The organism is Arthrobacter sp. Y3223151 (genome assembly GCF_059091125.1).
Window position 1 is genome coordinate 56813 of the sequence record NZ_JBNHGI010000002.1, and the last position, 112137, is coordinate 168949.

The following is a 112137-nucleotide window of genomic DNA, read 5'->3' on the forward strand; positions in this document are numbered from 1 at the left end:
GCCGCGGCCAATTCGGGATCCTGCTCCAGCCGTTCGGTCATCTCCGTCATGACCCCTGCGGCCTCCAGCCGGGATACCGCTGACGTGATGACCGGGTGGGTCAGGTAGTACGTGGTGGGGAAAGGGATTCCGTTCCCGAGCCGCGGCGCCGTCGTGGCGACCAGCGGATTTCCGCACACGCAGCGTGCGCCGATCTCCACGACGTCGCGCACCGGCCTGCCGAGCTGGCGGCTCAGGGTGTCGAGATCGTCGGGGGTGGGGGTGCGCTGAGCGTCGTTCATGGCTCAGTCCTTTCCTGGCGCTGCGGCCCGTGGGGCAGGGCCGTGTGATCCGGCAGGCTCTGCCGGGAGGTCAATCTGCTGCGGGCGAGTCTGTTGCCGCGCGGGTCACCGAGTTCCACAGGGCGTCCACCCACGGCAGGTCCTCGGGTGCGGTGGCGGAGGCATGTTTGTTGGACTCGCGCAGCCCTTCCGCGCCGGTGACCATGTACCGCTTCTCCCCCGGCATTACATAGAATATGCGATCCCGGGCCTGCTGCTTGATGTAGGCGGGATCGTCCCAGCGGGCCAGTTCCTTGGTCAGCTGTTCGTTCGAGTCTTTCTTGGCGGCGATGTCCGCCTGCAGCGCGGAGAGTTCCGCCCGCTGTTCAATGAAGATCCGCACCGACGGGGCCAGCAGCACGGTGATCGATACCAGCACCAGGGCCAGCGCCAGCAGGCGCCCGGAGAACGCTTTCGCCGGGACCGGCACGGCGTCGGCCGGGGTTTCCCTGGCCGTCGGGCGGGGTTTTTGGCCGGCAGCCGGTGCGGCCGGCTGCCGGATGGCCTCGGACAGCTGCCGGCGTTCGGCCGCGCGGGCTTCCGACGGCGAGGGTTTGGGTTTCGCCGGCGGCTTCGGCTTTCGCTGCTGGCCGGCGTCCGGCGCGCGGGGGGTGCGGGCATCCGGCTGCGGAGCGGAGCCGGTCGGAGGCCGGCCGAAGTCGGCCCGGATCACCTGTCCGGTCTCCGGTTCCCGCGCGTCGGTGTCCTTGCCGTCCACGCCGCCCGAAGCAGGCCCGCTGCCGGCCGGGCGGCCGGCCCGCGGCATGTTGGGGCGTCGGGTGGACATTCGCGGCTCCTCACCGTGGTCGTCGTGCGGGGCCCGGCTCCGGCTTGCCGCCGGGCCCCGCTTAAGACATTACCGAGGGTCGGGCCGAACTACGCCGTGAAACGCGGGAAGGCGCCGCGACCGGCGTAGCGGGCTGCGTCGTCGAGCTCCTCCTCGATGCGCAGCAGCTGGTTGTACTTGGCCACGCGCTCCGAACGGGCCGGGGCGCCGGTCTTGATCTGGCCGGCGTTGGTGGCTACGGCGATGTCCGCGATCGTGGTGTCCTCGGTCTCGCCGGAGCGGTGCGAGGTGATCGTGGTGTAGCCGTTGCGCTGGGCCAGGGCCACGGCCTCCAGGGTTTCGGTCAGCGAACCGATCTGGTTGACCTTGACCAACAGGGAGTTGGCGGTCTTGGCATCGATGCCCTGCTGCAGTCGTTCGGGGTTGGTGACGAACAGGTCGTCGCCGACCAGCTGCACCTTGTCGCCCAACTCGGCCGTCAGGGCGGCCCAGCCCTCCCAGTCGGATTCGTCCAGCGGATCCTCGATGGAGACCAGCGGGAAGTCGGCCACCAGCTGGGCGTAGTAGGCGCTCATGTCCGCCGCCGTCAGGGATTTGCCCTCGAACTGGTAGGCGCCGTCCTGGTAGAACTCGGAGGACGCCACATCCAGGGCCAGGGCGATGTCCTTGCCCGGGGTGTAGCCGGCGCGGGTGATCGCCTCGGTGATCAGGTCCAGCGCGGCCCGGTTGCTGGGCAGGTTCGGGGCGAAGCCGCCCTCGTCGCCCAGCCCGGTGGACAGGCCCTTCTCCTTCAGCACGGACTTGAGGCTGTGGTAGACCTCCACGCCCCAGCGCAGCCCCTCGGAGAACGTGGCGGCGCCCAGCGGCACCACCATGAATTCCTGGATGTCCACGTCGGAATCGGCGTGCGAGCCGCCGTTGAGGATGTTCATCAGCGGAACCGGCAGCACGTGCGCGTTGGGGCCGCCCAGGTACTTGTACAGCGGGAGGTTGGCGGATTCGGCGGCGGCCGAGGCCACGGCCAGCGAAACGCCGAGGATGGCGTTGGCGCCAAGGTCGGATTTGTTGGAGGTGCCGTCCAGGTCCAGCATGGTCTGGTCGATCAGCCGCTGGTCGGTGGCGTCGAGGCCCGCCAGCGCCGGCTGGATGGTGTCCACCACGGCGGCCACGGCCTGGCCGACGCCCTTGCCCAGGTAGCGGTCCTTCTCGCCGTCGCGGCGTTCCACCGCCTCGAACGCCCCGGTGGAGGCCCCGGACGGAACCGCGGCCCGGCCCATCGAGCCGTCGGAGAGCAGCACCTCAACTTCTACGGTGGGGTTGCCGCGGGAATCAAGGATTTCGCGCGCGTGGATGGCATCGATCAGCGCCATGGAGTAGCTCCTGTTCGTTGGAACGAAAAGATGGAATGTCTGCAGGCGAGGCCGGGGCCGGCTGCAAGGTCCGGCTTAAGACTAATCGAGATCACCCGCCGCGGTTTTCTTCCGTTACGCGCTGCTGGAATCTGCGGACGGCGCCCCGCAGGGCCTGCTCGGGATCCACGCCCGCCTCAACTGCGCGGCGGACGACGGCGAACAGCTCCTCGCCGACGTCGTCTTCCGTCCGGGCAGCACCGTCCGCGCCGGGGCCCCCGGGCGCGCTGCCCCGCTCCGGCCCGGCCGCCGGCCCGCTGCCCGCCCGGGCGGCGCGGTCCAGCGATTTCGCTGCCAACGCCAGCGCCGGCAGCGAGTGGGGAAGGCCGTCGAACGGCGTGGTCCGCTCCGGTTTTTCCGCCGCCTTGACCGCGTCGTAGCCGGCCACGATCTCGGCGATGGTCTCCGAAAACTTCTCCTGCAGGGACCCGTCCGGCCGGAAGACATGCCGGTTCCGCCGGATGAGTTTGGCGGTCAGTTCCGCGGCCACGGCGTCGAAATCAAAATGTCCCCGCTCTTCCTGCAGGCGGGCATGCAGCACCACCTGGTAGAGCACATCGGCCAGTTCGCCCTTGAGCTCGGCAACATCGGCCCGGCCGGTGTGGCCGGTTTCGATGGCTTCGGCCAGTTCGTGGGCTTCCTCCACGAGGTAATCGATCAGCGACTCGTGGGTCAGCGCCGCGGTCCACAGGCAGTGCTCGCGCAGTTGTGCCACGACGTCCAGCAGCCTGGCGACCGCCCGCCCCCGGCCGGGCTCCCCGGTGGTGGCGTCCGGGAGCTCCCCCCCGCCGGCCTCGGCGGGGGCGTCCGGGAGCCGCCCCGGTTCACAGGAGTGTCCGGCGTGAGGCATCGCGGCGTCAGCCCAGCTGGCTGTTGAAGCCCTCGCCGATGAACTCGATGAGCGCCTCACGCTCTTCCAGCGGCAGGAAAGCGGCCTCGGCCGCGTTGAGGGTGATCTCCAGCAGGTCATCCAGGTCGTAGTCGAAGGTTTCCACCAGCAACTCGTATTCGTCGGTGAGCGTGACTCCGCTCATCAGGCGGTTGTCGGTGTTGATCGTGACCTTGAACCCGGTCTGGTAGAGCAGGTCGAACGGGTGGGAGTGGATATCCTCCCCGAAGACGGAGATCGCCCCGGTCTGCAGGTTCGATGACGGGCTGCACTCGAGCGGGATGCCCCGGTCGCGGACCCACGAGGCGACCCGACCCAGCGTGACCATGCCAACCTCCTCGCCGTCCTCGTCGTCGGGTCCGAAGTCCACCTGGATGTCCTCGGCGATCCGGACGCCGTGGCCCAGCCGCAGCGCGCGGCCGCTGACCAGCGCGTCCACGATGCTGTCCACTCCGGCCGCCTCGCCGGCGTGGATCGTCACCGGGAACTGCTGTTCGGCCAGGTAGGTGAAGGCGTCCTTGAAGCGCGAGGGCGGGAAGCCGTCCTCGGCACCGGCGATGTCGAATCCGACGACGCCCCGGTCACGGTGGCGGACGGCGAGTTCTGCGATCTCCTGCGAGCGGTCGGCATGCCGCATGGCGGTGACCAGCTGGCCGACCTGGATGGGGCGGCCGCTGGCTTCCACGGCGGCCACGCCGGCGTCCAGGCCTGCCTGGACGGCCTCTACCGCCTCGTCCAGGGTCAGGCCCTTGGTCAGGTGCTGTTCGGGCGCCCAGCGGACCTCGCCGTAGACCACGCCGTCGTCGGCCAGGTCCTCGACGAATTCGCGGGCCACGCGGAACAGGCCGTCCTTGGTCTGCATCACGGCGATGGTGTGGTCAAAGGTTTCCAGGTAGCGGACCAGCGAGCCGGAATCCGCCGATTCGCGGAACCACTCCCCGAGCGCCACCGGGTCGGTGGAGGGCAACTCGTGGCCCTCGGCGGCGGCAAGTTCAATGATCGTGGCCGGGCGCAGTCCGCCGTCCAGGTGGTCGTGCAGCGAAACCTTCGGCAAGCTGCGGATGTCGACGTCGAGGTCGGCTGCGGTGTCTTCGGAGTATTCAGGCTCAGTCACAGGCACCACCTTACGCGAGCACCGGGCACGCCTGAACCGGCGCGGATGCCCTCGCCGGGTTCAGTCGTCGAGACCGGCGGCGGAACGGTTGCGGGAGGGCACGGCCAGGGGAACGTACGGTTCGAAGCGGACGGTCCGCGAGCCCGCTGCCGGCAGCTGGTCGGCGGGATCGCGCCGTGCGGCCACTGCTGCGTCCCGGCTCTCGGCGGGCGCGCCGGCATCGCCTGCCGCCGTGAGGCCGGCGTCCGCCGCCGGTCCGGCTTCCGCCGTCGAACGCGCTTCGCCCGCCGGGCCCGCCTCGGCTGGCTCCGCTTCGCGGAACCCGGCCGGGGCTGCGGCGCGCAGCCGCGCGGCACGGCGCCGGTTGGCCAATTTCACGCCGTGGTCCAACAGGAGGCCCAGCAGCAGCGCCAGCATGATCGCCAGTCCGGCGGCCAGGAGGGTGTTGTCATGGAACCACCGCCCGGCCAGCGCCCCGATGGCTACCGAGTACAAGGACCAGGAGATGCCGGCGGCGACGGAAAACAGGACGAACTTGCGGTGGTTGTAGCAGGTTGCGCCGGCGGTCATGTTGACGGCCACGCGGCCCACCGGGATGTAGCGTGCGCTCAGGATCAGCAGCGCGCCGCGCCGGTCCAGTTCCCTGCGGGCCCAGGCGAAGGCCGCCGCAACCCGGGGACGCTGCATCCAGCGGAAACGGTCTGCACCGATGCGGCGCCCGATCAGGTAGGCGATGTTGTCCCCCGCGATCGCGCCGATGGCAGCAACGGCCGCCACCAGCCAAATATTCGGGGCTCCGGCGGATACCGCAATGGCCGCCAGTGCCACGACCACCGATTCGCTGGGCACCGGCGGGAAGATACCGTCGATCAGGCAGAGAGCCAGAAGCAGTGGGTAAATCCACCATTGCGCTGCCGCATCGATGATGAAGACGCTGAGCGCGTCCATGAAAGTCTGCACGAAGTGTTCCTGTCCGCTGGATACCTAGTCCAACGATGCCATGCCGCATCTGGTGCCGCTATCGGGTAGATCCCTGACCGGGCCCCCATCGCTCAACGCCGCAGACCCCGCGGTGCGCCGGGGCATCCCCCGCTCCGGCCGCACCATTTCATCGTAGCGGGGCCAGGGGAACGCCGGGAAGAGCTTGCCCCGGTGGATATATATCCGTGCTGCCCCAGTTGTTTTCAGCTGGGGTCTCCAGCTCCCCGGAGAGCGTTGCACGCCCTCCCTCACCAGGGAGGCAGGCAGTGACGGAGATCTCGAGGCGGCCGGGTCAAGGGTGAGTCACGCCACCCGGTCGATGATCAGCCGCCGGGCCGGCCGGCTCCCGTCCGGGGCAATAACGACGGCGCCGCGCAGCGCCTCCTTGGCGCGGTCGAACCTTTCGGGGGTATCGGTCAGCAGCGTCATCAGCGGTTCGCCTGCGCGGACCACCGCCCCGGGCTTGGCGTGCATCCGCACGCCGGCCCCGGCCTGCACGGCGTCTTCCTTGCGGGCGCGGCCGGCACCGAGCCGCCAAGCGGCGATGCCGACGGCCAGGGCGTCCAGCTGCATCAGCACGCCGTCGGCCTCGGCGTAGACGACTTCCGACTCCCTGGCCACCGGCAGCCTGGCGTCGGGATCCCCGCCCTGGGCGCGGATCATGGATTTCCAGACGTCCATGGCTCGGCCGTCCCGCAGCGCGGCCGCGGGGTCGGCATCCGTCACGCCGGCTGCGTGCAGCATCTCATCGGCCAGTCTCACGGTCAGCTCCACGACATCCTCGGGGCCGCCGCCCGCCAGCACCTCCACCGATTCCTCGACCTCGATGGCGTTGCCGGCGGTCAGCCCGAGCGGCGTGCTCATATCGGTCAGCAGCGCCACGGTGTTCACGCCCGCGTCCTGGCCCAGGGCGACCATGGTCTCGGCCAGTTCCCGGGCGTTGCGCTCGTCCTTCATGAAGGCGCCGCTGCCGACCTTCACGTCCAGCACCAGCGAGCCGGTGCCTTCGGCAATCTTCTTGCTCATGATCGAGGAGGCGATCAGCGGGATCGCCTCGACCGTGCCGGTCACGTCGCGCAGCGCGTAAAGCTTCTTGTCCGCGGGAGCCAGGCCGGCCCCGGCCGCGCAGATCACGGCGCCGATGTCGGCCAGCTGGCTCATCATCTCGTCATTGCTGAGCAGGGCCCGCCAGCCCGGAATCGACTCGAGCTTGTCCAGGGTGCCGCCGGTGTGGCCCAGGCCGCGGCCGGACAGCTGCGGCACCGCCACGCCGAAGACGGCCACCAGCGGGGCCAGCGGGAGGGTGATCTTGTCCCCCACGCCGCCGGTGGAATGCTTGTCCGCGGTCGGCTTGCCGAGCGAGGAGAAGTCCATCCGCTCGCCGGAGGCGATCATCGCCGTCGTCCAGTGCGCGATCTCCTCCCGGTCCATGCCGTTGAGCAGTATGGCCATGTTCAGCGCGGACATCTGCTCATCGGCGATGGCCCCGCGGGTGTAGGCGTCGATGGTCCAGGCGATCTGCTCCGGGCTGAGCGTTCCCTTGTCCCGCTTGGTCCGGATGATGTCGACGGCGTCGAATGTTTCGGTCATGTCCTGCTCCTTAGGTGATGCGTTCCGCCCGTCAGGCCAGGTGCTGCGGGCCGAAGGCGTCGGGCAGCACCTGGTCCATGGTCCTGACGCCGGCCGGCGTCATCAGCAGCATGCCGGGCGCGCGGAACTCGTACAGCAGCTGACGGCACCGGCCGCACGGCATCAGGGCGTTGCCCTCCCCGTCCACGCAGCTGAAGGCGGCCAGTTTCCCGCCGCCCGTCATGTTCAGCTGGCTCACCAGCGAACATTCCGCGCACAGGGTCAAGCCATAGGAGGCGTTTTCCACGTTGCAGCCGGAGACGATCCGGCCGTCGTCGGTGAGCGCGGCGGCACCGACCGGGAAGCCCGAGTACGGTACGTAGGCCAGCCGCATGGCGGCCTCCGCGGCCTGCTGGAGGGCGTGCCAGTCCACCTGGGCCGTCGTTGGTGCTTCCACGGTCAACCCTTGATGTACGGCACGCCGCTGGCGGCCGGGGGTCGGGCGCGGCCCACCAGGCCGGCGACGGCGAAGATGGTCACCACGTAGGGCAGCATGGCCAGGAACTGGTTCGGCACCGTGGAGCCCAGGGCGCTGAGCACGTACTGCAGGTTGGTCGCGAAGCCAAACAGCAGCGCCGCGAAGAACGCGTACAGCGGGTTCCAGCGGCCGAAGATCAGCGCCGCCAGGGCGATGTAGCCCTGCCCGGCGGTCATGTCGCGGCCGAAGCTGGAGACAAGGACCAGGGTGAAGAAGGCGCCGCCGAAACCGGCGACGACACCGGCCAGCAGCACGTTCATGAACCGCATCCGGTTGACCTTCACGCCCAGGGTGTCCGCCGCCTTCGGGTGTTCCCCGACGGCACGGGTGCGCAGGCCCCACTTGGTGTGGAACAGGCCGAAGTAGATCACGGCCACCGCGACGTACATCAGGTAGCCGACCACCGACTGCTCGAACAGGATGGGGCCGATGATCGGGATGTCGGACAGCACCGGAATGCTGATGATCGGCAGCCGCGGCGGAGAGTTCCAGGTGGCCGAGTCGGCCGAGAGGACGGTGGAGAACAAGAAACCGGTCAGGCCGGAAACCAGCACGTTGAGCACCACCCCCACGATCACCTGGTTGACGATGTACTTGATGCTGAACACCGCCAGTACCGCCGAAACGAGCACGCCGCCGACGGCCGCTGCGGCCAGCCCGATGAACGCGTTGCCGGAGAGCGACCCGGCGACCGCGGCGGAGAAGGCACCGAACAGCAACTGTCCTTCGATGGCGATGTTGACGACGCCGGAACGCTCGCACAGCACGCCGGAGAGGGAGCCGAAGATCAGCGGCACGGCCAGCGTGACCGAACCGGCCAGCAGCCCGTAGAGGGCCACGTTGGGGGTCCGGGCGCTGCCGACCACCCAGGTGAGGAATCCGACCACGAACAGCACGGCAAAGACGGCCACCAGCCAGCCGGGGACCTTTCGCCCGGACCGGACCAGCATGAACGACCAGACGGCGCCGGCGAGCATCAGGACGGCCGTGACCCAGCCGGTGACGACGGCCGAGAGCACCACCGACGGCAGCACCACCGGGTCGTTGGGATCCGACAGCCGGAAGGTCACCGAGTTGTTCGGCGCCCCGACCGCGAAAACCAGGACGGCCGCGAAAGCCAGGACGGCCAGGATGACCGGCGTCTTCCAGTTCCGCACGGTGTCCGCAGCGGCTGGGCTTTGCTGCGGGGCGGTGGCGGTAACCGTGCTCATGCTGCACCTCCGGTGCTTGCGGTCTTACGGGGTTTTGCCGTCAGTTTGCCCGGCTCGGGGAGCCGGAAGATCGCGCGCACGAGCGGCGGCGCCGCGATGAACAGCACGATCATGGACTGGACCACCAGCACGATGTCGATGCCGGTGCCCGTGTTGGTCTGCATGGTCACCCCGCCGGCGCGGAAGGCGCCGAACAGCAGGCCGGCCGCGAAGGTGCCCCACGGCGTCGAACGTCCCAGCAGTGCCACGGTGATGGCGTCGAACCCGAAACTGGCCGCGACGCCGGAGGTCAGCACGCGTTCGGTCCCGGCCACTTGCGCGACTCCGGCCAGGCCGGCGAGGGCGCCCGCCAGCACCATCACCACGACGTAGCCCTTGGTGACGCTGATGCCGGCGGTGCGGGCGGCGTGCGGGTTGGAACCGACCGCGCGCAACTCGAAGCCGATGGTGGAGCGGTTGAGCAGCCACCAGCAAAAAACGGTGGCCAGGATGGCCACCACGAAGCCCCAGTGCAGCCGGAAGGTGTCCCCGAAGAGCGGCGGATACATGGCCGTGGCATCCAGTTGCGGGCTGATCGGGTTGGTGGAGCCCGGACGTTGGAACGCCGGCATGGTCAGCAGGTACAGCACCAGGTTGATGGCCACGTAGTTGAGCATGATCGACAGGATCACCTCGTGGGCACCGGTCTTGGCCTTCAGCAGGCCGACGAGGCCGCCCCACAGTGCGCCGCCGATGATGCCGGCGATGATGACCAGGAGCAGGTGCAGGCCCACCGGAAGGTGCCAGCTGAAGCCGACCCAGGCGGCCAGGGTGGCACCGATGATGATCTGGCCCTGCGCGCCGATGTTGAACAGTCCCGCGCGGAACGCCAGCGCCACGCCCAGGCCCGCGCAGATGAGCGGCGTGGCCACGGTCAGCGTCTGGGTCAAGGGGTAGATCATCCGGGCGAACGTGGCGCCCTCGAAGTTGAAGATCGAGCCTTGGAACAGGGCGGCGTAGGCGTTGGCGGCGGCCGTCCAGCCGGCAGCCAGCATGTCCTGCGGCCGGGCGAAGAAGTAGCTGGAGGTCCGGGCGACTTCCTCGTTCGTCAACGCGATCAGGATGCCGCCGGCGATCAGGGACAGCACGATGGCGAGGACAGCCACCAGCGCGTTGCCGGAGACGATCCGCTGCATGACGGTCTGATGCGCGCGCAGCTCGGGGTGCAGGCTCTCCCCCGTGGGCAACACGGCCGGCGGTGCCTGGGTGCCGTCGCCGAGGGCGGCAGCCGCCTCGAGCCGCTGCTCGTCGCCCTCCGCCGCGGGCGTTCCCGCGTGTTTCGCCCGCTTCCCGTGCTTGCCGGACTCGTCCGCGCTCATTCCTCGCCTCCTTCGGCGTCTGTCTGCTGTACTTCGGCGTCCGTCCGGTGTGCCTGTGCTTCCTCGGCGCTCATGCCGGCCATCATCAGGCCCAGCTCGCCGCGCGAGGTGCCGGCGGGGACGATGCCCATCAGCCGGCCCTGGTAAAGCACGGCGATCCGGTCGGCAAGTTCCAGCACCTCGTCCAGTTCGGTGGAAACGATCATCACCGGCGTGCCGACGTCGCGCTCGGCGACGATCCGCTTGTGCAGGAATTCGATGGAGCCTACGTCCACGCCGCGGGTGGGCTGGGAAGCGATAAAGAGCTTCAACGGCCTGGACAGTTCCCGGGCCATGACCACCTTTTGCTGGTTTCCGCCGGAGAGCGTACCGGCCGCCGCCGCCGCGGACTGGGTGCGGACGTCGAACTCCGAGATGTACTGCTCGGCGTTCTGGGCGACCAGGGCCGGCTTCATGGCCAGGCCGCGGGCAAACGGCGGCTGGTCGTAGCGGTTGAGGATGAGGTTTTCGGCCACCGAGAAGGTCCCGACCAGGCCCTCGACGCTGCGGTCCTCCGGCACGAAACCGACGCCGGCCTCGATGATGTCCTTGACCTTGCGGCCCACCAGTTCGCGGCCTTCGAGCCTGATGGAGCCGGACACGTGGTCCTGCAGGCCCAGGATCGCCTCGGTCAGTTCGGTCTGCCCGTTGCCTTGGACGCCGGCCACCGCGAGGATCTCGCCGCGCGCGATGCCGAAACTGATGCCGTCCACCACGCGCTGGCCCGTGGCCGAGCGCACCGTGAGGTTCTCGACGGTGAGCGTTTCCTCGCCCGGCCGGGCCGGTTCCTTGTTGAGGGTCAGGCTGACGGCGCGGCCCACCATCATTTCCGCCAACTCGGTCGTGGAGGCCGAGGGCGGCGCGTCGCCGATGACCTTGCCACGGCGAATGACCGTGATGATGTCCGAAACCGCCTTGACTTCGCGCAGCTTGTGGGAGATGAAGACGATGGCCTTGCCGTCGGCCTTGAGCTGGCCCATGATGCCCAGCAGCTCATCGGTTTCCTTGGGCGTCAGGACGGCGGTCGGCTCGTCCAGGATCAGCACTTCGGCGTCCCGGACCAGGGCCTTGATGATTTCGACCCGCTGCTGCACCCCGACCGGCAGGTCCTCGACCACAGCATCGGGATCCACCTCGAAACCGTATTGGTCGGAGATCTCCCTGATCCGGGCCCGGGTCTCCTCCAGGTTGAGTTGGCCGCCGGCCTTGGTCGCCTCATTGCCCAGCGCCACGTTCTCGGCCACGGTGAACACCGGGACCAGCATGAAGTGCTGGTGCACCATGCCGATGCCGGCCGCCATGGCATCCCCGGGGCCGTCGAAGGTCACCGGTTTGTCGTCGACCAGGATCTGGCCTTCGCTGGGCTCGTAAAGCCCGTAGAGGACGTTCATCAGCGTCGATTTCCCGGCGCCGTTTTCACCCAGCAGGCTGTGCACCTGTCCCGGCTGCACCACCAGGTCAATGTGGTCGTTGGCAACCAGGGAGCCGAATCGCTTGGTGATTCCCTTGAGCTCGAGTTTCAAACCCCAACCCACCTGTTCTTTGTCCGTAGGTACGACGGTCCTCATCCAGCGGCGCGGTGCCGGACGGTGCTGCTGCCCGGACGCTGTGCCTAGCCTAAACCGGTTCGGCCGATTACAGCGCGGACCGCCGCCCTCGGCACCGGTGTCCGGTACGGAGGGCGGCGGTCCGCTGCGTGCTTACTGCTGCGGGCTGGACTTGGATTCGACCTTGATCTCGCCCGAGATGATCGATTCCTTGATGGTTTCCAGTTCCGACTTGGTCTCATCGGAAACCGCTGCGTCGAGGTCATGGAACGGGGCCAGTGCCACGCCGCCGTTCTCCAGGGTTCCGATGTACGGGGTGCTGTCGAAGTTGCCCCCGAAGTCGGTCCGAATAACGTCCTCTACCGAGGCGCCCATCTCCTTGACAACCGAAGTAAGGATGAACTCCTCGGCCTTGCCGGCGCTTTCGTAGCCGTCAGAATCGACCCAGACAACCTTGGCATCCTTGCCGTCGGCGTTGGCTTCGAGCACGGCGTCCAGCGTGCCCAGGCCCACCGGGCCGGCCACCGGCATGATGATGTCCGCGCCCTCGTTGATGAAGTTCAGGGTGTTGGTCTTGCCCTTGCCCTGGTCCTCGAAGTTGCCGACGAAGGTGCCGTTCTGGGCTTCCTTGTTCCAGCCGAGCAGTTCGACGTTGGCGTCCTTCTGCTCGTTGTAGTAGTCCACGCCGTCGGCGAAGCCGTCCATGAAGATGGTGACGGTGGGGATGTTCATGCCGCCGTAGGTGGCCACCTTGCCGGTCTCGCTGGTTGCGGCCGCGACGTAGCCGGCCAGGAACGCCGCCTGCGCCGTGTCGTAGATGATCGGCTTAACGTTGTCGCCGAACTCCGGGTCGTTGTAGTCGACGATCGCGAAGTTGGTCTCGGGGTTGGCCGCAGCCGCTTCCTTGGTCACGTCGCCCAGCAGGAAGCCGACCGTGAGGACCATGTCGCAGTTGGCCTGCACCATAGCATCCACGTTGGGACCAAAATCGGTCTCGGCCTGGGACTCGGCCTCGCGGATCTTGATGCCCAGCTCTTCCTCGGCCATCTTCAGGCCTTCGTAGCTCGACTGGTTGAACGAGCGGTCGTCGAATCCACCGGAGTCGGAGACGATGCAGCCGAGGTAGTCGGTGCCTTCCGCTGCCGGGCTGCCGCTGGCGCCGCCCTCTTGGGCCGGCGGTGCGCCGCAAGCGGTCAGAACCAGTGCGGACGCGCCTAGCACCGCGGCGGAGAGGCCGGTGCCGCGCTTAATCTTGCGCAGTGAAGTCTTCAATGTTCCTCCATAAAAGAATGTCTGCCCCGCCACAGTTCAATGGTCGCTTCACAAGAAGTGCGGCGTTTGACTTGTACTCCGCGTGGCACAGCACCTGTCCTGCAGGTGCACAGTTGATGACCCTACAGTAGTTCCCACGCGCCCCACCGGCGAAGCAATCGCTACCGGCGCGCGCAGATTGTTCAAAAGTTGTTACTTTTGGGTAGCACCGGCTGCCGTGTCCCGGTGACGCCGGGCGGCCAGCACGGCGGCCTTGGCCATGACGCGCACGCCCACGCCGATGGCGTGCTCGTCGGGAGCGTAGTCGCCGCGGTGCAGGTCGAAGGTTTCGCCGCCCGGGCTCCGGGTGCCTAGCCGCATCATGGCGCCGGGCACTTCCTGGGTCATCCAGGCGAAGTCCTCCCCGCCCATCGACTGCGGAGTGAGGGTCACCGCGTCCTCCCCCAACTCGCTCCGGGCCGCCGCCTCGAGCAGCGTGGTTTCCCGCTCGGTGTTGATCACGGGAGGCACGCCGCGGATGTGTTCGAGCTTGACGTCCACGCCGAACGGTGCGGCCACCTGGTTGACCACCTCGTCCACCAGCTCACCGGCGGCCTGCCAGGCTTCCCCGTCCAGGCAGCGCATGGTGCCGGCCATGTAGCCGACGGCCGGGATCGCGTTGGGAGCGGCTCCCGCCTGGATCTGCCCCCACACGAGCGATACGGCGCTGCGGACATCGATCCGCCGGTTGATGACGGCCGGGACACTGACGGCGATCTCGGCCAGCGCGAACACCAGGTCCTCCGTCAGGTGCGGGCGGGACGTGTGCCCGCCGCGCCCGCGCAGTTCTATCCGTATGGTGTCCGAGGCGGAGGTGATGGCTCCGATCCGGGTGCCGACCAGGCCGACGTCGATGCGCGGGTCGCAGTGCAGGGCCAGGATCCGCGGCAGCCCTTCCAGCACGCCCTGCTCGATGACGGCCAACGCGCCGCCGGGCATGGTCTCCTCGGCCGGCTGGAAGATGACCCGCACGCGGGCGGACAGTTCGCCTTCCAGATCCAGTTTGCGCAGGACCAGCGCGACGCCGAGCATCACCGTGGTGTGGATGTCGTGTCCGCAGGCATGGCTGATGCCGGTGTTGACCGAGGCGTAGTCGAGGCCGGTTTCTTCCATGATCGGCAGGGCGTCGATATCCGCGCGCAGCCCGATGGCCAACGGGCCCTCCCCGACGTCGACGAACAGCCCGGTTCCGTCCAGCAATTGCGGTTCCAGCCCTGCGGCCGTCAGCCGCTCGGCCAGCTTCCGGGTGGTGAGGAATTCCTTGTGCGACAACTCGGGATGCTGGTGCAGGTCCCGCCGGAACCGCCGGAGTTCATCCAGCAGCGGCGATGCCCAGACGCCGATATTGAGATTGGCCAGCGGAGTTTCTGAAATCTTCTGCACACCTGCACTCTATCGATTTGGGCGACCTTCCGAGGACGGTCGCGCACCTTGCACAGGACCAGGCTTTCGCCGCCGGCCCCGGGTGCCATACGGACGCCTTTAGAGGACGTCGGTGTCGCCGCTGGCCCTGAGGTGCTCGACGGCAGACTTCACCTTCTGCGCGTGTTCCTTGGTGGTGACCAGCAGCGCGTCCGGGGTGTCGACCACGACGACGTCGTCGATGCCGATCAGCGCGATCACGCGTTTGGTGTCGGATACCACGACGCCGGTGGCCGACTCCGCGAAGACCCTCGCCCCTTCGCCGAGGACCGTGAGCCCGGAGGTTTCGCTGGCGGTATTCAACCGCCCGATCGCGGCGAAGTCGCCCACGTCGTCCCAGGAGAAGGAACCGGGGATCATCGCCACGTCCCCGGCGGCCGCCGCGGGTTCGGCCACCGCGTAGTCGATCGCCGTCTTGGGCAGGTCCGGCCAGATCCTGCGCATCACCGCGCCGCGGGCCGGAGTGTCCCAGGCCTCGGCGATCTCAGTCAGGCCGGCAAAGAGTTCGGGTTCGTTGGTTTCCAAATGCTTCAGCAGCAGGTCCACCGGCGCCACGAACATGCCGGCGTTCCAGGAATATTCCCCCGTCGCCAGATAGCCGCGGGCCACCTGCTCGTCGGGTTTCTCCACGAACTCGGCCACCGCCTGCGCGGAGGGCGCCCCGGGGACCTGCAGCGCCCCGGCGGAGCGGATGTACCCGAATCCGGTGGCCGGATGCGTCGGCGTGATCCCGATCGTGACGATGTAGCCCTCGGCCGCGGTGTGCACGGCCTCGCGAACCGCCTGCTGGAAGTCCTCCACCGGGGTGATCACCTGGTCCGCGGCAAAGGAGCCCATGATGATCCGCGGGTCCCGCCGGTACAGGATCGCCGCGGCGAGACCGATCGCCGCCGCCGAGTCCTTCGGCTCCGGCTCCAGCACCAGGTTCGCATCCTGAAGCTCGGGCAGCTGGGCGCAGACCGCCTGTCGGTGCAACTTACCGGTAACCACCAGGGTCCGCCCCTGGCACAGCGGCTCGAGACGGGAATAGGTGGCGCGGATCAGCGTGGACCCGGAACCGGTCAGGTCGTGCAGGAACTTCGGCGCCGCCGCGCGGGACAGCGGCCACAACCGCGTCCCGGTCCCGCCGGCCGGAATAACTGCATGAAAACGGTCCAGCACGGCGTCGTCGTCGGCCGCACCCCGGCCTGCTGCTTGAGTGTTCACGCTCTCCACGGTAATCCAGCAACGTGGGTACCGCCTTCATCCTGCGGGCCGATTTCTGCCGTCCGGGTGGTTTGCCGGTCCCGTAACAGCGCAAACGGCCGCCCCGTCGGAATCCAGAGCCTGCGGGGCCGCGGACCGGTCTCACCCGCCCCGTGGAAGCCGGTACGGCACGGGCGGTCAAACCCGTGCTGTTAAGAAGGTCACACCCTGCTGTACCTGAATTGAATAAGCCCTCAGCGAAGCCTAGATTAGTCTTGAGCTATAGAGCGCTCTCGCACCGGCGTCAACTCTTGCGTGGAAGCCACGCTGCGCCTCTGCGATGCAGGGAGGGTAATTCAGTGTCGAAGACACCAGCAGGGACCTTATACCGCGGCCGTGAAGGCATGTGGTCTTGGGTAGGACACCGCATCACGGGCGTCGCAATCTTTTTCTTTCTCTTGGTACACGTGCTCGATACCGCGCTGGTCCGGGTATCCCCGGGCGCCTATGACGCCGTCATGGCCACGTACAAGAACCCGATCATGGCCATTCTGGAAGCCGGCCTGGTAGCGGCCATCGTCTACCACGCCTTTAACGGGCTTCGCGTCATCCTCATCGACTTCTGGAAGAAGGGGCCCAAGTACCAGGCCAAGCTTCTGTGGGGGGTTGTCGGCCTCTGGGTCGTCGTCATGATTCCGTTCCTCATCCGCCACCTCACGCTCGCTTTCACCGGGGGTCACTAACTCATGTCGGTCAACTCTGAAATCCAGGCCCCCCGCAGCGCCCGCATCGCTCCCGAGTACATGCGCAACAAGGGGCGCAAGGGCAACTTTGAACTGTACGCATGGCTGTTCATGCGGCTCTCCGGCCTCATCCTGGTGGTGCTGGTCTTTGGGCACCTGTTCGTCAACCTGATGGTGGGCGAAGGCGTCCACGCCATCGACTTCGGCTTCGTGGCCGGCAAGTGGGCCGACCCGTTCTGGCAGATCTGGGACCTGGCCATGCTCTGGCTGGCCATGCTGCACGGCACCAACGGCGTGCGGACCATCATCGAGGACTACGCGGAAAAGGACATCACCCGCTTCTGGTTCAAGATGGTCCTGTACGTGGCCTCTGCCGTCATCATCGTGCTCGGCACCCTGGTGATCTTCACCTTCGATCCGTGCCCGGCCAACGCCACCGCCGAGCTGCTGCCGTCGTTCTGCCCGGCCCCCTAACCGTCCCCGCGACAGACCGCGGCGCCGTTGCCCGTCGTGAACCCCACACGGCGAAGAAAACCCAGTTTCAACAGAAAGAGCATCCAGTATGCAGGTCCATAAGTACGACGTCGTCATTGTCGGTGCCGGTGGCGCCGGTATGCGCGCCGCGATCGAATCAGGCCAGCGCGCGCACACCGCAGTACTGACCAAGCTGTATCCCACCCGTTCCCACACCGGCGCGGCCCAGGGCGGCATGTGCGCCGCACTGGCGAACGTCGAAGAGGACAACTGGGAATGGCACACCTTTGACACGATCAAGGGCGGCGACTACCTGGTTGACCAGGATGCCGCCGAAGTGATGGCCAAGGAAGCCATCGACGCGGTGCTGGACCTGGAAAAGATGGGTCTGCCGTTCAACCGGACGCCCGAGGGCAAGATCGACCAGCGCCGCTTCGGCGGACACACCCGCGACCACGGCAAGGCCCCGGTCCGCCGCGCCTGCTACGCCGCCGACCGCACCGGACACATGATCCTGCAGACCCTCTACCAAAACTGCGTCAAGCACAACGTTGAGTTCTACAACGAGTACTACGTGCTGGACCTGCTGCTGGTCGAGGAAGACGCCACCCGCGCGGACGGCACCCCCTACAAGCAGAAGCGCGTCGCCGGCGTGGTCAGTTATGATCTGGCCTCGGGCGAGCTCCACGTCTTCCAGGCCAAGTCCGTCATCTTCGCTTCGGGCGGCGTGGGCAAGGTCTTCAAGACCACCTCCAACGCGCACACCCTGACCGGCGACGGCATGGGCATCGCGTTCCGCCGCGGCCTGCCGCTGGAGGACATGGAGTTCGTCCAGTTCCACCCGACCGGCCTGGCCGGCCTGGGCATCCTGCTCTCCGAGGCCGCCCGCGGCGAAGGCGGAATTCTCCGCAACGCCGACGGTGAGCGCTTCATGGAGCGCTACGCCCCCACCATCAAGGACCTGGCGCCGCGTGACATCGTGGCCCGCTCCATGGCCTTGGAGGTTCGGGAAGGCCGCGGCTGCGGTCCGAACAAGGACTACGTGCTGCTGGACCTGACCCACCTGGAGCCGGCGCACATTGACGCGAAGCTGCCGGACATCACGGAGTTCGCGCGCACCTACCTCGGCGTCGAACCCTACACCGAGCCGGTGCCGGTGTTCCCCACCGCCCACTACGCCATGGGTGGCATTCCCACCAACATCAAGGCCGAGGTGCTGCAGGACAACGACACCGTTGTGCCGGGCCTGTACGCCGCCGGCGAGGTGGCCTGCGTCTCCGTCCACGGCTCGAACCGGCTGGGAACCAACTCCCTGCTGGACATCAACGTCTTCGGCAAGCGCTCCGGCATCAACGCCGCCGAGTACGCCAAGACCGCGGACTTCGTCGAGCTGCCGGAGAACCCGGAGCTGTACACGATGGAGCTGCTCGAGACGGTGCGCGGCGGCACCGGTACCGAGCGGGTCGCCCAGATCCGCAAGGAACTGCAGGACATCATGGACGCCAACGTGCAGGTGTTCCGCGACGAGAAGTCCCTGACCGAGGCGCTGAACGTGATCGCTTCGCTGCGCGAGCGCTACAAGAACATCAGCGTCCAGGACAAGGGCAAGCGCTTCAACCTGGACCTGCTGGAGGCCGTGGAACTCGGCTTCCTGCTGGACATGGCCCAGGTGATGACCGTGGCGGCGCTGCACCGCACGGAGTCCCGCGGCGGACACTTCCGCGAGGACTACCCGGACCGCGACGACGAGAACTTCATGAAGCACTCCATGTGCTACCTGGACGTCGACGCCGTGACCGATCAGACGGCCGGCATCCGCATGGATACCAAACCCGTGGTATTCACGCGCTACGAACCGATGGTGAGGAAATACTGATGAGCACCGCGACCGAAATTCCCGAAGGACCGTCCAAGGTCGAGCTGGCTCCCGGGGTCGGCGGCGGCGGCGAGATCCCCAGCTTTGACATTACGCTGAAGGTCCGCCGCTACGATCCGGAAGTTTCCGAGGAAGCCCGCTGGGACGAGTTCAAGCTCACCATGTACGGCACGGACCGCGTGCTGGATGCCCTGCACAAGGTCAAGTGGGAGCATGACGGTTCCGTATCCTTCCGCCGGTCCTGCGCCCACGGCGTCTGCGGCTCCGATGCGATGCGCATCAACGGCCGCAACCGCCTGGCCTGCAAGACGCTGCTGAAGGACCTGGACACGGCCAAGCCCATCACGGTGGAACCGATCAAGGGCCTGCCGGTGGAGAAGGACCTGATCGTGGACATGGAGCCGTTCTTCCAGTCCTACCGCGAGATCATGCCGTTCCTGATCAACAACGGCCACGCGCCGACCCGCGAGCGGCTGCAGTCGCAGGAGGACCGCGAGCGGTTCGACGACACCACCAAGTGCATCCTCTGCGCCGCCTGCACCTCCTCCTGCCCGGTGTTCTGGACCGACGGCCAGTACTTCGGGCCGGCGGCGATCGTGAACGCGCACCGCTTCATCTTCGATTCCCGCGATGATGCCGGCGACATGCGCCTGGAGGTCCTCAACGACAAGGAAGGCGTGTGGCGCTGCCGCACCACCTTCAACTGCACCGAGGCCTGCCCCCGCGGCATCCAGGTGACCAAGGCGATCACCGAGGTCCGCCAGGCGATCCTGGCCCGCTCCGTGTAGCCAACCCGGGCGGTCCCTTCGGACTGCGCCGGCCGGTGGCGCCGATTCCTTCGGGAGTCGGCGCCACCGGCGTTTAAGATTCCGGCAGGGGCCTCCGCCGGCGCAGGCCCCACGCCCGCTGCCGCAGCGACCGGCTGTCCCGCCCGCCGGCCGCCTGCCTGGCCAGCGCGTCCGCCGTGCCGACCGCTCCCCAGGCGGTGGCGACCAGGTAGACCTGGCTGAGCAGGTAGAACCACACGAACAGGCCCAGGATGACGGCGAAAGGAGCCAGCAGCCAGTTGCTGCCCACGTTGCCCAGCAGTGACGAGGAGAAGTACCTGAGCACGGTACTGCCGATACCGGCGAGCAAGGCGGACTGGAGCATCACCGTGCGCGGCATCCGGATGCCTGACGCCACGCGGAACAGGATCACGGCAACCGCCGTATCCAGCAGCAGCATGACCACGATGCCGGCGATCCGGGTCAGCGGCACCACGGCTGCGCCTTGGATGCCGAGCAATTCCACGATCAGGTCCAGCGCGGTATTGGCTATGGCGGCGACGAGCGTGGTCACGACCAAGGCAACGGCCACGATCAGCAGCGTGCCGGTATCCTTGAGCTTGACCAGGACGATGTTCGTTTGCAGGGGCGGCAGGTCGAAGATGCCGCGCATCCCCGTGCGCAGCCCCGCGATCCAGCCCAACGAGGTCCAGATCATGACGGCGGTGGAGATGATCAGGCTGACGCCGAAAGCCTCGCCGTGGGAGAAGAGCTCTTGGGGTGAGGCCAGGCCCTCGGGCCCGGTGCCGGTGTCAATCAATCCAGGGACGAATTCGTTCACCACCCGTACGATGGCCATCTGCAGGTCGCGGTTGCCGGCGGCCACCAAGCCGAGGATGGAGAAACCGGCCACCAGCATCGCCGCTACCGAGAAGAACATCTTGTAGGCGCACCCGGCCGCCAGCAATGGCCCGTGCCTCAGGGCGTAGAGATTCATGACCCGCATCAGGCGCCAGGAGTTGATCTTCGCGAGCCTGTACTTGGCCGCGGCCAAGCTGCTTTGCAGGGCGCCTTCTTCGCGCTTGGCGCGGCCTGCTTCCCGCCGCTGCCTCACGGCGGCGAGCAGCAGTTGCTGCCGTTCCAGCGGATCCGGCGTTGCCTCAGCCTGCTCCTGCGGGTCCGGCACCAAAGGTCAACTCTTCCCGTAGTATCCACACACCAGTCTCATCGTGCTCGTAGAGCCCCATGCTACTGACCCGGAATGCGGCGTCATAATCAGCGAGCTTGCTTTCGGCCGAGTCCATGCTGGCTTCGCTGACGTCGTGCGCGACCGTCACGTGCGGGTGGAAGCCGAACTCGAGGTCGCGTTCCAGCGGACCGGACTGGAGTTTTTGGTGCAGCGCGACGCACTCGTCGAAGCCCTCGTCGATGCTCAGGTAGACCACGGGCGAAACCGGGCGGAAACTGCCCGTGCCGCGCAGGGAGAGGGTGAATGGGGACTGCGAACGGGCCACGGCCCGGACGTGCTGGACGGCGTCGTCCCAGTCCAGCACCGGAGTGGTGGTGACCAGGGTGATGTGCGGCGGTATCACCGAGGCCAGCGGGTCACCGAACGAGGCCCGCCAGCCCTGCAGCTCGCTGGCCATCGGCTCCGGGACCCCGATGACCACGCCGACGCAGCCGACCGCCGTCCGGGCACCGCGGCCAGCATCGCCGTCGTGTTCCACACGGGCGATGCTGTCCTGGTCCTGCTGGCGCATGGCTAGCGTTCGCCTCCGGGGGCCATGAAACCTACCTTGGAGTACACATCAGCGAGTGTAACCGATGCGATTGAACGGGCCTTTTGTGCCCCGCGCGCCAGCAGCCGGTCCAGTTCGGCCGGATCGTCCAGCAGCTCCTGGGCCCGCGCCTGCACCGGGGCGAGCGTTTCGACGACCACCTCGGCCAGATCCACCTTCAGATGACCGTACATCTTGCCCTGGTACTCCTGCTCCAACTGCGCGACGGTTTTGCCCGTCAGTGTGGAGTAGATGGTGAGGAGATTGGAGATGCCCGGCTTGGCCTCGCGGTCGAAGCGGATCTCCGTGCCGTCGTCGGTGACGGCCGACTTGATCTTCTTGGCGGCCTGCTTCGGGTTGTCGAGAATGTTGATCAGGCCGGCGGTCGACTCGGCCGACTTGGACATTTTCGCGGTGGGGTGCTGGAGATCGTAGATCTTCGCCCCCTCCTTGGGGATCACGGCTTCGGGCACCACGAACGTTTCCCCGAAGCGGTGGTTGAACCGCTGCGCGAGGTTCCGGGCCAGTTCCAGGTGCTGGCGCTGGTCCTCGCCGACGGGCACGCCGTAGGGGCGGTACAGCAGGATGTCCGCGGCCATCAGCACCGGGTAGGCGAACAGCCCCACGGTTGCGGCGTCGGTGCCGTTCTTCTGCGTCTTGTCCTTGAACTGGGTCATCCGGGAGGCCTCGCCGAAGCCGGTCACGCAGTTCAGGACCCAGGCCAGCTCGGCGTGCTCCGGCACGTGGGACTGGACGAAGAGCGCCGTGCGGTCCACGTCGATGCCGCCGGCGATGTACTGCGCGCAGGTAACCCTGGTGCGGTGGGCCAGATCCTTCGGATCGTAGTCCACCGTGATGGCGTGCAAGTCGGGGATGAAGTAGAAGGTTTCGTACTCGTCCTGCAGCTTGACCCAATTGACGAGTGCGCCCAGGTAGTTGCCCAGGTGCAGGGAGTCGGCGGACGGCTGCATGCCGGAGAGAAGCCTGGGACGCTCGGCCTGCGGCCGGCCCGCCTGCCCGGCGGCCAGCACGGCGGTGTCAGTGGGTTCTGTGGTTCCTGTGCTCATCGGGATGCTTCCTAGAACTGGTAGTCGACGACCAGCGGCGCGTGGTCGGAGAATCGGGCGTCGTAGGTGGCGGCACGGTCGACGGCAGCGACCGTCGCGAGATCGGCCAGCGACGGGGTGGCCACCTGATAATCGATGCGCCAACCGGCGTCGTTGTCGAAGGCCTGGCCACGCCAGGACCACCAGGTGTAGGGACCGCTGACAGCCCCCGCCAGCGACCGGTGCACATCGCGCCAACCGATCTCCTCGCCAAAGAAGCGGTCGAAGTAGGCCCGTTCCTCGGGCAGGAAGCCGGCGCGCTTGACGTTGCCCTTCCAGTTCTTAATGTCCAGCTCGGTGTGGCCCACGTTCAGATCGCCGACGACCAGCGCGTAGTCCCGCTCGGCCTTCAGTTGCGGCAGCCGATGGCACATTGCGTCCAGGAAACGGTATTTGTCCACCTGCTTGGGGGTGTCGACCTCGCCGGAATGGACGTAGGCGCTCACCACCGTCAGGGTCTTTTCACCGTCCACGCCGTCCACGGCAAAGTCGGCCTCCACCCAGCGGCCCGCGGAGAGGAAGTATTCATCGCCGATGTGGCTGCGGGTGGCAGTCGGTTCAACACGGGAGGCGATGGCGACACCGGCGCGGCCCTTGGCCTCGGCTTCGGCATGCAGGATGTGCCAGTCGTTGCCCAGCAGCTCACGTACTACCGCGTCCGGCGCCCGCACCTCCTGCAGGCACAGGATGTCCACGTCCCGGACGGCCAGCCAGTCGGCCATCCCGCGCTTGTAGGCGGCGCGGATGCCATTGACGTTGACGCTGGCGATCCGCAGTGTCTTGCCTGCCTGGATCAGTCCGCCAGCGGCCTCGCGGGAGGTGGTCGGTGCGGGGGAAACGGTTGCCAAAGTCACCCGACTACCTTACCCAACCCTTCAGTTCAGCCAACAACTGTGCCGCTGACCGTTCCGCCACCGTCATCCTTGCGGATCATGCCTCGCCCGTTGTGGGCGGTGATCTCTACCGTTTCCAGCGCCCGGTCCACCATGCCCTCGTCTTTGCCGCGGTAGTCGCGGATCACCTTGGCCTGTACCTGGATGATCTTGAAGCTGTGGTCCAGCTTTTCGTCCCGCACGGCGTTCGCCCTGGTGAGTTCTTCCTCGACGAGGGCGGTGCCGCCGCCGGGAGCGGGGTTGGCCCGCCCGGCGTAATCGGCCTGCACGTTGGCCAGCTTCTCCTTCGCCTTGCGGGTGGCACCGCGGACGCTGAACACCACGAAGGCGGCCAGGGCCAGCCATGCCAGCGACACTGCGACGACGATCCAGCCGATGACGTCGTTCTCATTGGCGGCAAAGATCACCGCGACCAGGAAGACAAGCACCAGCACTGCCAGGCTGATGTTGCCGGCCTTGAACGGCAGCTGGCGGGCGGTGGACGTAACGGAAGACTCGGGACCAATTGATCGCATGGGCCTATTCTCTCAAATCCACGCGCCTGCGTGCGCCGTGTCCGCCCACGGCTCAGCGCGTTACCACTGCACCAGGCAGAACGGGTGTCCGGCCGGATCCAGGTACACCCTGAAGGTCTCGGTGCCCGAGTCCATGCTCGTGGCTCCCAGCTGGAGTACCAGTCCTTCGGCGATATCCAGGTCCCGGACCCTGACGTCAACATGCATCTGCTGGGGATGCTCCTGTCCCGGCCACTGGGGTGGCTCGTAATCCCGGACCTGCTGGAAGGCGATGGCCGGCCGGTCCGGGGCATCCCCGATACTGATCCAGCCGTCGTCGTCCTGTTGGACCCGGATCATGCCCAGCAGCTCCTCGTAAAAGGTCGCCAGTACATCGCTGTCCGGACAATCGATGACCAGTGCCTGCCACTTGCCGATCATGTGCCAGCTCCTTAGTTGGTTCGGGCCTTGGGACGGTGTCTCCATCATTGATGCGCCGCAAGAGTGTGGCAAGGACAGGCGGCCGCCGCCGCACGTCGCCCTCCGCACGCCCGCCGCTCGGCACCCGCCGCACGTCAGATCCGCCTACCGTACGTCAGGACGCCGCACGTCGTCGGTCCACGCCCGCCGCACGCCGGTCCGCGGTCAGTTCAGGAAGAGCTTGCGCAGCCTCCCGGTGGTGAGGATCAGCCCGAGCACGATCATGACCAGGAAGTACAGGACGTGGATCCACGTGGCGGCTGTAAAGGCGCCGACGCTGAGCTGGCGCAACAGTTCCACGCCGTGCCAGAGCGGGAATGCCTGGATCAGCCACTGGATCGGCTCCGGGTAGACGCTGAGCGGGTAGAAAGTCGCGGAGAACAGGAACATCGGGAGCATGATGAAGTTGATCCAGTCCATCTGCTGGAACGTTTTCATGTAGCTGGTGATCGCCATGCCGAAGGAAGCGAAGCCGAAGGCGACCACCACGGCTGCGGGGATCATCAACAGCGCCCAGGGCGAGGTGATCAACCCCATCGCCCCCATCACCGCAGTGAAGCCGGTGGCGTAGAGCGCTCCTCGCATCAGCGCCAGCAGGATCTCGCCGAGCGCCACGTCCAGCGGTCCCAGAGAGGTGTACAACATGCCTTCGTAGAGCTTGGCAAAGTTCAGTTTGAAGAAGACGTTCCAGGTGGAGTCGTACACCGCGCCGTTCATTGCCGAGACGGCCAGCAGCGCCGGCGCAATGTAGTTCGCATAACCGATCTCGGTTCCGCCGGGGCCGCTTATCGTGCCGATCAGCGAGCCCAGTCCGATGCCCATCGCCACCAGGTAGAGGACCGGCTCGACGAAACCGCTGACCATGATCGCCCAGTTGGTTCCCCAGGTCGCCTTGACGCCGCGGGCGAAGACCGCCCGCACGTTGCCGGCATAGAGCGAGCCAAACGGGCGGCGCGCCGGCTCGAGCCGCGGCGGCTGCGGGAGAACGTGCTGGCTCATTTGCCCAGCCTCCTGATATAGATGCGGCGCGCGAAGACCCAGCCGGCCGCGCAGAGGACGGCAAGGTAGGCGACGTGCAGCACGGTCAACCAGGCCGGTTCAACATAGCCGTAGCTGAGCACCCGGCCCAGCTCCGTCGAATGCCACAGCGGCGAGATCCAGCCGATCCAGCGCACCACCAGTGGCATGGCCTCCAGCGGAAAGAACGTGCCGGAGAAGAGGAACAGCGGCATCACGATGAACCGCTGCACCAGTGCGAACTGGCCGCGGTCTTCTTCGATGCTGGCCGAGTACGCCATCAGCGGCAGCCCGAAGGCCATCCCGCCCAGGGCCGCCGTGATGACCATCAGCCAGGCGGTGGCCTCGGTCACCGCGCCGAAGATGACCAGGCAGAGGAAATACAAGCCGGTGGTCAGCAGCAGGCGGGCCAGCACGCCCAACGAGTGCCCGTTGACCAGTTGGTGGCTCTGCAGCGGCGAGGCGTTGGGACCGTAGTAGGTCTTGCGCCATCGGAACCCCGACATCACCGAGTACGTGTTCTCTTCGCTGGCCACCATGATCGCGGCGGTCGCCAGGAGGGCGGGCGCCACGAAGACCAGATACGGCACGGACTGGCCGTTTCCGGCGTCGAGCGAGGCGTTGGTGTTGGCGTCCACCAACGTGGCGAGCCCCACACCCATGGCAAACAGGTAAACCAGCGGCGTGCCGACCGCCGTCATCAAGACGGTCCAGCCGTAGCCGCGCAACTGCCGCAGCCAATGCTCCAGGAAGTAGACGGAACCGAAGCTCCGGGCGCGCTCGGCCGACTGCAGCGGGGTCAGCGGCGAGCGCAGGCCGGTGACCGGCCGCGTCAGCGCGTCGATTTCCCGCAGCGACAGCTGCTCCGGGGCCCGCGCATCGACCGAGCCCGCGGCGGCCGCGGCGTCCGGCACGGAGGCTGCAGCGGTCGCGGTCCGCCCGGACTCTCCGGCCGTGGGCGCCGGTGCTCCTTCGGCCGGGCGCGCCGGCGTGTCTTCGGACGCGCGCGCGGTGGTTTCTTCGGCCGGGCGCGCCGTGGTCTCCATGTCCTGCCCGCCCGGCACCTGCGTGGGCTGTGGCTCAGTCAATGAGGCTCCTGCCCGTCAGCCTAAGGAAGACGTCCTCCAGGCTGGAGCGCCGCACCAGGGACGTGATCGGGCGCAGGCCGCGGTTGGACACCTGCTCGAGGGCCGCCTCGCCGTCGTCGGCATAGACCAGCACGCGGTCCGGCAGCGTTTCGAGCCGCTCCCCGATGCCGGCGAGCTCCGGGGCCACGGTGGTATTCCGCTCGGAACCGAACCGAAGCTCGAGGACCTCGCGGGTGGAATGTTCGCGGATCAGGGCTGACGGCGACCCTTCCGCCATGATCTGGCCCTTGTCCACCACGATGAGCCGGTCGCACAGCTGCTCGGCCTCGTCCATGTAGTGCGTGGTCAGGATCAGGGTCACGCCCGCTTCCTTGAGCCGGAAGAGGCGGTCCCACAGGATGTGGCGCGCCTGCGGATCGAGTCCGGTGGTGGGCTCGTCGAGCAGCAGCACCTTCGGATCGTTCATCAGCGAACGGGCGATGGTCAGCCGCCGTTTCATGCCGCCGGAGAGGGCATCGACCTTCGCCTTGGCCTTGTCCGTCAGCTGCGCGAACTCCAGCAGTTCGTCCGCCTTGGGGCGCAGGTAGGAGTACGGCAGCCCGAAGTAGCGGCCGTAAACGATCAGGTTGTCGCGGACCTTCAGTTCCTCGTCCAAGTTGTCCTGCTGCGGCACGACGCCCAGATGCGCCCGCACCTCGGGTCCGTGTCGGTCCGGGTCCAGGCCCATGATGCTCAGCTCGCCGGACGTCCGCTGCGAGACGCCGCCGATCATCCGCATGGTCGTGGACTTGCCCGCACCGTTGGGGCCGAGCAGCCCGAACGACTCCCCTGCCGGGACTTCGAAGGAGATGCCGTCGACGGCGTTGAAGTCGCCGTAGGTCTTCACGACGTTCCGGGCGGAAATGACGGCTGCGGAGGTTTGCTGAGGCAACCGGTGTGAAAGCGATGTTTGAGGCACTGCTATAGCCTAGATCACACTAGCGATTGAGGAAAGCCAATCGGGGCGGTGTCGCAGCTGGAAGCACTCACCGGCCAGAACTACCACCCCGGCGGGGCGCATGGGCCTCGACCGCATACCTGACCATCTCCGCGGCTCGGTCGGTCAGTCTGACCCCTTCGGGCCAGACGATCTTCACGCCGACCGGGCGGACCGCCGGCTCGATCGGCAACGCGGTGAAAGTCCGGCCTTCGTAGGTGGCATCGCCGGACGGCCGCTGCACTAACACCGAGTAGCCGATGCCCCGCCCGACCAGCGAGCGGGTCAGCTCGAAGTCCGTGGTGCGGTACCTGATTTTCGGCACTACGGAAGCGTCACGAAACACCGACATCGTGTGGTGGCTGCTCGGCGGCGCATCCAGCAGGATCATTGGCTCCTCGGCCAGCTCGGCCAGGCTCACCGCCTCCCGGCCGGCCAGCCGGTGGTCGGCCGGCAACAGCGCGTAGGCATGCATGGCGTCCAGCTGCACCGACTCCAGTCCCGGCCGCAGATCCATGTCGTAGACGATGGCCAGGTCCAACTCCCCCGTGAACAGCTTGTCCTGCACGGCATCCTGGGTGCCTTCGACGAAGTCCAGCTGCACCTTGGGATGCTCGGTGGCAAAGCGCTCCAGCAGCCCGGGCAGGACAGTCGGCGCCAGGGTCACGTAGCAGCCCACCACCAGCGGGCCGGCCAGCTCTCCCCCGCCGCTGCTGGTGCTGAGCTCCAGCTCCTCGGCCTCGCGCAGGAAGGTTGCGGCGCGGGCGTGCAACTGCCGGCCGGCAGGTGTCAGGCTGACTCCGTGTGCCTTGCGGCGGACCGTCAGTTGCGTGCCGAAAATTCGCTCCAGCTCCTTCACGGCCGCAGCCACTGCAGTCTGCGAGACATGGAGCTCGTCGGCGGCGGCGGCGATCGTGCCGGCCTCTGCAACGGCGACAAAGTACGCCAGCTGCCGCAGGGTATACCGGACCAAAACGCCTCCTGCGCCACGAGGATGGAAACCAAAGCTTTTCGGGGGATATTTCCCCTCTTTATGAACTTTACCGGCGGATATGTCTGCTGTCACACTCGGAGGAGACAAACCTCACGCCGGGTACGGTGCGAGGCCGCCGGCAAGGACCCGGGACACCGTTTCCGGACCAATTACGACGAGGAGAGCGAGAATGACCGCCGCCACCGAAGCCCGCCCGGTTCCCACCGCGGATTGGGTCACTATCCCCGATCTCTATCGGAACCCGTATCCCATCTATCAGAAGCTGCGGGCCGAAGCGCCCGTGCACTGGGTGCCCGCGGTCAACCGGTACATGGTCACCAGCTACCAGGCCTGCCATCTGATCGAACAGGACCAGGAGCGTTTTTCCGCCAACGAGACCAATTCGCTCATGAAGCGGGCCATGGGCCACTCGATGCTGCGCAAGGACGACCCGGAGCACGACGTGGACCGGAAATCCTATGGGAACGTCCTGCGGCCCAAGGCCATCAAGGAACACTGGAACGCCATCTTCCAGGCCAACAGCGACAAATACCTCGCCCAGTTGAAGGCCGCCGGCCCGGGCGCCGACTTCGTCTGGGAGTATGCCGCTCCCTACGCCGCGGAAAACCTGCGGCTGATCATGGGCTTCCACAACGCCACCCAGGAAGACATGCAACGTTGGTCGCAGACCATGATTGACGGCACTGGCAACTATGCCGACGATCCCGAAGTCTGGGCCAAGTCGGAACAGTCCTACAACGAAGTCGACGACGCGATCGACGAGATCCTGCCCTACCTGCGCAAGAATCCGGATGCCAGCCTGCTGTCCGGACTCACCTCCATGCCGATCCCGCTCGAGGCCATCCGGGCGAACATGAAGATGACCATCGGCGGCGGCCTGAACGAACCGCGCGACGTCCTGGGCACCACCGTGTGGGCGCTGCTGGCCAACCCGGACCAGTTGGCCCAGGTGCTCGCCGACGAATCCCTTTACGCGCGCGCCTTCGAGGAATCCGTGCGCTGGGTCGCCCCCATCGGCATGTACCCGCGGGAGGTCACGCGCGACACCGTCGTGGAAGGCATGCAGCTGCCGGCCGGCGCGCGGCTGGGCATCGTCGTCGGCGCAGCCAACCGCGACCCGGCGGTGTTCGAGGACCCCGAATCCTTCAACATCAACCGGGAGAAGAAGCCGCACCTGGCATTCGGCGGCGGCAACCACTTCTGCGCCGGCGCCTGGGTGGCACGCGCTTCGGTGGCACAAATTGCCATGCCGCAGGTTTTCCGCGAACTGCCGAACCTCCGCCTGGATCCGGACAACGCTCCGGTCGACGCCGGCTGGGTCTTCCGCGGCATGACCAAATTCCCGGTGCTCTGGGGCTAAGACCGGCCCGCACGGCACCGTTCCCACCACTCCCAAGCCAGCGCCCACAGCAAGGACAATTCCCCATGGCAAAGATCAGCTTCCACCACTCTGACGGCAACGTGGACGTGCTCGACGTCGACCCCGGCACCTCCCTGATGCGCGCCGCCGTCACCAACGGCGTCGACGGCATCGTCGGCGAATGCGGCGGCCAGGCCATGTGCGCCACCTGCCACGTCTACGTCCGCCCCGAATACCTCGACGGCCTGCCCGAAATCGGCGACGACGAAGACGAAATGCTCGACTGCACCGCCGGCCCCCGCGACGACACCCGCAGCCGGCTCGGCTGCCAGATCACGGTCGGCGACGGCCTCGAACAGATTGAGGTCGACGTCCCCGACGACCAGATCTAAGCCTTCGGCCAGCGGCGGCCGCCGCAGCGGCCGCCGTGTTGCACTGCCCCGCATCCTGCGTGAGCGGCCCGCAACCAATGCTGACCGAAGCCGCCACGGCGAACCACGGTCGCGACGGCCGGTTGCTGGCCTACGATCAAGGCACCGCAGCTCCCCGCGACACGGCCCGCAGCCGCCTCGGCTGCCAACTCACCGCCGGGGACCACTTCGACGAACTCGAAGTCGACATCCCCGACGAGCAGGCGTAACCGGGCCGCTGCGCCCGCCTGCTCGTCCCGCACCGAAAGGCCCTCCATGAACAGCCCGGAAAACATCGTCATTGTTGGCAACGGCCAGGCCGGCATCCAGCTGGTCGATTCGCTGCGCAAGGAAGGCCACACCGGGGCCATCACCCTGCTCGGCGACGAGCCGCACCACCCCTACCAGCGGCCCCCGCTGTCCAAGGACTACCTGGCCGCCGGGCAGACCCCGGCCCCGCTGCCGCTGCGCCCGGAAAAATTCTTCACCACCAACGACGTCGACGCCCGCCTCGGCGTGCGCGCCACCTCCATCGACCGGGCCGCCAGGACCGTCACCCTCGACGACGGCACCACGCTGTCCTACACGAAGCTGGTGCTCGCCACCGGGGCCGCCAACCGCGAACTGGCCGTCCCCGGCGCCGGCCTGGCCGGCATCCACGGCCTGCGCACCCTCACCGACGCCCAGACCCTGCACGCCCGCCTCGACACGGTGGGCTCCGTCGTCGTCATCGGCGCCGGCTTCATCGGCCTGGAGTTCGCCGCCGCCGCCCGCGCCCGCGGCCTCGACGTCACCGTCCTCGAATACGCCGACCGGCCCATGGGCCGGGCCCTGACCCCCACCATGAGCGCGTTCTTCGCCGACGCCCACCGGCGCCTGGGCGTGGACCTGCGCCTGGGCGAAGGCATCGCCTCCTTCGACGCCGACGAGACCGGGCACGTCACCGCCGCCGTCAGCACCACCGGCGGACGCTACCGCGCCGACCTGGTCCTGGTCGGGGTCGGCGTCATCCCGCGCACCGAACTCGCGTCGGCCGCCGGCCTCGAGGTGGACAACGGCATCACCGTCGACGAGTGCCTGCGCACCTCCGACCCGGACATCTACGCCATCGGCGACTGCGCGTCCTTCCCCAACGCCCACGCCGGCACCCGCACCCGGCTCGAATCCGTGCAGAACGCCACCGACCAGGCCCGGCACGCCGCCCGCGCCATCCTCGGCACCGGGTCCGGCGGCTACGCGGACCTGCCCTGGTTCTGGTCAAACCAGGGCCCACTGCGCCTGCAGATCGCAGGCCTGGTCGCCCCCGGCGACGACGTTGTGCTCCGCGGCGACCCCGCCGACGAAAAGTTCTCCGTCTTCTGCTTCCGCAACGGCACCCTCGCCGCCGTCGAATCCGTCAACCAGCCCGCGGACCACATGGCCGCCCGCCGCCTCCTCGCCGCCGGCGCCACCCTCACCCCCGAACAAGCCGCCGACCCCGCCTTCGACCTCAAGGCCCACTCAAAACTGCAGCCGGCGGCGCTCTAGCTTCACCGCCGGTGCGGCGGGCAGCGAGTCAGGTGGCGGGTCAGGTGGCGGCCTGTCAGCTGGTGGCGGGTCAGGTGCCCGTCCGCGGGTCAGGTTGCGGTGCCTCCGCCGCTGCCCAGTGCCTGCACTGCATGGCCTAGCACCGCCTCGGCCCTGGGACTGAGCACCATGGTGTCCGGCCAGATCGCACACATGGTCGTCTGCGATACGGGCGGCGACAGCGGACGCACCGCGACCGGCCGGCCTTCGACGGTCACGGCCGGGGCGGCCGGCCGTGACATCAGCAGCGCGTACCCCAGCCCCCGCCCGACCAGTGCCTGCACCAGCACCGCCTGCGGCATGGACGTGGCGATGAACGGGCGCAGGCCGCGTTCCTCAAAGACGCGGTACGTGTTCGCCGTGCTCGGGCTCGACTCGTACATGATCAGGGGTTCGGCTGCGAGGTCCGCCAAATCCACCGTTGGCTGCTCGGCCAAGGGATGTTCCGGCGGCAGCACCGCCTGCAACTCGGTCTGATAGATGGTGCGCTGGCTGTACCCGGCCGGGAGTTCCATGTCGTAGACCATGGCCAGGTCCAGGAGCCCGGCGTCCAATGCGGGCAGCAGGTCGTCGTGGGAGCCGACCGTGACGTCCACGCTGATGCCCGGATACTGTTCGGGCAGGCGATCGAGTACCGAGGGCAGGACGCTGCTGGCGAAGCTCGCGAAGCACCCAAGCCGCACCGGTCCCTTAAGTTCGCCGGCTGCGCCTGAGAGGTCGTTCATCAGTGCTTCCGCATCGCGCAGCAGCAGTCGGGCCCGTTGCGCGAAGAACTGGCCCGACGGGGTCAACTGGAGGCCGCGCGCCTTTCGCCGCACGCAGAGCTGCTCACCCGCGGCTCGTTCGAGGGCCGTGATGGCCTGCGACAGCGCGGACTCCGAGATGTTGAGGCTGGCGGCAGCCGAACTCAGTGTCGGGTGGTCCGGGAGGGCCGCGAAGAGTTGAAGCTGGCGCAAGGTGAAATCGACCACAGTACTTCAGTCCAATCAAAGAAGTTCGTCGGTTATCTGAAGTTTACCGACGATTGCGAGGCGTGTCACAATGGTTGTCACGTTCAACGTTCTGCCCCAAACGGTGGCTGATCCCAACCGGCGGGCAATCGCCGGGCTGCAAAGCAGACCCGGCGGCGGAACCACACGATCCGGGCCGAACACCCCGGCCTCGTCGTTCCCGCCCGCCTAAGCTCCACCCATCTGGTCGCGCCGGCCTCCTCGGTGTGACCGACCCAAGAGGACAACTATGAGCACTACAGTTTCCGGGCAATCGTCCGCCGCTAATCAGCGTCGCGTCGCGTTTGCCACCATCATCGGCACCACCATCGAGTGGTACGACTTCTTCATCTACGCCACGGCAGCGGGCCTGGTCTTCGCGCACCTGTTCTTCGAGCCGGCCGGCGAATCCATCGGGCTGCTCCTTGCCTTCGCCTCCGTTGGCATCAGCTTCCTGTTCCGGCCGCTGGGCGCCTTCCTGGCCGGCCACTACGGCGACAAGCTTGGCCGCCGCGCCATGCTGGTCATCACGCTGATGATGATGGGTGCAGCGACGACGCTGATCGGCATCCTGCCGACCTACGAGACCGTCGGGGTGCTGGCACCGGTGCTGCTGCTCCTGCTGCGCATCCTGCAGGGCATCTCTGCCGGCGGCGAATGGGGCGGAGCCGTCTTGATGGCCGTGGAGCACGCCCCGCGTGACCGCCGCGGCCGTGCAGGCTCGTTCCCCCAGCTGGGTGTTCCGCTCGGCATGCTGCTCGCTTCGGGCGTCATGACTTTGATGACCGGCGTGATCTCCCCCGGCGAGGCCTTCCTTGAGTGGGGCTGGCGCATCCCGTTCCTGCTCAGCGTCGTGTTGATCGCCATCGGCTACATGGTTCGCCGCTCGGTGGACGAGTCCCCGGTGTTCAAGGAAATCGCCGACAAGAAGCAGCAGCAGAAGGTCCCCATCGTGGAACTGTTCCGCAAGCACTGGCTGCTGGTCATCCTGGCCGCACTGATCTTCGCCGGCAACAACTCTGCCGGCTACATGGCCACCGGCGGGTTCATCCCCAGCTACGCCACCAGCGAAGCGGTGGGCATGGAGCGCACCGACGTGCTGCTGGCCATCACGTTCGCCTCGGCCATGTGGTTCATCTTCACCGCCGTGTCCGGCATCATGGCCGATAAGATCGGTCGCAAGCGCACCTACCTGATTGGTTTCGGCGCCCAGCTGCTGACGGTCTTCCCGCTGTTCTGGTTGATCGACACCGGTTCGCTGGGGATGCTGTACCTGGCGCTGGCGCTGTTCAGTTTCGGCCTGGGCTTGAGCTACGGCCCGCAGGCTGCCTGGTACAGCGAGCTCTTCCCGGCCTCGGTGCGCTACTCGGGTGTCTCGATCGCCTACGCACTGGGCGCGATCCTCGGCGGCGCGTTCGCCCCGACCATCGCCCAAGCACTGATCAATTCCACCGGGACCAGCAGCTCCGTCTCAGCGTACTTGTTCGGCATGACGATCATCTCCATCATCGCCGTGCTGATCCTGCGCGACCGCCCTGGCATCGATCTGTCGATCAACAACCAGGCCGAGCAGGAAGTCGGGGCTACCGTCTTCGACAAGCGCCGCGGGGTTTCCACCGACGACGCCGTCAAGGCCGGCGTCTAAGCCAGCAAAGGTCGTGCTGGAGTAACTCCAGCTGACTCGATACCGAGGCGGGTGTCCTGCCGGAACAAACTCCGGCCGGACACCCGCCTCGCTCGTGTCCGGCCGGTTCGTCGACCTCTTGTGCGCCCCGACCGGACACCCGCCTCGGCCGTGTCCGTCCCGTTCGTTCACCTCTCCGGCGGCCCGACCGGCGTCGCACCTCGGTAGTGTCCGTCCCGTTCCGTCGACCTCTACGGGGCCCGACCGGCGTCGTAGTTCAGTCGTGTCCGTCCGTTCCCGTCGATCTCTCCGGCGCCCCGACCGGCGTCGTACTTTTTCCAGAACATGCTGCGGGAGGGCTGGCTGTGAGCTCAGGCAGCTTGCTCCGCGGACCAACCACGCCGCTGCAATGCCGCGGTGATTTTTTGGATCGCGCGATCTGCGCCGTTGGCCATGTGTCGTCTGGAGATCCGCACTTCGTCCCAGTCTGCTGACCGGGCCCGTTCCGCCCGCTCGATGTCCCGCTCGATTTGGTCGGCCTGGCCGTGGCCTTCGCCCTCGTATTCGATGGCGATCCGGTATTCAGGCAGCGACAGGTCCGGGCTGTGCAGAGCAGCGCCGTCGTCGTTCCTGATCGGCTTGTTCACCTCGGGTTCCGGCAATCCAGCGCTGAGCATGGCCAGTCGGAGCCTGGTTTCGGGCGGAGAGTCCGCTCCGACCCGGGCCAACGCCAAGGCTGCGCGAGCTTTGCGCAGACCCCGCTTCCCGGGGTGGCTGCTCAGCAGGTCCTGAAGGTCCTCCCGGCTGGCGAATGGAGCCACGCGGCCTTCGAAGTCCGGCCGCGGAATGCGGAGGAGGTAGTCGGCTATCACCACCAACTCGGCTAGATCGAGGGCCTCCGCCATGTCCAGCCATGTCCGCGTGCGCGTCGTGACGCACAGCCCATCCACCCAAGCCACCTCATCCGGACCCAGCCGGGAGCGATGACCCACCACGCCGGGGCGTTGCATTCGTGCGCGGTTGCTTGGGCGCGAGATATGAACCCGCCGATCGAAGCCGGCGGCAGGTTCGGGAAAACCCCACAGGCGTGCCGCGGTGTCATGTGAGGCAGCGCTGGAATCGCTGATCCGCGTGAACGGCCGCACGCGGGCTGCGAGGTCGAGGCCGGCCGGCTGGACCGTGCAGATGCCCCGGCTTATCCGGATGAGGCGTGGGTGGCGCAACTGGCTCTTGCTCAGCCCCGATTGCAGGCCGTCCTCGATCGTGAACGCGGCGGCCTGCAGGTGTGGCGGGAGCGGCCTCAGCCGTGGCAGGCGCTGTTCGGGTCCCGGGCGGCGTGCTGGGCTCATCCGGACATTATCTACAGCCGGCGCTAGGGCGTGCGGAAGTTATTCACAGGGTCATCGAGTGGCGGAAAGCTGCAGCGAACGTCGGCGTGTCGCTGCAACTTTCCGCCAGTCCTTTGTCGCCAAAGTTGCCGCCGCTGTCCAGCCGCGCGTGAGGCCAAGCCCCCCGGCCGCCGGCTTTCCCGCCGCGCGTAGGCGAGGCCAGACCCCCGGCCGCCTGCTTTACCGGACGAGCCCAGCTGTAGCCAAGCAGCGTGGCCGGAAACGCCAAGAAGGCGGCGTCCGGGATCCGGACACCGCCCTCTTGAGGTTCAGCGCAAGGTTCAGCCGGCCTGGCGCTCGGCGGCTCCCACGACGTTGGCCAGCAGCATGGCACGCGTCATCGGACCGACGCCGCCGGGATTGGGCGAGAGCCAGCTGGCCACGTTGCGGGCCTCGGGCTCCACGTCGCCGGTCACCCGGGCCTTGCCGTCCTCGTCCTCCACGCGGCTGACCCCAACGTCCAGCACGACGGCGCCCGGCTTGAGGTCGGCTGCCTTGATCATGTGCGGCATCCCCGCGGCGGCAATCACGACGTCGGCCTCGCGCAGTTCCGCCGCCAGGTCGATCGTTCCCGTATGGGCGAGGATCACGGTCGCGTTGATCTCCTTGCGGGTCAGCAACAGGCCCAGGGGGCGCCCCACCGTGACGCCACGGCCGACGACCAGCATGCGTTTGCCCGCCAACTCGACGTCGTGGCGCAGCAACAGTTCGACACAGCCGTGCGGGGTGCAGGGCAGCGGCGAGTCCAGCGGCTCACCCACGTTGAGAACCAGCCGGCCCAGGTTCATCGGGTGCAGGCCGTCGGCGTCCTTGGCCGGATCGATCTTCTCCAGGATGCGGTTGGTGTCGATGTGCTTGGGCAGCGGCAGCTGCACGATGTAACCGGTGCAGGCCGGGTCGGCGTTGAGCTCATCCAGGACCGTTTCGAGTTCCTCCTGCGAGACGGAGTCAGGCAGGTCGCGGCGGATCGACTCGATGCCCACTTCGGCGCAGTCTTTGTGCTTGCCGCCGACGTACCATTTGCTGCCCGGGTCCTCACCGACGAGCACGGTACCCAGGCCGGGCACGATGCCCTTGGCCTTGAGCGCTGCTACCCGTTCCGTGAGCTCGGTCTTGATTTGCGCCGCGGTGGCCTTGCCGTCCAGCACGCGGGCGGTCGGCGGGGTCGTGTAGAGGTTCATGTCACCACTCCTCGTGGCCGGGGTAGAGCGGGAAGTCGTCGGCGAGCTTCTTCACGCGGGCCCGCAGGGCGGCAGTATCGGCGCCGCCCTTGAGCGCGGTGGCAATGATGTCTGCGACCTCGGTGAATTCGGCCGCCCCGAAACCGCGGGTGGCCAGCGCCGGCGTACCGATGCGCAGCCCCGAGGTGACCATCGGCGGGCGCGGGTCGAACGGCACGGCGTTGCGGTTGACCGTAATGCCTGCCTCGTGGAGCAGGTCTTCGGCCTGCTTGCCGTCCAGCTGGGAATTGCGCAGGTCCACCAGGACCAGGTGGACGTCGGTACCGCCGGTCAGCACGGACACGCCGGCCTCGGCCACGTCGGCGGCGGCCAGGCGCTCGGCCAGGATCCGGGCGCCTTCGAGCACGCGTTCCTGGCGCTGCTTGAACTCCTCGCCGGCGGCGATCTTGAAGGCCACCGCCTTGGCAGCGACAACATGCATCAGCGGGCCGCCCTGCTGGCCCGGGAACACGGCCGAGTTGACCTTCTTGGCGAAGGCTTCCTTGCCCAGGATCACGCCGGAGCGCGGGCCGGACAGGGTCTTGTGGACCGTGGAGGTAACGATGTCCGAGTGCGGCACCGGGTTCGGATGCAGGCCGGCGGCGACCAGCCCGGCGAAGTGTGCCATGTCGGTCCAGAGGTAGGCTCCGACCTCGTCGGCGATGGAACGGAATGCCTCGAAGTCCAGCTGGCGGGGGTACGCGGACCAGCCGGCTACCAGCACATTGGGGCGCTCGGCCAGCGCCTGCTCGCGGACCTTGTCCATGTCCACCCGGAAGGTCTTCGGGTCGACCTCGTAGGCGGCGACCTGATAGAGCTTGCCGGAGAAGTTCAGCCTCATCCCGTGGGTGAGGTGGCCGCCGTGCGCCAGGGACAGGCCCATCATCTTGTCGCCCGGCTGGATCAGGGCGGAGAGGGCGGCCGCGTTGGCCTGGGCGCCGGCGTGCGGCTGGACGTTGGCGAATTCCGCACCGAAGAGCGACTTGGCGCGCTCGATGGCCAGGTTTTCGGCGACGTCGACGTGCTCGCAGCCGCCGTAGTAGCGGCGTCCCGGGTATCCCTCGGCGTATTTGTTGGTCAGGACCGAGCCCTGGACTTCGAGCACCGAACGCGGCGCGAAGTTCTCGGAGGCGATCATTTCGAGGGTGTCGCGCTGGCGGCCGAGTTCGGCGTCGATCACGGCGGCGATTTCAGGATCCACCTGGGACAGCGGCAGATCGGTCACAGAGGGCGTAGAAGTCAAGGGAGAATCTCCTGGGTGGTGGGGCTTATCTCACTGCTACAGGCCAGATTACCGGCTGCAGGCACCCGCACGCATGACGCATGACCTGCCCCGGACACACTCCGGCCCGAACGTGACCTTACGTCCCAGGCGTGCGATCCGAGGTCGGTATATACAGGAGCGGCAACCAACGGTCCCCGGCCCTGCTGCCGCTTCCTGGTGGTGCCCCACCTAACGCCAGTCGCGGCGAGCCAATACTAGCAGCCGGTCACTGCACCGGGCGGTCCGAGAGCGCAACCTGCACGCTCCGGGTCTCGTCGTCGCGGCGCACTTCCACGCTGACTGTGTCGCCCGGATTGTGCTGGCGGACCGCTGCCAGCAGGTCTTCGGCGGTCGCCAGCGCCTCGCCGTCCACGCTCAGCAGCACATCGCCGGCGCGGATTCCCGCCTCGTCGGCCGGGCCGCCCTCGCCTACGGACAGGGCCAGGACGCCCTCCGCCTGGGGCACGCCAAGCTGCTCGGCGATCGCCGCCGTGATGCTGGCGGGAGTCAGGCCCATGAAAGCGTGGTCGGCGGTGCCGTCTTCGAGCAGTTCCTCGGCGACTTCCCGGGCGGTGGCGGCGGGGATGGCGAAACCGAGCGACACCGCGCCGGCTTCCGGCGGGATGTAGGCCTCGCTGATGCCCACCACCTGGCTCCGCGCATTGACGACGGCGCCGCCCGAGTTGCCGGGGCTGATCGGCGCGTCCGTCTGGATCAGGTCCACCAGCGCCAGGCTCGACGAGGCGGAGCCCGGGATGGAACGGTGCAGGCCGGAGATAATGCCTGCCGTGGCAGTATTCTCGAAGCCCAGCGGCGACCCGATCACCACGGCAAGTTCGCCGATCGTCGGCAGCGAGGTGTTGAATTCGGCGGCCGGCAGCCCGTCGCGCTCGGTCCGCACCAACGCCAGATCGGACACCGGATCCGTCGCCAGGACCTCGCCCGCGCTGCGTTGCCCGTCGGCGAAGCCGACCTCGACGGTGGTGCTGTCGCCGACCACATGTTCATTGGTTAGGATCAGCCCGTCTTCGGAATAGACCACGCCACTGCCCAGGCCGTTGTCGGTGAAGACCGTCACCACGGACGGCTGCACGTTCTCCACGATCTCCGGAATGCCGCCGGCAGGCTGAGCTCCCGCGGGCTGTCCTCCCGCGTCCCCCGGCGCCTGCGCGGTCCCGCCGCCGCTCGCGGCCGGCTCCCCTCCGCCGGTCGCGGGCGGCTCCCCGCCGGTCTCGCCGGTGCACCCGGCCAGGCCCGCCAGGAGCGCGGCTGCCAGCAGCACGCGCCCTGCACCACGGAGCGTTTTCTCCCGTTCCAAATGCCTCATGGCCCGGACCTTCCGTTGTCGCTGCTGCCACCCTAGACCCATCGGGATTGGCAGAAAACGCCTTACGGCCATCGGAGGGATCCGGCACGCGACACTCTTCCCACCGGCCCGCCACGCTCTCCCCCGCCGGCCCTGCGCGGAATACCCAACGGCCGGCCATCGTTGCACCGAACAGATGTTGAAGTGTCAACAATCGGAGGGGCATCGTGACGGACCAGACAATCGGCACCGGTCAACAGCCGCTGCAGGCGGTGGTGATCGGCGCCGGCCAGGCCGGGCTGAGCGCCGCCTACCGGCTGGCCCGCCGCGGCCTGGTCCCGGACCAGGACTTCGTGGTCCTCGACGCCAACGACGGCCCGGGCGGCGCCTGGCGCCACCGCTGGCCCTCGCTGACCTTCGACGCGGCGCACGGCCTGCACGACCTTCCCGGCCTGCCCCTCGGGGTTCCGGACCCGCAGGAGCCGTCCTCCGCCGTCGTCCGCCGTTATTACGGCACCTACGAGCGGGAGTTCCGCCTCCCCGTGCACCGCCCCGTGCGCGTCACCTCGGTGGACGACGACGGCGCCTTCCTGCGCGTGCGCAGCGCCACCGGCGGCGAGTGGCTGGCGCGGACCGTCATCAGCGGCACCGGCACCTGGGACAAGCCGCATTGGCCGCATTACCCGGGCCGGGAGATCTTCCGCGGCCGCCAGTTGCACACGCGGGACTTCTGGTCGGCAGAGGAGTTCCGCGGGCAGCGGGTCCTGGTGGTCGGCGGCGGGACGTCCGCGCTGCAGTTCCTGCTCCAGCTGGACGCGGCCGGGGCGGACACGCTCTGGTCCACCCGCCGCGACCCCGACTTCACCGCGGCCCCGTTCGACATGGAATGGGGTGTCGACGTGGAACGCAGGGTCAGCGAGCGCACGCGCGCCGGCCTGCCGACCCTGAGCGTGGTTGCCGCCACGGGGCTGCCGCTGACCGAGACGTACCGGAAGGGCATCGACGACGGCGTGCTCGTCTCACGCGGCAAGCTGGCCCGCATCACCGAGCACGGCGTCGCATTCGCCGACGGTTCGGCCGAAGATGTAGACGTCATCCTCTGGGCCACCGGATTCCGGCCATCGCTGGACCACCTGGCGCCGCTGCGGCTGCGTGAACCGGGCGGCGGGATCCGGATGGGCGACGACGGCGTCTCGGTGGTGAAGGAGCCGCGGTTGTTCCTGGTCGGATACGGCGCATCTGCGTCTACGGTCGGGGCCACCCGAGCCGGCCGGGCGGCCGCCGTGGCCGCGGGCAGGTACCTTGCCGCAGAAGCCGAAGCCCAGCCGGTACCCTAGATGCGTGATTGAAGCTCCCGCCGCCACCGCCTACACCCTGATCCTTTCCTGCCCGGACCGCCCCGGCATCGTGCATGCCGTTGCCGGCGCCCTGGCCGGCGCCGGCGGAAACATCACCGACTCCCAGCAGTACGGCAGCCCGCAGTCGGGCCGATTCTTCATGCGAGTGGCTGTTGCCACCGACCTGTCCTACACAGAACTCCACGACCGGCTGCAGCCGGTCGCGCAGGAGTTCGGCATGGACTGGAAGCTGCGCCGCGACGGCGTGAAGATGCGCACGCTGCTCATGGCGTCCAAGTCGGCGCACTGCCTGAACCACCTGCTGTTCCTGCAACGCTCCGGCACGCTGCCGATCGAGATCCCCGCCATCGTCTCCAACCACCAGGACCTGGCCGAGCTCGCCGCGTTCTACGGCATCCCTTTCCACCACATTCCCGTCACCCCGGACAGCAAGCCGCAGGCCGAGCAGGCCCTGCGGGACCTGGCCGCGCAACACGACGTGGAACTGGTGGTGCTGGCCCGCTACATGCAGGTGCTCAGCAATGAGCTCTGCACCGAGCTGGCCGGCAAGGCCATTAACATCCACCACTCGTTCCTGCCCAGCTTCAAGGGTGCCAGGCCGTACCACCAGGCGCACGCCCGCGGCGTGAAGCTGATCGGCGCCACGGCGCACTACGTCACCGGGGACCTGGACGAGGGGCCGATCATCGACCAGGAAGTCATTCCGGTCCGCCACGCCCACACCGCCGAGCAGTTCGTGGCGCTGGGCCGCGACGGTGAGGCGCGCACCCTGGCCCGCGCCGTGCAGTGGCACGCCGAACACCGCGTGCTCCTCGACGGCACCCGCACCGTCGTCTTCAACTAGTTCGACGCGGGCGTCGGCTCGCCGGGCGTCGGCTCGCCGGGCGGGCGTCGTCGACTCGTCGGGGCCGGCTCCGCCGCCCATGACGACGGCGGTGTCCGCCCCTGTGCCCGGCCCGGCGCAGGGCGTACTCTCGTCGGATGGGCAACCATGAGCCTGAACTGAAGGCGTTCTACGACCGGCAGGCGCCCGAGCGCGACCGGCGCTGGAGGGATCCCCGCAGGGACGCAGCCCGGCAGGAATTCATTGCCTCCCTGGTCGCAGCCCGGCGGCACAGCGTGTTGGAGGTCGGCTGCGGCACCGGCACGGACGGGCTCGCGTTCAAGGCCGCGGGAATCCATTACACCGGCGTCGATCTGTCCGAGCAGAACGTCCGGCTGGCCCGGGCGAAGCACCTGGAGGCGGTGGTCGGTTCGGCCCGGGAGTTGCCGTTTGCCGGGGGAACGTTCTCGGCCGGCTGGACCATGAGCACGCTGCTGCACATCCCCGACCAGGACCTGCCGGATGTTCTCGCCGAGACCATGCGGGTGCTGGTCTCGCACGCTCCGCTGGCGGTCGGGCTCTGGTCCGGCGACGACGAGGAGGGCATCGTTGCCGCCGACGACTTCGAACCGCGCCGCTTCTACAGCCGCCGCAGCGACGCAACCGTCCGGCGGCTCTTCGGCGAGCACGGCCTCATCTCGGGTTTCACCACCTGGGAGCGGCCGGAGTTCGGCCGGCATTATCAGTTCTTCATCCTGACCAAGCCGTGACCGGCCGGCCCGCGGGGCGGAAGGCCCGTCACGAAGCTCCTGCGGCGGGTCCGGTGTCGCTAGGCTGAGGGGATGGCCCACATCATCACCATCTCCGGCATGCTGCCGGCCGTCGATCCGTCAGCCTTCGTCGCCCCCACGGCGACGCTCAGCGGCGACGTTGCGCTCGCAGCCGACTCCAGCGCCTTCTACGGCGTCAGCGTCCGCGGCGACACCGCTCCCATCCGCGTCGGCGAGCGCAGCAACCTGCAGGACAACGTGGTCCTGCACGCCGACCCCGGCTTCCCCTGCACCGTCGGCGCCGGCGTCAGCGTCGGCCACGCCGCCGTGATTCACGGCTGCACGGTCGAGGACAACTGCCTGATCGGCATGAGCGCCACGATCATGAACGGCGCAGTGGTCGGTGAGGGTTCGCTGGTGGCAGCCGGCGCCGTCGTGCTGGAGGGCACGCAGATTCCGCCGCGTTCGCTCGTCGCGGGTGTCCCTGCCAAGGTCCGCCGCGAGCTGAGCGAGGACGAGTACCAGTCGGTGCTGGACAACGCCGCCCGCTACGTGGAAATCGCCGCCGTGCACCGCGACGCGATCGACGACGCCGCGGAGGCGTAGCCGCCGAGAGCCCGGTCAGGCCGTGGATTGCTGCAGGTGCCTGGCCGGATCGAGGGTCTCAAAGGCGGCCGCGCCGATCATGAACGTACCGCGCTGCGGGACCCAGAAGCCGCCCAGCCTGGCTTGCTCGGGCAGCGGTCCGGGCGGCCCGAAGTCCGTTGCCCCCAGCCGTGCACTGCTTTGGTCGATGAACCACAGCCGGTGCGGTGCGGCGCGGAACCGCTGCCGGTTGGGGGCGGTCCCCGCCAGCCGCATCCGCCCCAGCCGCAGTGCCGGGCCTGCCATGACGCCCATGGCCGCCAGGAAGGGCCCACTCTGCCACAGCCGGTCCGGCGTCTTGGCCGTCATTCCGGACATGAGCCGGGTCACCGGGGTGTCCGAGACGGTTGCGTCCCAGGAGAAGTCGATGTCCGGGATGGAAACGGTGAAACCGCGCGGTCCGGTCCATTCAACCGCGATGGCGTGCACCGACGTATGCCGCAGCCCGCTGCCGAAATACCGGGGACAGGATGTTTCCGCCGGCACCGTGGTGAAGATGTTCCAGTTTTCGGCGGGGTCGCGCAGCCACACGGAGGTGTAGCCGGGGCCGACCGAGGTGACCGGAAACCGCCGCAGCGCCAGCACGTGGCCGGAGGAGAAGGTCAGGCCCGACACGACGTAGCCGAAGAACCGTTCGTCGTCGCCGGCGGGAAGCCGTGCGTTAACTTCTTGACTACAAGGCGGCGCTGCCGCACGCTTTTCTGTATGCGAGCCGATCAGCCGTCCACCCTCGAGGCCCCGCAGCCTCCGGTGCCGCACGCACCCCAGCTCCGGCCGGGGTCCCAAAGCGCCCTGCGGCGGCGGAACGGCCAACGGGTCCTGCAGGCGCTTATGTCCCGCGGCCCGCTCACCCAGGCCGAACTGTCCCGGCAAACGGGGCTGTCCACCGCCACGGTCTCCAACATCGTCAAGGCGATGGCCGACGACGGACTGGTCAGCACCGCGCCCACCACGAGTTCCGGCCGCCGCGCCCTGTCGGTCCTGCTCGACGGCCGTGGCGCGGTTGCCGTCGGAGTGGATTTCGGCCGCCGGCACGTGCACGTTGTGCTGGTCAGCCTCGACCACCGGGTGCTCGCCGAAGGCGCCGTCGAATTGCCGCTCGGCCACGGGGCCGAGCAGGGCATCGACACCGCCGCCCGGCTGGCGCAGCGGCTGCTGGATGAAAACGCCGTCTCCCCCCGGGCGGTGATCGGCGTGGGCGCAGGCATACCGGGCCCGATCGACCGGAGGACCGGCACCGTGATCCACGGTGCCATCCTGCCCGAATGGGTGGGCATCAACCTGCTGGCCCGGCTGCGGGACAGGTTCGGCACCGACGTCTTCGTGGACAACGACGCAAATCTAGGCGCGCTCGCCCAGGTCAGCTGGGGCCCCTACCAGCACGCGCAGAACCTGGTCTTCCTCAAGATCGGCTCCGGCATCGGGGCCGGCCTGGTCCTCAGCGGCAAGCTCTATTACGGCCATGTCGGCGTCACGGGCGAGGTCGGCCATGCCACGGTCGCCGAACACGGCATCATCTGCCGGTGCGGCAACCGCGGGTGCCTGGAGACGGTGGCCTCCACCTCCACCATGATCGACCTGCTCAGCCGCGGCCGCGGCGAGCCCATCGGAACCGAGGACATCGTCCGGATCGCCCTGGAGGGTGACCCGGCCGTCCTGCGCGTGATCGACGACGCGGGCCTGGCCGTGGGACGGGCGCTGGCCAACGTCTGCAACCTGCTCAATCCCGAGGTCATCGTGGTCGGCGGTTCGCTGACGGGCCTCGGCAGCATCCTGCTGGACCCGATACGGCGCGGGCTGCTGCGCCACGCGGTACCGGTCGTCGGGGAATCCACGGAGCTGGCGATGTCCACCCTGGGCAGCCGCGCCGAGGCGTTGGGCGCCGCGACGCTGGTGCTGCAACAGGCCGATCTCCCGGTCGCCTAAGCGCGGACGGGACCCTCCCGGGACCCTCTTTGCGTTCAACTCTTGACGACAAGGTGTGTGACGGAGTTAACTTCGGTACTAAGCCACACATCCGTGTGCGGGTCTTGCCGACCCCGTGGCCATGACTGCTGATTAATGGAGGCGTTTATGCGACGCAAATCTTTGCTCGCCGGCGTTGCGGCCGCGGGTTTGCTCCTGTCCGCATGCGGCGGCGGAAGCGCGGTGGACGAAGCCAACCCTGAGGAGGCATCGGGATCGGTAGGAGTCTTCACCTGGTGGGCTGACGGTTCCGAGAAGGTCGGGCTGGATGCGCTGGTGGAAATCTTCACCGAACAGTATCCGGAGCTGAAGTTCGACAACCTTGCCGTCGCCGGCGGCGCCGGCAGCCAGGCCAAGAGCGTGCTGGCGGCCAACCTGAAGTCGGGCAATCCGCCGGACTCGTTCCAGGCGCATGCCGGAGCCGAGCTGCAGGACTACATCGCCGCCGACCAGCTCGAGGACCTCACCTCCTTCTACGAGGACGCGCAGCTCAACGAGGCGTTCCCGCAGGACCTGCTGGACCGGCTGACCGTCGAGGGCAAGATCTACTCCGTGCCGTCGAATATCCACCGGGCCAACGTGGTGTGGGCCAACGTGGACGTGCTGGAGGAAGCCGGCCTGGATCCGAACAGCCCGCCGGCCGACCTCGACGCCTGGTTCGCGGACATGGACAAGATCAAGGAGGCGGGGAAGACCCCGCTGGCCGTGGCCGGCACCTGGACCCAGGTCCAGCTGTTCGAGAACATCCTGCTCGCCACCCTCGGCGCCGAGGGCTACAACGGGCTCTGGGACGGCACCACCGACTGGTCCGGCCCGGACGTGACCGAAGCCATCGAGAACTACAAGAAGACCCTCGGCTACACCAACTCCGACCGCGACACCCTCAGCGACTGGGGTCCGGCCACCCAGCTGGTGGAGGACGGCGCCGCCGCCTACAACGTGATGGGCGACTGGGCCGAAGCCAAGTTCGCGCAGGACGGCAAGAAGCCCGGTGAGGACTACGTCTACTTCCCCACCCCGGGCACCGACGGCATCTTCGACTTCCTGGCTGACTCGTTCACTCTGCCCAAGGGTGCCCCCAACCCGGCCGGCTCCGAGGCCTGGCTGACCACCATCTCCAGCGTCGAGGGCCAGCAGGCATTCAACGCGGCGAAGGGCTCCATCCCCGCCCGCACCGACGTGCCGTCCGACGAGTTCGGCGAATACCAGCAGAGCGCCATCGAGGACTTCTCGTCCGACACCATCGTGTCCTCGCTGGCACACGGTGCCGCCGTGCCGGTGGCCTGGCTGAACGAGCTGAGCACCGCCGTCAGCAAGTTCGGCGGCCCGCAGGACGTGGCTGCCCTGCAGGAATCCTTGGCGTCCATCGCCGAGAAGTTCATGCAGTAAGCCGGGACGCCCCGGAAGGGCGGGCGCGGCACCACCACCGCGCCCGCCCTTCCATGTCACACCGGCGTGCACGGCGGCACTAGGAGAAGTCCATGTTCAAGAAAGTGAAGACCTGGGGACCGGGGCTGGCCCTGATCGCCCCTACCCTCATCCTGCTGGCGGTCTTCGTCTATGCGTTGATCGCGGAAAACGTCCGCATCTCGATGACCAACCAGCACACGGCCCGGCCGTCGTCGGAATTCGTCGGCCTGGAGAACTACCTCCGGTTGTTCGGGGACGCAGATTTCCAGCACGCGCTGCGCAACCTGCTCCTGCTGACGGTGGTGTTCCTGGCGGGCACGCTGATCTTCGGCTTCCTCTGGGCCTGGATCCTGGAGCGGCCCGGCGCCGGCGAGGGGCTGTTCCGCTCGGTCTACCTCTTCCCCATGGCGGTGTCCTTCATCGCCTCGGGCGTGGTCTGGCGCTGGCTGCTCTCAAGCCTGCAGACCAACGAGCCCGGCGGTGATCGTGCCACCGGCCTGAACCGGCTGCTGGATAGCACGGGGCTCGGCTTCCTGCAGAACAGCTGGTGGTCCGATCCCAACTGGGGCATTGCCGCCATCGCCGTGCCGGCCATCTGGCAGCTCTCCGGCTACGTGATGGCCCTGTTCCTGGCCGGATTCCGCGGCATCCCGGAAGAACTGCGCGAGGCGGCGCGGATCGACGGCTGCAGCGAGTGGAAGCTCTACCGTCACGTGATCTTTCCGCAGCTGAGCCCGGTGATGCTTTCGGCCGTCATCATCATCGGCCACATGTCCTTGAAGCTGTTCGACCTGATCCGGGCGATAGTTCCCGACGCCAATACCTACGACATCCAGGTTCCGGCCACCATGATGTGGGTCAAGTACATCGGCAGCGACTACGCCGACTCGGCCGCCATCGGCACCATCATGCTGGTGCTGGTCGCGCTGGTGGTCGTCCCGTACCTCGTCTACACCTCACGGCAGGAGAAGCGCTGATGGCCACCGCAACAGTGCCGCCGCCCGTCGAGGTTGCCCGGCCCCGGCCCGCGGCTCCCCGCACCGGCCGGCAGAAAATGAACCGCACGCTCAAGTACGCCATCCTGCTGGTGTTCGTGTTTGTGGTGCTGATTCCGGCCTACGTCCTGTTCATTACCAGTTTCAAGGGCCCGTCCGACGCCGATCCCTCCACCGCGTGGCTCTTCCCGACGACGTGGGAAACCGCCGGATGGGCCAAGGCGTGGGACACCCTGGGCCCGGCGTTGGGCCGCACCTTCGCCATGGTCATCCCCGCCTCGATCATCTCGGCCCTGCTCGGATCGATGAACGGGTTCGTGCTCTCCCGCTGGCGCTTCCCCTACGCCAACGTGGTCTTCACCCTCATCCTGTTCGGCATGTTCATCCCGTACCAGGCCGTGATGATCCCGCTGACACAGCTGATGCAGGGTCTCGGGGTGCCCAACGGCATCCCCTCGCTGCTGGTGCTGCACATCGTCTACGGCCTGCCGATCTGCACGCTGATCTTCCGCAACTACTACGAATCCGTGCCGGCCGAGCTGATCGAAGCGGCGCGCATGGACGGAGCCGGGCTGCTGCGCACCTACGCCTCGGTGATCCTGCCGGTCTCCGCCCCGGGCTTCGTGGTGGTGCTCATCTGGCAGTTCACCTCCGCCTGGAACGACTACCTGTTCGCGGCGTTCTTCTCCTCCGGCTCCAACGGCCCGGTCACCATCGCGCTGAGCTTCCTGGCCGGCGGACAGCTGACCGACTACGCCGCGTCGATGGCCGGCGCCCTGATCGCCTCGCTGCCCACCCTGCTGGTCTACATCATCCTGGGAAAGTACTTCGTCGGCGGCCTGATGAGCGGTTCGGTCAAGGGCTGAGCGGCTCCCCCAACAACAAACGGCGCCTGCCTCCCCAGGGGAAGCAGGCGCCGTTTGTTGTGTGATCCGGCCTAGATGTTGTGGCTGCCGCCCTCGGCACGGCGGGGGTCGTCGGCAGTCCGCGCGCCGTCGTTGCGTACGTCGTCGGCAGTCCGGGCGCCGTCGTTGCCCACGTCATCGACGTGCCGGCCGCCGTCGTCGCGGTACCCTGCGGCGGTGTCTACCCCGCGGTCGGGTTCGGAGTCGCCGCGGTGGGCTCCGCCGTCGTGCTTGCGGTCTTTACGGGCGTCCCGGTCCTTGGTGTTGACGTCCGGGTCCAGGTCATCGGCGCGGCGCAGCTTCTCGTCGCTCTCCTGCTGGATACCCTGGGCGTCCGCCTGCCGCTGGTCAGCAGCCTGGCGCAGGCGGTCGGCTTCAATCTTGGCACGCTCGGCTTCGACGTCTGCCCGCTGGGCCTCGGCCTGCGCCTGGGTGGCGTCCGCCTGGCGCTCCCGCGCCTCGACCGAGGACACCTGCGCTCCCTGCCGCAACTCCGCTGCCTCCCTGCGGTTCTCTTCCTGCTTCTCGAACTTCCGCTTGGTGTTCCGCTTCTGTGCAAAGAAGACAATGACTCCGATGATGATCAGGAGTACAACTATCGCGATGATGATTCCGACGATCATGCCTGTATCCATGGTGCGGGCTCCTCCTCGTTGTGGCGAAATTACTGAGCCTGCTTACTTTGTACCATCGATGGGTCCACATCGGTAGGGCAGGGACGCGCGCGGCAGGACGGGACAAAGGGCAATCGGTGCCCATGGACGTCCCGGCCGCCGGCCGCGAAGATGGAGCCATGGCAGAACCGCCCCGGATCGTCACCCCGCCCTGCGCCCGGCCCGGCGCGCCGGATCCGCGCGCGGCCACCGGCCGGAAACTGCGCTGGGGCGTGGTCGCCACCGGGGCCATCGCCACCCGGGTGACCGAGGACATCGCCCGGCTGGAGGATGCCGTGCTGCAGGCGGTCAGTTCCCGCCACCAGGCCAACGCGGTGGCCTTCCAACGGCGTTTCGGCTTCGCCACCGCCTATTTCGACGGCGATGCCGGCAAGGGCTACGACCAGCTTTTCGCCGACCCGGACGTGGACGTGGTCTACGTGGCCACTCCGCACGGCCAGCATTTCGAGATCGCGGGACGGGCGCTGCAGGCCGGCAAGCATGTGCTGTGCGAAAAGTCGCTGACCATCAACGCCCGGGAAGCCCTGGAGCTGACGGAACTGGCGGCCGCGCGGGGACTGTTCCTGATGGAGGCGGTCTGGACGCGCTTCTTGCCGATCATCAACCGCGTCTGGGACATCCTCGCGTCCGGCGAACTCGGCGAGGTCCGCTGGGTGCAGGCCGACCTCGGATTCCCGGCGGTCTACGACCCGGCGGCCCGGCTGTGGAATCCGGCAGCCGGCGGCGGAGCGCTGCTGGACCTGGCGGTCTATCCGCTGACCTGGGCGCTGGGGACCCTGGGCTTCCCGCAGACGGTGGCCGCCTCCGGGCAGGTCAACGACGACGGCGTCGACGCCCAGAACGCCATGACGCTCAGCTACGGTTCGGGTGCCCAGGCGCAGCTGGCGTGTTCGTTGCAGGCCGCCTCGCCGCGCACGGCCACCGTCGCCTGCACCGGCGGGTGGCTCCGCAGCAACGCGCCGCTGCACAACCCCACCGAGCTGGCGGTCCAACCGCATCTGGGCCAGCCGCGGGTGGAAACCTTCCCGAGCGTCGGCCGCGGCTACGTTTTCGAGCTGCGCGAAGTCACCCGTTGCGTCCAGTCCGGCCTGCAGCAAAGCCCCACCATGCCCTGGGCGGACACCGTGGACACCATGCGGCTCTTCGACGGGGTCCGCGCCCAGCTGGGGGTCAGCTATGCCAATGACCGTGCGGTGCCGGTAACGGACTGAGCCGGAGAGCAGGGCGCCGACGCGGCGGCAGCGACCGGCCCGGACAGCACGACGGCGGCCGGGGCACCTTCCCGCGGGAGGTGCGCGGCCGCCGTCGTTATTCAGGGCCTGAAGCCAGGCGAAACCGCCCGACGCCGCCTACTTCTTGCCGGTCAGCGTGGCCACGATGCTGTTCAGCGTGGCCGACGGGCGCATGACCTCGGCGGCCTTGGCGGCATCCGGCCGGTAGTAGCCGTCCAGGTCCACCGGAGATCCCTGCACGGCGTTGAGCTCGCCGACGATGGCCCCTTCATTGTTTGCCAGCTCGGAGGCAATGCCGGAGAAGGCCGCGGCCAGCTCGGCGTCGCCGGTCTGGTTGGCCAGTTCCTGCGCCCAGTACAGGGCCAAGTAGAAGTGGCTGCCGCGGTTGTCCAGCTCGCCGGCCTTGCGCTTGGGCGACTTGTTTTCCAGCAGGAACGTGCCCGTGGCGGCGTCCAGCGTGTCGGCCAGGATCTGCGCGCGGGCGTTGCCCGTGGAGGTGGCCAGGTGCTCGAAGGACACGGCCAGGGCCAGGAACTCGCCGAGCGAATCCCAGCGCAGGTGATTCTCTGCCAGCAGCTGCTGGACGTGCTTCGGAGCGGAGCCGCCGGCACCGGTCTCGAACAGGCCGCCGCCGTTGATCAGCGGGACGATCGAGAGCATCTTGGCGCTCGTGCCGAGCTCCAGGATCGGGAACAGGTCCGTCAGGTAGTCGCGCAGCACGTTGCCGGTCACCGAGATGGTGTCCTCGCCCTTGCGGAGGCGCTCGAGGGTGAAGGCGGTGGCCTTCTCCGGGGCCATGATCTCGATCTGCAGGCCGTCGGTGTCGTGGTCCTTGAGGTACTCGTTCACCTTGGCGATCAGGTTGGCGTCGTGGGCGCGGGTTTCGTCCAGCCAGAACACGGCCGGGGTCTGGCTGGCGCGGGCGCGGGTCACGGCCAGTTTCACCCAGTCGCGGATCGGCAGGTCCTTGGTCTGGCAGGCGCGCCAGATATCGTTCGGGAACACCTGGTGCTCGATCAGCACGGTGCCGGACCCGTCAACTACCTGCACGGTACCGGCGGTCTGGATCTCGAACGTCTTGTCGTGGCTGCCGTATTCCTCCGCCGCCTGGGCCATCAGGCCGACGTTGGGGACGGTGCCCATGGTGGTCGGATCGTAGGCGCCGTTGGCGCGGCAGTCGTCGATAACCACCTGGTAGATCCCGGCGTAGGAGCTGTCCGGCAGCACTGCCAGCGTGTCGGCTTCCTGACCGTCCGGTCCCCACATGTGGCCGGAGGTGCGGATCATGGCCGGCATCGAGGCGTCCACAATTACGTCCGAGGGCACGTGGAGGTTGGTGATGCCCTTGTCTGAGTCCACCATGGCGATGGCCGGGCCCTCGTCCAGGCCCTTGTCGATCAGCTCCTGGACTCCCTTGCGGTCTTCGGGGTCCAGCGCCGCCAGTCCGTTCAGGATGGCGGCCAGGCCGTTGTTCGGGCTCAGGCCGGCAGCGGCCAGCTTGTCGCCGTAGGCAGCGAACAGCTCGGAGAAGTAGGCCTTGACCACGTGGCCGAAGATGATCGGGTCGGAGACCTTCATCATGGTGGCCTTCAGGTGCGCGGAGAAGAGCACGCCTTCTTCCTTGGCGCGGGCCACCTGGGCGGCCAGGAATTCGTCCAGCGCCGCGGCGCGCATGACGGTGCCGTCGATGACCTCGCCGGCCAGCACCGGGAAGGCATCCTTCAGGACCGTGACGGTACCGTCCTCGGCCACCAGCTGGATTTTGATCTTGTCGTCGGCCGGCATGACCACCGACTTCTCATTGGAGCGGAAGTCGTCGGCGCCCATGGTGGCCACGTTCGTCTTGGAGTCGGCGGTCCACGCGCCCATGCTGTGCGGGTTCTGGCGCGCGTAGTTCTTCACCGACAGGGGCGCGCGGCGGTCCGAGTTGCCCTCGCGCAGCACCGGGTTGACCGCCGAGCCCTTGATCTTGTCATAGCGGGCGCGGATGTCCTTCTCCTCGTCGGAGGAGGGGTCGTCCGGGTAGTCCGGCAGCGCGTAGCCGTGGCCCTGCAGCTCCTTGATGGCGGCCTTCAGCTGCGGCACGGAGGCGCTGATGTTCGGCAGCTTGATGATGTTGGCTTCCGGCTGCTTGGCGAGTTCGCCCAGTTCGGCCAGGGCGTCGCCGATCCGCTGCTCGGGGGTGAGGTAGTCGCCGAAGACGGCGATGATACGGCCAGCGAGCGAGATGTCGCGGGTCTCCACTTCCACACCGGCCGTGGAGGCGTAGGCCTCAACGATCGGCAAGAACGAATAGGTGGCCAGCATCGGCGCTTCGTCGGTGTGGGTATAGATAATCTTGGCCATGGGTGAGGCGTCTCCCTGCAAAAGTGGGTCTCTTTGGTTACTCAACTCCTCCAATTTACCCGAGGAGGGCTGCCGGGCGCCGGTTGAAGACGCGCACACCTCAGATCGCGAGGCCGCCGCGAAGCCGCCGTGCCGCAGAAGCCACACCCGTCCGGACCGGTGCCGCGCCCGGCACGACGGCGGTGCACCGCCTCCCGAGGGGCGCGCCGCTTGGCGGCCGGTGCCGGGCACATCGGTTCCCTTAACCTGCGTGCCCGACACCCTGCCGGCAAGGATTCTCGCCCGTCGCCCCGGCCCCGCTGCCCCGTGGGAGGAGTGGTAGGGCTAAGGCCAAGCTTTGAGCATCTTGCCCTTGTTCTTGCGTGACTCGTCAGTGGAAGAAGTGGCGTGCCCCGGTGAAGTACATGGTGATGCCGGCGGCGTCGGCCGCTGCCACCACTTCTTCGTCCCGGACCGAACCGCCGGGCTGCACTACCGCGCGGACGCCGGCATCGAGGAGGATCTGCAGGCCGTCGGCGAACGGGAAGAACGCATCCGATGCCGCCACGGCGCCGCGGGCTCGCTCGGGCGCCCCGGAGCCCTGCACGTTGGCCGCTCCCCCGGCAGCGTCGGCCCCGCCGTCGACCGCCACGCCGAGGGTATTGGCCCGTTCAACGGCCAGGCGGCAGGAATCCAGCCGGTTGACCTGGCCCATGCCGATGCCCACCGCGGCGCGGTTGGCCGCGACCAGAATGGCGTTGGACTTCGCCGCCCGGACAGCGCGCCATGCGAAGGCCAGATCCGCCAAGGTCGCCTCGTCGGCGGCCTCGCCGGCGGCCAGCGTCCAGTTGGCAGGGTCGTCGCCGTCGGCGTCGATCCGGTCCGAGGCCTGCAGGAGCATGCCGCCGGAGACCTGCTTGTACTCGACCGTGTCCCGGGCAAAGCCCTCCGGCAGGACCAGCAGCCGGATGTTCTTCTTCTTCGACAGGATCTCGACGGCCTCGGGTTCGAAGCCCGGGGCGACGACCACCTCGGTGAAGATGTCCTTGACGGTAGTGGCCATGCCGGCGGTCACCGTCCGGTTTGCGGCGATGACGCCGCCGAACGCGGACACGGGGTCGGTCGCGTGGGCCTTTGCATGCGCGTCCGCGATGGGATCCGCGGCGCCCGGGGACGCGACGGCGATGCCGCAGGGGTTGGCGTGCTTGACCACCGCGACGGCCGGCTCGGCGAAGTCGAAGGCCGCGCGCACGGCGGCGTCGGCGTCGACGTAGTTGTTGAAGCTCATGGCCTTGCCGTGCAACTGCTCGGCCTGCGCGATGCCCGGCTCGGCGCCGGTTTCCGCATACAGCGCGGCGGCCTGGTGCGGGTTCTCGCCGTAGCGCAGCGACTCGGAGCGCTCCAGTGCCAGGCCGGCGTACGGCGGGAATGCCGGCGCCGCCTCGACGGCCTCGGCGTCGTCGCCGAACTGCTCGGCGGTCCACCTGGCCACGGCGGTGTCATAGGCTGCGGTGTGCGCGAAGGCCAAGGACGCCAGCCGGCGGCGGGTCTTCAGGTCGAATCCGCCGGAATTCGCCGCCTCCACCACGTCCGCGTACTTGGCGGAATCCACGACGACCGCCACGGACGGATGGTTCTTCGCTGCGGCCCGCACCATCGAAGGGCCGCCGATGTCGATCTGCTCCACGACCTCGTCCTGGCTGGCGCCGGACCGCACGGTCTGCACGAACGGATAGAGGTTGACCACCACAAGGTCAAAGGGCTCGATCTCGAGGTCGGTGAGCTGCCGGACGTGGTCATCGAGGCGGCGGTCGGCCAGGATGCCGGCGTGAATGCGCGGGTGCAGCGTCTTGACCCGGCCGTCCAGGCACTCGGGGAAACCGGTGATCTCGGAAACCTCGGTGACCGGGATGCCTGCGGCGGCGATCTTCTTGGCCGTCGAGCCGGTGGAAACGATGCCGACCCCGGCGCTGTGCAGCCCTTCCGCCAGCTCCTCCAGCCCGGTCTTGTCGTACACCGAGATCAACGCGCGGCGGATGGGAACACGGTCAAGCTGCTTCAGGCTCACACAAATCTCCAAGGAAGAATGGCTTCGGGGATGCTCCAAGTCTAGCGTCGGGCTTCTGCCGGGCACCGAGTGTGAAGCGGATCCGCGGTGTGGGTAACCTCATGGGGGACACAAAGGAGAACAGCACAACATGTCGGCACCGATGACTGAGGACGCGGCACTGCGGATCGGTCGTTTTTCGCTCGTGGTCTGGCTGCTGGGTCTCCTAGTTCTGTGCGGCGCGCTCGGCTTCGCCGTTCCCCGGCTGCTGCCGCACCTTTTCACCGCCGCGTCCGCCACGGGCGCTGACCCCGGTCCGGCGGACGAACCGGCAGGGAACGCAGCGGATCCCGCGCCCGGCGCCGGGGAAGCGACCGGCACGGCGTCAACGGCGGCCGGGGAAGGAACCGTAACCGAAGCCGGCGGCCCCGGCAGCTATGCAGGATCCGGCAACGCGGTCCTCGGCTACCAGCGGCCGGCCGGCTACGACGGCCCGTTCGAGATCGTCATCGACAGCGGCGTGGACGCCAGCGTAGCGGTGGACGACCCGGAGAACCCCGACTGGCCGGTCCACTTCCTCTACAACTCCGGCGACCGGGACGAACCCTCGGCCGGTCTCCTGGCCACCGCGCGGGAAGAATTTTCACTGCATGTCGAGGCGGACGGCGACTGGCGCCTGGAGGTCCGCCCGGTCGCTTACGCCGTACAGGAAGATGGTAGGGTCGCCGGCTCCGGCCCTGCCCTGGTGCGCTACGAGGGCGATGAGGTACTGGCCGAATTCACCTACACCGGTGACGCCAACATCGCCGTCTACACCTGGCAGGAATCGCGTCGAAACCTGGTGGTCAACAAGATCGGCACCAGCACCACACGGTTCTCCTGGCAGCCGTACCCGGTGACGTATTTCCTGGTGGACACCAGCGAGGGCAGCTGGAGCCTGGACATCGGGCGCTGAGAACTGCGCCAAACCCGCGGCCCGGAACCTGCGGCCAAAGCGCCCGGTCCCTGCAACTATGCCTAAAGTAGAGCCAGATCCCGATCCGTTCCTTAAGGGGAGAGACCCATGTCTTTTGCTGAAACGCTTGACCAAGCGTTCAAGGCCCGCATCCCCGTGCTGTACGTCGAAAGCCACGAAGAAGCACGGGTGCACGCCGAAGTGCTCAAGTGCGCCGCCGCGCTGCGCACCCCGCGCCCCGTCTGGACGTGGAACGCCAGCAGCGGGCTCCTCTCCCCCAGCGACGGCCAGCAGTCCAACACCACGGCCCCGGCGCGTGCCCTGGACCGGGTGCTCGGCGCGCACGATCCGGGGGTCTTCATCTTCTTCGACCTGCACGCCTACTTCGGCACCGACCAGCGCCCGGCGGACCCCGAGGTGGTCCGGAAGGTCCGCGAGCTCTCTGCCGCCTTCCGGCAGGGCACCACCGGGCGGGTGCTGATCATCGTCGCCCCGCTGCTGCGAATTCCGCCCGAACTGGACAAGGCCGTCACGCTGGTCGACTTTCCGCTGCCCAGCCACGACGAGATCAAGGCCATGCTCGCGCACATGATCAGCCAGAATTCCGACGGCGGACGGATCAAGGTCACCCTGAATGAAGCCGACCAGGAGAACATGGTCCAGGCGGCGCTCGGCCTGACCATGGCCGAAGCCGAGAACGCCTTCGCGCGGGCAATGGTCGACGACGGCGAGCTGACCGCGCACGACGTGAGGGTGGTGCTGGACGAGAAGCGCCAGACCATCCGCAAGTCCGGGCTGCTGGACTACGTGGACGTGAACATCAGCCTGGACGAGGTTGGCGGGCTGAACAACCTCAAGCGGTGGCTGGCCAAGCGCAAAGGCTCCTGGCTGGATGCCGCCGCCGACTTCGGCCTGCCCGCACCCAAGGGCGTGCTGATCACCGGCGTGCCCGGCTGCGGCAAGTCCCTGACGGCCAAGGCGATGGCCTCGGCCTGGGGGCTGCCGTTGCTGCGGATGGACATCGGCCGGGTCTTTTCCGGCCTGGTCGGCTCCAGCGAACAGAACATGCGCAACGCCATCGCCACCGCCGAAGCCATCTCGCCGGCGATCCTGTGGATCGATGAGATCGAAAAGGGTTTCTCCGGCACCAGCGGCGAGGGGGATTCGGGAACCTCAGCCCGCGTGTTCGCCTCGTTTCTGACCTGGATGCAGGAGAAGCGCCATCCGGTTTTTGTGGTCGCCACCGCCAACAACATCGACCGGCTCCCCCCGGAGTTCATGCGCAAGGGCCGTTTCGACGAGATCTTCTTCGTCGATCTGCCCAGCGACGCCGAACGCCGGGTGATTTGGCAGATCCAGATGGCCGGCAAGGGCACCGCCGCCAACCAGCTGCACGCCGTCGCCAACGATCCGACCGCCGTCGGGCTCCTCGCCGACGCCTCGGAAAACTATTCCGGCGCAGAAATCGAACAGGCAGTCGTCGCCGCACTTTTCGACGCTTACGCCGAAGACCGCCCGGTCCGCCTGGACGACCTGCAGCGGGCTGTCGCCAACATGATTCCGCTGGCCATCACGCAGGCCGAGGAAGTCGGTGCCATCCGGCAGTGGGCTGCCTTGCGTGCCGTCGGTGCCACCGGCAGCGAGGATCTGGACGCGGACGCCGGACAGCAGATCGACCCGGCGCCACCCGCCGGTGCCGTGCCCGCCGCAGCCTCCGGGCAGCCGGTACGCGGCGGCCGCACCGTGGACTTCTAGACAACACCCCACCCCTCGAAGGAAGTGCGATGGACCAGCAACAACTGATCGTCACGGTCAGGCCCGACGGCGCGGTATCGGCCGAAACCCGCAACATCTTCGGCGCCGAGTGCCTGGACTACATCACGGTTTTGGAGGATCTCCTGGAGGCCGAGAGCGTCTCCAGCTCCTATACCGAGGACTACCACCGCACCGCCGTCACCACCAGCGACTACGTCCACAATGAGTCCGCAGACCGATAGCCCCGGAGCGCCCGGCCAGCCGAGCGGCCCGGCCCCGGAGCCCCGCATCAACAACGGCTGCGCTCCGGCACCGGCCGACGCCGGCCTCATCCGGCACGCGCGGTTCCTCCCGGCCACCGAGGCCGAGGGACCGGGCCGGCGGGCCGCGCTCTGGCTGCAAGGCTGCTCCATCCGGTGCCCCGGGTGCTTCAACCCCCACCTCTGGGCCGCCCGCGGAGCAGAGCTCGTCCCAACCCGGCAATTCGCCGCCGACTTTGTCGGCCAGGCGCTGGCGGCGGGCGCCAAAGGCCTGACCCTGCTGGGAGGCGAACCCTTCGAACAGGCGGCGGCCAGCGCCGTCGTCGCGCGCGCCTTCCAAGCGGCCGGTCTGTCCGTCATGACGTTCACCGGCTACCGGCACCGTGACCTGCGGCGCTGGGCAGCGGACCGCGAAGACATTGCCGGCCTGCTCGCTGCCACCGACCTGCTGGCCGACGGACCGTACCTGCGGGACCAGCCGGAACTGCACCGGCCATGGATCGGTTCCACCAACCAGGGCCTGACCGCGCTGACCGGCCGCTACCGCGACCTGCTGGAGCACATCGCGGCCCAACCGGACCGGATCGAAATCCGGGTCGCGGCCGACGGCACCATCGGCCTCAACGGCTGGGCCACCGACGACCAACTGGACGCTCTGCTGGCGGACCTCGGCGCCCGGGCCGACCGCCCGGGTGCCGACCGCCGCCCGCCCGCCCCCGCCACCATGCCCCGTCCGGTTCCGGCCGGCGCTCAACGAGGAGAAATTCCATGAGTGTTTCCGTTCTACTCATCCCCGCGGCCATCGCCGCCGTCGCTACCTTTAACGCCGCCCTCGCGGGCAGGGCCGAGAGCCGTGCCTCGGACACGGTGCCGGAGGTCGAAGCCGTGCCCCAGATCCAGGTGGGCACCCGGATGCGGGACCTAAACCTGCTGCAGGCTGCCCTGGAAGACACGCAGGCCAAGGTCGCGCGTGTCACCAAGGTTTCCATCGACGCCGCCTGGGCAGACGTGGCGGCGGTCTTCGAACGCGACGCCGACGGCATCTGGCAGGTCCACTTCAGCGGCGAGGACATCGACCGGCGCCGCGCGGCCGAGATTGTCCAGGCCATCGACGCTGCCTACGCCCGGCGGGTCCAGCAGGCGGTCGTGGAGAAGCTGCGGGAGCGCGCGCACACCGCGGGCTTGGAGCTAGCGTCGGAAACCGTGGAGGAAGACCAGAGCGTCACCATGGTCCTGAATGTCCGCCGCTGAGCATCCCGCCGCGCTCTCGGGCCGGACCGGAACGCCGCCGGTCCTCTGGCTGGGCGTCGCCAGCCTGTGGCTGCTGCTGCCGCTGCTCGGCATCGGGGTCATGGGCTGGGCCGGGTTCTTGATCATCGGCCTGCTGGCGCGCCGCGCTGCCTGGATGTCCGCCGGCGGCTTCTACCTGGCGGCGCTGCTGGTTTCGCTGTTCATGAACGAAGAAGCCGGCCCCACGGCCCGCCTCCTGCTCTGGGCCATCAGCTCACTGCATGCGCTGGGCATCAATCCGGCCTGGCTACGCAACCGCTGGGCCCAGGCGTCCCGCTCCTCCGGCAGCGCGTGGACGGCCCTCGTCCGCCGGACCCCAGCGGACAGCGCCATGGACAGCACGACGGCGATGCCCACCGCCCGGGCACTGTTCCGCCGTCGACCCCGCACCGCCGCGCCGCTCCCTGCAGGAACAACCCCCGCCCCTGTGGGTGCCGCCGCCGAGCTCCTCAACGATCCCCGTCTCGACGCCGCCAGTTATTACGCGGGTACCAGCAATTCGGGAGCCGGCACGTTTTCCGCGCCGTCGGCCGAGCCGGTGGACGTGAACACTGCGCCGGCGGCGGCCCTGCAGAAGCTGCCCGGGATCAGCAGGCACAAGGCGCGCAAGGCCGTGCGGTTGCGCCAGGAGCGCGGCCCCTTCCGAACCGTGGCGGACTTCGTCGCCGCGCTGGACGTGCCCAGATCAGAGCAGGCAAGGCTGAACCGGCTGGTGGTCTGCAAACTTCCGCCGGCCAAACCGGTTCCTTTCGGAAGGTCGGTGGATTACTGATGTCATCGGCTCAATCGAGCCTGAAGTGGAATCTGCGCCAGAGCCTCTGGCTGCTGGTCCCCTTGGGAACCTTCGGGTTCCTGGGCGGGGCTGCCCTGCTGGTGGTCGGTTCACGGGCGGGGCGGCCGCTGTGGTGGATCGTCGGCTTGGTCCACCTCACCCTCACGGGCGTGGCCATGGCCCTGGTCGACGGCACCGGAGTGCAGGAAGAAATCGCAACGTGGCTGCTCCTGACATGCTGGCTGGCCGGCAGCAGCTTCGCCGTGGCCATCAATCCCGAGTACCTGCGGTTCAAATGGGACCGCGACCGCGGCGCGGCCCGTCCTGCCCGCACCACGGGGGCAACCACACGGTCGCGCTCCGGCAGCCAGCTAAACTCCCGCGGACGGTCGCGCAGCCGGTCCGGCCCAGGCAGCCCCAGGTCCGTGCCCCGTACCGGTGCCGGTTCCCGCAACGGCGCCCCGGCCCCCGGAGCCGGCACATCGGGGAAATCCCGCACGGCCCGCCGGGGCCCGACAAGCCCTGCCGGCGCATCTGCCCCGCAGACTGCGGCTCCGGCGGTTGCATCACAGCTGAAGGCCGATGCCACGATCGAACCGGTTGATGTGAATGCGGCCACCGCCCGCGAGCTCGAAACGCTGCCCGGATTCTCGCGTGCGCTTGCGAAGAAGGCGGTCCAGGTCAGGGAGGATCGCGGCGGGTTCACCTCCGAACAGGACTTCGCCGCCGCCCTGGACCTGCCACCGCACGTCTTCCAGCGGCTGCGCGGCCGCATCGCCTGTCGGCGCCTGCCGCAGGCACCGCCGTCGTTCGGGCGCGTGGTGGATTACTGAGGCCGTGACCGGGCAGGCCCGGATACCGCCTGGCACGGCAGACACGGGCCAAGGCGCCAGTGCTCGGGCAACCTCCGGGACCCCGGCAGCATCCGGCGCTCCGTCAGTCAGCGCTCTGCGCGCTCTGGGCCGACACCGCGGACTGAGCCGAGACCGGCGACGGCGCGCTCTGGGCCGAGACCGGGCTGGCGGGTGATTGGGCCGAGACCGGCGAGGGCGCGCTCTGTGCCGAGACCGGGCTAACCGGGCTCGGGGCCGTAGCGGCGGAGGCCGCGGTCTTCACATCCTGCCGGTCCAGATTCACCGCAGCCGGCGACACGCTGCTGTTCACGACGGGGGCAACAGCCGGTGTTTCCGGCGCCTGGACGATACCCGGGCCCAGATCCTGGCTTCCGAACCCGGAGTCCGCGACGGCGGCACCGGCACCGATTGCCATGACGCCAAGGGTTCCGGTTGCGATCCACAGGGTGCGCTTGTTCATGTTCCTGCCTTTCATCGTGCGGTGAGGTGCTGATGAATCAACAATGCACGCCGAATGTGAGACGTTCGGGAGAACTCCATGAGAGCGTTCTCATCTGCCGCCCGCGACTAAAGTATCCATAGCTACTCCCTGGAAGGCCACGAATGACGCAGACCGCTCACCTGCCCACCGGCGACCAAATCGTGCAGGAACTCCCCTGGCGCTGGCGGGTGCAGGGCAAGATCTTCCTGCTTGGCGGCCTCGGCTTCATGTTCGACGCGTGGGACGTCACGCTCAACGGCGTCCTGATCCCGCTGCTGTCTGACCACTGGGACCTCGTTCCGGCCCAGGCCGCGTGGATCGGCACCGCGAACCTCATCGGCATGGCCTTGGGCGCCTTCATCTGGGGATCGATTGCCGACATCATCGGCCGTAAAACGGCGTTCACTGCCACGCTGCTGGTTTTCTCGCTCTTCACGGTCCTCGGAGCGTTCGCCCCGGACCTCGTCTGGTTCTGCGTTTTCCGCTTCATTGCGGGCTTCGGACTTGGCGGCTGTGTCCCCGTGGACTATGCGCTGGTCGGCGAATTCACCCCGCGGCGCCTTCGCGGGCGGGTCCTCACTGCCATGGACGGATGGTGGCCGGTCGGGGCCGCGCTCTGCGGCGTCGTCTCGGCCCTCATCATGGCCACCGTGGCCGATTGGCGCTTCACCATGCTGATCATGGTGCTGCCGGCGCTGCTGGTCTTCTGGGTCCGCCGATCGGTGCCCGAATCCCCGCTCTATCTGGTGAGCCGGGGCCGCACGGCGGAGGCCGAGCAGGTCATCAACAGCATGATCGAGCGAACCGGCGCAACCGTCCGTGAATGGCGGCTGCCTGAACCGAGCGAGGCGCCGCGCTTGTCGGCCGTCAACGTCCTGGTGCAGTTCCGGGCGGTCTGGAAATTCAACTGGAAAATTACGACGGCGGCGTGGGCCTTGTTCTTCAGCATCCTGCTGGTCTACTACCTTGCCCTGACCTGGATGCCGATCATCCTCATCGACGCCGGGTTCGCCGCAGAGCGGGCCTTCCTGACCACGGCCGGCATGGCCGCCGTCGGCCTGGTCGGCGTCATCATCGCCGCCTACTTCGTCGAGAAGACCGGGCGGAAGTGGATCCTCGCCGTCACCGGGCCGTTGTCCGCACTGACGCTGGTCGTCGTCGCGCTCCTGATCGATGTCCCCCCGGCGGTGGTGGCCCTGCTGCTTGCCTACGGCATGGTCGTGCAGATTGCCATTCCCGTGCTGTATACCTACGTCTCCGAGCTCTACCCCACCGAGCTGCGCGGGTCGGGCTTCGGCTGGGCATCGACGTTCTCCCGCGTCGGCGCGGGCTTCGGCCCGCTCATCTTCGCCTCGGTCATGTGGCCCTACCTCGGGCTGGCCTGGTCCTTCGCCATCGCCGGAGTCCTGGTGCTGGTCGCCGTGTTGTGGATGGCGCGCTTCTCCCCCGAGACCAAGGGTGCCGAACTTCTCTAGTGCGGTGCCCCCGCCCTGCTCAGCGGCAATGCGCCCTTCCGTCATCAGGTGGAAGGGCGCACGAGCCTAAGATCCGACCGCGGTTTACTCCGGGATCTCGGCGTCCGGCGTCTCTTCGACCGACACCATCGACCACGCGCCGTCGGCGTAGTTGGCAGTCACGGTCAGAGTGGTTCCGTCCGAATCCCATTCCTTGGTCTCGACGGTCTGGCCGTCCTTGTCCAAGGTGGTGCGGGCATCTTCCATGAACGGAACCACCGCGCTCAGATTGCCCTCGTCGTCCGTGGCCTCATCCAACGCCACGACGTTCAGCGCCTTCGGCTGGCCGCCGGCAATCCAGCCACCGTCCGCGTAAACAGCCTCGAGGGCGTCAGCCTCTGCCATGCAGCTTGTGCAATCCGCGGCGACTGCACGCATCAGATCTGCGTCACCGGTCTGAACCGCGTAATTCTTGGCGTCAAAGTAGTAGTACGTGAAGGACGCCAGGCCTTCGGCCGAGTCCTCGGCCATCCGGTCGTTCTTCTCCGGAGTCCGCACGTTTTGCGCCGGCGCTTCGGTGGTAGCTGCTACCGGTTTGTTGCTATCGGCCGGCTTGTCGGCACCGGCTTCGCTGCCACAGCCGACAAGTGCAATTGCCGCCACGCCCATCATGGCGCCGGACATCATCAACTTCTTCATGCTCTCCCCTGGAATAACGGTGTGCGAGGGCCCGACTGCCGCTGGTCTCGGCGGCGTCAGCACCGTCACATACCCTATCCGCGCTCAGGCTCGAAAGTCTGAAAAAAGTGCTTCACGTGCTGCATATCACAGCACTCAAATGGCTTCTGGCTAACAGCCCGCACCCTCGGGATTCTTAAGGCAATTATCTGCGTAGTTATTGACCACCGATCGCCAGACGCTGAGGTCAACAGGAATGCTGGCCACCTGCGCCTGGCCTGCAATCACCATCCAGCCCGAACCATTTATTGAGTATTCGCCTCTGTAGGTGGTCGTCAACGACACTTGTACGTCGCCAGTCTGTGCATAGCGGTGGCTTGTAGCAGTTTTCTCACCCAATCGCTCTGCAGGCAGTGGGCCTCCCGGCTGATCTGTCGGGCCCATCGAATTGCCGTCTCCGTAGTGCCACGTGTAAGAAGTGGGAATCGCGCGAACGATGACATCGTGACCATCGATCTCCTCGTCGAAGGTTTGCTCGTTCGGGCTCGCGTAGACGTTGGTTTCAGCTCCGACCAAGGTATGCGGAACAGGCTCAACGGTTAGTGCCGATGGCGCGATAGGCAACCGGCGGAAGAACTCAATCGTGACGGTTGGTAATTCAACGGCGGCGCCATCGGTAGATGTCGTCGGACGGTCCGAGTATCGACACACTCTATCTCCCGTGTCACTCCATTGTGGCGGCGCCTGACCGAAGGGCGCTTCCAGGACTCGCATGAGGGTACCGTTCGCACCAACAGAACAATCCGCGTTCAACGCAACACAGTCAAGATTGATATTCGATAGATCTGGTATGCATACTGGCTCATGTCGATACTGCGGAGGCCGGGCTGTATTCGACGCCTGCTCAGCAGCACCGGTTCCTCCACCGGGTGGAATTGGCGTCGTCCCGCGCTGGATTCGCTCCCCTTCAATTTGGATATTGTTGCCATCCAAATTCGTTAGCCAGTCTGGATAGTCGCTTTCCTGCTGAATCAGCACCGAGGATCCTAGGAGTACTAATGAGATGGTCAGAACTGGAATGTTCATCACTCTGATGCATCCTTTGGTCGCTCGGCGTCGAGCATCTGCCATTGACCGTCTTTATACTGCGCGGAGACTATCCAGACGATAGGCTCAGTGAATCCAGTTGCTGAACCGATCTTCTTCCCTGGCTCATAAAACTCTAGATCATCTTGAATTAGGAAGATCATTGGCCGGTGACTGCCCGAAGCCGTAGACTCATAACGGTCTTCAATATCAGTGACTGTAAGTTCGCCTCCAACGATCCACCGCTCACCTGCATTCCCCTCCTTGACCGTCTTAGAAAAGCTCTGACAGATGTAACATTGCGGCCCAGAATGTTCCTCTAATGGCTCAAGATCCCCTGTCTGGTACGCATAGGACAACAGCTCGAACCAGAAGGGTATAAAGGCTCTAAGGCCTTCCCGGGAGTTCTCATCTATCGTCTTTGGTGCCACTGGGACGACAACGTTCTCAGCAGGCCCGTCCTCAGACGCCGGAACATACGTCTGTGTTGGACTGGGCGGCGGAGTCTCGCTGGCTGCCGTCGATGTAGCGGTTTCCCGCGGAGCGGAGGGCTCTGCGCCGGCCGAGCCGGTGCAGCCTGATAGGGCGAGGGCAGCCGCTGCGAGGAGCGGGGCAAGGATACGGGCAGCGCGCGTTCCTGCTGAGAGTGGTAGCTGCTGGCTCACTCAGACCCCCCGGTGCTGGTCGGCTAGACGCTAGGTGCGTGTCAGTCTAGCCAGACGCCTCAGCGGATGCGGAGGTTTTCCACAGGTTTGCTCTGCGGCACGTCGAAACGTCAACCGTCCCTTGACAACGCCCTCCCTATCCTCGGTGTGGGCAAGGAAAAGCGAGCCGGAGGGTGAGGCACCGACGTCGTTGTTCAGCCGGGGCTAGGCGAAGTTGGCGAGGGTCTGCACCAGAAGTTGGCGTTCCTCCACCTTGATGCGTTCGTGGAGGGATTCTTCGGTGTCGTCGTCGAGCACCGGCACCGCGGCCTGGGCGAGAATGGGTCCCGTATCGACCCCGGAATCGACCAGATGTACCGTCACGCCGGTGATCTTGACCCCGTGGGCAAGAGCATCGCGCACACCGTGGGCGCCGGGGAACGAGGGCAACAGCGCCGGATGGGTATTGAGCAGCCGGCCCTCGAAACGGGCGACAAATACGGCGTCGAGGATGCGCATGAACCCTGCCAGCAGCACCACGTCCGGCTGGAAGGCGGCGGCGGCTTCTTCCAACGCCCGGTTCCATTCCGGCCGGGTGGCGAAGTCTCCGGGGGCCACGGTGAACGTCTCGATGCCGGCAGCGGCGGCACGTTCCAGGCCGCGGCAGCCGGGCACGTCGCTGCCCACGGCAACGATCTCGGCATTCAGGTGGCCGTCGCCGATAGCGTCGATAACGGCCTGAAGATTGGTGCCGGAGCCGGAAACGAGGACCACAATGCGCATGGAAGCAACTTTATGCGTCCCTCTCGCCTAGGCTTAAACCCATGTTGCAGAACACGCGCCCGGCGCCGACCGAGGAACAGACCAAGTCGGCGGGGCTTTTCATCCGTGTGCTGCTGCTACTACTGGCTTCCACGTTCCTGGCGACGGCGCTCCCGCTCCCCTGGAAGGCCGTGGCTCCCGCGCTGGCCGTGGCCAGCATCGTGGTCGCCGTGATCGGACTGGTCAAAGCGGTGCGCGCCGGCCTGCCGGGCTCGCTCCGGCTCACCTATGTACTGGGCGCCGGCGCCGGCGGCTTCTTCCTGCTGACCACGCTGGCGCAGGTGCTTTTCTGGCCGCTGACGGCCGAGTTCGAGGCCTGCAACCAGATGGCCGTTACGCAGTCAGCCCGTGAAGAATGCCTGGCCGCCTATGAAGACGAGCTGCTGAACCTGAACGACCTGCTGAGGCCGTAGGTTACTTCCGGCTGCGGGACTTGGCCGGCTCGCGTTCCAGCCAAGGGGCCACCGCATAGCCGAGCATCGTGCCGACGGCGACTTCGCCCGCCACCCAGAGGGCGGTCCAGATCGGATCCGGTCCGATCTCCGTCAACCGCCCGATCCCCAGCGAACCGTTGGACAGCCACACCAACCCCGCGGTCGCGGCCCCGGCGACAGCCCCGACGAACAGGCCCAGGACCACGGTGGAGCCGGATGCGGTGAACCAGCGGGCCTGGATCTTGATGGAGAGCCACTCATCGAAATGGTTCTCGCCCTCGCGCAGGAACCACCATCCGGCCAGCACCCCGGCAAGCACGGGCAAGGCCAGGGCAACGAGCCCGTAGGACAGCTCACCCGTCGGCAGCGCACCCAGCACCGGGAACGCCGGCATCGGGCCCACCGTGGTGGCCAGCGGACCAATGGAACTGCCGGAACCGATAGCGAAGCCGGCCCCCGAGGACCAGGCCAGCGTCCACACCACGAGATTCGGGACCAACCCAAGCTGCGCCACCGTGAGCACGGCGCCGCCGATAACGCCTGCGCCGAGCTGTTCGTAAATCTCCACGATCTCCGCCCAGTGCAGGCCGAGGTCGACGGCGAGCAGCAAGGCCGAGAGCGACACCGCGGCCGTCACCGCCAGCAGCCCCGCGCGGACCGCAGCCCAAACGTAAGACCCCGCCCAGCGTGAGTGTTGGCTGGTGCGGGCAACCCAGGCTGCGGCATCCACGCCGATCAAGCGCCCCCACGACCCGGCTTCCCGGTAGGCGCCGACGATCAACCCGGCACCGGCGGGCAGCAGCGGGACGAGCGCCCCGGCCACAATGGAGATATCCACTTCGTCGGTACGCACCATGTACGCGGTTGCGGCTCCCGCCGCGGCGTACGTTCCCAGCGCGCCGCCCAGCGCCTGCCACAGCTGGTCGGTGTACGACGCCCGCGCCAGGCGCCGTCCGGCGCGCCAGGAGAGGAAGAACGGGACGAGCATGAGTCCCAGCGGCACCAGCGATAACGTGCCGCGCAGGGTCTCCGCGGAACTGGAGCCGGTCTGGATGGCCAGTTCCAGCGGGACGCCGTGGATCAGCAGCCATGCCTGGCCTCCGAGCCGCGCCAGCGAATCGAAGCTGCGGTCGTCGAAGCCGTCCGCGAACCACACACCGACCAGCGGCAGCAGCACCAGGATGGCCGACAGCAGGGCGCACTGAAAGAACTCGAAGACACCCTGCAGCCACAGGGGCATCGGCAGTCCGGCCTGACCGTCCGGTCGCGACGTGAGTTTCATTGCTTCTATCGTGCCAGCCCGGCTGCCCGTGCCCGTTCAGCGACTCGGTGCCGTGGCAATTGGCACACGGCGCGCTCGAGCGGACCCTGCCGACGCAGTGGGTGCCGGCCCGGGCTTTGGCAGCGGGTTCGAGTCGCTGCGGTTTCCCGCCTTGTTGCTGGAGCACCAGCTCACGAGACGCTAGTGTGGGGGCACCCCGAAGCAGAGGAGAGCCCCGTGGGCAAGGTGGTCATGTACAGCTCGGTGTCGGTGGATGGCTTCGTCGCGGACGAGAATGACCAGCCCGGACCGCTGTTCGACTGGTTGTCCAACGGTGACGTCCCGTTGGACGAGAGCGGCGAGTTGAAGGTGTCGCAGACGTCCTACGACTACACGCGGCCGTACTGGGACCAGATCGGTGTGACATTGGTCGGCCGCCACGTCTTCGACCTGACGGACGGCTGGGACGGGAAGCCTCCGAGCGGGGTCGACCACGTGGTCGTCGTGACGCACCGGCCACAGCCCGAGGGCTGGGACCCCGAGGCGCCGTTTCACTTCGTCGACGGCGTCGTGGCAGCCATGGCCAAGGCGCAAGAGCTTGCAGGAGACCGCGTCGTCGAGGTCGCCGCCGGTGACGTCGGCGGCCAGATGCTTGCCGCGGGCCTGGTCGACGAGGTGCGCATGGACGTCGTACCCGTCGTGTTCGGGTCCGGCAAGCGCTACTTCGGGTCGGTCCACGCCCAGCACCTGCTGGAGGATCCCGCCGTGATTCAGGGCAACCGGGTGCTTCACGTGCGCTATCGGGTGCGCCGTTGACCGATCCGAGCGGTACGCGAAGAACCGAGCGGTACGCGAAGAAGAAGCCCACTGCGATGTGCGCCGTGGGCCCGGCAACCAATACTGCTTTCAGCCGGGCCGGACAATAGAATGGGCGGCCGGATGACATTGACATCAATCCGGCCGCCCCGCAGGCGGATATTTGCTCAACGGAAATTCAACGCAGGAAAACAAATTCCGCGGACTCTTTCCGTGGCTCCGCCAGTCTGCAAGAACCGTGCTTCAACGATTCGTCCGGCATCACCACCCCGTACGCCTCGAAGCCGCAGCGCCGAACGGGCTGTCGACTCAAGGGACGGCGTAGGTTTCCGGTGTTTTAGCGCTTGCGCCGCTTGGGAATGGTTTCGTTCTCCAAAACCGCTTTTTCGCGCTTTTCGGCACGCTTTTCTTTGATGCTTCTGCCTTGTTTCTTGGCACTCTCGCGCGACGGCGTTTTACCTGACATTCGTGCTCCTCTTTCTCAAGCGGGATGTCTTGCTAAAGACCATACCCGCTTTGGGAAATAAAGCCAGCCCTTATTCGCGCACCCCGTAATACCGGAAAAACACCGGATTCAGGCCATCAAGTCCGCCAGCCCCTTGGCCAATGCTCCCGCCGCTCCCAGAAAGGCAAGCACGACTACTGCGGTCCTGGCATGCTCGTCCCGCAGCCGCCGGCCGAGCCGTTCGCCGGCAACGATGCCCATGATGATCGAAAGCACGATCACCGCCCACATCCACCAGTTCAGGTGCGGCACGCTGCCCGGGTCCACCGCCAGCTTCGCGCCGACGGTGATGATGCACAGCTGCAGGAAGAATGGCTGCAGCGTGGCAGCGAACCGGCGCGGCGGCCAGTGGGACAGAATGGCGTACGCGCTGACGGTCGGGCCCCCTACGCCGGCGAGCGCGTTGGTCAGCCCGGAACCAAAACCCGCGAGCACCTTGGGCAACTGCCCGGAAACGGTGACTTGGGCACGGCCCAACACCACCGCCACGGCCAGCCCTGCCATCACCACCCCGCCCACCACGGCAGAGAGCACTGCGGGCGTTACCTGCACCGCCAACCAGGAACCCAAAACCGTGCCGGCGGCGGCAGGGACGGACAGCCACAGCAGCAGGTTCCAGTCAATCTCCTGCCAGACCCGGGGCACGATCAGCCCGCAAGAGACGACGGCGCAGATGTTGATCATCATGATGCCCTCGTGCGGCCCGAGCAGGATCGCCAGGATCGGCGCCACCAGCAGCGCGAACCCGATGCCCGCGATCCGCTGGGCCACCGAACCGAAGAAGATTGCGCCGGTGATCAGCGCCAAGAGTCCCATGGTCACCCGACCACCCTGCCAGAGTGGAGTTAGGCCGCCGTTCACCGACACGATCACGCATGCTTGCCTGCAGGTCGCCGGGCGCGGGCAGGCTGGGCGGCGTGAGGATAGCTATCGTTGCCGAATCGTTCCTTCCGCACATGAACGGGGTCACCCAGTCGCTGTTGCAGGTCATCGCCCACCTGCGCCGCCGCGGCGACGACGTCCTGGTGATCGCACCGGCCTCGTCCTGGCTGGAGGACACCGCCCCGGCCACGGTGGAGGGCTACCCGGTCCACCGCCTGCCGTCCATTCCCCTGCGCGGTTATCCCAACGTGCGGGTGGCGGCCGGAACCGTGGCACGCCTCCGCCGGGTGCTGGCGGACTTCGGTCCGGACGTGGTCCACGTGGCGTCACCCTTCATTTTGGGCTGGCGTGCGGTGCAGGCCGCCCAGCAGCTCGGCCTGCCCACGGTCTCCGTCTACCAGACCGAGGTGCCCGCCTACGCGGCCCGCTACGGAGCGCCCTGGCTGCAGGAGCTGCTGTGGCAGCGGGTGGAGAACATTCACAAGGCCTCCACCCTGACCCTGGCGCCGTCGTCGTTCGCCATGGAGCAGTTGCGCGGCCGCGGCATCCGCGTCCACCTGTGGCGCCGCGGCGTGGACACCAGCCGTTTCCATCCGGATAAGCACGACGCCGGCTGGCGGGCGTCCGTGGCGCCGCGCGGCGAGCGGATTATCGGCTATGTGGGCCGCCTGGCGGCGGAAAAGCAGGTGGAGGACCTGGCTGTGCTGGCCGACCTCCCCGGCACGCGGCTGGTGGTGGTCGGCTCGGGTCCGCTGAAGGAGGAGCTGCAGGAGAGGTTGCCCGGCGCCCACTTCGCCGGTTTCCAGGGCGGCGACGACCTGGCCCGGCATGTGGCTTCCTTCGACCTCTTTGTCCACCCCGGCGAGTCCGAAACGTTCTGCCAAACCATCCAGGAGGCCATGGCCAGCGGCGTGCCCGTCGTCGCGGTGGGCCGCGGCGGCCCGGTGGACCTGGTCGATCCCTCGCGGACCGGCTGGATCTACCAGCCCGGGAAGCTGGACCAGCTGCGCGGATACGTCCAGGATTTGGTGGGCGACGACACCAAGCGGCGGGCGCTGGGCAGGGCCGCCTTCGACTCGGTGCAGGGCCGCACGTGGCCGGTGCTCTGCGAGCAGCTGGTGGACTATTATCGGCTGGCCATCAGGGTCAAGCGCCGCGCCCTGAACCTCGAAGCCCGGGGCGTGCTTGGCTTTCTGGCCGGGTGAAAGCTTCAGCACGAGCCCGGGCCGGTGGACGCCCGCCCTGCTTCCACTAGGATGTGGCCATGCCCACAGAAACCGGCTCCGTCCCGCCCGACAATGGATCCACCCTGGGACAGGGGCAGCGCGCGCCTGCCGGGCAGAAACAGCGCGGGCCGGCCGGGCAGTCCGTACCGGAGCGGCTGGCCGAGCAGCTCAAGTCCTTGGGCGTTGCCCGGACCTACGGAGAACAGCTGCAGGTGGGCGGCGACACCGTGGTGCCCGTGGCCATGGTCTACTACGGATTCGGCGGCGGCGACTCCGGGGGCGCAGCCGGCGGTGGCGGCGGCGGTGGCGCCGTTCCGCTCGGCGCCTACGTCGGCCACGGCAGCGGACCCGCCACATTCCGGCCGAACACCGTCGCGTTGTACGCCGTGCTGATCCCCTTGGTCTGGATCGCAGGTCGGGCGGTGGCACGCGTGATCCGGGCCGCCAAGAAGTAGCGGCAGGGCCGGTTTAGGAGCCAGCGTGCCTTGAATACCGCGCCCGGCAATCTTCCCCCCGGCGTGCTCGCTCCCGCCCTAGCGGACACTGCGGCAGGACCGTAGGCTCGAACATGACAGCCACCTAGCGGAGAAGGACATCCGATGAAACTGAGCCATATCCCCCTGCGCCTGTCCACCGGCGCGTTCATCTTCAACTCCGGCCTGGGCAAGCGGAAGCTGGACAGGGACAGTGCCGCGGCCATGCAGGAGATGGGCAGCCGCGCGATCCCCCAGTTGAAGGAAATGGACCCCGAGAAGTTCGGCAAACTGCTCGCGTACGGCGAGATCGCCCTGGGCGCGGCCCTGCTGCTGCCGTTCGTGCCCAGCCGGCTGGCCGGCCTGGGCCTGACCGCCTTCTCCGGTTCAATGCTGGCCATGTACTTCAACACCCCCCACATGACCACCGAAGGCGGCGTCCGACCCAGCTCCGAGGGCACTCCCTTGGCCAAGGACGTCTGGCTGCTCGGCATCGCGCTGGCGCTGATCCTGGACACCAAGGACAAGAAGCCGAAGGTCCTCACGACGCTGTAGCTTTCACGGCAGGACGGTGGCGGAGCCTGCCCTCCGCCGTCGTCCTCCCCCGTCCACAACGCCAGCGGCAGGTGCCGGACGCCGGTTCCAGCGTGAGATGATGGAAGCCATGGCCGCTCTCACTTTTCCGCTGGTTGACGTCAGCGAAATCATCCGGTTGGTGGGCGGCGCCGCCTTTGCGCGCGGCAAGATCTACGCCTCCGATGGTTCCGTTGCAGAACCCGTCTGGGATCCCTCCGTCCGGCTGCTGACCGCCAAGGTCATAGGCACCGCCGCCTTGCCGTACCGCTGCCGGATCTACTTGGAAACCGGCAAGGGCGGGCAGTGGCGCCCGGCATCGTCTTCCTGCAGCTGCCCGGTCGGCGACGACTGCAAGCACGTGGCCGCCGTGCTCTTGGCCAGCAACAGCCAGCATGTCATCTCCAGCCAGGCCTTCGCGCGCGAGCCGGAACCGGAACCGGCCGGCTGGCAGGACTCGTTGGAGGGGCTCATCGGCGGCACGCCGGACCCCGCCAGGCAGGACACCGGCAAGCCGTCGAAGGCCAAGGCGAAAAGTACGTCCCCGCTGGGTCTGCAGTTCGACCTCCTGGAGCCCGGACGCCGGCAGGACCGCCAGTACCGCCCCTCGGGACTCTCCCTGCCGCAGGCATCGGCGCCGGGTCCGAACTGGACGCGCAAGGCCGGGAACCGGCTGCGCGTCGGGGTCCGTCCGGTGCTGCAGAACGAGACCGGGCGCTGGATCCGCAGCAAGCTGCGCTGGAACACCATCAGCTACAAGACCTACGGCCTGCCGCTGGACCCCGAACAGCACCGTTGGTTCAGCCAGTTCGCGCCGCTGCACCGGGCCACCGGCCTCACCTACTTCGGGGAAGACAACGATTGGCTCTTCCTGGACGAGTTCAGCAGCCCGCTCTTGTGGGAACTCTTCGCCGAGGCCAAGCGGCTGGGCATCGCCCTGATCGGCGCCAAGGCGGACACCGTCGTCGAGGTCCGGGAACGGGCCGTCATCGGTTTGGACGCCCACCGCGACGGGCCGGCCGACGCTTCCGCTGACGCCCCCGCCCCGGAAGCCGAGGCGGAAGACCCCACCCCGGAAACCGGCGGGGAGACCGGGCCGGCGACCGCGGACCTGGTCCTCACGCCGTCGCTGCGGATCGACGGGCGGGAACTGCCCACCGGGACGGCGGGCATCGTCGGCACGCACGGCGTCTACCACTACGCCGTCGACGGACAGACCGTCATCACGCTGGCCCCGACCGGGCATCCGGTGACCGACCAGGAAGCGAACCTGCTGCTCTCCGGCGCCCCGCTGAAGGTGCCGGCCGCCGACGTCGAGCAGTTCATGGAGCGCTACTACCCCGTGCTCAGCCAGCGCATCGCCGTCGTCAGCAGCGACGGTTCGGTGAGCTTCCCGGAGATCGTCCCCCCGGAGCTCGTGCTGACTGCCTCCTACCGCAAAGGCAACGTGCTGCAGCTCGGCTGGCACCTCGAGTACCGCCACGGGGACAAGCCGCTGCGCCTGCCGGTCGATGAGCAGCCCGACGGCAGCCACTACCGCGACCTGCCGGCCGAGCAGGACCTGCTGGAGGCGGCCGCGGCGGTGCCGGGTGTGGGCACGACGGCGGCGCGCACCCTCCGGGACATGGCCACCGTGGATTTCACCCGCTACGCTCTCCCGGCGCTCGAACAGGTCGACGGCGTGCGCGTGGAAATTGTCGGCGACAAGCCCGACTACCAGGAACTCACCGAGGCACCCGAGCTGACCATCAGCACTGTGGAGACCGACGAGAGCGACTGGTTCGACCTGGGCGTCATGGTCCGCGTGGCCGGCCGCACCGTCCCGTTCGGGAACATCTTCAAGGCCCTGGCCCGCGGCCAGACGCGGCTGTTGCTGGTGGACAAGTCCTACCTGTCGCTGGAGCAGCCGGTCTTCGACCGGCTCCGCCAGCTCGTGGACGAAGCCCGCCACATGCAGGACCGGGAATCGGGCGAACAGCTGCAGATCAGCCGCTACCAGGCGTCCCTCTGGGAGGACCTGGAGGAAGTCGCCACCGAAACGGTGCAGGCGCGTACCTGGCGCGAATCGGTGCAGGGGCTGCTGGAACTGGAAACAGTCGAGCAGACCCCGCTGCCGGCCGGCCTGCACGCCGACCTCCGCCCCTACCAGGCCGAAGGCTTCAACTGGCTCGCCTTCCTCTGGCGGCACCGGTTGGGCGGCGTGCTGGCGGACGACATGGGGCTGGGCAAGACGCTGCAGACCTTGGCCCTGCTGCTGCATGCCAAACAGCAGGGCGACCCGGCCACCGCCCGGCCGTTCCTGGTCGTGGCACCCACCTCGGTGGTGTCCAACTGGGTCAACGAGAGCCGGCGCTTCGCCCCCGACCTCCGGGTCGAGAGCATCACCGACACCCAGGGCCGCGGCCGGCCGCTGTCCGAGATCGCGGCGGACACCGACGTCATCGTCACGTCCTACACGCTGTTCCGGCTGGATTTCGACACCTACAAGGAGATGGACTGGGCCGGGCTGATCCTGGATGAAGCCCAGTTCGTCAAGAACCGCGCCACCAAGGTCCATCAGTGCGCCCGCGACCTGCACGCGCCCTTCAAGATGGCCATCACCGGCACGCCCATGGAGAACAACCTCATGGAGCTCTGGTCCATCTTCTCCATCGTCGCGCCCGGGCTCTTCCCGTCCGCGGTCCGGTTTGTGGACCAGTACCAGCGGCCGATCGAACGCAGCCAGGACAAGGAGCTGCTGCAGAAACTGCGCCACCGGATCAAACCGCTGATGATGCGCCGCAGCAAGGAGGCCGTGGCCGACGACCTGCCCGAAAAGCAGGAGCAGATCCTCGAGGTGGAGCTGACGCCCAAGCACCGGCGGATCTACGACACGCACCTGCAGCGCGAGCGGCAGAAGGTGCTGCGGCTGGTTGAGGACATGGACAAGAACCGGTTCACCATCTTCCAGTCGCTGACCCTGTTGCGGCTCTTGAGCCTGGATCCCTCGCTGGTGGATCCGAAATACGCGTCGGTCCCCTCCAGCAAGCTGGGCGTCTTGTTCGAGCAACTCGAAGACGTCCTCGGCGAGGGGCATCGGGCGCTGATCTTCAGCCAGTTCACCAGCTACCTGAAGAAGACCGCCCAGCAGTTGGACGCGGCCGGCATCGAATACTGCTACCTGGACGGCTCCACCCGCCGCCGCGCCGACGTCATCGACACGTTCAAGAACGGCAACGCGCCGGTGTTCCTGATCAGCCTCAAGGCCGGCGGCTTCGGCCTGAACCTCACCGAGGCCGACTACTGTTTCCTGCTGGACCCCTGGTGGAACCCGGCCACCGAGGCCCAGGCCGTGGACCGCACGCACCGGATCGGCCAGACCAAGAACGTCATGGTCTACCGGATGGTTGCCCGCGGGACAATCGAAGAGAAGGTCATGGCCCTGAAGGAACGCAAGGCCAAACTGATTGCTTCGGTGCTCGAAGACGATGCAATGTTCTCCTCCAAGCTCACCGCCACCGACATCCGCGGACTGTTCGGCGAGTAGCCGGCACCCGGCAGCGCCTCAGTGCCTACTGCGTCTTGAGCACCTTAGTGCCTACTGCGTCTTGATCTGCAGCAGCCGCCAGCCTTCGGGCACCTGCGCCTCGATCGCGGCCTTGGCTTCGGCATACGTATCACCCTCGGCCGACAACTCCTTGGTTTCCACCGGCTGAATGATTCCCACAACTTTGACCACGGACTAAAGATATCCCCGCCCGCCCGGGCACCTCGGGATGCGGCGTGGTGCTTCCGCTCACGCCCACCACCCGGGTACGCGCCGGCCCTTCCTACGGAGGGACGGCGCCGGCCCGGACCTTCCCATGGAAGGCGCCGGGGCCGCCGGCGCTTCGCTCCCGCCAGGTGTTTCGCTCCCGCCAGGCGTTTCCTCCACCGGCCGTCACCTGCCTCCGGCCTGCCGGCGCCAGACCAGGTCCAGGCCCGCGTGGGCGCAGTCTATGTTCCAGTCCGTGTACTCCACGCCGAGCGCGTCCGGGTGGTCGGAGGCGAACACCACCACGCCCGGGTAGTCCCGGAGGAATTCCGACAGCATGTCGATCCCCTGCCGGTCCAAATCGGCGTCGAGCCGGTTCAAGACCAGCAGCGGCGGATCGCCCAGCGAAGCCCTCGCCAGCATCAGCCGGGCCAGCTCGGAGGTGGTCAACGGTTCGCCGCCGCGCTTGAGCTGGGTGTCCTCGCCCCGCTCCAGTTGCCCGATCCGGCCGGCGAGGCCGACGCGCTCCAGGGCCGCCGATCCCTCCTCCGGCGGGAGGTCGGGCCGGCGGTACCGCACGCTGCGGGCGATCGACCCGCGCTCCACGTACATGCCGGCGGCGGCGTAACCCACCAGCTTCCGGCGGGTGCGGCTGCCGCCTTCCAGCAGGTGCCGGCCGCCCACCATGGCCACCGCGTGCGGGTCGCTGCGGATCCCGACCAGTGTTTCCAGGGCCCTGGTCCCGGCCGCCGGATCGGCGCTGCGGATCCGGATCCGCGCGCCCGGGCCTGCGGACAGGGGCGGCACCGGGCAGTTCCGGCACGCGGCCAAACCGTCCACCAGCACCGCCCCGCCGGCGCGGGAACCCGCCGGGGTGGAAGCCTGCACCCCTGCGCCGGACGCTGCCGCCCCGGTCGCGGCCCCCTCACGGGTCCCGGACCGGGCAGCCGGGCGCCGCCGTCGTACATCCCGCGCCGCAGCGGCCACCGCGAGGGCAGGACCGAGAATACGCCGCGCGGCCCGGAAGTTCTGCCGGTATTCCACCACGCGGCCCATGTCCGTGACGGGCGCGGAGATCATCCCCACGATGGTCAGCCCGGCGGCGATGCTGGCCGTGGGCACTGCCTGCCAGGTTCCGACCGCGGCCACGGCGGCGCCAGCGAGCGAGGCGGCTGCCGCCGCCGACCCGCGGATGTATCCGGCGGCAGCGGCGCGGTGCACCGCCGCCTCCACCACCTTCCGCCCGGCCTTGTCGATTTGCCTGACCTCCCGGTCCTCGCCGCCGGCGGCACGGATGGTATTGGCGGCAATCACCGTGTCGGCGAGCCGGGCGGCCAACCGCCCCCGGTGGCGGCGCAAGGCGCTGGCGCGCCGGAACGCCGGCCGGGACAGCAGCGCCAGCCCGGCGGCGAGCAGCACCAGGGGAACGACGACGGCGAACGCCAGCACCGGGGACAGGAACCACAGTGCCACCGCGGTTCCAGCGATCAACGGGATGCCGACCGCCAGCGGCGCGATGCCCAGCGCGATCCAGTTTCGGACGCTGGAGAGGTCGTTGGTGCTGCGCGCGATGGTCACCCCCGGCGACGGTCCGCGGTCGGTGGCCAGGGCGGAGGCCACCAGGCCCTTGCGGATCTCGTGGATGTAGTCCTGTCCGAGCTTTTCGGCCAGGACGCGCTCGACGGCCCGCAGGCCGCCCAGCCCCAGCGCCGCGGCAGCCAGGCCGAGGGCGGGCGGCAGGATGTAGGCCGCGTCCGGCGCGGTACCGCCCAGCAGCCGGGTCATCAGCAGCGCGCTCGCCCCGGCGGCCGCGGCCATCAGCAGGCCGGTCCCCAGCAGGGCCGCCATCAACCAGCGGCGCCGGCCGCGCAGCAGCTTGGGCAGCGGCCCGTCGGCGGGCTGCGGATCTTCCCGCGGTGAGTCCGCCCGATCCCGTGCCGCCGGCGCGGCCTTGCCCACCCGGGCAGTCACTGTTACTTCCGCTCCGGCAGCAACCGCAGGGCCGTGGCCGGGTCGCACAGGTCGTAGGTGTTGATCACCGGTGCATCAATGACGCCGGCTGCTTCCCGGGCGGCCAGCGGCGAGGCGGTCAGCAGGCCCGAGACGGCGGGCACGCTGACGCCGGCGTCGCGCAGGACAGCCACGCCTGCGGTAGCGCCCAGCGCGTCGGCCGCGGAGAACAGCACGTGATCCACGGCGGCATGGAACACGGGGTCGGCCAGCAGCCGGGCCGTTTCGCCCTGATAGACGCCGTCGGCGATTTCCACCACCACCACGTCGGTCTCGGAGGTGGTCAACGCGTCGATCAGGCTGGTGAGCAGGCCGCGCACGCGCTCGTAGTCCAGCAGGTAGGTGGTGGGGAAGCCGAAGTCGGTGAAGTCGAGGACTTTCTCGGCTCCGGCGTCGGCGAACAGCAGCGGGTCGTTGCCGGCGCCGGTGCCGGTGGCCTTTCCCGCGGACACGTGCAGGCCGGCCGCGGTCAGGCCCTTGACCAGGCATCCAAGCGTGGTGGACTTGCCGGAGTTCATCGACGTGCCGAGCACCGCAATGACCGGCGGCCGTCCCGGCAGCACGGTGTCGGCGCTGATCGAGTGCGGCGCCAGGTCGGCCAGGTTGACCACGCGCCCGTCCCGCGCCAGCAGGCCGATGGGCTCGATGCGGGTGGCCATGTCAATGCCGGCGTGCTGTTCCAGCACCCGCGCCGCCAGTCCCCCGCCGGCCACCAGCGAGCACTCGGACAGGTCGCCGGGTACCACCGCCAGGAACTGGTCCGGCGCGTACCGGTTGCCGTAGGCCACCAGGATTTCGTCGCCGACGAACATCGCCTGCCGCCGTGAGGCCGGGCTCTCCAAGCGGGTGTGCTTGCCGATCTCGACCACCCGGGCCAGCACCACGTCGCCGGCGGCCGGGGCGGCATGGAGCAATTGGTAGCCGGCGGCGTCGAGGCAGAGGCGCTCGGCCAGGAACCGGGTGGTATACGCCTTCTTGGCCCGGCGCAGCCGCTGCGGGTCTGCCGGAGCGGCTGCCGGGGCAAAAACCTCCTCCGCCGCACCGGAGGTCGATGCGGCGACGGAGAAAACCTCCTCCGCCGCGCCGGCGGTGGATGCGACGGGAGTTCCGAGTGCTTCGAGTCCTGTTGTTCCAGCGGCGCCTGCGGGGAAATCTGTGATGGTCATGGCCTGCTCCTTGGTTGTTGGTGCGTCAGGAACGAGTCAACACAGCCGCGATGAAAGGAACATGACAGCCGCATGAGGGCTTACTCATGAACCGTTTACCCTGTCGATGCCCGTGTTCCCCACGCCGTTCAGACCACCGCGCATGGAAGCTCCCTCCGCCTTCCGGGAGCCGTAGCCGGCCGGCGCCCACCGCCGTCGGGCTATGGTTGATGAGGGGACATATCACTGTGGGAACCGTCCCGTCCACCGGGTAAAAGGGGAGAAGTGCTGGCACTGGTACGTCACGGGCAGACCGACTGGAACGCTGAGGGCCGGCTGCAGGGGCATACGGATGTGCCGCTCAACAGCGTGGGCCGACGGCAGGCGCGGGACGCCGGCACCTGGCTCGCCGAGAGCAATTGGGACGTACTCGTGTCCTCGCCGTTGGGTCGCGCCATGGAGACCGCCCGCATCATCGGCAGCCAGGTGGGCCTGGAGCTGGCGGAAACCGTGCCGGACCTCTCGGAGCGCGACTACCGCGGCATCGAAGGCACCGTGCTGCGCGGCCTGGAACGGCCGGAGATTGACGCGCTCATGCGGGAGGCCGAGTCGGAAGCGGAGGTGGCCGCCCGCGGTATCGCCGGCCTGCAGGAAGTGCTCCGCACCTACCCGGGCCGCAACATCATCGTGGTGGCCCACGGCACGATCCTGCGGCTCACGCTGAATCTCCTCCACGGCACGCCGCGCGGCTACATCGCCAACGGTGAGACTGTGGGATTGGATCCCGACCTGGTGCTCGGCTACCGGGCGGACCCGGACCAACTGGCCGCCGCGCGCTCCTGACCGGACTGGTGCCCGGGTTCGGCCGCCGAACGGATGACGGGGCGGACGGATGATGGGGCCGGGGCCACCAGCTGCCGTGGAGCGGCCGGGTTCCTAGCCCCCGTCCAGGTGCCGGTGCAGGACGGCCACCGCATGCGCGGACAATTCCTCCCGCGGTGCGCACCAGTCCACCCAGCGGTGCAGGAAGGCGGTGACCTCGCCCGGATCAACCGGCTCCAGTCCCCCTTCGGCCAGCACGCTTTCGCTGATCAGATCCAGCTTGACCGGGCTCACCCGGGTGAGGCGCCCGCCGTCGTAATCCCAGCCGTAGCCAAGGACCAGGTTCACCATGGCGCGTTCGGCGGGCGACTCGCGCCCGGTCTCCCGCACATAGCGGGCGGCCGTCTCCTCGATTTCCTCCTGCCGGAGCGCCTCGAGTTCTTCTTCCCGGACAGGCCCTGGTTCAGGGCCGCCGGACGGCAGCGTGCCGGCGGCGGGCGCGTCAGCGGCCTCGGCCCCGGTGCCCGCCGCCACAGTTGTCCCGGCCGCTGCCCCCGCCCCCGCCTCGGCGTCGTCGAGCTGGGCATAGTCCTCGTCGGAGAGCCAGTCTTCGCTCTCGTCCTCGGTGTCGTCCGCGAGCTCGATGATCGTCCGCAACCACGCCTGGGCCACCCAGCGGCGGGCACCGAAGTCCTCGTCCACCATGTGCTCCGGCAGGTCCGTCGAGGCGTCCAGGCCTTCCCAGGCGTCCAGCGCGGCGCCCGTCAGGTCTGCGTCGGCGTCAAGCACCAGCCCGGCTTCCTGGGCGTCCGCGTTCAGGTCTTTGAGCGCGGCGGCCGGATCGTCCACCAGCCCGGTTTCCATCACCGTGCCGCCGAAGATGTTCCCGTCCAGCAGCGCCAGCAGCCCCACCTTCTCGGTGCCGGTCGTGAATTCGAAGAGCATGTTGGCTTCGTCGCCGAAGACGTCCGCATAACGGTGCAGGGCCGTCACGGCCACCGGATGCTTGGCCCATTCCGGCTCGGTGAACCCGTCGGCCACTAACCGGTCGGCCAGGGTTTCGGCGTCGCGGCGCATGTCCGGACGATCGATCAGGAAGGCCAGCGCGCGCAGCATCGGCACGGTCCCGGGGTTGGTGCGGTCCTCGGCCACATCCAGCCAGGCGTAAAACAGCTCATGACGGCGCTGCTGGCCGGATGCGTCGGCGGTGTCCCACAGGTCCAGCAGGTACCCGGCCAGGGAATGAGCGTCGATGGGGCTGGGCGAGTCCAGTGTGTCGGCGAACGGCCGCTCCAACTCGCGGTAGAGCTCCAGCAGCGGGTCGCCGGCCGGCCCGCCCTGCGGGCCACCGAACCGGCTGTTCTTCAGCTTTTTGGGCTTGCGCTTGCGGCTCACAGGGCTCATGGCACGAGTGTGCCACGACCGCCGCCGCGAAGGTACCACCGGGCTGGTCCCGCGGCCGCGGCGCGTATCGGCTCATCGGCCGCGCATTCCGCAGAGGGCTTCGTGCGGAACGTCTGCCCCGGATGTAAGACTGGCCGCATGCCGTTTTACCAGGACGCCTCCGCCACCGAACCGCTGACGGCCATTCCCCTGGTCCAGCGCACCAAGAGATGCTTCCAACTCGCGGCGCCGATTTTCTACCGGGCGGAAGCAACTTCCCCCGTGGTCCGGATCGAGGCGCACGATCTTTCCGCCGGGCTCGAGCACAATTCCACCGACCTGGCGTCGGTGCCCACCTGGATGTGGGGACTCATCGCCAGCTATGGCCGGCAGACCGCTCCGGCCCTGCTGCACGACCAGCGCACGACCATGTGTTCCATCATGCCGGGCGACCAGGCGCTGCAGCTGCGCCGCATCTACGACGAGGAATTCCGCCGCGCCCTGCTGGACACCGGGGTGGCTGCCTTGCGTGCCCGGTTGATGTGGGCGGTCGTGACGGTCCAGTCTTACCTTCAGCATGCCGGCGCCCGGGGCCGGCTGCTGACGGCGTCCGTCGGGGCAGGCGCCATCGGACTGATGGCCGGCGTCGTGCTCGCGGCTACCGGCGCCGGCTTGGTGCCCCTGGCCGCGGCTGTCCTCCTGACCGTCGCCCTCTGTTTGGCTTGGAGCCGCGACTGGGCGGTGGTCGCCGTCCTGGCTCCGGCGTTCGCGTTGTTCTCGCCCGTGCTGGCTGCAGCCGCTGCCGGGGCACTGCTGCTCTGGATCTGCGAAACGGCGTGGTGGGCGGCCGGCAAACCCTTCGCAAAGCGCCCCGATCCGCCACCCGTCGTCGGCCCCCTGGCCCGGACAACTCAACCGTGAGCCCGGGCGGTATTTCCCGGCTCCCGGGCCGGCTCCCGATGGCCGGCTCCCGGGCCCGAAACCGGTGCCGCCGAGGCCCGAAAGCGGCCGTTTGGTTTGATTGGCAAAACCAAACGGAAACGGCTAAACTTAAGGCATGCCCCCCAGCTCCCGCAAACAGCCCGATCCGGGCGTCATGATCCGTGACGCCGTGGCTCAAGTGGTGCGCTGGGCATCCCATGCGGAGACGCGTAAACAGCTGTTCGACCCGCGCGAGGTGGGCCTGACGCCCACCGACGTGGCCTTGCTCGAGTACATCGACGACAACGGCCCCGTCCGGGTCTCGGAACTGGCCTCGCAGCAGGGCGTGGACAAATCCACCATGACCCCGCAGGTCCGCCGCTTGGAGGACAAAGGGCTGGTGGACAAGCAGTCCGATCCGGACGACGGCCGGGCCACCCTAGTGACGGCGTCCACGGCCGGACGGCGGATGCACCGGAACATCGGCAAGGCCGGCGCGGCCGTCGTGGATGAGATCCTGGCGGATTGGTCCGACGAAGACCGCGAAGCTTTTGCCCAACTCTTTACCCGCTTCGCCGAGCAACTGCTGCGCGGCGAAGCGTCCACCCGAAGCGACTCAGAAAGGAACACGACCGGCGATGTCATCGAAGGCTCTTGAGCAAGGTGGCAAACACGATGTGCACACGCTTTCTACACGGTTGACCGCTACCCGGCAGCTGCTGACCCAGAAAGTACGGACCGCCGGTTTGCTGTTCCCGCTGCTGACCCTGGCCGGCACGGCCGTGTTCTGGTCCATCGTCTGGCTGCTGGACACCGCCCCCGTCCACGCCCTCTCCCCCGTCAACGCGTTGCTGCGGATCTACGGCACCGGCATCGCGGTCGTCGCCACGATGGTCATCGTCGGCGCCTCCGTCTGGCTGATCGTCAAGCGGTTGGGCTACGCCGACAGGTTCACCGAGGTTCTGTTCGAGCATGCCGACGACATCGGGCCGGTTCCGGCCGCGTCCGGCAGCCTGGCACGGAGCGCCACTGCGCCGGCGGCCGGCGGCGGCTTCGCTGCGCTGCCGTCCGCGGCTCCCCGGCTGCAGCTTGAGGCCGCCCGCACCGACCGCGGGGAGCGGCCGGTGTACGCACTCGCGGCCCCGGTGGCGCAAGCCGAAGCCACGCCCGACGCCCTGGCTGCGGCGGCACCGGGCGGGGAAAAGCCTGCCGCCGCCGAAAAGCGGGCGGCGGACCCAGCGACGGGATCGGTCTGCACCGCCCCGCCGCTGGCCAAGGGCAACCCGCTCAAGAAGGGCAAAGGCCGCCGGAAGTAGCGGCCCCACAATCCAATGGTCGGCGTCAGCGAACGGGCGCCGGCCATTATTCTTGCCCTACGGCACCCGCTGCCCGGGCGAAGCCCTGCTGTTGTCGGTCAGCCCCGGGACGGGTCCAGCTGGGCGGCAGCTGCCGCCTGGTGGTCCGGGTCGCCGGTGGCCATGGCATACAACCCGTAGTTGATCGGACCGGCCGACACCAGTTCGGCACAGTGCTCGGCCAGCCGCTGCGGCACCCGGCCGCCCTCGTCCCGGAAAGTCCGCACGGTCAATTCGAAGGCCTCGGGTGTGGACATCATGTAGTGCAGGCTGAAGTCCAGGGCCGGATCCCCCACCCTGGCGGTCGTCCAGTCCAGCACCGACTGGATCTCGGCGTTCTCGTCCAGCAGCAGGTGGGCCGGGTACAGCTCGCCGTGGCTGAAAGCGGTGAACTCCGGCCAATAGCTGTCGTCGCCCAGCCAGGCGTCCCACCGTCGCAGCAGGTCCGCCGCCACCCGGAACTCAGATCTCACTTTGTCCAGGTTGGTCCGCATCTCGTGACGGACCTCGGCGGCCGTCAAAGCCGGGATGCCGGCCTGGCGCGCCTCGTCCGCGCTGATGCGCTGCAGCTGGGCGATCAGCCGTCCCAACGACGCGCAATAGGCCGGCGACTCGCGGTCGAAGTGCCAGACAGGCTCTCCGTCTTCGAGCGTGAGGCCCGGCTCGCCCGGCAGTTCCGGGTAGGCGACCAAGCCGCGGTTTCGAATCCGCCAGTCCGGCACCGCCGCGGAAATCCTGTTCTTGACCAGGTTCAGGATACTGGCCTCGTCGGCCATCTTCGATGCGACGTCCGGCCGCCGCGGGATCCTGAGCACCCACCTCTTGCCGTCATGGGCGGTGGCGTAGGCCACCAGATAGTCCAGCCCGGCTTCGTTGAAACGTACCGACCGTGGATCGATGGCCAGCCCGTTTTGCGAGGCAAGGTCGGCGACGGAGTCCGGTGTGTAGTCGTGCGCTGCGCTCATGGGCACCTCCGGTCGGCTGTGTGCCACTGTAGCCACAAGCCCGTGCGGAGGCCATGCCAGCCCGCCACGGCGCCTGCCCGGCCCTTACTGCTCCCGCCTCACCGCCGCCGGCACAGCGGCAAGCACGACGGCGGTGCCCCGCCCCGTTAAGGGGGAGGCACCGCCGTCGACGGTTCCCGGAGGATGGCCGTCCTGATCGGTCAGCCGCGGTCCGCCACGTCGTCGGCTGCCACTCCCTTGCGCAGGGTGGCGCCGCGGAAGAACTCCGGGTTGCGCCGGTACATGAGCACCATCAGCACCGCCCCGAGCAGGATCACGCCGCAGCCGAGCACGAATACCAGGCCCAGGCCGCCGATCGAAGAACCGGAACCGTAGGCAGGATCCATCGAGTCCACGGCCGTCTGCACGAACATCACCAGCAGGATGACGCCTCCCAGCAGGGGCGCCAGGAACTTGAGCCCGAAGCCGCGCAGCGAGGCGAAGGCATCGGCCCGGAAGTACCAGACGCAGGCCAGGGCGGTGACGCCGTAGTAGAAGCAGATCATCATGCCCAGCGCGGTGATGGTGTCCCACAGCGCGTTTTCGGACATGATCCGGGTGACCGTGTAGAAGCCGCCGGCCGCCACCGCGGCCGCGACGGTGGCGTAGCTGGGAGACTTGTACCTCGGGCTGATCGTGGCGTAACCGGCCGGCAGCGCCCGATAGTGGCCCATGGCGAGCATGGTCCGGGCGGGCGAGACGAAGGTGGACTGCAGCGACGCGGCCGAACTGCTCAGCACGGCCAGGGACATTAGGATGGCGAACGGTCCCATCACCGGGCCGGCTAGCGTGGCGAAGATGCTCTCCTGGTTTGCCGGGTTGCCGGCGCCCAGGCCTTCGGAGCCAACGCCGGCGTAGGCCAGCACGGCCAGTGCCACGGTCATGTAGATCACGACGATGACCATGATGGTGACCGCGGCGGCACGGCCCGGCGTCTTTTCCGGGTCCTTCGTCTCCTCGTTCATGGTGAGGGTGACGTCCCAGCCCCAGAAGATGAAGATGGACAGCGAGATGCCGGCGGCGAAGGCCGAGAAGGATTCGACGCCGAACGGGTTGAACCAGTCCGCGGAGATCTCCAGCGCGTCGAACGCCGTGCCTCCCGCCACGTGGCCGAAGGCGGCCACGGCGAACCACACGAGCACCACCACCTGGAACGCCACCAGCACATACTGGAAGGTCTTGGTGGTTTCCATGCCCCGGTACGAGATCCAGCAGGCCAGTCCGATGAAGATCCAGGTGGTGGCGATGTTCAGCGGCAGGTTGTTGGTCAGGTCGGCGAGCGCTGCGTTGCCGGTGAGCTGGGCGAGCATCAGGTAGAAGAAGTCGACCGCCACCGCCGCCAGGTTGGAGAGCACGATCACCGTTGCGGCGATCAGGCCCCAGCCGCCCATCCAGCCCACCCAGGGACCGAAGGCACGGGTGGCCCAGGTGAAGGACGTGCCGGAATCCGGCATGGCGTTGTTCAGTTCCCGGTAGCCGAGGGCCACCAGCAGCATCGGAATGAAGCCCACCAGGAAAATCGCCGGCAGGTGCACGCCGACCTCGGCGATGGTGGGGCCGAGCGCCCCGGTCAGCGTGTACGCCGGGGCAATGCAGGAGACGCCGATGACGACGGCGCCGAGCAGGCCGACCGAACCGGATTTCAGGCCCTTCCGGCTCAGGCCGCCCCCGGTGCGCCCGGGCTTGGTGATGGTAGTGGTCATGGTCATGCCTCCTTGCGGCCGGCGCCGTCGGAATGTTCAGGCCCCGTGGGCTCGCCGGGATCTTCGGTACGTTGTGGGGCGCCCAGGTAGCCGCGCGGGACCACGATCATGGGCACCGGCAGCGCGCAGCACCTTGCTGGCCGTCGCCCCGAGGAACATCCGGTTGTGCGGCGCCAGCCGGCTGGAGCCGATCAGCATCACTTCGCCGTCGTCCCACTCCAGCGCGTCGATGGCGTCTTCGATCGAACGGCCTTCGGCGACGCCGGCGGTCACCCGGCCGGGCAGCACCGCTTCTGCCTCTGCCAGCCGCTCCTTCACGTGGGCTTGGGCGCGGGACACCGCATCCGCGTCGGAGGAATCCAGCGGCACCAGGGAGAGCAGCCGCAGGTCCAGGCCCCGTTGATGGCCGGCGTTCAAGGCGACCTGCATGACCTCGTCCGCGCCGGCCCGGTTGCCGATGCCCACCGTGATCCGCGAAACGGAGTCGGTGCGTCGGTAGCCGCGCGGCGCTAACGCCACGGGGACCGTGGACGCGTGGAGCAGGCCGCTGGCGACGGTGCCGACGCTGAAGCGGCGGAAAACACTGTTGCGCCCGGCACCGATCACGATCAGCGCCGCGCCGAATTCCTCGGCGGCGGCAATCAGGCCCTCGGCGTTGGAGTCGGCGGGGCAAACATGGGCGCGGGCCGGAACGTCGTCGGGCACCAGGTCCAGTCCCTCGGCCAGCCACTGCTCGATCTGCTCGGAGAGGATCCCGCCGAAGCCCGATTCCGGCCGCGGATAGGCGCCCGAGTAGGGCGAGGATTCGGGCAGCACCATGACCAGGTCGAGGCTGCCGCCCTGCCGGCGGGCCAGCGCCGTCGCGAGGTTAATTGCTTCGCGCCCGCTGTCCGTGGCGGTATAGGCCACAACGTAGCGTCGCATGCCTAGCCCTCCCGGCCGGCAGCGGGGACGAGTTCACCGGCGTCGGCCGTGTGCGCCGCCAGGATGCGGGCGGCGGTTGCGCGGCCCATCCGCACTGCGCCGTCCACGTGCTGGTAGCCAGCGCCGGCCAGGTCGGAACAGGACCAATGGATCGGTCCCACCGGGGTCGACTGGTCCTTGCCGTAGCGGGACAGGCCGCCCAGGTCGTAACTGGAGGCGTAGGCGCCGCGGGTCCATTCCTCGGATCCCCAGTCCGACTCGTAGTACACCACCGGATCCAGCGCGGCCGGGCCCAGGTAGTCGGCGATAGCGGAGAGGATCGCGGCCTTGCGCTCCCCCGCGCTGAGTTCGAACATCGCGTCGGCCTTCTCGTCGCTCACGAAGCCGACCAGGGTTCCGCGCGGGTCGCCGTGGTTGGTGTTGTCGTACACCTCCTGGACCACCGAGTTGGCGCCGAAGCACGTTCCCGAGAGGCCGTCCGCCCGCCAGAACGGCGTTTCGTAGACGGCGTGGACCTTGATCACCAAGCCCAGGGACTGGTGCTGGTGCATCTGATGCTGCCGGCGCGGCAGCGGCGGGTCGTAGGAGACGCGGGAATACAGGTTCGGCGGCACGGCCATCACGGCGTAGCGGGCCTCTACGGTGACACCGTCGGCGGTGGCGGTCACGCCGTCGTCGTCCCAGCGCAGCGCGCGGACGGGAGCGTTGAGCACGACGTCGTCGCCCAGCTCTGCGGCCAGGCGCACGGAGACCTCCTGCATGCCGCCCACCACGCGCTTGTCCAGGATGAACTCGTCGTCGACCAGGTTGCTGAAGGAACCGGCGGATGCGGCCATCAGCACCGCCTGCAGCACCGAGAACGAGTGTGCGGGCTTGGTCAGCATGCCCCCGGCCACGAACAGCCCGATGTTGTTGCAGGCCTCCTCGTCCGCGGACTGCTGGCGCAGCCACTGGTCGAAGGAGATGGTGTCCAGCTCGCGGGCCTTCGGGTGCGCCCACGGTTCCTCGGCGCCGACCTCGCCGGCCAGGTCGTCCAGCAGCCCGATCAGGCGGTTCATCTCGGACTCCGTGGAGGCGCTGACCGGAAACATGGCGCCGGTGTAGCGCTTGGCTTCGCCGGTGGGGTCCAGGTAGATGCTCTCGCCGTCGCGGTAGCGGCTGTAAGTCTCCAGCCCCAGCTCGTCAAGCAGCTCCAGCAGGGCCGTCTGGTCCGGCGAAACCCACTGACCGCCGATCTCGAGCATGGCCCCATCCACCACGTCGGTCCAGGTGCGGCCGCCCACGCGGTCACGCGCCTCCAACACGGCCACGGACATGCCCGCCCGCTTCAGGTCCCGCGCCGCGGTCAGCCCGGAAGGCCCGGCGCCGATGACTACTACGTCCCGCTTCAACTTGCTCACTGTGTTCAACTCCCATTCGTGCCGTGGCGTCCGGCCGCTTGGCTGCCTGGCCCCGCCGCTAAATGAACGACATTCATTTAGCGACAACACTGTAACCCGTGCCACAGCCTTTTGGAAACCGGTGCCTCCACTGACGTTCGGAAAGCGTTGCGTAGGATGGCCCTAAAGGCCGCACCGCCGCGGCCCGCACGGCCGAGGGAAGAGGGAGCCCGTGGTAACAGCACGCCCAGCCGGCGAGGACGCCCCCGTCCGGAACGGGAACCGACCCGCCGGCCGCCCCGTGCAGAAACTGCTGTCCAAGGAACTGATGACGACGGCGGCGCTCGGCCTGATCGAATCGCGCGGCTACGAGGGGCTCACCATGTCGGCCCTGGCGCGAACCCTCGGCGTGGCCCCCTCCGCGCTCTACAACCACGTGGCGTCGAAACACGACGTGCTGCTGCTCCTTCAGGACCACGTGATGGCCGGCGTGGACGTGAGCGTGTTTTCGGACCTGGAGTGGGCGGACGCGGTGCGCCGCTGGGCCTGGTCCTACCGCGACGCCTTCACCCATCACGCCCCGCTGATTCCCGTGATCGCGGTGCTGCCCGTCACCGGCGCCCCGCACACGCTGGCCATGTACGAGGCCGTCACCGCCGGCTTCCTGAGGGCCGGCTGGCCGGAGCCGCAGGTGGTGCCGGCGATCGTGGCCCTGGAATCTTTTATTTTCGGGTCAGCCTTCGACGTGACCGCACCGGCGGACATCTTCGAATCGGGCGAGCTCGCGGCGGCGAACCCGGCCTTCACCTCAGCCGTGCGGTCGCAGGATGCCGGCCCCGCCGGGTCGGCCGCCGACGCTGCCTTCCGGCTGGGCCTGGAGGCGCTGATTGCCGGCCTGGCGATGCAACTCGAGGCCGCCCGCTCCGCCTGACGCCTGGTTGAATCCCCCGCTACACCCCCTGCCCCTCCATCGAGAAGTCAGATGACGCCCTTTTCAGGCCCGAAAAGGGCGTCATCCGAATAGTGGTGTTCGGGGAGAGTTGGCCTGGCGGTAGCAGTGGGGGGACGACGGGGCGGAAGTGGGTCTTCCGAGTGGGGGGGTGACGGCGGCGGGCAGAAGCGGGTCTTCCGAGTGGGGGTGAAAGGGCGTCTTTTGGGGCCCGCCTTTTCCGCAGGAAAAACCATTAAAGCGCAGCGAAAGTGCATCGTTTACCCACCGGGGGAAGCATTCCCCGACAGGTGTCGCAGGATTGGCAAAAGCCAGCCGTTTGGGGGCTTTCGGCTTGCTAATTTTCTTGAAGAGCTGGCGAGGTGCCAGCCGGCCGCTGGCCAGAATGCCAGCGATTCAATCGCACAGGAGTTCCCATGCTTTCCATCATCGCCACCCTTCAGACCCTCGGTTTCTCCGTGAAGAACCGCCTCCAGCGCGAGGAGACCGGCGCCACCGCCGTCGAATACGCCCTCATGGTTGGCCTCATCGCCGTCGTCCTCATCACCGGCCTCCTCATCTTCGGCCCGCAGCTGAGTGACTTCTTCAAGAACCTCGGCGGCCAGCTGAACCTCGATGGCAGCAAGACCCCCAAAAGCTAATCCCGGATCGAACGTATCCACCTCCCAGGTGGCTGGGACGGCGGCACTGTTTGCCCCCGCCCCAGCCACCGAACCGTGAAAGAGCAACACATGAAGCGCATGACATCGGAACGCGGAGCGGCCGCCGTCGAGTTCGCCCTGGTCTTGCCGGTTCTGTTGTTGCTGCTGTTGGGGATTGTCGAGTTCGGACGCGTCTACAACGCCCAGATGCAGCTCACCGCTGCGGCACGGGACGGGGCGCGCGTGATGACCATCAACAGCACGCCGTCCAGCGCGGCGGAATCCCGGGCGGCAGTGATCGCCTCGGCCCCTGCGCTAAACCCGCGGATTGCACCGGAGCAAGTAACCGTCGCCGTTTCCCCCAGTGCCACCGGTGTCTGTGCTCCGGGATCGGTCGCCACCGTCACCGTGGCCTACCCCATGAATTTTCTCTCCGGCCTCTTCGGGGCCAGCATCACCTTGACGGGCAAAGGAGTCATGCAGTGCAGCGTCTGAGCGACGAACGCGGCGCCACCGCCGTCACCACCGCCCTTTTCATGGTGGTGCTGCTCGGCATGGCCGCCGTCGTCCTGGACATCGGGGCGCTGTACTTCGAGCGCGCCCAGTTGAAGAACGGCGCCGACGCCGGCGCGCTGGCCGTCGCCCAGAACTGCGCGGCAGGCCACTGCGATGCGGACTTCACGGCCCTCGCCACCTCGCTCGCCAACCAAAACGCGAACGACGGCCTGGCTAACGCCAGCGTCCAACTGGACCCCGCCGCCGCCACCGCCACGGTCACCACCACCACGCGGTCTTCCGACGGCCACTTCCTGGCCCAACACTTCGCGCCGATCCTCGGCCTGGGCGACTCCGCCTCCATCACCACCGCATCCCGGGCCCGCTGGGGAGCCCCCGTCGCCGGCACATCCGTCCTCCCCATCGCCATTTCCTACTGCCAGTTCCTGGGCATGCTCGACGGCGGCCTGCAGCGGGTGGAATTCAACCCGAACGGGCTGACAAACGCCGGATGTTCCAGCTCAACGGTGCCGGGCAGCACCGGGGCGGCCTACACGATCCCGGGCGGCTTCGGCTGGCTGAAGCAGGATCCGGCCCGCCCCTGCCAGGCCAAGATCAACATCGGCGCAACCGGCCTTCCGGGCTTCCCCGTCGATCCTGAGGTGGCCAGCGATACGGGAAACGATGTGCCGTCCGCCTGCAAGCAGACCAACATGCTGCAGCAGATTGCCGGCACCACCGTCCTGCTGCCGCTGTATGACAAGGTCGGCGGCCAGGGGACGAATGGCTGGTACCACATCATCGGATTCGCTGCCTTCAAGGTCACCGGCTGGAACTTCAGCAGCACGTCCCACAACAACCTCAGCCCGGCCTCCGTGCAGTGCACCGGCAGCTGCCGGGCACTCATCGGCGAGTTCGAAACGTTCGTGACGCTCGACGCCGGCGAACAAGACTTCATCTTCGGCGGCGCCAACAACACCTTCGGCGCCTCCCTCGTCACGCTTGTCCATTAGGAGCACCGTCGGTGAAAAAGAGAATCATAGGCGCCCTGGCGGCGCTGCTGATGGCCGTCGTCGGAACCATGATGGTCCTCGCCTACATCGGCAGCGCCGATCAGCGCGCCCTGGCCGGCACGGAAACGGTGGAGGTCCTGGTGGTGGCCAATAACGTGCCGGCCGGCACCCCCGGCGAAGAGCTCGGCGCCTACGTTGCGGCCGAGCTGGTTCCGGCCAAGGTCGCCGCGGCCGGGGTAGTAACGGACGTGGAGAAGCTGGCCGGACAGGTCGCCACCGTCGACCTCGTCGCCGGCGAACAGCTGCTGGCGGCCCGCTTTGCCCCGCCCGCGGACCTGCAGGAACCGGGAACCGTAGCCGTCCCCGAGGGCATGCAAGAACTTTCCATCTCCCTGGATCCGGCACGCGTGGTCGGCGGTCAGTTGAAGGCCGGAGACACCGTGGGCGTCTTCGTCTCGATGGAAGACGGCCCCGGCGGCACCAAGGGCGTCACGCACCTGACCCTGCATAAAGTCCTGGTCACCCGGGTGCAGGGCGTGGCGGTCGCCGCCGAGTCCGGCGATGCCACCGTCCCCGCCAACAACGTGCTGGTCACCCTGGCGGTCAAGGCACCGGACGCCGAAAAGATCGTGTATGCCCAGGAGTTTGCCCGCACCTGGCTCTCGAAGGAACCGGCCGACGCCAGCGAAAAGGGAACGCGCCTGGTGGACGCGGACGAGGTCTACAAATGAGCCGCTACGTACTGGTCGGCACCGACGCCGACTTCGAACAACGCTTCGCTGCCGCCGCGGTAGGCTCGCTGGCCGGCCATACCCAGCTGTGGAACGGCGCGGGCCTCCCCACCGAACCCAACGATGTCTTCGCCGTGCTGTCCAACCCGCAGCTCCTTGATGCCGTGGTGCTTGGCCCCGGGCTGGCCACCGGGCAGGCGCTGGCGCTGGCGGCCGAGTTCGAATCCCAGCGACCCGAGGTTTCGCTGCTGCTGGTCGCGGGGCCGAGCCCCGACGTCGTGCTGGCCGCCATGCGCGCCGGCATCCGCGACGTCGTGGCTCCCGACGCCGAAGTCCGCGATATCGCCGCACTGCTGCACCGCGCGGTACGCAGCGCCAACCACCGGCGGCACAGCGTTCCCTCGTCCGATGGCCAGGCCGCGAACGGTCGCGTTGTCGCCGTCGTCTCGCCCAAGGGCGGCGCCGGGAAGACCACGGTGGCGACCAACCTCGCCGTCGGGCTGGCTGCCGCCTCGGAGCAGCAGACCGTCATCGTCGACCTGGACCTGCAGTTCGGCGACGTGGCCAGCGCGCTCTGCCTGGAGCCGGAGCATTCCCTGGTCGACGCCGTGCAGCCGAACGCGCAGAAAGACAGCATTGTGCTCAAGTCTTTCCTGGCCCGGCACCCCAGCGGGCTGTATGCGCTGTGCGCACCGCCGTCGCCGGCCGATGCCGATCAGGTCTCCGGCGAGCAGGTATCGCTGCTGCTGGACCAGTTGGCCGCGCAGTACGCGCACGTCATCATCGATACGTCCCCGGGGCTGTCGGAGCACACGCTGGCCGCGCTGGATCGCGCCACGGACTTTATCTTCGTGGGCGGCATGGACGTTCCCAGCATCCGCGGACTCCGGAAGGAGCTCGAAATCCTGCGCGAGCTGGGCATGGAACCGCTCACCCGCCACATCGTGTTGAACGGGGCGGATCCGCGCGACGGGCTCACCCGCCGCGACGCGGAGACCACCCTCGGCTGCAAAGTCGACGACGTCATCCCGGACACCCGCGCGGTCCGGATTTCCACCAACCAGGGCGTGCCGGTGCTCGAAAGCGCCCCGCGCGATCCTGCGGCCCGCGCTTTGCACAAGGTGGTGGACCGCTTTGCCCCCGCCCCGGCCGGCCTGCTCAAGCGCCGCGGCCGTCACCGAAGAGGATAGCCATGAACCTTGCCCAACGGCTTCAGGCAGTGCACGGCACCGCCCCGACAGCTCCCCCCGCCCGTGGCCATGCGGCCGAGCCTGCTGCAACGGCCACCCCCGCGCCGGCGCCGGCTGCTTCCGCGTCCGCTGCCGCCGCTCCGGCGGCGACTGCGGCGACTGCGGCGACGGCTTCGTCCACCGTGGGCGCGGCGCAGCCGGCCGTTGCCGGCCGCACGGCTCCCCCGGCCGCCCTTCCCCCGGCGCAGGATGCCCTGTCCAGGATGAAGGAACGTGCGAGCGCGGTCCTTTTCGAACGCATGGGATCACGGCTGCTGGATGCTTCCCTGGATGAGGACAAGCTGCATCTCGTGGTGCAGCAGGAGCTTGCCAAGGTGGTCGAGGAAGAAGAGAATTCGCTCAGCCATCAGGAGCGCCAGCGCCTGATCCGTGAAGTCAGCGACGACGTGCTCGGCTACGGTCCGCTGCAGCCGCTGCTGGAGGATCCGGACGTCTCCGAAATCATGGTGAACGGACCCGACATGATTTACGTGGAGCACAAGGGCAAGCTCTCGCGCAGTTCGGCCCGGTTCCTGTCCGAGGACCAGCTGCGCCGCGTCATTGAACGCATCGTCTCCCGCGTCGGCCGACGGATCGACGAATCGTCGCCGCTCGTCGACGCCCGCCTGGCCGACGGCTCGCGCGTGAATGCGGTCATTCCGCCGCTGGCAGTCAACGGGTCCTCCCTGACGATCCGGAAGTTCGCCGCGGACCCGTTCCAGGTCCAGGACCTCATTGGTTTCGGCACGCTTTCCCCGGAGATGGCCGCGTTGTTGGACGCCTGCGTCCGGTCACGGCTGAACATCATCGTCTCCGGCGGCACCGGCACTGGAAAGACCACGCTGCTCAACGTGCTCTCCTCCTTCATTCCGGCCGGCGAACGCATCGTCACCATCGAAGACGCCGTGGAACTGCAGCTGCAGCAGGACCACGTGGTCCGGCTGGAAAGCCGCCCGAGCAACATCGAGGGCAAGGGCGCGATCACCATCCGCGACCTCGTCCGCAACTCGCTGCGCATGCGCCCGGACCGGATCGTGGTGGGCGAGGTCCGCGGCGGAGAAACACTGGACATGCTCCAGGCCATGAACACCGGGCACGACGGATCGCTGTCCACGGTGCATTCGAACTCCCCCCGGGACGCCATCGCGCGCCTGGAGACCCTGGTGCTGATGGCCGGGATGGATCTGCCCCTGCGCGCGATCCGGGAACAGATCGCCTCCGCGGTGGACGTCATCGTTCAGTTGACCCGCCTGCGCGACGGTACCCGCCGGGTCACGCATGTGACCGAGGTACAGGGCATGGAAGGCGACATCGTGACGCTGCAGGACGCCTTCGTCTTCGACTACAGCGCCGGTGTGGATGCCAGCGGCAGGTTCCTGGGCAAACCCGTTCCGACCGGGGTTCGTCCCCGGTTTACCGACCGGTTCCGGGAACTGGGCATCGACCTGCCGGCCGACATCTTCGAGCCGGCAACCGGCCCGTTGCGCCCCCAGGCGGCGACGCGATGACCCCGGCGGTCCTCGTTGTAGGGATGCTGTTTTGCTACGGCTCGCTGGCGCTGCTGGTGTCAGCCGCCTTCGGTACGCGGTCCCTGCGGCTTTCTCCGTCCCGCCGCGGCGCCCCGGAACAGGGCTCCCGGCTCAGTGACATGGCCGCCCGCTCCACCGCTGCCATCGAACGGCTCCTGGCCCGCCGCCGGGAAGCCCCGGCGATGGCCGGCGCCCTCGAAGCCGCCGGGCTGAGGCTCACCCCCGCCGAACTGGTGGTCCTGGTTTTGTCCGGCGCCACGGTCGGCGCGGCCCTCGGACTTATGCTCGCGGGACCCGCCGCCGGCCTGCTCCTGGCTGTTGCGGCCCCGGCCGTCGCCAAAGGGGTCCTGGTCTTCCGCGCCGGCCGGCGCCGGGCGGCCTTCGCCGACCAGCTCGATGACACGCTCCAGTTGCTGGCCAGCGGCCTGCGTGCCGGCCACAGCCTGCTGCGCGCCGTTGACGCGGTCTCGGCCGAATCGGCGGCGCCGACGTCCGAAGAGCTGCGGCGGGTGGTCAACGAAACGCGGCTGGGCCGAGACCTCGGCGAATCGCTGCACGATACCGCCGGCAGGATGGGCAGCGAAGACTTCCATTGGGTCGCGCAGGCCATCGACATCCACCGCGAGGTAGGTGGCAACCTGGCCGAGGTCCTGGACCAGGTGGGCCAGACGATCAGGGAGCGCTCCCAGATCCGGGGCCAGGTCAAGGCACTCAGCGCCGAAGGGCGGATCTCCGCCCTGGTCCTGATGGTCCTGCCCTTTGGCCTCAGCGGGTTCCTGTTTGTGTCCAGCCCCGGCTACCTGGACAGTTTCACCCAGAGCCCGCTCGGTTTCTCCCTGCTGTTCGTGGCCGGAGCCTTGCTCGTCGCGGGCGGGATGTGGATGCGCAAAGTCGTCAGCTTCAAGTTCTAAGTTCAGCACCGTAAGTAAAGGAGTCCGCCGATGCCGCTGACTATCATGGTGGCTGCCGCAGCCCTGGTGCTGTCGCTCCCGCTGTTTGCCTGGTCCCTGTTGGGCGGGAAGCATCCCCAGCACGAGGCCATCCGGGCCAATTTGTCCCGTGGCCTGGCCGGGCCGCGCGCGGTCAAACGCGCCCGCAGGCGCCGGTTCGAGGCGCTGGCCACCCGGTTCACGCCGGCAACCTTTGCCCAGCGCTTGGAACGCCAGCTGGCGCTGGCCGGACGTCCCGAGGCCTGGCCGCTGAAGCGGCTCATGGTTGCCAAGATCGTACTTGCCGTGGCAAACATTGTGGTCGGGCTCCTGTACGTGGCCGCCGCATCCGCGGGGCCCAGCGTCCTGCTGGCGATCGTCATCGCCGTCGTCGCCTACTGCCTCCCTGACCTTCTGCTGCACAGCGCGGGCCAGAAACGCCAGGCAACCATCAGCGAGGAGCTGCCGGACACGCTGGACCAAATGACCATCGCCGTGGAGGCCGGCCTGGGCTTTGACGCAGCGGTAGCCCGGGTAGGAGCGAACGGTTCCGGCCCGCTGGCCGCCGAACTGATCCGCGTCCTGCAGGACATGCAGGTGGGCCGCTCGCGCCGCGAGGCCTACGACTCGCTGGCCGGCAGGACCACCTCGAAGGACCTGCAGCAGTTCGTTCGCGCCGTCATCCAGGCGGACGCCTACGGAGTTTCCGTCTCCGGCGTGCTCCGCACGCAGGCGGCCGAAATGCGCGTCAAGCGGCGCCAGCGCGCCGAGGAAAAGGCCATGCAGATCCCGGTCAAGGTAGTCTTCCCGCTGATGTTCTGCATTCTTCCGGTGCTTTTTATCGCGCTGCTCGGCCCTGCGGCACTGAACATCATCGCCACCCTGGGCGGCTGACCGAGGACCGGCAGGCACGTCGGCAACCTCAGCAATCCCGCAACATTAGCCAAAGAAACCGGAAAACCGGCAGACCGGCCCGACATCTGAAAGTAGTCTCGAACCATGCCCACCCCATCCACCCACTGTGCACCGACCGGGCTGGCCCCGGCCGGGACCCGCCCCGCGCGGGGCCTGTCATGATGACCACCGACCAGCACCTCGCCCTGCCGCTGGTTGACCGCGCGGTAGTGGAAGACCTTGGCGACGGTTTGGCCGACCACGGCATCGCCCGTGGCTTGGTCCAGGACTTTTCCGAAGCATGGCCGGAACGGTTCAGCTGCCTGGAAACCGCGTTGGACAGCCAGGACCGGACCGATTCCCTGGACGCAGCCCTCAGCCTGAAGACCGCCTCGATGATGGTGGGTGCCAGCCGACTGGCTTGGCTGGCCGGCAAGGTGGAGGATCATATTCGTGCGGCGGATTTCACCGAGGCAACCGCCATGCTTGGTCTAATCCAGCAGTGCGGTGCGGCCACGATCAGGGAAATGCAGGGAATGAGGGCCGAGGGAGGAGCACCCGCTACAACGGGCGCTGCGGAGCCAACCGATAACCGATTCCCCGCACCGTAACGAGCCAGCGCGGGCGGTGCGGATCTTCCTTCAGCTTGCGCCTCAGATTGCCCACGTGGACTTCGATCGCCCGCTCATCGGCTTCGCTGATATAGGCATCCTCGGGGTAATAGTCCCCGCGCACTACCTTGACCAGTTCGGCCTTCGAGCGGACCGCCCCCGAGCTGCGCAGCATCTCCTGGAGCACGTTGAACTCGCTCCTGGTCAGCCGCAATTCCTCGCCCTCGCGCGACGCCATACGTCGATCGGAATCAAGGATGAGCCCATTGTGCTCGAGGATTCTGCTGTCGGCGGGCGGGGCCGCCGGCAGCGGCGGTGCGTTGGCCGGTGTGGCTTCCAGCGGATGGGGGGTGCGGGGCCGGCGCATCATCGCATGGATCCTGGCCCGCAGCTCGCGGGGACGGAACGGTTTGGTCATATAGTCGTCCGCGCCAAGCTGCAACGCCGTGAGCGTGTCGAGTTCTTCGTTCCTGCTGGTGAGCATCACGATGTAACAGTTGCTGAACTGGCGGATCCGCCGGAGCACTTCGAAGCCGTCGATGTCCGGCAGCGAGATGTCCAGGGTGACAACGGTGGTGATCCGTTGCCGCACGGCATGGATCCCTTCCCGCCCGCTCGCGGCCGCCTGCACGTCGAAGCCTGATTGCAGGAGGACGGCGCTCACAAGATTGCGGATGTCCACGTCGTCTTCGATCACTACGGCCGCACCCGGGTCACTCATTATGCATCTCCTCCCTGCACGGTCCGCGTCGGGCTCATGCCCGAAGGCCATCCGGGCCTCTGCAGAAGCCCGGATCTCTGATACTCCTAGAGGTTAATCGATTCGTACTACTGTGAGCCTATGTCGGGCAGCAATGTGATGAAAGGGTGACCAACGATTCACAGACCCGAGGGACCTCAAGGAACAAGGGCTGTGGCCTGTGGGCGGGCCCGGTGACCATGCTGTTGCCGCTCGTGCTTGCCGCGCTCGGGGCCCTGGCCGGCTGGTGCGTCTTCGCGCTCGCCCGCCGGGAGAACCGGACAACACTTCCTGTCGCGTGGCGCTGGCCGATGGCGGCTGTCACGGGCATCCTCTGCGGCCTCCTTGCTCCGGCCCGGGAAGCGGCAGAGCTTCCCGCCTTCGGCCTTCTCGCCGTCCTGGGCGTGCTGCTGGCCGCGATTGACCTGCGGCACAAGTTGCTGCCGAATCGCGTGGTCCTTCCGTTCCTGGGGACGGCAGTGGCTCTGCTGCTCCTGCCTGCCTTGACGGGCTCCGCGTGGCAGCCGGTCCTGGCCGGGCTGCTCGGCTCGCTGGCGATGTTTGCCGCCTACCTGCTGGCGGCCTTGATCAAGCCCGGCGGCATCGGCATGGGAGACGTGAAGCTTGCTGCCGTCGTGGGCCTGTATGCCGGCTACGACGGCGCAGCGGCCTGGGTGGCCGTGCTGCTGGGGGCGTTCCTGCTGAACGCCGCGGCCATCGTCCTGCTCATGCTGGCCCGCGTGCTGCGGCGGGATTCGGACATCCCGTTTGGCCCGTCCATGATCACCGCCGCGCTCGTGGTCGCGCTGGCCGGCCCGCTGCCCGGATAGTCCCGGGCTTACAACAGCCGCCGCGCACCGTCCGCGGAGATGACGGTGAACAATTCCGGGCGCCGGAAGCCGCGCGAAGCGAACGCCCGCAAGACCGCATCCCGCACCGCATCCACCTCGTTTGCCGGGACCAGGGCGATGGCTGAACCGCCGAATCCCCCGCCGGTCATGCGGGCGCCCAGGGCGCCGTTCGCCTGTGCAATCTCCACGGCCAGGTCCAGCTCCGGACAGGAAATTTCGAAGTCATCGCGCATGGAAACGTGGCTGGCGTCCAGCAACCGGCCGACGGCCGCCGGTCCCTCGGAGCGCAGCGCTTTCACGGTTTCCACCACGCGCACGTTCTCGGTAACGATATGCCGGGCGCGGCGGAAGGTCTCCTCATCGAGCAGCCGTTGAGCTTCCGGCAACCGGTCGAGCGGCACGTCGCGCAGCAGCGGCACACCCAGGGCTTCCGCGGCCCGGTTGCAGGAGTCGCGCCGGCTGGCATAGTCACCGGTGGCATGAGCGTGCGAAACCTTGGTATCCATGACCAGGCACGCCAGGCCCGCAGCCTCGAGGTCCAGCGGCACCAGTTGGACCTCTTCGCTCCGGCAGTCCAGAAACACCGCGGACCCCGCCGCCCCGAACAGGGAGGCGTACTGGTCCATGATGCCGGTGGGCGCACCGACCACCTCGTTCTCCGCGCGGCGCCCGGCGGCAGCCAGATGTGCCCGGTTAAGGCGGACCCGATCCAACACCGCCCGGTCCGTCCCCTTCGCGTCCGACCCCGTCGGATCCAGCGCGGGATCGGCCCGCCGCTCTCCCACCAGTTCGGCCAGGCCAAGGGCCACCGCGCATTCCAGCGCGGCAGACGAGGACAATCCGGCGCCGACCGGAACGTCCGAGTCCACCAGCAGGTCGAAGCCGGGCAGGCGTACTCCCGCCTGCTCCAGCGCCCAGGCCACTCCCAGCGGGTACGCCGACCAGCCGGAAACCGCGCCCGGGCCGAGATCATCCAGCCCGACTTCCACCGCCTCGGCGCGCGGCAGGGCCGAGGCCACCCGAACGGTGCGGTCGCCGCGCACGGCGAGCGCCGCCGTCGTGATCTTGTCGATGGCGAACGGCAGCACGAAGCCGCCGTTGTAATCGGTGTGTTCGCCGATCAGGTTGGCCCGTCCCGGTCCCGCCCAGACCCCGTCCGGGTCGCGCCCGAACCGTGCGGCGAAGGCGTCGGCGGTGCGTGCGGCCAAAGCTTCGGCGGTCACGGGGCCTCACCGCCGGCGCCCCCGCCGACCTCCCCGCCGGCTGCCCCTGCGGCCCCGGCCCCTTCGCCCGCCGCGCGTGTCCCGCCCGGCCCGTCGCCGCCTGCACCCGGGATGCGGCGCGGATCCGCGTCCCGCAGCGCGGCGGCCACCTGCTCCGGGAGGGTGTCGTTGATGAAGGCGCCCATCGCTGCCTCGGAGCCCGCCAGGTACTTCAGCTTGTCGGCGGCCCGGCGCGGCGAGGTCAGCTGCAGGTGCAGGTAGCCCGCTTCCCGCAGCGCGCGGGCGACCGGCGCCTGGTGCCAGGCGGCGATGTACGGGGTGGGGCTGTCGTAGAGCGCGTCGAACCGGCCCAGCAGCTGCGGGTACAGCACCGCCAGTTCGTCCCGCTCCGCACCCGTAAGCCCGGCGAGGTCCGCGACCTGCCGGTGCGGCACCAGGTGCACCTCCAGCGGCCAGCGCGCGGCGAACGGCACGTAGGCGCTGAAGTGTTCGCCTTCGAGCACCATCCGGGAGCCGTCGGAGCGCTCGCGGCCGAGCACCGCCCCGGTCAGCGTCTGCCGCCCGCCGGTGGCGTCGAAGTGTTGCCGCGCGGCCGCGGCCATGACTGCCCCGCGGGGCGGGAGGTAGGAGTAGGCGTAGATCTGGCCGTGCGGATGGTGCAGCGTCACGCCGATCTGCGCGCCGCGGTTTTCGAAGCAGAAGACCTGCGCAATCCCGTCCATCGCGCTGAGCGCCGCGGTCCGGTGCGCCCACGCGTCGATCACGGTGCGCACGCGGCGGGCGTCCAGCCCGGCGAATGAACCGGTATGCGCAGAGGTGAAGGAGACCACCTCGCAGCGCCCGCTGGCGGTGTAGGCGCGGCCCCACTCCGGGTCCTCGGGCGTCGCCAGCAGGTCCGGCCCGAGCGACGGAAACCGGTTCTCGAACACGGCCACGTCATAGTTCGCCGCCGGGATTTCGGAGGCGTAGTCCGGCGTGCTCGGGCACAGCGGGCACGCGTCCGCCGGCGGCAGGTAGGTGCGGGTCTGCCGGTGCGCGGCCAGCGCCACCCACTCCCCCGTCAGCACGTCGTAGCGCAACTCCCCCACCGGCGGCCGCTCCGGCAGGTCCCGGGTGTCCTGCGATTCCCGCGGAACCGGCCGCGCGCCGTCGTCGAAAAACAGCAACTGGCGGCCGTCCGCCAACCGGGTAGCAGTCACCGCGGTGACCGGTTCTGCTTCCGGAACAACGACGGCGGTGCCCGCCCCGTGCGTGGCACGATCCACGGTGATTCGCTCAGGCACGGCGCCGCTTCGCCGCACAGGTCACGCAATATTGTGCTTCCGGCCGGATCTCCAGGCGCTCGCGCGGGATGGGGTTGCCGCACGAGGCGCACGTGCCATAGGTGCCGGCCGCGAGCCGGGCCCGGGCCGCGGCGATGTCCGTCAGCGCCTTTTCCGTGCTGGCCAGCAGCGCCACTTCGCGCGCGCGTTCCAGCGTGGCCGTCGAGCCCTCGGGGTCGTGTTCGTCGTCGGCCGGGACGTCCCGGGTGGCGGCGGTGACTTCGGCAATGTCGACCGTGAGGCGCTCCACCTGGGCGCGGTCCGACGCCTCGCGGGCGTCCAGCAGCGCGGCGAAGTGCTCCACATCCTGGTGGGTCAAGCTCTCGCTCATCTGTGCCTCCCGTCGGCTGGACGGTCCGGCAGGTCCGGACCGGGGTGCCCCTAGAATACGCCGTTGCCGCGGTACATGGGGTGGACGCCCGGCACGGGAGGCCCCGGCCGCCGCGGCTGCAGCGGACAGCCGGTCAGCCCGTCAGCCGGTCCGCCGGTCAGCCGTTGAGCTTGCCCGCCATCCGCTCCCGCATCGCCACACTGGCCGAGTTCAGCCCGATGATCCGCACGTCCTTGCCGTGGGCGCGGTACTTCTCGGTGATCGCGTCCAGTGCCGCCACGGTCGAGGCGTCCCACAGGTGCGAGGCGTGCATGTCGATGACGACCTTGTGCGGGTCCAGTGCGTACTGGAACTGGGTGTAGAGGTCGTTTGAGGACGCGAAGAAGAGCTCGCCGTCGACCACGTAGGTGGCCGTCTCCTCGCCGTTCAGTTCCAGCACCGTCCGCTCCACGGTCACCAGATGCGATACCCGGTTGGCGAACAGCACCATGGCGGTCAGCACGCCGAGCCCGACGCCGATCGCCAAGTTGTTCGTGGCGACGGTGGCGATGACGGTGACGAGCATGACGGCGGTCTCGCTCTTCGGCATCATCTTCAGGGTCGAGGGTTTGATGCTGTGCCAGTCGAACGTCGCCCAGGACACGAAGACCATCACGGCCACCAGGGCCGCCATCGGGATCAGCGCCACGATGTCGCCGAGGACCACCACGAGGATGAGCAGGAACAGGCCGGCGAGGAAGGTGGAGAGGCGGGTGCGGGCTCCGGAGGCCTTGACGTTGATCATGGTCTGGCCGATCATCGCGCAGCCGCCCATGCCGCCGAAGAATCCGGTGATGATGTTCGCCGCGCCCTGGCCCCAGGACTCGCGGGTTTTGTTGGAGCGGGTGTCCGTGACGTCGTCGACCAGCTTGGCCGTCATCAGCGATTCGAGCAGCCCCACGAAGGCCATCGCCAGGGCAAACGGGAAGATGACCTTCAGGGTTTCCAGGGTCAGCGGTACTGCCGGGAAGAACAGCGCGGGCAGGCTGTCCGGCAGCTCGCCCTTGTCGCCAACGGTCGGCACGGCGACGGAGGCGAACACCGTGATCAGCGTCAGCACCACGATGGCCACCAAGGGCGCGGGCACCGCGTTGGTCAGCTTCGGAAGACCGAAAACAATCGCCAGCGCCAGCGCGGTCAGCGGGTACACCAGCCACGGAACGCCCAGCAGTTCAGGCACCTGCGCCATGAAGATCAGGATGGCCAGCGCGTTGACGAACCCCACCATCACCTGTCGCGGAATGAACCGCATCAGCTTGGCGACGCCAAGCACCGCCAGCAGCACCTGGAATACGCCGGCCAGGATGACGGCCGCCACCAGGTAGTCGAGGCCGTGGCTTTCCACCAGCGGGGCGATCACCAGCGCCACCGCGCCGGTGGCAGCCGAGATCATCGCCGGGCGGCCGCCTAGGAACGCGATCGAGACCGCCATGGTGAAGGAGGCGAACAGCCCGACGCGCGGGTCCACCCCGGCGATGATGGAGAACGCGATGGCCTCGGGGATCAGGGCCAGTGCGACCACGAGCCCGCCGAGCACTTCCGTCTTCAGCAGCCGCGGCGACTTGAGGGTGCGCAGCACGGACTGGCGCTCCTCGGGAGTCAGCTCAGGACGGGCGGTCGCGATGGACACTATGGGGCTCCGATCATCGTGCGGGGATACCGGCCAATTCTACCGGCGCCCCTGGCCCGCCCGACCGTCGCTTCCGCGGGCGCTGCCGATCACCGCTGTCCGCGCCGATCCCTGCCGATGCCCCCTGCCGCCGGGACTGCGCCAGCGGTAACCTCGGAGGAGGAGGTACCGCCATGGCAGCCGAACTCCACACCGATGTGCTGATTGTCGGCGCAGGTCCCACCGGCCTGATGCTCGCCAACTGGCTGGCCAAGCTGGGCGTCGACCACATCATCGCGGACGGCAAGTCGGGCCCCACGAGGGAATCCCGGGCCCTCGGGGTGCAGTCGCGCAGCCTGGAAATCTACGACCAACTGGGCGTCGCCGACACCGTCATGGCCGAAGGTGTCCTCGCCGAAGCGGTGGTCATCGGCTTCGGCACGAAGCCGCGCGGCAGGGTCCCGCTGGGCCGGATGGGCCGCGGGATCACCCCGTTCCCGGGCATCATGTTCTACGAACAAAGCAAGAACGAGGAGTTGCTGCTCAAGAACCTGCACGCACTCGGCGGCGAGGTGCTGTGGGAGAGCCGACTGGGCGCCCTGGACATCGCGGACGGCAGCCACCCGGACCACCCCGTCGGGGCGCAGCTGACGGGCCCAGGGGGCGAGGCGTCTGTCCGCGCCCGCTACTGCGTGGGCACCGACGGTGCGTCGTCCACCGTGCGGACCAGCCGGGGCATCGGCTTCGAAGGCTCCACCAGTCCGCACACCTTCTTTGTCAATGACGCCACCGAGGTCCGCGGCCTGTTCGGCGACGTGGTCAATATCCGCGCGGGCGTGGAGCAGTTCCTGCTGGCGTTTCCCATGAGCGGTCCCGGCCACCTTCGGCTGATCGGCGTGGTCCGCGACCCGGAGGGCGGCGCGCAGGGGCGGGCCAACGACGGCGGAGCGGACGTCTCCGAGGAGCCCCTCCGGAAGCGCTTGGCCCAGGAGTTCGGCGTCAGCTACGGCGCCTCGAACTGGTTCTCCACCTACCGCGTGCATCACCGGATCGCGGCCCGGTTCCGCGACGGCCCGGTCTTCCTCGCCGGGGACGCGGCACATGTCCATTCCCCCGTGGGCGCCCAGGGCATGAACACCGGCCTGCAGGACGCCCACAACCTGGCCTTCAAGTTCGCCGATGTCCTCGCCGGCCGGGCCGCGGACTCCTATCTGGACCGTTACGAGGCCGAACGGCGGCCGGTCGCGGTGCGGCTGCTGCAAAGCACGGACCGGGTGTTCGCGTTCATCACGTCGACGGCGCCCTGGGCACTGGCCGCCCGGAGGTCGGTGCTGCCGTTCCTCATCCCCGTGGTGGCGCGGGTGGTGCCGCGGTCATCCGGTGCCTCCCGGTTGTTTGGCTATATATCGCAGACCCGGATCCATTACTGGATGGCCCCGGGTGCCAAGGAAGCGGCGCGCGGCCGGCGGGGCCGTGTCGTGGGACGGCGGCTGCCGTATACCGGCGGCAACTTCGACGTCCTGCGCAGCCTTCAGTGGCAGGTGCACTCGTACGGCGACCCGGGCGCCGTCGTCGTCAATCATGTGGAGGCAGCGCTGGGGCTGACGATGCACGTGCTGCCGGGCAACGGGAACAAGAAGCTCGATCCGGAACAGCTGTACCTGGTGCGGCCCGACGGGTTCGTGGCGGCGCAGTCCCTGCCCAGCCATGCCGTGGCCACGTTCACCCAGGCACTGCGGCGGGGACGCCGTTCCGCCAAGGTGTGAGCCAACGCCTGCTCCGCGCCCATCCGGGGCCGGACACGTTCGAAAGGAAAGCCGATGGTGCTGTATCTCTCGAAGTTCAGCTACACCCCGGAGACCTGGGCCAGGATGATCAACAACCCGGAGGACCGAGGGAAGGCGGCCAAGGCCTACATCGAATCCGTCGGCGGGAAACTGCACGGCTTCTGGTACGCCTTCGGCATGCACGACGGTTACAGCGTGTGGGAGGCCCCGAACAACGTCTCCATGGCCGCCGTCGCCCTGGCCATCAGCGGAGGCGGTGCGCTGAGCTCCTTCGAAACAACCGTGCTGCTGACCATCGACGAGACCATCGACGCCCTGCGCATGGCCGGCGAAGTCCGTTACCGGGCTCCCGGCGTCACGGGGTCCGGCTGACGTCCACGCCCTTGGGCACCACCATCATGGGGCAGAAGCCATGGTGCAGCACCGCCTGGCTGACCGAGCCCAGCAACAGGCCGGGGAATCCGCCGTGGCCGCGCGTACCCACGACCATCAGCTGGGCCGTGCGGGTGGCGTGGATCAGGACTTCCGCGGGCCTGGCCAGATAGAAGTTCCAGCTCGCATCCAGGTCCGGGTAGCGGCCGCGGACCTCCCGCAGCGGGCCGTCCAGCTCCGCTGCGACCTCCTCGCGGAACCGGTGCGCACCCTCGGCGCGGTCCAGCCAGACCGAATCGCGGTAGAAGGGCGCCCGGGACGAAAGCATCCGCAGCGGGACGGCACGCCGGCTGGCCATCTCGGCCGCCGCCCACAGGGCGGGATTCGCACTGCCCGACTGGTCGACGCCGACCACCACCTGCCCGGCGTAGCTGAACTTTTCGGAGGCGTCCGGCGGATGCAGCCCCCGGTCCGCCCCCTCCCGCGGCGACGGCAGCAGCCAGGGCACCGGTCCGCCGGGCAGTTCGGCGGCGGCATCCTGCGAAAGCTCGGCGGCCGTCGCACCCGGTTTCCAGCGCTGCGGCACCACCACCGTGGGGCAGGCGCCGTGCGCCGCCAGGCCCGAGGAGACACTGCCCAACAGCCGTCCCGCAAAGCCCCCGCGGCCGCGCTTGCCCACCACGGCCAGTCCGGCGGAAGCGGATTCGTCCACCAATACTTCGCTCGGATCCCCGGCCATCACGTGCCCTTCGGCCTGAAGTCCCAGCGCTCCGGCGCGGTCCAGCGCCGCCTGCAGCACGCCTTCCCCGCCGCGCCGGGCGGAGGCCAGATATTGGTGGTCCACCTCCGGATCGTCCACGCCCGCGGTTGAAACGACGGTGACCAGCCGCACCGGCCATCCGCGGGACTGGGCCTCGAACAACCCCCAGTCCAGCGCGCGGGCGCTGGTCTCCGAGCCGTCGAATCCCACCAGGACGACCTCTTCCATGCCTCCACCCTAGGGGACGGCCGCGCGGCTGAGTAGGGGCAGCGGGTTCCGGCGACGCCCCGGGCGGGAGGCCGGGGCGCCGGCGTCCGACGGCGGCCGGGCGGCGGCCAGAAGGGAGGCCAGAGGGCGGGCGGGCGACGGCGACCGGCCGGGAGTCCGGGAGGCGGCCCCCTCAAGAAACCGTTGCCGTGGGCTGAACACAGGTTTAGACTACTGAACATGCGTTCAGCAGCGCCGCCCCGGGGCGACGCACCCAGTGATCTCACCGCCCGCGCCCGGGTCCGGGACACCGCCGTCGTATTGTTTGGCAGTCGGGGTTTCCGGGTGGGCGTCCGCGCCATTGCGGAGGCGGCGGGGGTTAGCCCGGCGCTGATCCTGCACCATTTCGGTTCCAAAGACGGCCTGCGGACGGCATGTGACGAGTACGTGTTGGCCAAAATCGGCGCGTACAAGCAACAGGCAGTCGAACCCGGCTCGCCCACGGAACTGCTGGCGGCCATGGCTGAGCTGGAGGAAACGGCGCCGCTGGTCGGCTACGCCTTGCGGAGCCTGCAGTCCGGCGGCGAGCTGGCCCAGTCCTTCATCGAGCACTTCGCCGCCGACGCCGAGGCCTGGTTGGCCCACGGCGTCGCCGCCGGCACCATCCACCCGTCCGTCGACGAGAAGGCGCGCGCCTTCTATCTGACCATCCAGGGATTCGGGGCGATGCTGCTGGACCTGACGCTTCACCCGCCGGAGGATCCCACCGATTTTTCCGGCATCATGCGCGGCTACCTGGACCGGCACGGCCTGGCCAACGTGGAACTCTACACGCAGGGCTTGATGACCAACCGCGACCTGCTCGACGCCTACCTGTTGTATGTGACAGACCCGCCCGGTTCCTGACCCGCCGCGTTTGAGTCCCGTCCGCGCCCCGCGCACCCGTGTTCCTTCCATAGTCCGCCCGAAGCAGATGGTTTCCATGTCTGAAGTGATCGACCTGAACCAAGTGGACAAGGCCTTCGGCTCCGTCCGCGCCCTGGACAAGCTCAACCTGGTGCTGGAACCCGGCGAGGTCCACGGCTTCCTCGGCCCCAACGGCGCCGGCAAGTCCACCACCATCCGCATCATTCTCGGCCTGTTGAAGGCCGATGCCGGAACCGTGCGGCTCTTCGGCGAGAACCCGTGGACCCGTGCGGTGCCCTTGCACCGCCGGCTGGCCTACGTTCCCGGTGACGTCAGCCTCTGGCCCAAGCTGACCGGCGGCGAGGCGATCGACCTGTTTGCCAGCCTCCGCGGCGGGATCGACCGCAGGCTCAAGGCCGAACTGTTGGAACGGTTCCACCTGGATCCCACCAAGAAGACACGCTCCTATTCCAAGGGCAACCGGCAGAAGGTCGCGCTCGTCGCCGCCTTGGCCAGCGACGTCGAGCTTCTGGTGTTGGACGAGCCAACGTCCGGACTGGACCCGCTGATGGAACTGGAATTCCAGCAGTGCATCCGCGAGTCCAGGCACGCCGGCAAGACCGTGCTGCTCTCCAGCCACATCCTGGCCGAGGTGGAAGCCTTGTGCGACAAGGTCACCATCATCCGGGCCGGCCGCGCTGTCCAAACCGGTTCGCTCGCGGAACTGAGGCACCTGCGGCGCACCGCCGTCGTCGTGGTGGCCGACGGCGATGCCACCGCGGTGGGCAGCCTCACCGGCGTGCATGACCTCCGGCGGGACAACGGGCGCGTGCACTTCACCGTTGACGAAGCCGCACTGCCGGCCGCGTTGGCGGCCCTGCTCCCGCTGGGTGTCCGCAGCCTGACCAGCACGCCGCCGACCCTGGAGGAACTGTTCGTCCACCAGTACGGCCCCGACGGGCGGGCTGCAGCCGAAAGCGGCAGGTCATGAGCACGTCGACCGCGGCGCCGTGGGTCTCCCGTGCGCACAGCCCACGGAATCAGGCGCTGGCCGGGACCGGCCGGCTGCTCCGCCTGGCGCTGCGGGTGGACCGGGTGCGGATCCCGGTCTGGGCTCTGGCCATCGGCGGGTTCATCAGCTACTTCGCGCTGGTGCTGCCCCAGGTTTACGGCGACCAGGCGGCATGGCAGAGCCGGGCGGCGATCATGCAGGACCCGTCCGGCGCCCTGCTGGCCGGCCCGGGGTACGGCCTGGAGAACTACGGCCTGGGCCCGATGCTGGCCAACGAAGTGCTGGGGATGCTGGCGGTGGCCACCGCGCTGATGTCCATCTTCTCGGTAGTCCGGCACACCCGGGCCAATGAAGAAGCCGGGCGTGCCGAGCTCATCCTGGCCGGGCCCGTGGGACGACGCGCACCGCTGACCGCCGCGCTGGCGGTCATGCTGCTCACCAACCTGGCGGTGGCAGCGGCCCTGTTCGCCGCACTGGTGGCCAACGGTCTCGCGGCACTCGATTCCCTGTCGATGGCGGCCGGAGCGGCGCTGGTCGGGATCGTCTTCGGCGCGGTAGCGGCGCTGAGCGCGCAGCTGAGCGAACATGCGCGGACAGCCAGCGGCATGGCCGGGGCGCTGCTGGGGCTGGCGTACATCCTCCGCGGCATCGGCGATGCCCAGGCGCTGGGCGGCACCGCGTTGTCGTGGCTCTCCCCCATCGGTTGGGCCCAGCAGGTGCGGGCCTATGTCGAGCTGCGCTGGTGGCCCCTGCTGCTGTGCCTGGCGCTCGCGGCGCTGCTGGTGCCGGCGGCGTATCTGCTGCAGGCCCGGCGCGACCTGGCCGCTGGGCTGGTGCCCGCCCGCCGGGGCCGCGCCAATGCCACGCCGCTGCTGGTGCGGCTGCCGGGGCTGTTCCTCCGGTTGGAGCGCGGCAGCATTCTCAGTTGGTCGCTCGGCCTGTTCGTCTTCGCCGTTCTGACCGGGTCCCTGGCCCAGGCGGTGGTGGACAGTTACGAGTCACAGCCGCAGCTGGCCGCGGTGCTGGGCCTGGACGACAGCTCCGACTTCCTCCGGACGGCCCTGGCCGCGTTCCTGAAGTATTTCGCCATGGCCGTGGCCGTGTTCGCCGTGATCTCCATGGGCAGGCTCGGCAAGGAAGAAGCCGACGGCCGGACGGGGGCCGTGCTCGCGGCCTCGGTGGGGAGGGCGCACTGGGTCCTGTCCGCGCTGCTGGTCACCGCGCTGGCCTCGGCGCTGATGCTCGTGGTCTCCGGGTTGGGCCTGGCCTTGGGGGCGCTCTCGGTGGTCGGCGACGGCTCGGTGATCGCGGAATTCGCTCCCGCCGGGCTGGCCTTCCTGCCCTTGATCCTCTGTTTCGCCGGTGCCGGCACCCTCGCCTACGGGCTGCGCAGCGGTACCTGGTGGGTCTGGATCCTGCTGATCGCTGCGCTGCTGGTGGGCATGTACGGGGCGGTGCTCAACCTGCCGGAGGCGGTGCTGGACGCCGAGCCGTTCGGGCTGGTCCCGCGCGTACCGGCCGCGGATCTGGACGTGCTGCCGCTGGCCTGGATGTCGGCGGTCGCGTTGCTGCTCATCGGCGGCGGCACGCTAACGTTCCGGCGCCGGGACCTGGAGGCCTGACGGCGCTCGGAGGAGCGGCCGAGGAGCTGCCGCGAACCCAGTGCGGCTACGCCCTGCCGTCCTGGTAGACGTCCGGAATGCCGTCGTTGTCCGCGTCGACCCGTTCTTCGGCCTGGATGCGCCGGTAATGCCGGTTGCGGACGCGCAGCACCACCGTTGCCAGCAGCGCGGCCAGCAGGGATGCCGCGAGAATGGCCACCTTGGCGTGGTCATTGGCCGGCGTGCCCAGTCCGAAGCTCAGCTCGGCCACCAGCAGGGAGACGGTGAAGCCGATGCCGGCCAGCATGGCGATGCCCAACAGGTCGACCCACTTCATCGACGTGTCCAGCTCCGCCCGGGTCAGCTTGCTCATCAGCCAGGTGGTGCCGACGATGCCGATCGGCTTGCCGAGCACCAGGCCGGCGATGATGCCGACCGCCACCGGATCGCCGAGGGCGGAGGCAAATCCATCAATTCCGCCCACGGCAACGCCGGCGGAGAAGAACGCGAAGACCGGGACCGCGAAGCCGGCGGACACGGGCCGGAGCCGGTGTTCGAAGATCTCGGCGAGCCCCGGGCCCGCTTCCGGTCCGCCGCTGGCCTTGCTGCGCAACACCGGGACGGTGAAGCCGAGCACCACGCCGGCGATGGTGGCGTGGATGCCGGAGGCATGGACCAGGGCCCAGGCCACGATGCCGATGGGCAGCAGGACCGCCCACAAAGCCGCATGATGCTTCCCGAAGAAGCTGCGGAACTTCTGGGCCAGGAAGGTGTAGAGCGCGATGGGGACCAGGGCCAGCAGCAGTGCCGGGACCTGAATCTCACTCGTGTAGACGAACGCAATGATGGCGATGGCGATGAGGTCGTCCACCACGGCCAGCGTCAGCAGGAAAATCCGCAGCGCGCTGGGCAGGTGCGATCCAATGACGGCCAGGACCGCTACCGCGAACGCGATGTCCGTCGCCGTCGGGATGGCCCAGCCGCGGATGGTTTCGGGGCTGCCCCAGTTGATGGCTGCGTAGATGACGGCGGGAACGACCACTCCGCCAACGGCTGCCGCGACCGGCACCATGGCCTGGCGCGGGTTGCTGAGGTCCCCCGCGACGAATTCACGTTTGAGCTCCAGCCCGACCAGGAAGAAGAACACCGCCAGCAGCCCGTCGGCGGCCCACGCCCCCAGGCTCAGCTCCAGGTGCCAGGGCTCGTAGCCGACGGTGAAGTCGCGCAGGGCGAAGTAGCTGTCTGCCGCGGGCGAGTTGGCCCAGATCAGGGCGACGACGGCTGCGGCCACCAGCAGGGCCCCGCCGACGGTTTCCCTCCGCAGGATTTCGCCGATTCGCAGCGCTTCGGCATAACTTCCGCGTCCCAAAACCTTGGGTTTGGCGGATGATTCGGGGGTCTTGGCGGCCATGGCGGGTCCTCAAAGCGTCGACAACAGAACTGCCGACCAGACTTCCCGGCGCACCGGGTTCCACCCTACCCGCGCAAGCGGCGAGCACCAAAGCCGGGCCGCGAGCGCCACGGCCGGCCCGGCTAGCCCCCGGCCAGGACCATCGCCAACAACCCGACGACGGCGGAGAGCACGCCGACGGCGGTAAGGATTTTGCCCAGCAGCAAGACGATGCGGCCCGGCCGCTCCGGCTCGGAGACCTGCCAGCGGTCCGGCCGCCGCGCGTCGTAGAAGACCAGCACGTCCGACCCGGCGGCTACATCGGAGCCCGTTCCGGTCGGGAAGACGCCCTCCAGGAAACCGTGCCGGGTGTCGAACCAGCGCACCCCGCGGCGCCGGCCGTCGTCGAAGGCGACGCCGTCGGCGCGGTGCCACCGGGTTCCGGCCAGGCGGAGCACCGCGGCCACGAAGAGCAACAGCAGCCCCGGGACCAGGGCAGCCCACGTCAGCACCTCGGACACCAGTCCGATCGACGCGGCAAGATCCGGCATGCTCAGATCGTATGACACCTGGGGCATGCGGCGGGGAAAATGCTGCTGAACGTTGCACGGCCAGGAGCGCCAAGACAACGGGGCGGAGCCGGCAGGCGACGAACACGTGGCCCGGCAGACGGCAGGGCCCCTGCCAGGGTGGCCGTGCCACACCCTATTTTTTTGCCGGCCGGG

The 112137-nt window shown here is 68.2% G+C and carries 109 protein-coding genes (1 of these 109 running past the window's edge); 52 read left to right on the plus strand and 57 right to left on the minus strand.

Annotation, left to right across the window (positions count from 1 at the left end; translation table 11 throughout):
- From AC5RUP_RS04010 to AC5RUP_RS04075, 14 genes are all read right to left on the minus strand, one after another.
- A protein-coding gene (locus AC5RUP_RS04010; protein ID WP_494153848.1) for a DUF501 domain-containing protein crosses the window boundary here: on the minus strand, nucleotides 1–281 show its start. The gene continues 436 nt to the left of window position 1, outside the view; 281 of the gene's 717 nt are visible here — the first part of the coding sequence; the start codon lies at nucleotides 279–281; its stop codon lies beyond the left edge, outside the window.
- A 70-nt stretch (nucleotides 282–351) separates the two neighbouring features.
- Nucleotides 352–1107: an FtsB family cell division protein gene (locus AC5RUP_RS04015; RefSeq protein WP_494158290.1), complete on the minus strand. Its 756-nt coding sequence runs from the start codon at nucleotides 1105–1107 to the stop codon at nucleotides 352–354.
- 89 nt (nucleotides 1108–1196) lie between these two features.
- Entirely contained in the window at nucleotides 1197–2477 is a 1281-nt protein-coding gene (gene eno, locus AC5RUP_RS04020; protein WP_494133442.1) for a phosphopyruvate hydratase, read from the minus strand.
- A gap of 91 nt (nucleotides 2478–2568) precedes the next feature.
- A complete protein-coding gene (locus AC5RUP_RS04025; RefSeq protein WP_494158291.1) occupies nucleotides 2569–3366 on the minus strand; it encodes a MazG nucleotide pyrophosphohydrolase domain-containing protein in 798 nt (265 codons plus the stop codon).
- A 7-nt stretch (nucleotides 3367–3373) separates the two neighbouring features.
- Nucleotides 3374–4519 carry an adenosine deaminase gene (locus AC5RUP_RS04030; RefSeq protein ID WP_494150196.1) on the minus strand — a complete coding sequence of 382 codons (1146 nt, stop codon included), beginning with the start codon at nucleotides 4517–4519 and terminating at the stop codon, nucleotides 3374–3376.
- 60 nt (nucleotides 4520–4579) lie between these two features.
- Nucleotides 4580–5479, minus strand: a complete 900-nt coding sequence (locus AC5RUP_RS04035; RefSeq protein WP_494158292.1) for a DedA family protein — start codon at nucleotides 5477–5479, stop codon at nucleotides 4580–4582.
- Between the two features lie 324 nt (nucleotides 5480–5803).
- Nucleotides 5804–7090 carry a thymidine phosphorylase gene (locus AC5RUP_RS04040; protein WP_494158293.1) on the minus strand — a complete coding sequence of 429 codons (1287 nt, stop codon included), beginning with the start codon at nucleotides 7088–7090 and terminating at the stop codon, nucleotides 5804–5806.
- Between the two features lie 31 nt (nucleotides 7091–7121).
- The gene (locus AC5RUP_RS04045) at nucleotides 7122–7526 is read right to left on the minus strand and encodes a cytidine deaminase (protein WP_494001488.1); all 405 of its coding nucleotides are present in this window, start codon (nucleotides 7524–7526) and stop codon (nucleotides 7122–7124) included.
- A 2-nt stretch (nucleotides 7527–7528) separates the two neighbouring features.
- A complete protein-coding gene (locus AC5RUP_RS04050; protein WP_494153805.1) occupies nucleotides 7529–8818 on the minus strand; it encodes an ABC transporter permease in 1290 nt (429 codons plus the stop codon).
- Nucleotides 8815–10176: an ABC transporter permease gene (locus AC5RUP_RS04055; protein ID WP_494153806.1), complete on the minus strand. Its 1362-nt coding sequence runs from the start codon at nucleotides 10174–10176 to the stop codon at nucleotides 8815–8817. The genes AC5RUP_RS04050 and AC5RUP_RS04055 overlap by 4 nt, the downstream gene beginning before the upstream one ends.
- Complete coding sequence (locus AC5RUP_RS04060; RefSeq protein ID WP_494153807.1) at nucleotides 10173–11738, minus strand: ABC transporter ATP-binding protein; 1566 nt, start codon at nucleotides 11736–11738, stop codon at nucleotides 10173–10175. The genes AC5RUP_RS04055 and AC5RUP_RS04060 overlap by 4 nt, the downstream gene beginning before the upstream one ends.
- Nucleotides 11739–11915: 177 nt before the next feature.
- Entirely contained in the window at nucleotides 11916–13034 is a 1119-nt protein-coding gene (locus AC5RUP_RS04065) for a BMP family lipoprotein (protein WP_494153808.1), read from the minus strand.
- Nucleotides 13035–13226: 192 nt separating this feature from the next.
- Entirely contained in the window at nucleotides 13227–14456 is a 1230-nt protein-coding gene (locus AC5RUP_RS04070; protein ID WP_494092209.1) for an amidohydrolase, read from the minus strand.
- 99 nt (nucleotides 14457–14555) lie between these two features.
- On the minus strand, nucleotides 14556–15701 hold the full coding sequence (locus AC5RUP_RS04075) for a mannose-1-phosphate guanylyltransferase (protein ID WP_494133451.1): 1146 nt from the start codon (nucleotides 15699–15701) through the stop codon (nucleotides 14556–14558).
- A gap of 338 nt (nucleotides 15702–16039) precedes the next feature.
- Here AC5RUP_RS04075 and sdhC point away from each other — a divergent pair, with 338 nt between their 5' ends.
- The 4 genes from sdhC (at nucleotide 16040) to AC5RUP_RS04095 (ending at nucleotide 19561) form a co-directional block, all read left to right on the plus strand.
- Entirely contained in the window at nucleotides 16040–16423 is a 384-nt protein-coding gene (gene sdhC / locus AC5RUP_RS04080) for a succinate dehydrogenase, cytochrome b556 subunit (protein ID WP_493978601.1), read from the plus strand.
- 3 nt (nucleotides 16424–16426) lie between these two features.
- Complete coding sequence (locus tag AC5RUP_RS04085; protein ID WP_493978600.1) at nucleotides 16427–16897, plus strand: succinate dehydrogenase hydrophobic membrane anchor subunit; 471 nt, start codon at nucleotides 16427–16429, stop codon at nucleotides 16895–16897.
- Nucleotides 16898–16985: 88 nt separating this feature from the next.
- Nucleotides 16986–18773, plus strand: coding sequence for a succinate dehydrogenase flavoprotein subunit (sdhA, locus tag AC5RUP_RS04090; protein WP_493978599.1), 1788 nt, complete (start codon nucleotides 16986–16988; stop codon nucleotides 18771–18773).
- Entirely contained in the window at nucleotides 18773–19561 is a 789-nt protein-coding gene (locus AC5RUP_RS04095; RefSeq protein WP_494068244.1) for a succinate dehydrogenase iron-sulfur subunit, read from the plus strand. The genes sdhA and AC5RUP_RS04095 overlap by 1 nt, the downstream gene beginning before the upstream one ends.
- Nucleotides 19562–19634: 73 nt before the next feature.
- On the opposite strand, the gene AC5RUP_RS04100 is transcribed toward AC5RUP_RS04095, so the two are convergent.
- The 10 genes from AC5RUP_RS04100 to AC5RUP_RS04145 form a co-directional block, all read right to left on the minus strand.
- Nucleotides 19635–20726 (minus strand): YihY/virulence factor BrkB family protein, encoded by a 1092-nt coding sequence (locus AC5RUP_RS04100; RefSeq protein ID WP_494158368.1) that lies wholly within the window; start codon nucleotides 20724–20726, stop codon nucleotides 19635–19637.
- The gene (locus AC5RUP_RS04105; RefSeq protein ID WP_494154426.1) at nucleotides 20701–21300 is read right to left on the minus strand and encodes a 2'-5' RNA ligase family protein; all 600 of its coding nucleotides are present in this window, start codon (nucleotides 21298–21300) and stop codon (nucleotides 20701–20703) included. Before AC5RUP_RS04105 ends, AC5RUP_RS04100 begins: the two co-directional genes overlap by 26 nt.
- 2 nt (nucleotides 21301–21302) lie before the next feature.
- Nucleotides 21303–22385 (minus strand): tryptophan--tRNA ligase, encoded by a 1083-nt coding sequence (trpS, locus tag AC5RUP_RS04110; protein ID WP_494154427.1) that lies wholly within the window; start codon nucleotides 22383–22385, stop codon nucleotides 21303–21305.
- Between the two features lie 11 nt (nucleotides 22386–22396).
- Nucleotides 22397–23221, minus strand: a complete 825-nt coding sequence (locus tag AC5RUP_RS04115; RefSeq protein WP_494154430.1) for an exodeoxyribonuclease III — start codon at nucleotides 23219–23221, stop codon at nucleotides 22397–22399.
- Between the two features lie 83 nt (nucleotides 23222–23304).
- Complete coding sequence (locus tag AC5RUP_RS04120) at nucleotides 23305–23832, minus strand: hypothetical protein (protein WP_494154428.1); 528 nt, start codon at nucleotides 23830–23832, stop codon at nucleotides 23305–23307.
- 60 nt (nucleotides 23833–23892) lie between these two features.
- Nucleotides 23893–24252: a VOC family protein gene (locus AC5RUP_RS04125; protein WP_494068249.1), complete on the minus strand. Its 360-nt coding sequence runs from the start codon at nucleotides 24250–24252 to the stop codon at nucleotides 23893–23895.
- Nucleotides 24253–24456: 204 nt separating this feature from the next.
- Nucleotides 24457–25290: an ABC transporter permease gene (locus AC5RUP_RS04130; protein ID WP_494068250.1), complete on the minus strand. Its 834-nt coding sequence runs from the start codon at nucleotides 25288–25290 to the stop codon at nucleotides 24457–24459.
- Nucleotides 25287–26396, minus strand: a complete 1110-nt coding sequence (locus AC5RUP_RS04135) for an ABC transporter permease (RefSeq protein ID WP_494158294.1) — start codon at nucleotides 26394–26396, stop codon at nucleotides 25287–25289. Before AC5RUP_RS04135 ends, AC5RUP_RS04130 begins: the two co-directional genes overlap by 4 nt.
- Complete coding sequence (locus AC5RUP_RS04140; RefSeq protein WP_494154679.1) at nucleotides 26389–27354, minus strand: ABC transporter ATP-binding protein; 966 nt, start codon at nucleotides 27352–27354, stop codon at nucleotides 26389–26391. Before AC5RUP_RS04140 ends, AC5RUP_RS04135 begins: the two co-directional genes overlap by 8 nt.
- A 67-nt stretch (nucleotides 27355–27421) precedes the next feature.
- Nucleotides 27422–28345 carry a LysR substrate-binding domain-containing protein gene (locus AC5RUP_RS04145; RefSeq protein ID WP_494154680.1) on the minus strand — a complete coding sequence of 308 codons (924 nt, stop codon included), beginning with the start codon at nucleotides 28343–28345 and terminating at the stop codon, nucleotides 27422–27424.
- A 190-nt stretch (nucleotides 28346–28535) separates the two neighbouring features.
- Between AC5RUP_RS04145 and AC5RUP_RS04150 the strand changes: the two genes are divergently transcribed.
- The 4 genes from AC5RUP_RS04150 to AC5RUP_RS04165 all read left to right on the plus strand — a co-directional run bounded on the left by AC5RUP_RS04150 (nucleotide 28536) and on the right by AC5RUP_RS04165 (nucleotide 31663).
- On the plus strand, nucleotides 28536–29726 hold the full coding sequence (locus tag AC5RUP_RS04150) for a cytochrome P450 (protein ID WP_494154681.1): 1191 nt from the start codon (nucleotides 28536–28538) through the stop codon (nucleotides 29724–29726).
- Between the two features lie 65 nt (nucleotides 29727–29791).
- Nucleotides 29792–30118 carry a 2Fe-2S iron-sulfur cluster-binding protein gene (locus tag AC5RUP_RS04155; RefSeq protein WP_494091986.1) on the plus strand — a complete coding sequence of 109 codons (327 nt, stop codon included), beginning with the start codon at nucleotides 29792–29794 and terminating at the stop codon, nucleotides 30116–30118.
- Nucleotides 30119–30177: 59 nt separating this feature from the next.
- On the plus strand, nucleotides 30178–30366 hold the full coding sequence (locus AC5RUP_RS04160) for a hypothetical protein (RefSeq protein WP_494150209.1): 189 nt from the start codon (nucleotides 30178–30180) through the stop codon (nucleotides 30364–30366).
- Between the two features lie 46 nt (nucleotides 30367–30412).
- The gene (locus tag AC5RUP_RS04165; RefSeq protein ID WP_494158295.1) at nucleotides 30413–31663 is read left to right on the plus strand and encodes an NAD(P)/FAD-dependent oxidoreductase; all 1251 of its coding nucleotides are present in this window, start codon (nucleotides 30413–30415) and stop codon (nucleotides 31661–31663) included.
- Nucleotides 31664–31752: 89 nt separating this feature from the next.
- Here AC5RUP_RS04165 and AC5RUP_RS04170 read toward each other — a convergent pair whose 3' ends face one another.
- Nucleotides 31753–32673 carry a LysR family transcriptional regulator gene (locus AC5RUP_RS04170; protein ID WP_494154219.1) on the minus strand — a complete coding sequence of 307 codons (921 nt, stop codon included), beginning with the start codon at nucleotides 32671–32673 and terminating at the stop codon, nucleotides 31753–31755.
- A 268-nt stretch (nucleotides 32674–32941) separates the two neighbouring features.
- Here AC5RUP_RS04170 and AC5RUP_RS04175 point away from each other — a divergent pair, with 268 nt between their 5' ends.
- Nucleotides 32942–34336, plus strand: a complete 1395-nt coding sequence (locus AC5RUP_RS04175) for an MFS transporter (protein WP_494133462.1) — start codon at nucleotides 32942–32944, stop codon at nucleotides 34334–34336.
- Between the two features lie 350 nt (nucleotides 34337–34686).
- Here the strand turns inward: AC5RUP_RS04175 and AC5RUP_RS04180 are convergent, their stop codons facing one another.
- The 4 genes from AC5RUP_RS04180 to AC5RUP_RS04195 all read right to left on the minus strand — a co-directional run bounded on the left by AC5RUP_RS04180 (nucleotide 34687) and on the right by AC5RUP_RS04195 (nucleotide 39514).
- Complete coding sequence (locus tag AC5RUP_RS04180; RefSeq protein ID WP_494154218.1) at nucleotides 34687–35664, minus strand: putative endonuclease domain-containing protein; 978 nt, start codon at nucleotides 35662–35664, stop codon at nucleotides 34687–34689.
- 320 nt (nucleotides 35665–35984) lie between these two features.
- On the minus strand, nucleotides 35985–36884 hold the full coding sequence (locus AC5RUP_RS04185) for a bifunctional methylenetetrahydrofolate dehydrogenase/methenyltetrahydrofolate cyclohydrolase (RefSeq protein ID WP_494154217.1): 900 nt from the start codon (nucleotides 36882–36884) through the stop codon (nucleotides 35985–35987).
- Between the two features lies 1 nt (nucleotide 36885).
- Nucleotides 36886–38166, minus strand: a complete 1281-nt coding sequence (gene glyA / locus AC5RUP_RS04190; protein ID WP_494001510.1) for a serine hydroxymethyltransferase — start codon at nucleotides 38164–38166, stop codon at nucleotides 36886–36888.
- Nucleotides 38167–38413: 247 nt separating this feature from the next.
- Nucleotides 38414–39514, minus strand: coding sequence for a S1C family serine protease (locus tag AC5RUP_RS04195; RefSeq protein ID WP_494158296.1), 1101 nt, complete (start codon nucleotides 39512–39514; stop codon nucleotides 38414–38416).
- 206 nt (nucleotides 39515–39720) lie between these two features.
- On the opposite strand from AC5RUP_RS04195, the gene AC5RUP_RS04200 reads away from it, so the two are divergent.
- From AC5RUP_RS04200 to AC5RUP_RS04215, 4 genes are all read left to right on the plus strand, one after another.
- A complete protein-coding gene (locus AC5RUP_RS04200) occupies nucleotides 39721–40830 on the plus strand; it encodes an FAD-dependent oxidoreductase (protein WP_494158297.1) in 1110 nt (369 codons plus the stop codon).
- A 4-nt stretch (nucleotides 40831–40834) separates the two neighbouring features.
- Nucleotides 40835–41695, plus strand: a complete 861-nt coding sequence (gene purU, locus AC5RUP_RS04205) for a formyltetrahydrofolate deformylase (RefSeq protein ID WP_494150216.1) — start codon at nucleotides 40835–40837, stop codon at nucleotides 41693–41695.
- A 137-nt stretch (nucleotides 41696–41832) separates the two neighbouring features.
- Nucleotides 41833–42444: a class I SAM-dependent methyltransferase gene (locus AC5RUP_RS04210; RefSeq protein ID WP_494154134.1), complete on the plus strand. Its 612-nt coding sequence runs from the start codon at nucleotides 41833–41835 to the stop codon at nucleotides 42442–42444.
- A gap of 72 nt (nucleotides 42445–42516) precedes the next feature.
- Entirely contained in the window at nucleotides 42517–43050 is a 534-nt protein-coding gene (locus AC5RUP_RS04215) for a gamma carbonic anhydrase family protein (RefSeq protein ID WP_494133468.1), read from the plus strand.
- A 15-nt stretch (nucleotides 43051–43065) separates the two neighbouring features.
- Here AC5RUP_RS04215 and AC5RUP_RS04220 read toward each other — a convergent pair whose 3' ends face one another.
- Nucleotides 43066–43848 carry a hypothetical protein gene (locus tag AC5RUP_RS04220; protein ID WP_494154135.1) on the minus strand — a complete coding sequence of 261 codons (783 nt, stop codon included), beginning with the start codon at nucleotides 43846–43848 and terminating at the stop codon, nucleotides 43066–43068.
- Between AC5RUP_RS04220 and AC5RUP_RS04225 the strand changes: the two genes are divergently transcribed.
- The 4 genes from AC5RUP_RS04225 to AC5RUP_RS04240 all read left to right on the plus strand — a co-directional run bounded on the left by AC5RUP_RS04225 (nucleotide 43795) and on the right by AC5RUP_RS04240 (nucleotide 48325).
- Nucleotides 43795–45015 (plus strand): ROK family transcriptional regulator, encoded by a 1221-nt coding sequence (locus tag AC5RUP_RS04225; protein ID WP_494154136.1) that lies wholly within the window; start codon nucleotides 43795–43797, stop codon nucleotides 45013–45015. The genes AC5RUP_RS04220 and AC5RUP_RS04225 overlap by 54 nt on opposite strands.
- Before the next feature lie 147 nt (nucleotides 45016–45162).
- Nucleotides 45163–46443, plus strand: coding sequence for an ABC transporter substrate-binding protein (locus AC5RUP_RS04230; RefSeq protein ID WP_494154137.1), 1281 nt, complete (start codon nucleotides 45163–45165; stop codon nucleotides 46441–46443).
- Between the two features lie 92 nt (nucleotides 46444–46535).
- Complete coding sequence (locus tag AC5RUP_RS04235; RefSeq protein WP_494092283.1) at nucleotides 46536–47441, plus strand: carbohydrate ABC transporter permease; 906 nt, start codon at nucleotides 46536–46538, stop codon at nucleotides 47439–47441.
- Nucleotides 47441–48325, plus strand: a complete 885-nt coding sequence (locus AC5RUP_RS04240; RefSeq protein ID WP_493978573.1) for a carbohydrate ABC transporter permease — start codon at nucleotides 47441–47443, stop codon at nucleotides 48323–48325. The genes AC5RUP_RS04235 and AC5RUP_RS04240 overlap by 1 nt, the downstream gene beginning before the upstream one ends.
- Before the next feature lie 71 nt (nucleotides 48326–48396).
- On the opposite strand, the gene AC5RUP_RS04245 is transcribed toward AC5RUP_RS04240, so the two are convergent.
- On the minus strand, nucleotides 48397–48999 hold the full coding sequence (locus AC5RUP_RS04245) for a hypothetical protein (protein WP_494154138.1): 603 nt from the start codon (nucleotides 48997–48999) through the stop codon (nucleotides 48397–48399).
- 158 nt (nucleotides 49000–49157) lie between these two features.
- Here AC5RUP_RS04245 and AC5RUP_RS04250 point away from each other — a divergent pair, with 158 nt between their 5' ends.
- On the plus strand, nucleotides 49158–50249 hold the full coding sequence (locus AC5RUP_RS04250; RefSeq protein ID WP_494158298.1) for a Gfo/Idh/MocA family protein: 1092 nt from the start codon (nucleotides 49158–49160) through the stop codon (nucleotides 50247–50249).
- Nucleotides 50250–50387: 138 nt separating this feature from the next.
- Here AC5RUP_RS04250 and AC5RUP_RS04255 read toward each other — a convergent pair whose 3' ends face one another.
- Together AC5RUP_RS04255 and purH are read right to left on the minus strand one after the other, a co-directional pair.
- The gene (locus tag AC5RUP_RS04255) at nucleotides 50388–52616 is read right to left on the minus strand and encodes an NADP-dependent isocitrate dehydrogenase (protein WP_494154677.1); all 2229 of its coding nucleotides are present in this window, start codon (nucleotides 52614–52616) and stop codon (nucleotides 50388–50390) included.
- A gap of 370 nt (nucleotides 52617–52986) precedes the next feature.
- A complete protein-coding gene (gene purH, locus AC5RUP_RS04260; protein WP_494158299.1) occupies nucleotides 52987–54663 on the minus strand; it encodes a bifunctional phosphoribosylaminoimidazolecarboxamide formyltransferase/IMP cyclohydrolase in 1677 nt (558 codons plus the stop codon).
- 130 nt (nucleotides 54664–54793) lie between these two features.
- Here purH and AC5RUP_RS04265 point away from each other — a divergent pair, with 130 nt between their 5' ends.
- The 7 genes from AC5RUP_RS04265 (at nucleotide 54794) to AC5RUP_RS04295 (ending at nucleotide 60507) form a co-directional block, all read left to right on the plus strand.
- Nucleotides 54794–55597 carry a hypothetical protein gene (locus AC5RUP_RS04265; protein ID WP_494154776.1) on the plus strand — a complete coding sequence of 268 codons (804 nt, stop codon included), beginning with the start codon at nucleotides 54794–54796 and terminating at the stop codon, nucleotides 55595–55597.
- A 108-nt stretch (nucleotides 55598–55705) separates the two neighbouring features.
- Complete coding sequence (locus AC5RUP_RS04270; RefSeq protein WP_494154777.1) at nucleotides 55706–57352, plus strand: AAA family ATPase; 1647 nt, start codon at nucleotides 55706–55708, stop codon at nucleotides 57350–57352.
- Nucleotides 57353–57381: 29 nt separating this feature from the next.
- Nucleotides 57382–57594: a DUF2997 domain-containing protein gene (locus AC5RUP_RS04275; protein WP_494023598.1), complete on the plus strand. Its 213-nt coding sequence runs from the start codon at nucleotides 57382–57384 to the stop codon at nucleotides 57592–57594.
- Entirely contained in the window at nucleotides 57575–58384 is an 810-nt protein-coding gene (locus tag AC5RUP_RS04280; RefSeq protein ID WP_494158300.1) for a 4Fe-4S single cluster domain-containing protein, read from the plus strand. Before AC5RUP_RS04275 ends, AC5RUP_RS04280 begins: the two co-directional genes overlap by 20 nt.
- Nucleotides 58381–58863 (plus strand): hypothetical protein, encoded by a 483-nt coding sequence (locus AC5RUP_RS04285; RefSeq protein ID WP_494153660.1) that lies wholly within the window; start codon nucleotides 58381–58383, stop codon nucleotides 58861–58863. The genes AC5RUP_RS04280 and AC5RUP_RS04285 overlap by 4 nt, the downstream gene beginning before the upstream one ends.
- The gene (locus AC5RUP_RS04290) at nucleotides 58850–59674 is read left to right on the plus strand and encodes a ComEA family DNA-binding protein (protein WP_494069510.1); all 825 of its coding nucleotides are present in this window, start codon (nucleotides 58850–58852) and stop codon (nucleotides 59672–59674) included. Before AC5RUP_RS04285 ends, AC5RUP_RS04290 begins: the two co-directional genes overlap by 14 nt.
- On the plus strand, nucleotides 59674–60507 hold the full coding sequence (locus AC5RUP_RS04295; RefSeq protein WP_494153659.1) for a ComEA family DNA-binding protein: 834 nt from the start codon (nucleotides 59674–59676) through the stop codon (nucleotides 60505–60507). Before AC5RUP_RS04290 ends, AC5RUP_RS04295 begins: the two co-directional genes overlap by 1 nt.
- Nucleotides 60508–60610: 103 nt before the next feature.
- Here the strand turns inward: AC5RUP_RS04295 and AC5RUP_RS04300 are convergent, their stop codons facing one another.
- Complete coding sequence (locus tag AC5RUP_RS04300; RefSeq protein WP_494153658.1) at nucleotides 60611–60988, minus strand: hypothetical protein; 378 nt, start codon at nucleotides 60986–60988, stop codon at nucleotides 60611–60613.
- A 143-nt stretch (nucleotides 60989–61131) separates the two neighbouring features.
- On the opposite strand from AC5RUP_RS04300, the gene AC5RUP_RS04305 reads away from it, so the two are divergent.
- Nucleotides 61132–62484, plus strand: coding sequence for an MFS transporter (locus tag AC5RUP_RS04305; protein WP_494153657.1), 1353 nt, complete (start codon nucleotides 61132–61134; stop codon nucleotides 62482–62484).
- Between the two features lie 84 nt (nucleotides 62485–62568).
- On the opposite strand, the gene AC5RUP_RS04310 is transcribed toward AC5RUP_RS04305, so the two are convergent.
- From AC5RUP_RS04310 to purN, 4 genes are all read right to left on the minus strand, one after another.
- Nucleotides 62569–63147, minus strand: coding sequence for a DUF6318 family protein (locus AC5RUP_RS04310; RefSeq protein WP_494158301.1), 579 nt, complete (start codon nucleotides 63145–63147; stop codon nucleotides 62569–62571).
- 165 nt (nucleotides 63148–63312) lie between these two features.
- Nucleotides 63313–64227 (minus strand): hypothetical protein, encoded by a 915-nt coding sequence (locus tag AC5RUP_RS04315; protein WP_494158302.1) that lies wholly within the window; start codon nucleotides 64225–64227, stop codon nucleotides 63313–63315.
- Nucleotides 64227–64892, minus strand: a complete 666-nt coding sequence (locus AC5RUP_RS04320; protein WP_494153654.1) for a DUF6318 family protein — start codon at nucleotides 64890–64892, stop codon at nucleotides 64227–64229. Before AC5RUP_RS04320 ends, AC5RUP_RS04315 begins: the two co-directional genes overlap by 1 nt.
- Before the next feature lie 204 nt (nucleotides 64893–65096).
- A complete protein-coding gene (gene purN / locus AC5RUP_RS04325; protein WP_494153653.1) occupies nucleotides 65097–65654 on the minus strand; it encodes a phosphoribosylglycinamide formyltransferase in 558 nt (185 codons plus the stop codon).
- A gap of 41 nt (nucleotides 65655–65695) precedes the next feature.
- Between purN and AC5RUP_RS04330 the strand changes: the two genes are divergently transcribed.
- A complete protein-coding gene (locus tag AC5RUP_RS04330; RefSeq protein ID WP_494153652.1) occupies nucleotides 65696–66106 on the plus strand; it encodes a hypothetical protein in 411 nt (136 codons plus the stop codon).
- Nucleotide 66107: 1 nt separating this feature from the next.
- On the opposite strand, the gene AC5RUP_RS04335 is transcribed toward AC5RUP_RS04330, so the two are convergent.
- Nucleotides 66108–67409, minus strand: coding sequence for a cell division protein PerM (locus AC5RUP_RS04335; protein ID WP_494153651.1), 1302 nt, complete (start codon nucleotides 67407–67409; stop codon nucleotides 66108–66110).
- A 216-nt stretch (nucleotides 67410–67625) separates the two neighbouring features.
- Between AC5RUP_RS04335 and AC5RUP_RS04340 the strand changes: the two genes are divergently transcribed.
- A complete protein-coding gene (locus AC5RUP_RS04340; RefSeq protein ID WP_494153650.1) occupies nucleotides 67626–68204 on the plus strand; it encodes a dihydrofolate reductase family protein in 579 nt (192 codons plus the stop codon).
- 337 nt (nucleotides 68205–68541) lie between these two features.
- Here AC5RUP_RS04340 and AC5RUP_RS04345 read toward each other — a convergent pair whose 3' ends face one another.
- Entirely contained in the window at nucleotides 68542–68670 is a 129-nt protein-coding gene (locus AC5RUP_RS04345; RefSeq protein WP_494069520.1) for a hypothetical protein, read from the minus strand.
- Between the two features lie 108 nt (nucleotides 68671–68778).
- Nucleotides 68779–69525, minus strand: a complete 747-nt coding sequence (locus tag AC5RUP_RS04350; protein WP_494153661.1) for a sulfite exporter TauE/SafE family protein — start codon at nucleotides 69523–69525, stop codon at nucleotides 68779–68781.
- A gap of 101 nt (nucleotides 69526–69626) precedes the next feature.
- Between AC5RUP_RS04350 and AC5RUP_RS04355 the strand changes: the two genes are divergently transcribed.
- The 4 genes from AC5RUP_RS04355 (at nucleotide 69627) to AC5RUP_RS04370 (ending at nucleotide 75389) form a co-directional block, all read left to right on the plus strand.
- Nucleotides 69627–70796, plus strand: a complete 1170-nt coding sequence (locus AC5RUP_RS04355) for a glycosyltransferase family 4 protein (RefSeq protein ID WP_494153649.1) — start codon at nucleotides 69627–69629, stop codon at nucleotides 70794–70796.
- A 59-nt stretch (nucleotides 70797–70855) separates the two neighbouring features.
- The gene (locus AC5RUP_RS04360; protein WP_494153648.1) at nucleotides 70856–71272 is read left to right on the plus strand and encodes a hypothetical protein; all 417 of its coding nucleotides are present in this window, start codon (nucleotides 70856–70858) and stop codon (nucleotides 71270–71272) included.
- 144 nt (nucleotides 71273–71416) lie between these two features.
- Nucleotides 71417–71845, plus strand: coding sequence for a DoxX family protein (locus AC5RUP_RS04365; protein ID WP_494153647.1), 429 nt, complete (start codon nucleotides 71417–71419; stop codon nucleotides 71843–71845).
- 109 nt (nucleotides 71846–71954) lie between these two features.
- Nucleotides 71955–75389, plus strand: a complete 3435-nt coding sequence (locus AC5RUP_RS04370) for a DEAD/DEAH box helicase (RefSeq protein WP_494153646.1) — start codon at nucleotides 71955–71957, stop codon at nucleotides 75387–75389.
- Nucleotides 75390–75440: 51 nt separating this feature from the next.
- Here AC5RUP_RS04370 and AC5RUP_RS04375 read toward each other — a convergent pair whose 3' ends face one another.
- From AC5RUP_RS04375 to AC5RUP_RS04385, 3 genes are all read right to left on the minus strand, one after another.
- Entirely contained in the window at nucleotides 75441–75581 is a 141-nt protein-coding gene (locus tag AC5RUP_RS04375) for a hypothetical protein (protein WP_494001544.1), read from the minus strand.
- A 201-nt stretch (nucleotides 75582–75782) separates the two neighbouring features.
- On the minus strand, nucleotides 75783–77567 hold the full coding sequence (locus tag AC5RUP_RS04380) for an ABC transporter transmembrane domain-containing protein (RefSeq protein ID WP_494158303.1): 1785 nt from the start codon (nucleotides 77565–77567) through the stop codon (nucleotides 75783–75785).
- Nucleotides 77568–77569: 2 nt separating this feature from the next.
- Complete coding sequence (locus tag AC5RUP_RS04385) at nucleotides 77570–78772, minus strand: P-loop NTPase family protein (RefSeq protein WP_494154978.1); 1203 nt, start codon at nucleotides 78770–78772, stop codon at nucleotides 77570–77572.
- Nucleotides 78773–79036: 264 nt separating this feature from the next.
- Between AC5RUP_RS04385 and AC5RUP_RS04390 the strand changes: the two genes are divergently transcribed.
- Nucleotides 79037–79594 carry a histidine phosphatase family protein gene (locus AC5RUP_RS04390; protein ID WP_494133498.1) on the plus strand — a complete coding sequence of 186 codons (558 nt, stop codon included), beginning with the start codon at nucleotides 79037–79039 and terminating at the stop codon, nucleotides 79592–79594.
- A 93-nt stretch (nucleotides 79595–79687) separates the two neighbouring features.
- On the opposite strand, the gene AC5RUP_RS04395 is transcribed toward AC5RUP_RS04390, so the two are convergent.
- Entirely contained in the window at nucleotides 79688–80977 is a 1290-nt protein-coding gene (locus tag AC5RUP_RS04395; RefSeq protein WP_494158304.1) for a hypothetical protein, read from the minus strand.
- A gap of 138 nt (nucleotides 80978–81115) precedes the next feature.
- Between AC5RUP_RS04395 and AC5RUP_RS04400 the strand changes: the two genes are divergently transcribed.
- The 3 genes from AC5RUP_RS04400 (at nucleotide 81116) to AC5RUP_RS04410 (ending at nucleotide 83193) form a co-directional block, all read left to right on the plus strand.
- Nucleotides 81116–81877 carry a DUF1353 domain-containing protein gene (locus AC5RUP_RS04400; protein ID WP_494154941.1) on the plus strand — a complete coding sequence of 254 codons (762 nt, stop codon included), beginning with the start codon at nucleotides 81116–81118 and terminating at the stop codon, nucleotides 81875–81877.
- A 136-nt stretch (nucleotides 81878–82013) separates the two neighbouring features.
- The gene (locus AC5RUP_RS04405; protein WP_494133501.1) at nucleotides 82014–82535 is read left to right on the plus strand and encodes a MarR family winged helix-turn-helix transcriptional regulator; all 522 of its coding nucleotides are present in this window, start codon (nucleotides 82014–82016) and stop codon (nucleotides 82533–82535) included.
- A complete protein-coding gene (locus AC5RUP_RS04410) occupies nucleotides 82516–83193 on the plus strand; it encodes a hypothetical protein (protein ID WP_494158305.1) in 678 nt (225 codons plus the stop codon). The genes AC5RUP_RS04405 and AC5RUP_RS04410 overlap by 20 nt, the downstream gene beginning before the upstream one ends.
- Before the next feature lie 98 nt (nucleotides 83194–83291).
- Here the strand turns inward: AC5RUP_RS04410 and AC5RUP_RS04415 are convergent, their stop codons facing one another.
- From AC5RUP_RS04415 to AC5RUP_RS04430, 4 genes are all read right to left on the minus strand, one after another.
- Nucleotides 83292–84197: a macrolide 2'-phosphotransferase gene (locus AC5RUP_RS04415; protein ID WP_494154058.1), complete on the minus strand. Its 906-nt coding sequence runs from the start codon at nucleotides 84195–84197 to the stop codon at nucleotides 83292–83294.
- A gap of 200 nt (nucleotides 84198–84397) precedes the next feature.
- Nucleotides 84398–85939: an APC family permease gene (locus AC5RUP_RS04420; RefSeq protein WP_494154057.1), complete on the minus strand. Its 1542-nt coding sequence runs from the start codon at nucleotides 85937–85939 to the stop codon at nucleotides 84398–84400.
- Nucleotides 85940–85975: 36 nt separating this feature from the next.
- Nucleotides 85976–86863, minus strand: a complete 888-nt coding sequence (locus AC5RUP_RS04425) for a universal stress protein (RefSeq protein WP_494154056.1) — start codon at nucleotides 86861–86863, stop codon at nucleotides 85976–85978.
- A 2-nt stretch (nucleotides 86864–86865) separates the two neighbouring features.
- Nucleotides 86866–88263 carry a flavin monoamine oxidase family protein gene (locus tag AC5RUP_RS04430; RefSeq protein ID WP_494154055.1) on the minus strand — a complete coding sequence of 466 codons (1398 nt, stop codon included), beginning with the start codon at nucleotides 88261–88263 and terminating at the stop codon, nucleotides 86866–86868.
- A gap of 211 nt (nucleotides 88264–88474) precedes the next feature.
- On the opposite strand from AC5RUP_RS04430, the gene AC5RUP_RS04435 reads away from it, so the two are divergent.
- The 10 genes from AC5RUP_RS04435 to AC5RUP_RS04480 all read left to right on the plus strand — a co-directional run bounded on the left by AC5RUP_RS04435 (nucleotide 88475) and on the right by AC5RUP_RS04480 (nucleotide 97263).
- A complete protein-coding gene (locus tag AC5RUP_RS04435; protein ID WP_494154054.1) occupies nucleotides 88475–89173 on the plus strand; it encodes a TetR/AcrR family transcriptional regulator in 699 nt (232 codons plus the stop codon).
- 434 nt (nucleotides 89174–89607) lie between these two features.
- Complete coding sequence (locus AC5RUP_RS04440) at nucleotides 89608–89832, plus strand: Flp family type IVb pilin (RefSeq protein WP_494154053.1); 225 nt, start codon at nucleotides 89608–89610, stop codon at nucleotides 89830–89832.
- 90 nt (nucleotides 89833–89922) lie between these two features.
- Nucleotides 89923–90327 (plus strand): TadE/TadG family type IV pilus assembly protein, encoded by a 405-nt coding sequence (locus AC5RUP_RS04445; protein ID WP_494154052.1) that lies wholly within the window; start codon nucleotides 89923–89925, stop codon nucleotides 90325–90327.
- Nucleotides 90315–91340: a pilus assembly protein TadG-related protein gene (locus AC5RUP_RS04450; RefSeq protein ID WP_494133509.1), complete on the plus strand. Its 1026-nt coding sequence runs from the start codon at nucleotides 90315–90317 to the stop codon at nucleotides 91338–91340. The genes AC5RUP_RS04445 and AC5RUP_RS04450 overlap by 13 nt, the downstream gene beginning before the upstream one ends.
- An 11-nt stretch (nucleotides 91341–91351) precedes the next feature.
- A complete protein-coding gene (gene cpaB / locus AC5RUP_RS04455) occupies nucleotides 91352–92071 on the plus strand; it encodes a Flp pilus assembly protein CpaB (protein WP_494154051.1) in 720 nt (239 codons plus the stop codon).
- Entirely contained in the window at nucleotides 92068–93261 is a 1194-nt protein-coding gene (locus AC5RUP_RS04460; protein ID WP_494154050.1) for a CpaE/TadZ family protein, read from the plus strand. The genes cpaB and AC5RUP_RS04460 overlap by 4 nt, the downstream gene beginning before the upstream one ends.
- Before the next feature lie 2 nt (nucleotides 93262–93263).
- A complete protein-coding gene (locus tag AC5RUP_RS04465) occupies nucleotides 93264–94808 on the plus strand; it encodes a TadA family conjugal transfer-associated ATPase (protein WP_494158306.1) in 1545 nt (514 codons plus the stop codon).
- The gene (locus AC5RUP_RS04470; protein WP_494158307.1) at nucleotides 94805–95740 is read left to right on the plus strand and encodes a type II secretion system F family protein; all 936 of its coding nucleotides are present in this window, start codon (nucleotides 94805–94807) and stop codon (nucleotides 95738–95740) included. The genes AC5RUP_RS04465 and AC5RUP_RS04470 overlap by 4 nt, the downstream gene beginning before the upstream one ends.
- Before the next feature lie 30 nt (nucleotides 95741–95770).
- Nucleotides 95771–96652 (plus strand): type II secretion system F family protein, encoded by an 882-nt coding sequence (locus tag AC5RUP_RS04475; RefSeq protein ID WP_494154642.1) that lies wholly within the window; start codon nucleotides 95771–95773, stop codon nucleotides 96650–96652.
- A 179-nt stretch (nucleotides 96653–96831) separates the two neighbouring features.
- A complete protein-coding gene (locus AC5RUP_RS04480) occupies nucleotides 96832–97263 on the plus strand; it encodes an Hpt domain-containing protein (protein WP_494069545.1) in 432 nt (143 codons plus the stop codon).
- Here AC5RUP_RS04480 and AC5RUP_RS04485 read toward each other — a convergent pair.
- Nucleotides 97214–97984 carry a response regulator transcription factor gene (locus AC5RUP_RS04485; RefSeq protein ID WP_494069546.1) on the minus strand — a complete coding sequence of 257 codons (771 nt, stop codon included), beginning with the start codon at nucleotides 97982–97984 and terminating at the stop codon, nucleotides 97214–97216. The two genes, AC5RUP_RS04480 and AC5RUP_RS04485, sit on opposite strands and share 50 nt — an antisense overlap.
- 146 nt (nucleotides 97985–98130) lie before the next feature.
- On the opposite strand from AC5RUP_RS04485, the gene AC5RUP_RS04490 reads away from it, so the two are divergent.
- Complete coding sequence (locus AC5RUP_RS04490) at nucleotides 98131–98832, plus strand: prepilin peptidase (protein ID WP_494154643.1); 702 nt, start codon at nucleotides 98131–98133, stop codon at nucleotides 98830–98832.
- Between the two features lie 8 nt (nucleotides 98833–98840).
- Here AC5RUP_RS04490 and AC5RUP_RS04495 read toward each other — a convergent pair whose 3' ends face one another.
- From AC5RUP_RS04495 to AC5RUP_RS04510, 4 genes are all read right to left on the minus strand, one after another.
- The gene (locus tag AC5RUP_RS04495) at nucleotides 98841–100076 is read right to left on the minus strand and encodes a galactokinase (protein WP_494158308.1); all 1236 of its coding nucleotides are present in this window, start codon (nucleotides 100074–100076) and stop codon (nucleotides 98841–98843) included.
- Entirely contained in the window at nucleotides 100073–101275 is a 1203-nt protein-coding gene (gene galT / locus AC5RUP_RS04500; RefSeq protein WP_494158369.1) for a galactose-1-phosphate uridylyltransferase, read from the minus strand. Before galT ends, AC5RUP_RS04495 begins: the two co-directional genes overlap by 4 nt.
- Before the next feature lie 76 nt (nucleotides 101276–101351).
- Entirely contained in the window at nucleotides 101352–101729 is a 378-nt protein-coding gene (locus AC5RUP_RS04505; RefSeq protein ID WP_494092954.1) for a TraR/DksA family transcriptional regulator, read from the minus strand.
- Nucleotides 101730–101886: 157 nt separating this feature from the next.
- Entirely contained in the window at nucleotides 101887–103398 is a 1512-nt protein-coding gene (locus AC5RUP_RS04510; protein ID WP_494154509.1) for a SulP family inorganic anion transporter, read from the minus strand.
- Nucleotides 103399–103571: 173 nt separating this feature from the next.
- Between AC5RUP_RS04510 and AC5RUP_RS04515 the strand changes: the two genes are divergently transcribed.
- Together AC5RUP_RS04515 and AC5RUP_RS04520 are read left to right on the plus strand one after the other, a co-directional pair.
- A complete protein-coding gene (locus tag AC5RUP_RS04515) occupies nucleotides 103572–105143 on the plus strand; it encodes an FAD-dependent monooxygenase (RefSeq protein ID WP_494154508.1) in 1572 nt (523 codons plus the stop codon).
- Nucleotides 105144–105197: 54 nt separating this feature from the next.
- Nucleotides 105198–105536: a GYD domain-containing protein gene (locus AC5RUP_RS04520; protein ID WP_494069552.1), complete on the plus strand. Its 339-nt coding sequence runs from the start codon at nucleotides 105198–105200 to the stop codon at nucleotides 105534–105536.
- On the opposite strand, the gene AC5RUP_RS04525 is transcribed toward AC5RUP_RS04520, so the two are convergent.
- Nucleotides 105520–106524 carry a universal stress protein gene (locus AC5RUP_RS04525; protein ID WP_494158309.1) on the minus strand — a complete coding sequence of 335 codons (1005 nt, stop codon included), beginning with the start codon at nucleotides 106522–106524 and terminating at the stop codon, nucleotides 105520–105522. The genes AC5RUP_RS04520 and AC5RUP_RS04525 overlap by 17 nt on opposite strands.
- Nucleotides 106525–106743: 219 nt before the next feature.
- Between AC5RUP_RS04525 and AC5RUP_RS04530 the strand changes: the two genes are divergently transcribed.
- From AC5RUP_RS04530 to AC5RUP_RS04540, 3 genes are all read left to right on the plus strand, one after another.
- On the plus strand, nucleotides 106744–107409 hold the full coding sequence (locus AC5RUP_RS04530; protein WP_494154971.1) for a TetR/AcrR family transcriptional regulator: 666 nt from the start codon (nucleotides 106744–106746) through the stop codon (nucleotides 107407–107409).
- A 76-nt stretch (nucleotides 107410–107485) separates the two neighbouring features.
- Entirely contained in the window at nucleotides 107486–108400 is a 915-nt protein-coding gene (locus AC5RUP_RS04535) for an ABC transporter ATP-binding protein (RefSeq protein ID WP_494154972.1), read from the plus strand.
- Nucleotides 108397–110043 (plus strand): ABC transporter permease, encoded by a 1647-nt coding sequence (locus AC5RUP_RS04540; protein ID WP_494158310.1) that lies wholly within the window; start codon nucleotides 108397–108399, stop codon nucleotides 110041–110043. The genes AC5RUP_RS04535 and AC5RUP_RS04540 overlap by 4 nt, the downstream gene beginning before the upstream one ends.
- Nucleotides 110044–110089: 46 nt before the next feature.
- On the opposite strand, the gene nhaA is transcribed toward AC5RUP_RS04540, so the two are convergent.
- Entirely contained in the window at nucleotides 110090–111433 is a 1344-nt protein-coding gene (nhaA, locus tag AC5RUP_RS04545) for a Na+/H+ antiporter NhaA (protein ID WP_494133527.1), read from the minus strand.
- 122 nt (nucleotides 111434–111555) lie between these two features.
- Complete coding sequence (locus AC5RUP_RS04550; RefSeq protein ID WP_494069558.1) at nucleotides 111556–111963, minus strand: sortase; 408 nt, start codon at nucleotides 111961–111963, stop codon at nucleotides 111556–111558.
- Nucleotides 111964–112137: the final 174 nt, after the last annotated feature.

What these genes read in the sequence shown, in the direction of transcription:
- AC5RUP_RS04015 (WP_494158290.1), bottom strand. Translation starts at nt 1,107, where the DNA reads ATGTCCACCCGACGCCCCAACATGCCGCGGGCCGGCCGCCCGGCCGGC.
- eno (WP_494133442.1), bottom strand. Translation starts at nt 2,477, where the DNA reads ATGGCGCTGATCGATGCCATCCACGCGCGCGAAATCCTTGATTCCCGC.
- AC5RUP_RS04025 (WP_494158291.1), bottom strand. Translation starts at nt 3,366, where the DNA reads ATGCCTCACGCCGGACACTCCTGTGAACCGGGGCGGCTCCCGGACGCC.
- AC5RUP_RS04040 (WP_494158293.1), bottom strand. Translation starts at nt 7,090, where the DNA reads ATGACCGAAACATTCGACGCCGTCGACATCATCCGGACCAAGCGGGAC.
- AC5RUP_RS04050 (WP_494153805.1), bottom strand. Translation starts at nt 8,818, where the DNA reads ATGAGCACGGTTACCGCCACCGCCCCGCAGCAAAGCCCAGCCGCTGCG.
- AC5RUP_RS04055 (WP_494153806.1), bottom strand. Translation starts at nt 10,176, where the DNA reads ATGAGCGCGGACGAGTCCGGCAAGCACGGGAAGCGGGCGAAACACGCG.
- AC5RUP_RS04085 (WP_493978600.1), top strand. Translation starts at nt 16,427, where the DNA reads ATGTCGGTCAACTCTGAAATCCAGGCCCCCCGCAGCGCCCGCATCGCT.
- sdhA (WP_493978599.1), top strand. Translation starts at nt 16,986, where the DNA reads ATGCAGGTCCATAAGTACGACGTCGTCATTGTCGGTGCCGGTGGCGCC.
- AC5RUP_RS04095 (WP_494068244.1), top strand. Translation starts at nt 18,773, where the DNA reads ATGAGCACCGCGACCGAAATTCCCGAAGGACCGTCCAAGGTCGAGCTG.
- AC5RUP_RS04105 (WP_494154426.1), bottom strand. Translation starts at nt 21,300, where the DNA reads ATGCGCCAGCAGGACCAGGACAGCATCGCCCGTGTGGAACACGACGGC.
- trpS (WP_494154427.1), bottom strand. Translation starts at nt 22,385, where the DNA reads ATGAGCACAGGAACCACAGAACCCACTGACACCGCCGTGCTGGCCGCC.
- AC5RUP_RS04120 (WP_494154428.1), bottom strand. Translation starts at nt 23,832, where the DNA reads ATGCGATCAATTGGTCCCGAGTCTTCCGTTACGTCCACCGCCCGCCAG.
- AC5RUP_RS04125 (WP_494068249.1), bottom strand. Translation starts at nt 24,252, where the DNA reads ATGATCGGCAAGTGGCAGGCACTGGTCATCGATTGTCCGGACAGCGAT.
- AC5RUP_RS04130 (WP_494068250.1), bottom strand. Translation starts at nt 25,290, where the DNA reads ATGAGCCAGCACGTTCTCCCGCAGCCGCCGCGGCTCGAGCCGGCGCGC.
- AC5RUP_RS04150 (WP_494154681.1), top strand. Translation starts at nt 28,536, where the DNA reads ATGACCGCCGCCACCGAAGCCCGCCCGGTTCCCACCGCGGATTGGGTC.
- AC5RUP_RS04155 (WP_494091986.1), top strand. Translation starts at nt 29,792, where the DNA reads ATGGCAAAGATCAGCTTCCACCACTCTGACGGCAACGTGGACGTGCTC.
- AC5RUP_RS04165 (WP_494158295.1), top strand. Translation starts at nt 30,413, where the DNA reads ATGAACAGCCCGGAAAACATCGTCATTGTTGGCAACGGCCAGGCCGGC.
- AC5RUP_RS04175 (WP_494133462.1), top strand. Translation starts at nt 32,942, where the DNA reads ATGAGCACTACAGTTTCCGGGCAATCGTCCGCCGCTAATCAGCGTCGC.
- AC5RUP_RS04180 (WP_494154218.1), bottom strand. Translation starts at nt 35,664, where the DNA reads ATGAGCCCAGCACGCCGCCCGGGACCCGAACAGCGCCTGCCACGGCTG.
- AC5RUP_RS04185 (WP_494154217.1), bottom strand. Translation starts at nt 36,884, where the DNA reads ATGAACCTCTACACGACCCCGCCGACCGCCCGCGTGCTGGACGGCAAG.
- AC5RUP_RS04195 (WP_494158296.1), bottom strand. Translation starts at nt 39,514, where the DNA reads ATGAGGCATTTGGAACGGGAGAAAACGCTCCGTGGTGCAGGGCGCGTG.
- AC5RUP_RS04210 (WP_494154134.1), top strand. Translation starts at nt 41,833, where the DNA reads ATGGGCAACCATGAGCCTGAACTGAAGGCGTTCTACGACCGGCAGGCG.
- AC5RUP_RS04215 (WP_494133468.1), top strand. Translation starts at nt 42,517, where the DNA reads ATGGCCCACATCATCACCATCTCCGGCATGCTGCCGGCCGTCGATCCG.
- AC5RUP_RS04225 (WP_494154136.1), top strand. Translation starts at nt 43,795, where the DNA reads ATGCGAGCCGATCAGCCGTCCACCCTCGAGGCCCCGCAGCCTCCGGTG.
- AC5RUP_RS04230 (WP_494154137.1), top strand. Translation starts at nt 45,163, where the DNA reads ATGCGACGCAAATCTTTGCTCGCCGGCGTTGCGGCCGCGGGTTTGCTC.
- AC5RUP_RS04235 (WP_494092283.1), top strand. Translation starts at nt 46,536, where the DNA reads ATGTTCAAGAAAGTGAAGACCTGGGGACCGGGGCTGGCCCTGATCGCC.
- AC5RUP_RS04240 (WP_493978573.1), top strand. Translation starts at nt 47,441, where the DNA reads ATGGCCACCGCAACAGTGCCGCCGCCCGTCGAGGTTGCCCGGCCCCGG.
- AC5RUP_RS04245 (WP_494154138.1), bottom strand. Translation starts at nt 48,999, where the DNA reads ATGGATACAGGCATGATCGTCGGAATCATCATCGCGATAGTTGTACTC.
- AC5RUP_RS04250 (WP_494158298.1), top strand. Translation starts at nt 49,158, where the DNA reads ATGGCAGAACCGCCCCGGATCGTCACCCCGCCCTGCGCCCGGCCCGGC.
- AC5RUP_RS04255 (WP_494154677.1), bottom strand. Translation starts at nt 52,616, where the DNA reads ATGGCCAAGATTATCTATACCCACACCGACGAAGCGCCGATGCTGGCC.
- AC5RUP_RS04265 (WP_494154776.1), top strand. Translation starts at nt 54,794, where the DNA reads ATGTCGGCACCGATGACTGAGGACGCGGCACTGCGGATCGGTCGTTTT.
- AC5RUP_RS04270 (WP_494154777.1), top strand. Translation starts at nt 55,706, where the DNA reads ATGTCTTTTGCTGAAACGCTTGACCAAGCGTTCAAGGCCCGCATCCCC.
- AC5RUP_RS04275 (WP_494023598.1), top strand. Translation starts at nt 57,382, where the DNA reads ATGGACCAGCAACAACTGATCGTCACGGTCAGGCCCGACGGCGCGGTA.
- AC5RUP_RS04280 (WP_494158300.1), top strand. Translation starts at nt 57,575, where the DNA reads ATGAGTCCGCAGACCGATAGCCCCGGAGCGCCCGGCCAGCCGAGCGGC.
- AC5RUP_RS04285 (WP_494153660.1), top strand. Translation starts at nt 58,381, where the DNA reads ATGAGTGTTTCCGTTCTACTCATCCCCGCGGCCATCGCCGCCGTCGCT.
- AC5RUP_RS04290 (WP_494069510.1), top strand. Translation starts at nt 58,850, where the DNA reads ATGTCCGCCGCTGAGCATCCCGCCGCGCTCTCGGGCCGGACCGGAACG.
- AC5RUP_RS04295 (WP_494153659.1), top strand. Translation starts at nt 59,674, where the DNA reads ATGTCATCGGCTCAATCGAGCCTGAAGTGGAATCTGCGCCAGAGCCTC.
- AC5RUP_RS04300 (WP_494153658.1), bottom strand. Translation starts at nt 60,988, where the DNA reads ATGAACAAGCGCACCCTGTGGATCGCAACCGGAACCCTTGGCGTCATG.
- AC5RUP_RS04305 (WP_494153657.1), top strand. Translation starts at nt 61,132, where the DNA reads ATGACGCAGACCGCTCACCTGCCCACCGGCGACCAAATCGTGCAGGAA.
- AC5RUP_RS04310 (WP_494158301.1), bottom strand. Translation starts at nt 63,147, where the DNA reads ATGTCCGGCGCCATGATGGGCGTGGCGGCAATTGCACTTGTCGGCTGT.
- AC5RUP_RS04315 (WP_494158302.1), bottom strand. Translation starts at nt 64,227, where the DNA reads ATGAACATTCCAGTTCTGACCATCTCATTAGTACTCCTAGGATCCTCG.
- purN (WP_494153653.1), bottom strand. Translation starts at nt 65,654, where the DNA reads ATGCGCATTGTGGTCCTCGTTTCCGGCTCCGGCACCAATCTTCAGGCC.
- AC5RUP_RS04330 (WP_494153652.1), top strand. Translation starts at nt 65,696, where the DNA reads ATGTTGCAGAACACGCGCCCGGCGCCGACCGAGGAACAGACCAAGTCG.
- AC5RUP_RS04335 (WP_494153651.1), bottom strand. Translation starts at nt 67,409, where the DNA reads ATGAAACTCACGTCGCGACCGGACGGTCAGGCCGGACTGCCGATGCCC.
- AC5RUP_RS04345 (WP_494069520.1), bottom strand. Translation starts at nt 68,670, where the DNA reads ATGTCAGGTAAAACGCCGTCGCGCGAGAGTGCCAAGAAACAAGGCAGA.
- AC5RUP_RS04350 (WP_494153661.1), bottom strand. Translation starts at nt 69,525, where the DNA reads ATGGGACTCTTGGCGCTGATCACCGGCGCAATCTTCTTCGGTTCGGTG.
- AC5RUP_RS04360 (WP_494153648.1), top strand. Translation starts at nt 70,856, where the DNA reads ATGCCCACAGAAACCGGCTCCGTCCCGCCCGACAATGGATCCACCCTG.
- AC5RUP_RS04365 (WP_494153647.1), top strand. Translation starts at nt 71,417, where the DNA reads ATGAAACTGAGCCATATCCCCCTGCGCCTGTCCACCGGCGCGTTCATC.
- AC5RUP_RS04370 (WP_494153646.1), top strand. Translation starts at nt 71,955, where the DNA reads ATGGCCGCTCTCACTTTTCCGCTGGTTGACGTCAGCGAAATCATCCGG.
- AC5RUP_RS04385 (WP_494154978.1), bottom strand. Translation starts at nt 78,772, where the DNA reads ATGACCATCACAGATTTCCCCGCAGGCGCCGCTGGAACAACAGGACTC.
- AC5RUP_RS04395 (WP_494158304.1), bottom strand. Translation starts at nt 80,977, where the DNA reads ATGAGCCCTGTGAGCCGCAAGCGCAAGCCCAAAAAGCTGAAGAACAGC.
- AC5RUP_RS04400 (WP_494154941.1), top strand. Translation starts at nt 81,116, where the DNA reads ATGCCGTTTTACCAGGACGCCTCCGCCACCGAACCGCTGACGGCCATT.
- AC5RUP_RS04405 (WP_494133501.1), top strand. Translation starts at nt 82,014, where the DNA reads ATGCCCCCCAGCTCCCGCAAACAGCCCGATCCGGGCGTCATGATCCGT.
- AC5RUP_RS04410 (WP_494158305.1), top strand. Translation starts at nt 82,516, where the DNA reads ATGTCATCGAAGGCTCTTGAGCAAGGTGGCAAACACGATGTGCACACG.
- AC5RUP_RS04415 (WP_494154058.1), bottom strand. Translation starts at nt 84,197, where the DNA reads ATGAGCGCAGCGCACGACTACACACCGGACTCCGTCGCCGACCTTGCC.
- AC5RUP_RS04420 (WP_494154057.1), bottom strand. Translation starts at nt 85,939, where the DNA reads ATGACCACTACCATCACCAAGCCCGGGCGCACCGGGGGCGGCCTGAGC.
- AC5RUP_RS04425 (WP_494154056.1), bottom strand. Translation starts at nt 86,863, where the DNA reads ATGCGACGCTACGTTGTGGCCTATACCGCCACGGACAGCGGGCGCGAA.
- AC5RUP_RS04440 (WP_494154053.1), top strand. Translation starts at nt 89,608, where the DNA reads ATGCTTTCCATCATCGCCACCCTTCAGACCCTCGGTTTCTCCGTGAAG.
- AC5RUP_RS04445 (WP_494154052.1), top strand. Translation starts at nt 89,923, where the DNA reads ATGAAGCGCATGACATCGGAACGCGGAGCGGCCGCCGTCGAGTTCGCC.
- AC5RUP_RS04460 (WP_494154050.1), top strand. Translation starts at nt 92,068, where the DNA reads ATGAGCCGCTACGTACTGGTCGGCACCGACGCCGACTTCGAACAACGC.
- AC5RUP_RS04465 (WP_494158306.1), top strand. Translation starts at nt 93,264, where the DNA reads ATGAACCTTGCCCAACGGCTTCAGGCAGTGCACGGCACCGCCCCGACA.
- AC5RUP_RS04470 (WP_494158307.1), top strand. Translation starts at nt 94,805, where the DNA reads ATGACCCCGGCGGTCCTCGTTGTAGGGATGCTGTTTTGCTACGGCTCG.
- AC5RUP_RS04475 (WP_494154642.1), top strand. Translation starts at nt 95,771, where the DNA reads ATGCCGCTGACTATCATGGTGGCTGCCGCAGCCCTGGTGCTGTCGCTC.
- AC5RUP_RS04480 (WP_494069545.1), top strand. Translation starts at nt 96,832, where the DNA reads ATGATGACCACCGACCAGCACCTCGCCCTGCCGCTGGTTGACCGCGCG.
- AC5RUP_RS04485 (WP_494069546.1), bottom strand. Translation starts at nt 97,984, where the DNA reads ATGAGTGACCCGGGTGCGGCCGTAGTGATCGAAGACGACGTGGACATC.
- AC5RUP_RS04505 (WP_494092954.1), bottom strand. Translation starts at nt 101,729, where the DNA reads ATGAGCGAGAGCTTGACCCACCAGGATGTGGAGCACTTCGCCGCGCTG.
- AC5RUP_RS04515 (WP_494154508.1), top strand. Translation starts at nt 103,572, where the DNA reads ATGGCAGCCGAACTCCACACCGATGTGCTGATTGTCGGCGCAGGTCCC.
- AC5RUP_RS04520 (WP_494069552.1), top strand. Translation starts at nt 105,198, where the DNA reads ATGGTGCTGTATCTCTCGAAGTTCAGCTACACCCCGGAGACCTGGGCC.
- AC5RUP_RS04525 (WP_494158309.1), bottom strand. Translation starts at nt 106,524, where the DNA reads ATGGAAGAGGTCGTCCTGGTGGGATTCGACGGCTCGGAGACCAGCGCC.
- AC5RUP_RS04530 (WP_494154971.1), top strand. Translation starts at nt 106,744, where the DNA reads ATGCGTTCAGCAGCGCCGCCCCGGGGCGACGCACCCAGTGATCTCACC.
- AC5RUP_RS04535 (WP_494154972.1), top strand. Translation starts at nt 107,486, where the DNA reads ATGTCTGAAGTGATCGACCTGAACCAAGTGGACAAGGCCTTCGGCTCC.
- AC5RUP_RS04540 (WP_494158310.1), top strand. Translation starts at nt 108,397, where the DNA reads ATGAGCACGTCGACCGCGGCGCCGTGGGTCTCCCGTGCGCACAGCCCA.
- nhaA (WP_494133527.1), bottom strand. Translation starts at nt 111,433, where the DNA reads ATGGCCGCCAAGACCCCCGAATCATCCGCCAAACCCAAGGTTTTGGGA.
- AC5RUP_RS04550 (WP_494069558.1), bottom strand. Translation starts at nt 111,963, where the DNA reads ATGCCGGATCTTGCCGCGTCGATCGGACTGGTGTCCGAGGTGCTGACG.